Raw genomic sequence first — 114,307 nt, 5'->3', positions numbered from 1 at the left:
ACAGCTCGTTGAGTTGGTTCCAATGATGACCAAGACTGGGTTCTGACTGTGACAGTTAGGTAGATCTTGCAGTCAAGTGTTATGGCGCGCTCCAAACGATCAAGGGCTGTATGCCAAGAGCGACCACCAGACTGACGATCAATCCCACGGAGGCCTTCCCGAGATCACTACCAATCACACTCGACAGATTTCCATACTGCTGATTGGTAAAAACAGTTTTATGCTCACGCTCTCTGATGCGCAGAGCCATTTCCCTTCCAGCGAGTAAACCAAGAAACACCCAAGTCGTACTCAGTGGAAAGCTGCTGAGAAATGCCTTGTAAAGCAGACAGAGACCAAACATGAAGTCAATCAAAGTGGCTGATCTCAAATCCGATGAATTTGTTTTCGAACGCAAGACTCCTTGAATCGGTCCACCACCAATCAGGATGAGCACGCAGAGACCCATACAGAGGATGAGGGTACACACGCCCATTGAAATGAGATTTAGATTGCGAGGTAAATAGACAAAGATATTTGCCATGTCCTGCACTAACCACATGCTCCACAAGAATCCGGTCGAAAACCACTGAAGGGCAAACCAGACTTTGCTGATTTCTTGTGAATCCTGATTTCGGCGAAAAATCCATCGTTCAAAAAGCCATATTCCCAAACCCCAGGCAGCAAGTCCAAGGAAGAATGCCATGACATACCCGGAAAGTGAACTCGCTAATAATCTTCCAATATTTTCAGGAACGAAGGAAGAGAGCACCAGGAATGAAGTGCTCACGGGCGCACCCCAAGCGGTCAAAGCCAGGACTGCAATCGGAGGAATTATATAAGCCCAGGTGAATGATTCTGGCACTGGGAATGATTCAAGACGCCCCCAGGCAGGTTTTCCCTGATGAAGATACCAACCCAAAAAAAGTACGGCAATAGTAATACCACAAACAAAAAGCATCTGAACACGCTTGGGAGTTCGCTGTCGGTTAGAAGAGATATAAGTCCCAAGTGTTTGCAGTGAATCATTGGAAACAACTGAAAAACCTGCCAAGAGAAAGCCAATGATCATCCAGATATTGATATCAATCACCAACCGAAATGCTTACAGAAGTCGTTGGATCATCGTATCGCTCAAAGACAACGCAGGCACGAACATCAAACGAAGAGTGCTCAGAGGATGCGTGAGTGACTGAGGAACAGCGCCGCGAACACACGCGAACACAGCTTGCTGTGCACTTGCTGGCTTGATTCAGTCGTTGTTCAAGCAAGTGTGCATTAGCCCACACGCCCAGTAAGCCTTCTCTCCCACAGCTAGCTATCGGAGAGAAGGTCCGGAGCACAACCAAAAATGGAGAGACGCTCGCAAACTGACAGGACAACGTGGCCTGAGCAGCCCTCAGCGGCATTCACGACTAAGGAGAATCAGCAGACTGCAATCACCAACTCAGCCAGGTGGAAGCAGCTCTGGGCCAAGTCCCAACATGCCTATCGCTGTGGAACAGGGGCTGACCAAAGCTGAGATCCCTGTGGTTGAAATGTTGAGCTGCCACCTTGATGCGGCATCAGGAGAAATTGTTATCGCACCTTGACTGCTCCCAAGACATTTCTAAAACTCTGGAAGAGGCAAGATTCCAATGGAAATCCACACTGCCCACGCCGAACCGATTGGTGAGTTCATCCATGAGGGTCATCACAAACCATTTCGTGCTTTGGCCTGCCCAATCGGCCCCAGCTGCAAATTGACCGGACCAAAAGCAGAGGCGAAAGAGAGCTGATGCCCAACGGTGGAAATCAAGACGTCACTGGTGTGGTGAAATCAACTCAGATACTTCCATAAGCCCTGTAACAAATTTCAAGTGAAACCACAAAAATTGAGAGCATTTCGGCCTTGATTTTCCTTTTGATACGCCTGAGTGCATTCATTTTTATTGTCCAAAACAAACTAATTTCAAAATAAAAAGAATGAGTTGGGAATGATGAAGCAAGCAATACCTGGATCGTTAAATTTTGGCAAAAATCACCGAGGTCTTTCTCCTGAGCGCTGCTCCATGCCATTCCCCTCGTCGAGCGAGCTGGCGTTGGTTAGTTGAAAACAAAAGAAAAGGGCACCTCTCGATCCTTTTGGATTCATTGCGAACCGCTGCTTCGACCGTTCAACGGTAAAACCTTTTGAGCTCTTAGCTCCCAAAGAAAACCCAGCAAATCCAACGAATCTCAATGCCTCAAGGTTCAAATCAGTCTGGACACACTCCAGCAGAGACAGGACATTTAGGGTTGCTAAAAATCAAAGCAATCAATTCAAAATCGAACTAAGAGCGAACGAGAACAAGTCTTAGACAAACACTGAGTTTTAAAATTTTTACGAACACTGAACATGATGCAGAGGAGGCATCAGTTTAAGAATAAAAAATAATCAACACAAAACTAAAAACACTTATTCTCTTTAAGATTCCACGCTAATGCCATTTTAAGCTGATTCCAAGACGATTCTCAGATCATGGCAGACTTTACATTTAGCAACGACTATCTTGAAGAACAAGCCGCTGCAGACCTCGACGGAAGCGGTGTCATCGGCGATGGCACTCCAGGCAACTCCAATGCACCGAACGTCAGCTCCTATGCAAACGGAGATAATTATCTTGCTGCAGGATCTTTGGCGAGCGTTGCTGCCCTCAACGCCGTAAAAACAGTCTTCGCAACATTCAATACAGCACAATCTATTACGTGGGGCGCAGATAGCTCGTACAAATTCAACAATGTTACCGGCTCAGCTGCAAACCTTGACTCTCTGAGTGCCACTGATTTAGGCAACATTACTGGAACTTTGACCGTTAATGATAGTCATAATTCACCAGCACTTCTCTCAGTCCTTCAATCAATCAAATCAAAGGCAGATAATGCCACTTTCGCCTACAGCGGAGTCAAAGGCACAACAAAAGAGCTTGCAGATACTCGCTCTACATCCTTCGATTGGATTACAAATATCACTGCAGTTGGAGGAAAAAAATATGCAACATTTACTGATTTATGCGCAAGCCCATCTCATCTAAGTACAATTACCAACGGACTTGATAGCAATGACTATCTCTTCAAAATTGGCGGTCTTACTTACAGCTCAAACCCTTTCACCGGAACAGTAGAAGGACCATCTCTAGTTTACCGCTCCGATATCACTCCAGACACTTCAACAAGTTATGCAGAGGGTGCCCAGTCTTACACATCTGGTGATTACACAGTCACCGCGATGGGCTTCTTGAACAAAGTTCCTGAGGAAGGCGACATGCCTTTTTCCGACTTCAACATTGCTGGCGACGACGTCGCCAGCAATGTTGCACTTACCATACATTTTTATGGAGGCGAACAACTTAGTCATGTGAATATTTCAGGCGCAACAGTTTCAGCGTCAACTGGCTATCAATACTCACAAACAGCTGGCAGTGGAACAGCATCAGTTTCAGATGATATCTGGACACTCCAACTCAAACTTGATGCTGGTCAACCAGCAAAAACGACAGCTGTCAGCAATAACACTGGCGCCAAAGTACTTGGTGTGATGATTAATTCCGTAAGCGCTGCAAAAGTGGGAGGAAACAGTGATTATGGCGGCTCGGTCTTTCGCACGAATGCCTTCTGGGAAGATATCGATCTAATGAGCAGCGAATACAAGTTTTCTGACTTGTCGCCAGGATTTGAAATTAATGGCACCAACGGCGAAGAAGTTGACTTTGATTTTTACTTCACTAAAGATTATCTTGAGCGAACTTTCAGCACTGATTTTGATGCTATTGACGGTGGATTCACCGGATCGGCACTCAGCAATGTTGATGCAGACAATGACCATACTGGGACCTACATCGATGTCAGCAAAGCTGGATCACTCTCCGAGTTAAGACTGCCCGTCACCATTGCTGATGTTTCATCCACAACAGCAGGTGGTGCAACAGATTTTTATAAAGTTGAATTCACCAATGATTCCTGGTCTGAGGCCAACTTAAGCATGGTTTATGGACCAAGTATTAATTCAGCTCCATCGGGTGGAGGAGGAAATAGTGGTAGCACCGTTGCCAAAACGATTGAGAATACAGTCATCAAAGGACGCCGTTATTGGAGCAACGCTGCTGACTCTTTGATTGGTCAATCCAATATCAATCTTGGACTCCTCGGAGGCAATGACTTTCTGGAAGTGATCGGAGGTGACAATAACTTCGCCAATGGCAACAACGGTGATGATCAAATTGTCCTGCGCGGTGGACATGGTCGATATCTAGGTGGCGCTGATAACGACAAGATCGTGGTTTTGCACTCAAACATTGGTTCCTGGGTGAACGGCAACAACGGAGTTGATGTGATCACAGGGTCTGCTGGTGGAATGACCTATCGAGGTGGACCAGACAATGATCGTTTTGTTGTGAGTGCTGGAGATGTCTGGGGGGATAAGGATGCAGACACATTCCAAGCAACCGCTGGGGCGGGTGTCGCCATCATTCACGACTACACCATCGGCTTGGACAACATTCAAGGTGTGGTTGGTGGCAGCTTTTCGCTGACTGATCAGGGATTGCTTTACAGCCTTGGCTCAGATCAGATGCTCTTGCTCAAAGGCATCACCGATACCTCTCAAGTCACCGTGCTCTGAATCTGACTGCTTGATCGGGTGTTGCCAGTCAAGATTGACCCACTGCGGTGGCTGATTGCGGGAATGTCCCCTAAGACAGTGATCAGTCCTCCGGTGAATGGCATTCCAGCGAAGCTTCAGATACGACGGCAACAGCTTTGGAAGGCGATGATCGAACGGCATTCGGCATCGATTGATGGCTTCTAAGTTCTTCCACGTTCACCATGAGTTTCGCGCCGGGAAAGCCCAGCAGTGGTGGGAGACAGCTCAGAAAGCCATGGCTCCTGGAGGAGGCTGGGATGAGGCAGTCGCAAATAATTTGAAGGATGGTTTCTATAACCACTGCTTCTGCCCGGTTGGTCCAGAAGGACCTGCGTTCTGCATCTGGGAAGTCCGTGAGGGCATCACTGCGCAGCAGTTCCAGGATTTCATCGACGGTCCGAACGGTGTGAACTTTGGACTTGGAGCATGGATGAATATCTGCAAAGAGATCAATGTCGAACTGGCTGGGAATCCCCCTTATCCGCGCAAGTTCTGAGCACCATCAGGACACTGGCCTTGATCGTTTCGATCTCGGCCTTCCCCAAGTTCCCACTCCATAGGACGAACAGCCTCGAGCGTTGAGCATCTGACTCTGAAATGGATTGGTGAATTCAGGGCCTAACGAACCGAATCAAGGGTGATTCCCATCACTCTGGTCAGTACGAGATAGCCGCCCCAAGCGATCACGTTCAATCCGATCGCCCAGAACCAGACTGCTTTGGTTGTGTTGCTCGTGTCCTCATCCATGAGTTATCTGCTCATCAGCCCATGAGCACAACACCAGGCTCAACATTCCGGCTCAGGCTGCAGCCTGCTCGGTTGTGTTGCGAAGGACTTTCTCTTGGAGTTGCTGAACAGCGCAAAGGGCCTCATGGGCAGGCCACCCATGCTTGTTCATCAGCTCCTCCACCAGGTAGTCGGGAGAGTTGGAGATTCGCGCGTTGAGATCAGCCACAGCCCTGTCATCACGAGCCAACGCATCGAGCCGCAGTGATCGAAGTTTTTGAAGACTTGGCTGATTCATACCCACACTCTGCCTGTTGGTGGTTCCTGGCCACCGTCAAATGACAGTGGGACAAAGCTCAAGTGGCCACTCCATGGTCTGATTAGCTCTGCTCAGGAATGGTGGTGGGGGCCTTCCAGCCCCCGCGAGTCAATTGGGTGATAAGGCTGACTTCACCCCATCTCCCTTATGGGTCAGGCAGCAACAGGGGCTGCTTGACGGGAGAAACGAACGATGTTGTTCGCAGTTACGGGTTTGCTCTTACCGAGCAGGCTTCAGTCACCCTCCTCATGCCCCGTCGAAACCATTGCAGCCCCGAGAAGGGGGAATGGAGCTGAGCGGAATCGAACCGCTGTCCGAAACACTGGTGTGGATCACCTAGTCCGATCAAGACCGGACGTTGTCATTCTGACAGCAGTGGTGAAGCGGAGCAGAGCGTCTTGGGAAGTGAGTACCGACAGGCGCCACAGTTGATTCATGGCGTCGCCGTGTTGCCCCAAGGTCTCGAGGAGATCGGCAGCCAGGAATTACAGACACTCGGTGCCAAAGAGGTCACACCGTTACGTCGTGCCGCGGCATTTCAAGCCGACATGGCTTGTTTCTACAGGCTTCACTTGCAATGCCGGCTGCCGTTCAGATTGCTGCGGGAGATGGCACGCTTCCGCTGCGACGGTCGCGATTCGCTTTACGACGGTGTCCAGCAAGCTCTCGACTGGGAACGCTGGCTGCATCCATCCATGAGCTTTCGAGTGGATGTGACCGGAACGGCCCCCGGGCTGAACCACAGCCACTTCACGGCGCTCCAGGTGAAGAACGCCCTGATTGATCGCCAGCGTGATCTATGGGGGAAGCGGTCGTCCATCGATCTGGACGAACCCGATCTCTGCCTGCATGTTCACCTGCATCGTGGTGAAGCGAGCCTGAGCCTGGACGGCAGCGGCGGCAGCCTGCACCGCAGGGGATACAGAGCAGCCATGGGGGTGGCTCCGCTGAAGGAGAACCTGGCCGCAGGTCTGATCAGACTGACTGGCTGGGACGGAAGCGCCCCACTCACCGATCCCTGCTGCGGTTCGGGAACGCTGCTGATTGAAGCCGCCTCAATGGCACTTCAGCGATTTCCTGCTCTGCATCGCAACTTCCTCCTTGAGTCATGGGCGGATTTCGATTCAGATCAGTGGGAAGCGGAACAGCGCAGAGCCCAGAAACGGCAGCAGCCCGTGAACAATCCACCACGAATCGTGGGCTATGAGCAGGACTCAGAGATTGCCCAACAGGCACGCGACAACATCAGCGCAGCGGATCTGGAAGACGTGATCGAAATCGTTGAGACCGATTTCAGGGATGCACCGGCTCCGGAGGCGGACCATGGCGTGGTGGTCTGCAATCCACCCTATGGGGTGCGACTGGGACATACCACTGAGCTTCAAGAGCTCTACAAAGAGCTGGGAGCAGTGTTGAAAAAAGATTACGGCGGCTGGGATCTGTGGCTTCTCAGCGGCAATCGAGAATTAACCGGAGCCTTGCGCCTCAAAGCAAAGCGCAGAATCCCTGTGAATAACGGTGGATTGGATTGCCGCTGGCTGCATTACGAGCTGAACAGGCGCACATCGGATCCAGTCCTCCAGGAGAACTGAACACCGGCGATTCATTTACCGAGAACAGCCCTCGTGGTTCGCATCAGACCTTCCAGTGTCTGAGGCAGATACGGACCTTTGGCGAGCTGACCGCCAATCCGCAGGCTGAATCCGGCCACCACCACATTGAGAATCGCCATCGCCAGCAGCGCTTGGATCAACGACCAACCCCAGGATTCCAGCATCCACACCAGTAGAGCGGCTTCTCCAGCCACGAGGGCCAGCAGCATCAGCGTGCCCCCCATGGCAAGAAACACACCACCACTGATCAGGCGCCGTTTCTCGCGATCTACCTCCTGCAAAGCAATCCGGACATGCAGGTCCATCACTGAGCCCGCGAGTGCCGTGACCCTGGCGGCAGCGCCAAGTCCTCTGGAGCGCGGTTGTTCGGAACGGGGCAGTTCACTCATCAGGATCTCCGCCCGCCGGTCAGCAGGGCACCCACCAGAATCCCTACACCAGCGGCAACAGCCAGTGACATCAGGGGTCTGTCGCGCACAGGTTTCTCAAGCTTCGGCCTGAGAGTGCGGTTGAGCTCATCGAGCAGATGCTCCAGCTGCTCCTCCAGCGGATCAAGGTTGTCAGCCAGGGTGCGGGTGCGATCTCCGGCCTGATGCAGCAAGTCCTCTAGCTGGACAGTGACAAGGCTCGCAGCCCGGTCGCTCTGGGCAGCAATCAGATGAACCACCTCATCGAAACTGCCGCGGGTGGCTTCTAGTGCTTGGTGGGTGACTTCAGGCCAGCGCTTTTGGATCTCTGGCAAAAGACTCTCAAAGCGATCCCGGAAGTGGTAGGCCAGATCCTGGGAGTCCGCAGGCGCATCGGCTGAAGAGGGAGCTGAATCCATGGCGATCCTGACGGCCTACCGCAGAGTAAGGGTGGTAACTCTGAGATGACACCCATTGGCATTGGTGGGCCATCAGTTGCGCTACGCCCTGTTGGAGCATTTAGGAGCCCCGGATGACCCAGGCGGCTGCCACCTTGACCTGTTGCTCGAAGACGGAGACAGCTGCCGCAGCTGGCGGTTGGAGGCGATTCCGCAATTGAACGGTCCTGCGGTGCAAGCCACAGCGTTGCCCCCCCACAGACTGGTATGGCTCGATCGGGAGGCAGCTTCCGTGTCCGGCAACAGAGGTTGGGCACGTCGTGTCGTGGCAGGCGGAATGCGAAGCGCCCTGCCCGCTGATCCCAATCAACCCATCCAGGTGGAGCTGGAAGGGATGGCTCGGATTGGCCTGAGCGATCCGGTTGTTCTGGAAATCTCAGCAGAGCAGTGCCGCATGCGCACGCCACAGGACAAGTGAACTGCAAACAGCACTTGAGCTTTTTCAAGGCTCCGCTACTTTCAGACGGCTGACAGCCGTGTCCCCTGTTGGTACACATCAATCAGGTCGGGCTGACACAGTTCAAGTCCTTCGGGGGAGCGATGAGCATCCCCCTGGAACCCGGTTTCACTGTGGTGACCGGGCCGAACGGATCTGGCAAGAGCAACATCCTCGATGGAGTGCTGTTCTGTCTTGGACTGGCCAACAGCAAAGGCATGCGTGCCGATCGCCTGCCTGATCTGGTGAATAGCAATGTGCTGAAGGCCGGCAAATCAGCAGAAACGACGGTGAGTGTTCGTTTCGACCTCTCTGAATGGCAGCCTGACGCCGCTGAGGAAGGACTGGAACCGCCTGAGGAGGGTCCTTGGATCCGTTCAGATCAGACGGAATGGACCGTCACGCGCAAGTTGCGGGTGATGCCGGGAGGCTCCTACAGCAGCAGCTACAGCGCGGATGGAGTCCCGTGCAACCTCCAGCAATTGCAGACCCAGCTGCGCCGACTGCGCATCGACCCAGAGGGCAGCAATGTGGTGATGCAGGGGGACGTGACCCGCATCGTTTCGATGAGCAATCGCGATCGGCGTGGCCTGATCGATGAGCTGGCCGGTGTGGCACTGTTCGACACCCGCATTGAACAGACGCGGCGCAAACTCGATGAGGTTCAGGAGCGCCAGGAGCGTTGCCGCATCGTTGAGCAGGAACTGCTGACGGCCCGACATCGACTGGAAAAAGACTGCGCCAAAGCCAGGGCTTATCAGGAACTCAAGGCACAGCTCCAGCAGGGCCGCAGGCAGGAGCTGGTGTTGGCCTTCGAAGCAGCTCAGGCCGAGCGCCGACGCCTTCAGCAGCGACAAGAAGAGCTGAGCGCCAAAGAGGAGAGCGATGCCCGCTCGATCGAGCAACGCGATGTCAGCCTTCAGCATGCGGCCGGACGACTGCAGACCCTTCAGGAGAGCGTCAAAGCCCTTGGCGAAGACCAGCTGCTGAGTGTGCAGGCAGAACTGGCCGGGCTGGATCCACAGAGCCGCGAACTCGAACGGCAAGCAAGCCAGCATCAGCAGGAGGGTGAACGCCTGCAGGGACTGCGCCATCAGCTGCAAGCTCGCCGCGGCCAGCTGCAGGCTGAAACGGAAGACCTGCGCCTGAACACCAACAGCGGATTGCTGGAGAAAGCCGAGCAGGACTGCAGAGATGCCGAAGCAGCAGTGGAGCTCTCCAGGCGACGGCTGGGAGAGGTGGCAGGCCGCTCAGGCACCTGGCTCGAAGAGCAGAAGCAGCGCTCCAGCCAACGCCAGGAGCTTCAAGGACGCGTCACACCGCTTCAGGAGGAACGTCAACAGCTGCTGGAACGGCTCCGGCAGGACGAAGAACGACAACTTGAGCTGGAACAGGACCGAGATCAGGACGGGGCGGAAGATCAGCGGGTCCAGACCTTGCTGGAGCAGCTCGAGCAGGAGTGGCAGACGCTGCTGGAGTCGATTCGCAGCGGCAGAGATCAACTTCAGCAACTGCTGGAGTCGGTCGCGATCCAGCAACGCACCCGTTCCAGGCTCGAGCAGGAACAGACGCGGCTCGAGCGCGACATTGCGCGCCACGACAGCCGCCGGGAAGCTCTTCAGGAAAGCAGAGGCACTGGCGCACTGAGGCTGTTGCTCGAATCGGGCCTGGAAGGAATTCATGGCCATGTTGCGCAGCTTGGTGAAGTTGATGAACGCCATCGACTGGCCCTTGAAGTGGCTGCCGGCGCAAGGATGGCTCAGGTGGTGGTGGACGATGACCGCATCGCGGCTCGAGCGATTGATCTGCTGAAAAGTCGCCGCGCCGGTCGACTGACCTTCCTGCCGCTCAACAAGATCCGAGCTCCCGGCGCGGGAGCGATCGCTGCCACGGCTCGTGGACGCCGGCCCCAGGCGGATGAGGGGAGCGGCCTGATGGGACGCGCAGTCGACCTCGTCCGCTACGAAGCCATCTACACAGACGTGTTCGCCTATGTCTTCGGTGACACTCAGGTGTTCAGCGATCTGAACAGTGCCAGACAATTCCTGGGCCGTTCACGGGCCGTCACCCTCGAAGGTGAATTGCTTGAAAAAAGTGGAGCCATGACCGGCGGAAGCTTCTCGCAGCGGGGAGGCGGACTGAGCTTCGGTGCCAGCAGTGATGGCGATGAAGCGGCCCCATTGCGTCAGCGACTGCTGGAGCTGGGAGAGAGCCTGGCCGCTTGTCGGCGGGAAGAACAGAGGCTGGTGGAGGCCGCGGATCAGCAGCGGCCGACATTGCGGCAGCTGGAACAACGCCAGGCCGCTCTTGAAGCAGAACGCCAGGCCGCCAAGCGTTCCCATGGACCACTGCTTGAGCGCGTGCAGCAGCGGCAGCGCAAACTCAGCGAGCTGCAGCAGGCCGAGCAGAAACACCGCTTGAGGCTTGACCAGCTCGAAATGAGCCTGAAGCCGCTGCAAACGCAACTCAATCAGCTCAATTCCCAGGAATCCAGCCTCGAAGCCAATGGTGATGCAGAAGGCTGGCAAGCTCTGCAGCAGGACCTGGAGCGGGTGGATTCTGGCCTTGAGGCCGCACGGCAGCAACGCGATGCACTGCTGCAGAAGGAACGCGACCGACAGCTCTCACAACAGAGACTCGGAGATCAGCAACAGGCGATTGAGCAGGAGGAAACATCGCTGCAGCAGGCGGTTCAGGCGCTGTCGGAAGCGCATGGACGGTGGCGTGAACAGCAACAGGCGTTGAAGACCCGCAGGGATGCACTGGAAACTCAGCAGCAGGAACTGCAAACCCGGTTCGGGGAGGAACGACGCGCCAGAGATGAAGCCGAGGCTGCCGTGGCTGAACAGCGGCAAGCACTGCAGCAGGCCCGCTGGGAACTGGAGCGCCTTCGCGAGGAGCGCAGCTCACTCGAGGAGCAACTGCGCAACGGTGGACTGCGCTTGGAGGAGCTGCGGGCAACACTGCCTGATCCACTGCCGGAGATGACCGACGAGTTGCGTGAAAGTGGCCTGGAGAGCCTGCAGGAACGCCTGCAGCAATTGCAGTTGCGGATGGAAGCACTGGAACCGGTGAACATGCTGGCCCTGGAGGAGCTGGAAGAGCTTGAACAACGCCTCGGCGACCTGGGCGAACGGCTGGATGTGCTCAGCCAAGAGCGGGAAGAACTGCTGCTGAGGATTGAAACCGTGGCCACGCTGCGTCAGGAAGCCTTCATGGAAGCCTTTGAAGCGGTGGACAGCCATTTCCGCGAAATCTTCGCCAGCCTTTCGGATGGCGATGGCAAGCTTCAGCTCGACAATCCAGACGACCCTCTCGAGGGTGGCCTCACACTCGTGGCCCATCCCAAGGGCAAAGCCGTCAGACGCTTGGCGGCAATGTCTGGTGGTGAGAAGTCGCTCACCGCGCTCAGCTTTCTGTTCGCTCTGCAGCGCTTCCGTCCATCACCGTTTTATGCCCTCGATGAGGTGGACAGCTTCCTGGACGGCGTCAATGTGGAACGCCTGGCAGCCCTGATTGCCCGGCAGGCCGAACAGGCTCAGTTCCTGGTGGTGAGCCACCGCCGCCCCATGATCGGAGCCTCCACACGCACCATTGGGGTGACCCAGGCCCGCGGTGCCCACACTCAGGTGGTGGGACTTCCCGATGCAGCCTGAACAGCCAGCGCGGGGTCCTTGCGCCAAAATGTCACGAATCCCTCCGGCTGAGGCCCGCGGTTGAGCTTGTCGTCAACTCCGAATGACCCCCTGGCCAACGTGCCCAGTGACCGCCTCTGGTTGAGGTCGGAACTGATGGGTACGCAGGTCATCACCCGCGACAGCGGTCGGCGTCTGGGCGTTGTGGGAGAAGTGGTCGTGGATATTGACCGCCGTGAAGTGGTGGCCCTGGGATTGCGCGACAACCCGCTCACCAGGTTCCTGCCAGGCCTGCCGCGCTGGATGCCCCTCGACCGCATCCGCCAGGTGGGGGATGTGATCCTTGTCGACTCAGCCGACTCCCTGAGCGAAGGCTTTGCCGCTGATCGTTACAGCCGCATCATCAATTGCCAGGTCATCACGGAATCAGGGCAGCAACTCGGCCGAGTCCTGGGCTTCTCGTTCGACATCGAAACCGGTGAACTGACCACCCTGGTGATGGGGGCTTTGGGTGTGCCACTGCTGGGTGAAGGGGTGCTGAGCACCTGGGAGATTCCTGTCGACGAGATCGTCAGCAGCGGTGCTGACCGGATCATTGTTTACGAGGGTGCCGAAGACAAACTCAAACAGCTCAACAGTGGCTTCCTGGAAAAGCTGGGAGTGGGAGGTGCCAGCTGGGAGGAGCAGGAGAGGGAGCGCTACCGCCTCAATGTTGTGCCCGTCGAGAACCAACTCAGCTCTGGGCAGCCAGCTGAGACGGCACCACGCCAGCTTGAGGCCTCTCAGAGCGAACGGTTTGAGGCCGCACAGCCGGAGCTGGAATATGTGGAGCTGGAACAGCCACGGGAACAGGACATGCGCCGGCGCCGTTACCTCGATGAACTGCCCATCGATGAACCCGAGCCCTACAGGGAACCAGAGCGCTACTCCAGGCGCGAGCCGGAGCTTGACGATCGTCGTTACCGGACTCAGGAGCAGGTCGAACGGGCTTACCGGGAGCCCGAGCCCTCCCGCTATGCAAACCCCATCGGCGAACGTGATTCGTCCAGCTATGAAGAACGTCCCCGCTACGACGAGCGTCCCCGTCCTGCGTCCCGCCGCCCTGTGGAACGCCCCGGGGCCCCACTGGATGTGGAACCGATGGAAGTGCAACCCATTGAGCGCCAACCCCTAGACCTGGAGCCGAAAGCGCGCGAACCATGGAACAACGAGGCGCCGGAGCAGGCTTCCGGCGAACCCGTTGAAGATCCCTGGTGAATCAATCAGGACTGATCAACATCCTTGAACTGCAATGACGCGCTGTTGACGCAGTAGCGCTGTCCGGTGGGTGCTGGTCCATCGCTGAACACGTGTCCCAGATGCGAATCGCAGCGCGCGCACAGGATTTCTCTGCGCACCATTCCATGGCTGAAATCTTCCTTGGTGACGATGGCCCCGGAACTGACTCCCTGCCAGAAACTGGGCCATCCGGTACCGGATTCAAATTTGGTGCTGGAACTGAACAAAGGGATATCGCAGCAGATGCAGTGGTAAGTGCCGTCGCCCTTGTGGTTCCAGTAAGCACCAGTGAAGGCTCGTTCAGTGCCTCCTCGGCGAGCCACCTGGAACTGCTCAGGAGTCAGTTGCTGCTTCCACTCCTCAGGGGAGCGTTCAACGCGATCGCTGTCGGACGTTGATGGAGTGGTCATGCACTGATCAAAGATGCAACTCAAAAGCTAGTCGGAAAGAGCCTTTGGCAGCAGGCTTCTCACCTCTTCAGCCAGAGCCGCCACCGCTCCCGGCTGTCCGCGCAGCGCCCTGAGATCCTCACGCTGACCCTGCAGCCGCTCAGGCTGCTGCAACCAACCCGAGGCTTCGACTGCGATCTGCTCGGGTGTGATGGCGCCGACCCGCTCAGGAACCACCATCCGGCCTGCGGAAATATTCGGCCAGGCCAGCAGACCATGGTTTCTCATCCTCCAGGCGCTGAGCAGAAGACCGATCAGTCGCCGCAGTCCAGGCAACCGGGCCAACAGCCCCATCCAACCGTCCCAGGCCTGCATCACTCCCAGATGCTGGGTGGGCACCAGCACAATCATGGGCACTCCCAGAGCTCCCAGTTCAGCCGTGTTGGCACCCACCGTGGTGAGTGCCAGGGAACATTGACTCAGCACCCCATGAGCAGGAGGGTCCTCCTGAAGATGGATGAGTGTGCCGGCCTCGGTCAGCAATCGCCTCCAGGGCCAGCCATCCCCGGGGGGGAGCACCTCGCTGACACCAGCCGCATAACCCTCCGCAATGCGATTGGCAGGGCCCAGGTAACGGAGAAGGTCCTCAGCACTGGTGGTGGGGGCAACGGGCAAAAGAAATCGACAGCCAGGGCGTTGAGCTCTCAGGCGATCGGCGGTTTCAAACAGAAAAGGAACGCCCACACTGAGTTTGGCTGGTTTGGATCCCGGCAGCAGCGCCACCCATTCCCCTTCAGGCAGAGGCTCGCTTGCTCTGGCATGGCTGGACAGGTCGGCCATCAGATCGCCAACAACCCTGCAACGCGAACGAAAGCGCTTCGGCAACTGCTGTTGCACCTCCGGAGCCATCGCCGCAATGCGGTCATTCCAGCGCGGCCAACGCGCCACCCATTCGGCGTAGGTGATGTGTCGATAACCGAGTCGTGCGGAGAGCAACACACTCCAGAACTGGTCGCCACCGAGAAAGACCACCACTCCCTGAGCGGGCCAGTGGCCGAACCGAGCGGGATGAAGCAACAGAGACCAGAACTGAGCCGCAGGAATAATGCGATCAAACTGCTGCCAGCGGCCGGCAGCCTCAGCCTCCAAGCCTGTGGCGTTGGGGCATGGCACCAGAACCAACCTCAGGCCTAGAGGCGAATGCACCGCTCTCGGCCTGAGCAGCAATTGTTGATGCAGCTGTTCCGCCAGCGGGCGAACCCAGGTGCTCAGCTCTCCGGGTCCGTTGGACACGAACACCACAGAGAGCGTTGGATCCGTGGATCGGAACGTCAAGCGAAACGGATCGACTTTTGGAAGAGAAATGCGGATGGCGAGACTTGAACTCGCAAGGCCGAAGCCACACGCCCCTCAAACGTGCGTGTCTACCAATTCCACCACATCCGCGTGGTCGATTCAGCCCCTCGGGCTTCATCGGGGATCGATCATACCGGCTGGGGTGCCCGTTAATGCTCTCCCGGCTGACCTGTCAGGAGAGGGATTAACGCCCACGCACGGACACTGATACGATCCGCCCTGGCCTGGTAACTGCGGGATGCCCATCGGCAAGGTGCTGATCGCCAACCGCGGCGAAATTGCTCTCAGAATCCTGAGAAGCTGCCGGGAAATGGGGATCGCCACGGTGGCGGTTTACAGCACCGTTGATCGCAACGCTCTCCACGTTCAACTGGCAGATGAGGCGGTTTGCGTTGGGGAAGGGCCCAGCAACCGCAGCTATCTGAACGTTCCCAACATTCTCGCGGCAGCCACCTCCAGGGGCGTTGACGCCATCCATCCCGGCTACGGATTTCTGGCCGAAAACGACAAATTCGCGGAAATGTGCCGCGACCACGGCCTCACCTTTGTGGGACCGTCGCCCCACGCGATCCGCTCGATGGGCGATAAGTCCACCGCCAAAACCACCATGCAATCGGTGGGTGTTCCCACCGTTCCCGGCAGCGAAGGGCTGCTTTCAGGCACCAAGGAAGCGGCTGAACTGGCAGCCAGCATGGGCTACCCCGTGATGATCAAAGCCACGGCCGGTGGCGGAGGCCGGGGCATGCGCCTCGTCCAGAGCCCTGATCAACTCGACACCCTCTTCAAGGCGGCACAGGGAGAGGCCGAAGCGGCGTTTGGTAACCCCGGGTTGTATATGGAGAAATTCATTGACCGCCCGCGTCACGTTGAAGTGCAGGTGTTGGCCGATCGCCACGGCAACGTCGTTCATCTCGGCGAACGCGACTGTTCGATTCAGCGCCGCCACCAGAAACTGCTGGAAGAGGCACCCAGCCCTGCCCTTGACCCTGAGCTGCGTCGACGCATGGGCGAAGCGGCTGTGGCTGCAGCACGCAGTATTGACTACGAGGGCGCTGGAACCGTGGAGTTCCTGCTGGACCGCAGCGGCGGGTTCTATTTCATGGAAATGAACACCCGCATCCAGGTGGAGCACCCTGTTACTGAGATGGTCACAGGTGTTGACCTGATCACCGAGCAACTGCGCATCGCCGGAGGCGAGCCGATCAGCGTTCTTCAACAGGACATCCAGCTGCGTGGGCACGCAATCGAGTGCCGCATCAATGCCGAGGATGCGCGCCATAACTTCCGCCCCGCACCCGGACGGATCACCGGTTGGTTACCGCCTGGAGGTCCTGGCGTGCGCGTTGATAGCCACGTGTACACCGGTTATGACATCCCACCCTTTTACGACTCTTTGATCGGCAAGCTGATCGTTTGGGGAACCGACCGCACCCATGCCTTGTCACGCATGAAACGAGCCCTCAATGAGTGTGCCGTGACCGGGATCCCCACAACGGTCGACTTCCACCTGGAGATGATCGAACGGCCGGAATTCATCAACGGCGACGTCCACACCAAATTCGTTGAGCAGGAAATGCTCCCCTGAGCTGGACCTGAACGCTGGCGGTTCAAGCAATGACTTGGGAACGCATCAGGATCTGTGAAAGCACACCCTGCTGACCCACCAACAGCTCACGCACGAGACTGACCAAGCCAAGCCAAATCACCGGTGTCACATCCACACCCCCAATCGGTGCCACAACACGGCGTGTGAGGGCCAGCACAGGCTCAGTGAGCCAGATCACCACAGCCCAGACCCTTGAGTTGGAGTCGGCCTTGGGGTACCAGGTGAGCACGATCCGCATCAGAAACATCAAGCTCCATGCGGCCAGCAGCAGACCCAGGATCAGATGCACCGTCGGCAGAATCTGAAGCAGGGTCGGCGTCACAAAGCTCAAAGCAACGGGATCAGCATCGTAGAAAGTCGCCAACGATCCCTAAGATCGCTCTTGCCTTAGATCCAGGGTTTGGTTCCGGCCCGATCGCTATGACTCCCTCCCTCACCAATTTCCTTCTCAGCCTGGTCGCGGGTGCCGTGATCGTGGTGGTGCCTGCTTCCATCGCACTGTTCCTCTTCAGTCAGACCGACCAGGTGGACCGAAAGCTCTGAAGGGACTGGCGCGCTTCGTAAACTTGAATCAACAGTTCCCGGTTTCGAAGAATCCGGTGAACGCTTTTCGAGGTCCTAATCGTGGTTAACGCCAGTCTTAATTGGGCCAGCATCGTTGGCATAGTGCTGGCCGTTGGCGGCGCAATGCTGTATTTCATGCGCAGCTTCAAACCTGCTCTCGCCCGCGATTACGACGTTTTTTTTGCAGCCATCGGCCTGCTCTGCGGCGGAATTCTCTTCTTCCAGGGCTGGAGACTCGATCCGATTCTCCAGTTCGGGCAGTTTTTGTTGGCCGGCACAACGGTTTTCTTCGCCTACGAGAGCGTTCGTTTGCGAGGAATCTCAGCGGAGCAAGCACGCCGCTCGGCCTACTTCGATGACGAACCACCCGCCAGGGGGCAAGCCCCGGGAATGCGCGGCGGATACGACGACGCCTACGACAGTTTCGACGAACCTCAGCCGCTGAGACGCCGCTTCGCAGGCCAGGAATTCGACCGCAGTGAAGGCCAGGAGGACGACTTCTACCGGCCACGCCGAAATTCCAGAGCAGCGATTCCTGAACAAGCCGCCAGTCGACGACGTGGCCGCCCTGAAGAACCCTCCAGCTGGAGGCAGGACAGTGAGCAGGATCGCCGCATGGCCCGCTTCGGCAATCAAGACGACGACCGCCCATCGACCGGGCCCAGCTTTGGTGATCGCCGCAATCAGCGGGAGGATCAGCGACGCGGCAGCCGGCCCAGCGCGGCTTCTGCCCGCGCAGGAGCCTCCTCAACCTCCCCTCGCACCGCAGCCTCTCCTCGCTCATCCTCTCCTCGCTCACCCGAGGGGTCACAGGGTGCAGTGTCTCGTTCTCCCTTCATCAATCGCTCAGCAGCGGCAACCCCGCCGGGAGTTCCTCAGGGGACACCGTTCCGTCAGGCTGCTGAAGATGCGGCCTACAGCCCAAGCAGACGTCAGCCTGGCGAGGAGACCACGCCCAACACGCGTCCCCAGGATTCAGGACGAACACCTCCTCGCAGTTCGCGTCCACGGGACAACAGCTCCCGCTTCGACGACTGATCCGCCCTCCTGCGCTGCTGCTGCTGATTGGTCTGTTGATGGCCGGGTGTAGCGGCAGAACCCAGCGGGCTCCGAGTTCGCTTCTGCCTGAACAGCAACAGGAGCCCGCCCTCAGTGGAGACGGCAGCAAGCTGGCTGTGATTGTTGACCAGCGCGGCAGACCCACCGTGCAGTTGAGGAATCTTCGTGGCGGTGGTCGTCTGCCGCTGCGCCATCTCAATAGGCAACAGCCCCATAGCTCTCCTTCACTGAGTTGGAACGGTCGCTATCTGGCCGTGATCATTCAGCGCGGCAACCGACGGCTTGTCTTGATCGAAGACCGAGTCAGTGGCCGAGCCCATCCGCTTCGGCTCCCCTCAGGTCGTTCTCCCGTGCGACTGAGCCTCTCGCCGGATGCACGTCAGCTGGCGGTGCAGACCGCTGATCGAGGACGTTGGCAGGTGGAACTGCTTGATCTCAGCGGACTGCTCGAACCCGATCGACGCGGTGGTCTGCGCCGCTCAAATCCGGCGGAGCCTCAGCCATGAAAGCTCAATGGCCACGATTGACTGCACTGCTGCTTGGGCTTTGCCTGATGGGCTGTGGTCCATCAGGCCTTCGCCCTGAGCGTGGCATCAGCACTGCCCTGCAGCGCAGTTCAGACAGCCGGCGATGGCCCTCGATGGGCAACCGCTGGTTGGCGTCAATCGCCAGTCGCAACGGTCGGGAACGCGTCGAGCTTGTGGATCTGCGCAACGGTCAGCCGGTGCCGCTGCCTGGCATCAATCAGGCGGATGCCCAGCCGATCAGTGTCAGCGTCAGCGCTGATGGCAATCGCATTGCCCTGATCCGCAGCCGAGATGGACGCACGGAACTGATGCTCTACCGGCGGGGTGTGGGAATCCTGCAACGCTTACCCGTGGAACCGGCCGGTGTCCCCAGGGAGGTCAGCCTGGATGGATCAGGACGTCTTCTCGCTGTGCAGGTGAGCCGGCAGGGGCGATGGGATGTGGATCTGATCCGTTTGCCTTGATCGGTGATTGGCGCTCAGGGCACCAGACCAGACCAGTGCAGGAAGGTGTCGTGGCTCAGCGCTTCCACAAGCAGCACTGCGAGAAAGCCGATCATGGCGAAACGGCCGTTGACGCGCTCCGCATAACCGCTCCAGCCGAATGCAGGAACATCACTTGTGGTTGCCGAGGGTGTCTGGTCGGCAGCAGCCTCAGGCGGCTTCGCTGAGTCGGTCTCAGAAGTCATCGGGGATCAAACACGGCCGAATTCATAGCCTGCCGCGGGAAGCAGACGCCATCCTCCCTTGCCATCAAGTTCGAGAACCGTGTCGTGGAACTCTCGAAGAGTTGGCCTGTGGCCAACACTGATGAATGAGATTTCGCGTCGACAAAGCAGTTCATAAAGGTGCCGTTCCGTGGCGACGTCCAGAGCGCTGGTTGCTTCATCAAGCACCACCATGTGCGGAGCATTGAGCAGCAACCGGGCGAAGGCGAGACGCTGTTGCTCGCCCAGGGACAACAGGCGCGGCCAGTCCTGCTTCACATCCAGATCGGGATAGCGGTTGATCAGATCAGGCAGCCGCACTTCCTGGAGAACGGAGCGGAACTGATCAGCATCAAAGCGATCGGGCTGAAGTGGATAGGCCAGCTGTTCACGCAGGGACCCCAGCAGCATGTAGGGCTTCTGGGGGATGAAGAGCATGTCCCCGGCGGGAGGACGCTCCAGATGACCGTCACCGCTGACGGGCCAGAGTCCACTCGCCAGCCGCAGGAATGAGGTCTTGCCGCAACCTGAAGGGCCCACCACCAGCAGCCGCTGGCGGGCCTCCATGCTGAGGCTGAGGTCTTTGATCAGGACCCGGTCGCTCTGAGGAGGCACCAGATCAACATGACTCAGCAGTAGCCGACTTGCCTCGACCTCTTTGGCGTCATGCAGAGTGCCGAGTTGATCGTCTTCGCTGCGGTGGGTGATCTCATCAACCCTTCCCTGAAAGCCCTCCAGTCGGGAAATACTGGCGGAAAAGGCTGCCAGACGATCAATGTTGTTGACGATATAGCTGACGGAAAAAAGCACCTGAGAGAACGCGATGCTGGCCTGTCCGAAAACACCGAAGTCAACCTCCTTGGCGAAGTAGATGGGTGCGATAACCAGCCAGGGAAGAAAGCGAGAGAAGTAATCGTAAGAACGCTGGATCACACTGATCAGCGCCTCCCAGATGATCAGCCGGTTGTAGTTGGTGATAGCGCCGTCCAGTCGACGATTAGCCTCCTTGCCCTCCTGCTTTTCGCCGCCGTAAAAGGCAATCGACTCGGCGTTATCGCGGATATGGACGAGCCCATAACGGAAGTCGGCTTCCAGCTTGAGCTGCTGATAATTCAAGGCCACCAGCTTGCGGCTGGCATAGACAATCAGGGTGGTTCCAACAACCGAGTAGACGATCAGCAGCTGGGCGAGACGACCATTGATGCCCCACAACACAAGGATGAAACTGAAGAAGGTGAGCAGAGCTGTGATCACTTCCACCACCACACTCAAACTGGTGATTGTGAAACTGCGGGTGTCGTCAGCAATCCGCTGATCAGGGTTGTCGATATCGGAGGCGTTCTCATCGTTGGGATTGAGAACGTAGTAAGCCCGATTGGAGAGATAGCGACCCAGTAGACGCGAGCTGAGCCAGCGCCTCCACATCAAACCCACCTTGGGGATCAGATAGCTCTGGACCGCGCGAATCGGCAGCGCAAGAACCAGGCAGAACGCATAGATGGCGACGATGTTCCAGAAACTTGAAACGTCGTAGGCAACCAGTGCGTTCTCGATATTGCGGGCGATGAAACTGATGCCGACGTTGATGCCGTTGATCACCAGAATCAGCAGGGCGATCACACCGAGCAGCAACCAGGGAAGCCACCGGCCTTGCCGGAGTTTGCTGCGGAAGGCAATGAAGAAACCTGCCCCTGCCAGCGAGCAGGCGAGTACGACAGGACCGATCCAGCCTGACCAGATCGATCGAACGATCTCATCGACTCCGGGGAGGAAGCGATCCTGCAGTGTCGGGATCAGTTGATCCGTCAGGGCCACAACGAGCGTGAGCAACCCGAGCGTGACTCCGATCACCACAAGCAGCAGTGAGAGCACCAACAACAGGAACTGCCAGGTGCGAGTTTCCTCCACAGGGAGGAAATAGGGCTGGGCCAGGCGCTGCAGCTTGCCCAGCTGCGCACCCAGTCCCTGGGCAGGACGCCGAGGGGTGGTTGTCATGGAGCCATTCTCACTGAATCTGCATCAACCGGGGGGCCAATCCAGTGCACGACCTCCAATCACATGCACGTGCAGGTGAAACACGGTCTGACCAGCAGCGGAGCCGCTGTTGATCACCGTTCGCCAATCCTTGAGACCCTCCTGCTTGGCTACTCGGGCTGCAACCAGCAGGAGATGTCCCAGCAGAGCGGCATGCTCTTCGCCGACATCCTGAAGACCCACGACCGGTTCACGCGGGATCACCAGGACGTGAACGGGTGCCTGGGGAGCGATATCGCGAAAGGCGAGGCAATGCTCATCGCTGTAAACCTCATCGCAAGGAATCTCACCCCGCAGGATGCGAGAAAAGATCGTGTCCTCGGCCATGGCAAAGGGTCTGGGGGTAGTGCAGGTGATGGGACAGGCAGGGAATCAGATCCCTGCACCGCTTATCAATCCAATGCTGGCACGCTGCCTCAGTGCGTCCCTGCTCGGTTTCGACGCCATTCCTGTGACCGTCGAAGTGGACCTGGCTCCAGGGTTGCCAGGCCTGCAGCTGGTGGGCTTGCCGGATACCGCCATCCAGGAGTCGCGGGAGCGGGTGAGAGCCGCTCTGCGCAACAGCGGATTTCGCGGCCCTCTCGTGCGGGTGGTGGTGAATCTGGCACCTGCAGACTTGCGCAAGGAAGGTCCCGCCTTCGACCTCCCCATCGCATTGGCTTTGCTGGTGGCGAGTGGACAGCTCGATGCACCTGTACTCAATGGGCTTTGGTGTGCAGGAGAACTGGGCCTGGATGGCAGCATCAGGCCCTGCCGCGGGGTCCTGGCCATCGCTTGCCAGGCGGCTGAGCAAGACGCCCGCGCCCTTGCCATATCGGCAGATGATGCAGCTGAGGCCTCGCTGGTAACCGGGCTGCTGATCCGCAGCGCATCCACACTTCGAGAGCTCGTGGAAGGTCTTCGCAGTGGCCAAGCCGGAGTGCATCAACGCTGCAGCCAGTCGGCACAGCCAGCCCTTCAGCCAACCGCTTCAGCCTCTGAATCAAACAAGCAACTGCTGCACCTTCCTGGACAAGATCTCGCTCGTCAGGGACTCGCCATCGCGGCTGCAGGCGGTCACCATCTGCTGTTGGTGGGTCCGCCTGGGTGCGGCAAAACAGTTCTGGCAAAGCAGTTGCCGTCTCTGCTTCCTCCTCTGGACAGGGAGGAAGCCCTGGAAATCACCCGCCTGCATTCGATTGCCGGACTCATCCGTGGGAAAGGGCAGCTGATCCAGCAACGACCCTTTCGAAGCCCACACCACAGCGCAACAGCTGCCGCATTGCTTGGAGGGGGTTCCCATCCCCGACCAGGAGAAGTCAGCCTCGCTCACGGTGGAGTGCTGTTCCTGGATGAACTGACCGAATTCCCTCGATCAGTGCTCGACCAGCTACGCCAGCCCCTCGAGGAAGGCGTGATCTGGCTGAGCAGAGCAAGGCTCAGCTGCCGCTTCCCCAGTCGGGTGACCCTGGTCGCTGCCGCCAATCCCTGTCCTTGTGGATGGTCAGGCGATCGCCGCTGCATCTGCAGTGAGCTGAAACGTCGTCGCTACTGGGGGCGGCTGTCAGGACCACTTCTCGACCGGATGGATCTTCAGTTGAAACTCGAACCAGCAGAGCCCGAGAGTTTGCGGCGCAGCATGGCTGAGAAGTCCCCAGAGCAGGATCCGATGTTCAACGCGGCCTCAATCCATTGCGCCAGGGAACGAATGCGTGAGCGCAATCCTGACGGTCTGACCAACAGGGAACTCAATGCCGAAGGCCTGCAGCGTCATGGACTGTTCAGGACAGAGACCATCTGCCACTGGGAGGAGGTGATCCGGGCACGACGTTTGAGCATGCGCAGCGGCCTCCATCTGCTGCGGGTCGCCAGGACAATGGCCGACCTCCGTGCCAGTGACCAGGTAACCATTGAGACTCTGGCCTCTGCCCTTCGTTTCAGAAGTTTCGATGTTGCTGAGCCATGGAGCTGACCAGAGCCCAGGCAACATCGAACTCAACTGGTCATCGAACTGACCTGGGATCATCCCGATAAGGCTGAGGTCCGATGGCCGGAGGAACGGTCATCTTCTCCTCCCTGGGATTTCCCATGGCATGGGAAAGGGTTTCAGCCATCCAGGAGCGGAATGCATTGATTGAGCGACCCATGGTGTTGATTCCTCAATTCTTCCTTCAGTCTCGACAGGACAGAGGAGGAAGCCAACAGGCCGAAATACGGATTTTTCGGCACTTTTCAAACGACTGAAACTGCACCAACAACGCGATGAGACCTGCAGCGGCTCATCTCCCGAAGCTGGTTCAGCGGCGGCGGCGACGCTGCTGAGCTTTGCGCTTGTACTTCTCGATCGGTGTTTCGTGGTGACGCAGACGCTTGAGGTCAGCGAAGATTCCAGCCTTGGAGACCTGACGCTTGAAGCGACGCAACGCCGATTCGATGCCTTCGTTTTCGCCGACCGTGACCTGAGTCATTCAACAAGCAAGAGATTTCCAGCGCACTAACCTAGCAAGTGACCTCAAGGGGTCTATTCGGTTTCGTCAGGGACAGCCGTCTCAGCTGCACTGCCTGAATCGGACTGCACGCCATCGCGGTACACATAGAGATGTCCGAGGGTGCGCTTCCCGTATTGACGGCGCATCAGCCGCCAGCCGGGCTCGAGCTTCAGCTGAACGAAGCTGTTGCCGAAGCCACCTGCTCGAGCCACCAAAAAAGTGGGCTCCGATGGATTGCGCGTGGGCACAGCCATCAACTGAACGTCATTCGCTGACTTGATGACCGTCAGGCGGTAGCGGGTGCCCAGGTCATCAGCGCCGATGCGCAGCGAGTAGCCGTTGCCGTCGATATAGCGATTACAGATTCCTGTGAAATCAAAGGTTGCCAGCAACGGATCCACGACTCCTGGAGCCACGCCAGTCACCGAGTAGCAGGGACGAGCACTCGTGCGTTGCTCATAGATGTTCAGCTGGGATCGTTCACCGGAACCGATCGGAGCCGAAACCAAAACAAACTTGGTTTGATCGACCTCGGCGGTCGTGAACAGGGAACCCTGAGCACGCACCGAGGAGATCAGTCCTGTGGCGACAGTGGCACCGAAAACCGAAAGAGCGGCAGCGGCGATCCGTAAACGGGCCATCGAAGCAGAAGAATGTGTCTGGATCGTAAAAGTGCCGAGGCTCTTCGGCTGCCTTGATCAGGCCGGTTTGTTGAGTCGAATCGCAACCAGAAGTGACCCAACCGTGGCCGGGAGTGTCAGCCCGAGGATCCATCGGGTGAGGGTGACCCCCAGATCGGGATCGCCATAGGCAAGTTCGAACACGCTTCCTGTGGCAGCAATACCGAGCACACAGGCCAGGGCAAGAAACAGCCCTGCAAGAGGTTTCATCGGCATGGAATCAGGAGATGGCACGCACGTCGGACGACTGGAAGCCGTGGTCCTTGAGCTCCTTGAGAAGTCCGTCTTTATCCGTGACCCGATCGACGAAAAGCACACCATTGAGATGATCAATCTCGTGCTGAATGCAGCGGGCCATCAGGCCATCGGCTTTCATCGTGCGCGGGCGACCCATCTCATCGCGGAAACTCACCTGCACCGCGGTGGGTCTCACCACATCCAGATAAACCCCCGGAATACTCAGACAACCTTCTTCGTAAGTGTCGAGCCCTGCACTGGCGGAAATGATTTCGGGGTTGATCAACACCAGGGGTGGTGTGCTCGGGGTTTCCGGATCGAGATCGATCACCAGCAACTGCTTGTCGACGCCCACCTGGGGAGCGGCCAGGCCGATGCCACGGGCTGTGTACATGCTGCGCAGCATGTCTCTGGCAAGGTCCCTCACCGATTCATCCACTTTGCCGACACGACGGCCTTCGACCCTGAGAGCTTCAGCACCAAGTTGGTGAATGTGAAGCGGAGGAGAATCCAGAGGCTTCTTGGGCACGGCCACTGAAGAGCTGGTCTTCTCGGCGGATCGTGCCAACTGGGCGAAGCTCCTGGCCAAGGTCTCAACCTGAATCAAAACTGTGCTGATCTTAGGCAGTCTTCCCATTTGCATCCGATTGCAGCTATGAGCAGCTCTCAGCCCCTGTCCGCGAGGACCGCCCTCGGACGCCAGCCGGTGCTGAAAGCGCCTCAGGTTCTGGGAAACTGGGTGTTGTGGCTGGAGCAGCGCCCTCAGGAAAAAGGGCGGACAACGGCCATGATCCGGCCCTGGAAGCAGTCAGGCAAATCGGCGAAGGAGCTGACGCAGGCCCCAGCCAACCTTCGCTGCAGGATTCATGAATACGGCGGTGGCGCGATGGCCGCTGCCCAGATGGGGGACCAGCTGCTGCTGAGCTGGATCGATGACAGCGACCGCTGTCTATGGCTGCAGATCTGGAGGGGAATGCGCGGTGAGACCTGCGAAGCGCTCACGGCGGAAACCGAGCCGATGCGGATCAGTGCACCAGGTGACAGAGCTCTGGGGGGAGGCCTGATTGATCAAGACCGGCTGCACTGGCTGGGCGTGATGGAGCGCGATGGGCGTGACTCTCTGGTGAGCTTTGCTCTGAATCAGAGCGATCAACAGCCACAGGTGCTTCACGAGGCGGATGATTTCATTGGCTATCCAGCGCTCAGCGCGGATGGAAATCAGCTGGCCTGGGTGGAGTGGTGTCAGCCCGCCATGCCCTGGGATGCCGCCGAACTGCGCTGGGCCCAGATCACCCGGGGGGGTCTGCTGAAACAGGTGCGAACGCTGGCGGGGAGCAGACCGGATGCAGAGCAAAAGGTCTCCGTGTTTCAACCGCTCTGGCAACCGGATGGAAGCCTGATCGTCGCCGAAGACAGCTCTGGCTGGTGGAACCTGATGCGGCTTGCCGACCCCGCCAGCGGAATGCGCAACTGGGAGCGTCCCTGGCCCATGCAGGCGGAAACCGCCATGCCCCAGTGGGTGTTTGGCATGAGCACCAGTGCCTGGGATGGCGAGCAGTTGCTGGCAGCGATTTGCTCTGAAGGTCGCTGGGAGCTGAAGCAGCTGAAAGGCGATGGCACGACCCTCAGCCTGGACCAGCCCTTCGATGATCTGGCCGATCTCCATGCCGATGCAGGACGGGCCGTGGTGATCGCCAGCAGCTCCCATCTCGGCCAGGGCCTGCTGGAGCTGGAGTTGAGCACCGGTGATTGGCAGCACACTCCGGCCGGCGAGGCCGCTCTGCCGATTGAAGCCATCAGCAGCGCCGAACCGTTGTGGTTTGAAGGCGCCGGCAAGCTGCGCACTCACGCCTGGTACTACCCGCCCCTGGGTGGGGCCAGCAGCGAGACGCCCTTGCTGGTGAAAAGCCACAGCGGACCAACCGCCATGGCTGGCCGCGGCCTCAGCCTTGGCATCCAGTTCTGGACCACCCGAGGCTGGGGGGTGGTGGATGTCAATTACGGAGGATCCACAGGATTCGGGCGGGCTTACCGGGAGAGGCTGAACGGTGGCTGGGGGGTAGTGGACGTCCAGGACTGCGCCGCGGCGGCACGGGCTCTTGTGGAGGCCGGCCATGCCCATCCGCACAAGATCGCCATCGAAGGAGGCAGCGCCGGTGGGTTCACCACCCTGGCCTGCCTCTGCTTCACCGATGTGTTCCGGGCAGGAGCATGCCGCTATGCCGTCAGCGACCTCACATCTCTGGCCTCGGAGACACACCGCTTTGAGGCCCGCTATCTCGACTCGCTTGTGGGAGCCTGGCCTGAGGAGCAAGCACGCTACGAGCAGCGCTCACCGCTCCAGCATGCGCAATCCATTCACTGCCCGGTGATCTTCTTCCAGGGCCTGCAGGACAAGGTGGTGGTGCCGGAGCAAACGGAACGCATGGCCGCTGCTTTAAGCAGCAACGGGATTCCTGTTGAGGTGCAGACCTTCCCAGAGGAAGGTCATGGCTTCCGCGACAGTGCGGTGAAGGTGCAGGTTCTGGAGGCAACGGAACGTTTCTTCCGTCGTCAGCTCGGGCTCTGGTCCGCCTGACCGTAGTGAAGGCCGCGGAACTGGGCATGCACCGCCTGCATCTGCTGCTTGGAGAGCAGTGGGGGCTCCCCCAACTGCAGAGCCTGCAGATACATGCGCGCCAGAGTCTCCACCTCAACCGCCACTCGTAGTGCGGACTCCAGATCTTTCCCCAGCGTCACCATTCCGTGCCTGGCCAGCAGACAAGCATTGCGTTGGGCCAGAGCATTCACCACGTTGTCGGAGAGTTCCTTCGTCCCGAAAGTGGCATAGGCAGCACAACGGATCTCATCACCGCCGGCCACCGCAACCATGTAGTGAAATGCAGGAATGCCGCGGTCATGGCAAGCCAGTGCCGTGGCATGGATGGGGTGGCAATGCAGCACAGCCATGGCGTCGTGGCGGCAGCTGAGCACATCCGCATGCAGGCGCCATTCCGACGACGGTCGCCGCTGCTTCTCTTTCAGAGGTTGTCCAGACAGATCCAGTGCCACCAGATCACCAACCTCCATCTGTTCATAGGGAAGGGAACTGGGAGTGACCAGAATCCCCCCCTCAATCCGGACCGAGAGGTTGCCGGACGTGCCCTGGTTGAGGCCTGTGCCATTCATGCGGCGGGCCACAGTCACCAGCTGCTGCCGCAGCGCCTGATCATCCAAGCGATCAGCCACAGCCATACAGGCTTTTCAGCCCCTCCTCACTGGCATCCGCCACACCCCGATCGGTAATCAGCCCAGTGACCAGCCTGGCAGGGGTCACATCAAAGGCAGGGTTGAAGCCAGCACTGCCATTGGGTGTGAGCTGCACCTGCGCGAGAGTGCCTTCAGCTGGTCCATCGAGCAGTCGGCCCTGAATTGACGTGACCTCCTGAGGGGAGCGGGCTTCGATCGGAATCTCCGCCACCCCGTCATCCAGGTTCCAGTCGATGGTTGATGCGGGGAGCGCCACATAGAACGGCACCGCGTTGTCATGGGCCGCCAGAGCCTTCAGATAAGTCCCGATCTTGTTGCAGACATCTCCACGGCGGGTGGTGCGATCCGTTCCCACAATCACCGCATCTACTTCACCGTTCTGCATCAGATGACCTCCGGCGTTATCCACGATCACGGTGTGGGGAACTCCTTCTCTGCCGAGCTCATAGGCCGTGAGCGATGCACCCTGGTTGCGGGGTCGGGTCTCATCCACCCACACATGAAGATCCAGACCGGCGCGTCGGGCCTTGTAAATCGGGGCTAACGCCGTACCCCAGTCAACCGTGGCGAGCCAGCCAGCATTGCAGTGAGTCAACACCTGAAAAGGCTTGCTCTTGCGGGCTTCCGGCCTAGCCGCCGCGAGCCGCTGGATGATCTCCAGGCCGTGGTCACCGATGGCGGAGCACATGGCCACGTCCTCATCTGCGATCAAACCGGCCTCCTCCCGAGCGGCAGTAGCCCGTTCCGCCGTAGGCAGCGGCAACACACGATCACGCACACGCTCCAGCGCCCAGCGCAGATTCACCGCTGTGGGGCGCGTGGCATTGAGCTGATCAAATGCCGCCGCCAGGGCTGCATCAGTGGCGTCAGTCTGCAAAGCCAGCATCAGGCCGTAGGCACCGGTCACCCCGATCAACGGAGCACCTCGAACCACCATGGTGCTGATGGCCGCAGCCGCCTGCTCACAGCTGCTGAGGGTGCGGGTTCCGAAGCGATGAGGCAACTGGGTCTGATCAATCACCCAGACCGAGCGACCGTCCGGTTCCAGTCCGATGGTGCGCCAGGCCTGACCGTCAATATTCATCCGGATCGCATGGATAGACCAGGGCCAATCTGCCTGTCCGCTTCACAACATCCCTGCCATGCGCTCAATCTGTCCTGGCAGCAACCCATGGCCAGGGCCATGACGATGGCTCAGGAATTATCACGGAAGAATGTGACCACGCTCTGCAGCTCATCGGCGAAGCGATCGATCTCCGCCGTCGTCGTGATGAAGCTGAGACTGGCACGGGCTGAACCGGTGACTTGATAGTGGCGGTGCAGTGGCTGACAGCAGTGATGTCCGCTGCGAATGCAGATCCCGGCAAGATCGAGCATGGCAGCGATGTCGTTTGCGTGGACACCATCCACTAAAAATGTGGCGAGAGCTCCACGACCAGGCTGTTGCTGAGGGGTTGGACCAAGAATGCGCAGACCGTCAATCGCCTGCAGACGCTTGAACAGATGCAGCGTGAGTTGCGCTTCCCAGGCGGCGATGTTGTCGAGACCGATCTGCTCGAGATAGTTGAGTGCAGCGCCCATCCCCACGGCCTCACCGATGGCGGGCGTGCCGGCCTCGAACTTGTACGGAAGATCAGCCCAGGTGCTGTGATCCAGATACACGTCCTGAATCATTTCTCCACCCCCTAGGAAAGGGGGCATCGAGTCCAGCAGGGCTTCTTTCGCCCAGAGGAAACCCATCCCGGTGGGTCCACAGAGCTTGTGCGATGAACCCACAAGGAAATCAGCTCCCAAATCCGACACCGAGGTGCGGTGATGAGCAAGGCTCTGACATGCATCCACCAACACCAATGCACCGGCTGCATGCGCTGCCGGGATCACCAGTTCCAGAGGATTACAACAACCCAGGGTGTTGCTGATGTGCACAAGGCTGACCAGTCGTGTGCGATCGCTGAGCTTGGAACGGAAATCGTCAAGATCCAGCTCTCCTGTTTCGGTGACCCCGACATGACGCAGAACACAGCCCGTTCGCTGAGCCAGTAGTTGCCAGGGCACCAGGTTGCTGTGGTGCTCCATCAACGTGAGCAGAATCTCATCCCCTTCACGCAGATTGGCGTTACCCCAGCTGCGAGCGACGAGATTGATCGCCTCTGTGGCGTTGCGGGTGAACACAATCTCCTGTGGACCGGCCGCTCCGATAAAGGCGGCGGTGGTGGCACGTGCCGCCTCAAAATCCTCGGTGGCCCTGGCACTGAGCTGGTGTGCACCTCGATGCACATTGGCGTTGTCACAGGAGTAGTAAGCCTGCAGCGCTTCGAGAACCACCCGGGGTTTCTGGCTGGTGGCGGCGTGATCGAGATAAATCAGAGGGTCGCCCTGGGACGATCGCTGATCGAGAATCGGGAAATCAGAACGAGTCCGTTCCGCTAGAGAGACGCCGGTATCACTTGAAAGAGTGGTCATAGGGGTCGAGAGGGGTCAGCGATCGCTCCGGAGGCCATCCAGGCCTTGGCAGCAAGTGGCAGACGATCCAGCACTTCGCAACAGAAACCTCTCAGTAGCAGTGCAGCTGCTTCGTCGCCGTCAACTCCGCGACTGCGAAGGTAGAAGAGTTCCTCCTGCTGAAGCTGGCTGATCGTGGCGCCGTGTGCACACTTCACATCGTCGGCAATGATTTCCAGCTCAGGCTTGGCATCAACACGAGCACGCCGCGAAAGCAGCAGGCTGCGACTGAGTTGGGCTGCGTCCGTCCGCTGCGCAGCTCTGGGCACCTGAATGGCGCCATTGAAAATGCTGTGGGAACGATCAGCCGCAACAGCTTTCTGCAGCTGATCGAGCTCACCCTCGGGACCACCGAAACGCATGCTGCTGTGCGTCGCGAATTGTTCATCAGCTGTTGTCAACGACAGGCCATGGATCCCTGTAGTGGCCTGCCCCTCGAGCTGCAGCACACGCGGTTCAAACCTTCCGAAACGCCAGCCTCTGCAAACACTCGTCAGCCCGTATTGACTGCCTGGTTCCTGCTCGATGGCCAGATGCACCATCAACGATGCATCGCCTGAACCACTGGCGAGAACACCGTGACGCAAGCGGGCGTTTTGTCCAAGATGCGCCTCCATCACATGGCTATGAGCGCATGGTCCATCAGATGATGAGGACCCTGATGGGATGACCTGCAGCAGCTCAAGCTCCGCATTGTCCTCCAGCAGCAACAACACCCTGGTGGCAGTCAGTCCAACACCGCTGGCAAGCACAAGTTCCAGAACAGGCACCTTGCCGCAAACCCGCAGAGCGAGGACGTGCTGGCTGTGGGCATGGTTGAGCTCAACAGGCCAGGCCTCCGCACAGCCGCAGTGATCCAGGGTCTGACCGAGGGAGCGATTCAGCTCAGCATCAGTGAGTGGGCTCACACCCTCCGGAAGAGAAACGCCGTCCAGAGGATCCCTCTGTCCTCCGAGCACCAGCCGTGTCACGCCATCTGACACCTCAGGCATCGAGGGGTCGGAGATCTCGCTGACCTCGGGAAGTGTGGCTAAAGCCCCAAGACGTTTGAGATCGGTGAGGCGCCAGGCTTCCTGTTTACGGGTGGGCAATCCCAGCCGCTGGAGGGCTTCCCGTCCTCGCTGCTGCACCGGTGCCAGCACACTGCTCACCATGATCAGGCCACTCCCTCAGCGGCAAGCTGCTTGTCAACCCAGTCGTAGCCGGTTTTTTCCAGCTCGATAGCCAGATCACGGCCGCCGGTGCGCAGGATGCGGCCGGCGGCCATCACATGCACGTAATCGGGGGTGATTTCATCGAGCAATCGCTGGTAATGGGTGATCAGGATCGTGGCGTTCTGCTCATTGGAAAGCTGATTCACACCACCTGCCACGATGCGCAGGGCGTCGATATCCAGACCGGAATCGGTTTCATCCAGGATCGCCACCACCGGCTCCAGCAGCGCCATCTGCAGAATTTCATTGCGCTTCTTCTCACCACCGGAGAAGCCCTGATTCACGCTGCGCTCGAGGAATGCAGGATCCATCTGCACCACCTTGAGCTTCTCGCGCACGTGGTCTTCAAAGTCAAAGGTGTCGAGTTCTTCCTCGCCCCGCTTTTCGCGCCGGGCGTTGGTGGAGACGCGCAGAAATTCCAGATTGCTGACGCCGGGGATCTCAACTGGATATTGAAAGCTCAGGAACACACCAAGTCGGGCACGCTCTTCTGCCTCCAGTTCGAACAGGTCTTCTCCGCGGTAACGAACACTGCCGCCGGTGACCTGATAAGCGGGATGGCCGGCCAGAACCTTGGAGAGGGTGCTTTTACCGCTGCCGTTGCGGCCCATGATCGCGTGAATTTCACCGGCTCTGATCTGCAGATTCACACCTTTGAGGATGGGCTGATCCTCCACAGATGCATGCAGATCATTGATGTCGAGAAGAAGCTCAGCGTCGGTGCGAATCACAGAAAAAAGGAACAGGGATGATGTTCGTCAGGAATTGCGCTTGAGAGGCGGGTTCAACCCACGGACCCTTCAAGTTTCAGAGCCAGAAGTTTGTCGGCTTCTGCGGCAAACTCCATCGGCAGCTGGTTGAAGACATCACGGCAGAAACCACTGACCATCATCGAGACGGCCTCCTCAAATCCGATGCCGCGGCTCTGCAGATAGAAGAGCTGATCTTCTGAGATCCGGCAGGTGCTGGCCTCATGCTCCACTGCAGATTCAGGCTGCTGAGAGCGGATATAGGGGTAGGTGTTGGCTGCAGCTTGGTCTCCGATCAACATGGAATCGCACTGGCTGTAGTTGCGTGCACCTTTGGCCGCAGGTCCGATCTGCACCAACCCGCGGTAGCTGTTGCTCGAATTGCCGGCACTAATCCCTTTGCTGACAATGGTGGAACGGGTGCGTGCACCGATGTGCACCATTTTTGTGCCGGTGTCAGCCTGCTGTTTGTTATTCGTGAGGGCTACTGAATAAAACTCACCAACAGAATCTGCTCCCTGGAGCAGACAACTGGGGTACTTCCAAGTGATCGCTGAACCGGTCTCCACCTGAGTCCAGCTGATGCGGCTGCGGGCTCCACGACACTGACCGCGTTTGGTCACAAAGTTGTAGATGCCGCCAACTCCGTTCTCGTCACCGGCGTACCAGTTTTGAACGGTGGAATACTTGATTGAGGCATCATCAAGAGTCACTAATTCCACCACCGCCGCATGTAGCTGATTGGTGTCGAACATCGGCGCAGTGCAGCCCTCGAGGTAGCTCACGGAAGCACCTTCCTCAGCCACGATCAGAGTGCGCTCGAACTGTCCGGTATCTCCTGAATTGATACGGAAATAGGTGGAAAGCTCCATTGGGCATTCAACACCTTTGGGAATGAATACAAAGGAGCCATCACTGAAAACAGCAGAATTAAGCGCTGCAAAATAATTATCATTACTCGGCACCACTGAGCCGAGATATCGCTCAATCAACTCAGGATATTCCTTGACAGCTTCACTAAAGGAGCAGAACACGACACCGTGCTCTGCGAGTTTTTCCTTGTAAGTGGTTGCAATCGAAACGCTGTCGAAAACCGCATCAACAGCAACATTGCTCAGGCGCTTCTGCTCACTTAAAGGAATCCCGAGCTTATCGAATGTCTCAAGGAGCTTGGGATCAACTTCTTCGAGTGAGCTCTTTTTAACCTGCTGCTTGGGTGCTGCGTAATAAACAATGTCCTGATAATCAATCGGGTCGTAACCCAGCTCAGCCCAGTCAGGCTCTTCAAGCGTGAGCCAATGCCGAAAAGCCTTGAGACGAAAGCGTAGAAGAAACTCAGGCTCTTCTTTCTTGCTGGAGATGAGTCGCACGATCTCTTCGCTGAGACCCTTGGAGATCTTTTCGGTCTCGATATCAGTGACAAACCCGTACTTGTACGGCTGACTAACGAGATCTCGCGTGGAGGTAGAGGTCATGAATGAAGAGCTCCCACCAGGTCGCCTTTATGGCGGGCATACCTCCTCAGGACACAGGCACTAACACCACGATCACCAGAGAAAGAAGCACTAGTGCGGATTGCGTCGATGTCAGCGAAATTGCGAAAAACGACCAAGCTCTCCAAGGTGGGCTTTCGATTGCCGGAGAGGGCATCAGTCATGGCGGCGAACGTTGGCAAGAGTGTCGAAGCCAGGGAGATACGAAACAAAATGGTTTCGTATTTGGAGCCTAGGGCACGGATCCATTACCCGACCATGTGACCATTGTGACGGACGTCGGTTCTAACCGGAAAACTCTGCCGTCGCGGCTCCCCCACAAAACAACGCCCAGACAGGAACCTCATCCACCTGAGCGAGAACGTGATCGCCTCTGCATCCAGAGCTGCCTTCAGAAACAGTTGATCCATGCGATAGCCCAGTGAAAGCCTGAACTGGCATCCATGCATCCACGCCTTTGTCACCAACAGCGTCGGGTACGACCCTGAATCAAGTGCGAAGAAGCAAGAGGAAGCCGCTCGTCGGACATTGAACCGACCACACCATGTTCTGAGATCGTTCTCCACGCCTGCTCCGGCAGGACCCAAGGCAATCGGCGCGTTCCCGTGGCATGGTGAAACCATCATCCCGATCTCATGGGCGCGTCAGCTCAGGCTCCCACTCGTGAAGCAACGCTCACCTTGCTCCTGCGGCAAGGTGAGATCAGTGCTGGTGCTCTGGCCAACGAACTGGGGATCTCCGTTCAGGCGATGCGCCGTCATCTGCGCACGCTGGAAGAGGAAGGGCTGGTGGAGGCAAGTTCGACCACAGCTGGACCGGGGAGGCCCTCCAACCAATGGAGACTCACTCAGCAAGGCCATCAACACTTTCCAGATGGCAGTGACACCTTTGCGCTGAATCTGCTCGAGTCGATGGCGACAAGCCTGCCGCCGGAGACCCTGGCAACGCTGCTCGAACGACAGGCCCACGAGAAAGCGCATCAGTACAGGCACCAACTCGGCGACGGGCCGCTTGAACAGCGCATCAGCAGGTTGGTCAGCCTGCGCAGCAGCGAGGGGTACGTCAGCGAGATGGTTCCAGCGGAGAACGGGCACGGCTGGTGCATCAATGAATTTCATTGCTCCGTGCAGAGAATCGCGGAAGAATTTCCGGCTGTCTGCGACCAGGAACTTCAACTGATTCGCATGACATTCCCGGACTGTCAGGTGGAAAGAGTGCACTGGAGACTGGAATCAGGACACTCCTGCGGTTTTCAGATCAGCCCATCGAGTGCGATATCCAACGAATCCAAATCCGGACTCCAGCCGTGAGCATGGATCCGGCGCCGGTTTCAGGCCCATTGGACCGGCAACAGATCGAACGCATCGACGCCACGCTTCTGCCCGCCGTCGACCGCCACCTTCTGCGACTGCAGGCCCACTGCCTGGTGACGTTTCAGCAGATCGCCATGCCGCTGAAGCAAGGACCTTTGCCAACGCGGGATCACTGGCAGGACTGGTGTGATCGCCAGCCTCAGCTGGCCAACGATGCGGACTTCCGGGAGCAGCTGATGATGCAGTTCACGGTGATTGCAAGCCAGCTTGAAGAGCTCGCCAGTCAGCTGCAGCTCACTCCACTCGAGCTCCAGCTCAACGATTTGATCCAAAACGCCGAAGCCAACAGCCGTCAACGCTTGTCGAGCCTGGAGTAAGGGATGGCTGCAGACACTCCAAAATCGCGAACCGATCCCTCATCCTGCGATCATCCAGAAGAGACCGTCCGCAGCCGATGATCCTGGACATCCCCGACGCGCCGACCTTCTTTCGACTGAGCTGCGGAAGCTGGCGTTCACAACGGAGCGTGCATCACCTTCTGCACCGTCGCAGCGAAGCAGGCGGCTCGCTGATCGTGGTCGAGGACCTGAAACTGAATGATGAGCGCTTGCTGGCCATGGCGCGCCAGCACGACCAAGATCCGGGCCTGATTATTGGCGGCAGCTACGTGCGCTGGAGCGCATCGATGGCCTGGGACCGCGACGGCGATGCCCACGACGGTGAAACCTGCTTCGCGTTGATCGGTGACAGTGAGGCCGCTCGCTCCGGCACCATGCTCAGGGATCAGGGCTACGCAGAAAAAGCGCCTGCAACGTCGACCTTCGAGATGGACGACCGGGATGGGCTGATTCTCTGCACGAGCTACGAAATGATGACCGTCTGGGAACGCTTTAGTTTCTCTGGCCCGGACGTGCGTATTCGTTCCAGCACCGTTGAGGGACTGTCCAACAACGCATCCTTCTGCGTGGAGACCAGGCTCAAAAACGACAGCTCATCCACCGGCTCGCAAGGGATGACAGCGCTTGTATCACCCTTCGGCTGGTGAGTGTCCTCTGTTACGGACTGTGAGTAGGCCGGAGGCAGCTGAGGAGTGTGATGACTCCCACTTATACGATCCAGCCAGTGTGTTCCGACTCGAGTGGCCATTCCTCTTCTTCAGTACGCACCAACCACGCAAAACAATCGCGTCGCAGCTCTCAGCGTTGCTTCTGAAGAAACCCAGCGTTCCCTTCAGATGGACATCTCGATGGACGCTGACAACATCGACACGGTGATCGAGTCGGCATACCGCCAGGTCTTCTTTCACGCGTTCAAGAGCGACCGCGACAGCTTCCTGGAATCACAGCTGCGTGATGGGCAGATCACCGTTCGCGACTTCATCCGCGGATTGTGCCTCTCGGACACTTTTAAAAGAACGTTTTACGGCTTCAACTCGAACTACAAAGTGGTTCGTCACCTCGTCCAGAAAATTCTGGGCCGCAAGACCCACGGTCGCTCTGAGGAGATCTCCTGGTCGATTGTGATTGCAACCAAGGGTGTCGAAGGCATCGTGGATGCCCTTCTCGACAGCGAGGAATATCTCGAAGCCTTCGGCTACGACAACGTTCCCTTCCAACGCAATCGCGTGCTTCCCGGCAGGGAGCTCGGTGAGACACCCTTCAATATCACCACCCCTCGCTACGACGAGTACTACCGGGGAATTCTCGGTTTCCCCAAGATCATCTACACCGGCAAGGCCAAGAGCCTTCCGGCACGCGCCAACCGCTCCCGAGGTGGTTTCAGCGAAGATTATTTGCCTTGGGTTCGAGGCATGGCCGTTGCAGGCTCAGCCTCTCCCGAAGGCAATCTCGAGATGGACTATCTCTCGAAAGTTCCTTACCGCAGCATCGGCCGCTGAATCGCGTCCCCAGTCGAAGATGTTTGAGCGGAGTCCCCTGTGGAGCTCCGCTTTTTTGTGCGCAGAGTGAAAGCGGCAATGGATGCGGCCCAGGCAGCTCATGCAGTCAGAAGATGCTGACCACGAGCGATTGAGCTCCCTGAAAACCGGGACTTTCCAGCAAACTGATCCCAAAGAAACCCGGTAGCCCGACCGTGACGCAAGCCATCACATCCCTCGCCCGCATGACCCTGCGTCAGCTGCGTCAGATGGCCAGTGATCTCGGCGTTACTCTCTACAGCCGCAAGAGCAAGGAAGACCTGGTCTCGGCGATTGCCGAAAAGCAGGAGCGTCGTGGCGGCGATCTCAAAGCCATCGAAGCGGAACTCAATCCACCGTCGCGCCCCCAGTCCGAGACCCGCGTGGTCTTCCTTCCAAGAGACCCTCAGTGGGCTTATGTGTTTTGGGAAATCTCAGACGACGACCGTCGCCGTGCTCAAAGCGAAGGGGCCGCGCACCTGAATCTTCGTCTGGCTGATGTCACAGGACTCCAGGACGGCTCAGCGCACCCCCACACCCTCCAGGAAGTGCCTGTGGATAGTCACAGCACCGAGTGGTACCTGCCCGTGCCACTGTGCGACCGCGACTACCGCGTTGAACTCGGCTTCCGATCCGGCAGCCAATGGATCTCCCTGGCGTTCTCGTCTGTGGCCAGGGTGCCGGCACTGCACCCCAGCGACCAGATCCTTGATCAGTTCGTTCCCTTCAGCCTAGAAACCGCTGCTCCTTCACCCGCACCGGTGAGCACACCCAGTTTCGAGCCCAGCGATAGCGGATTGCATGAGCGCCTCTATCAGAGTGCGACCACCCACTTCCGCAGCCGCCGAGTCGGTTCAGAGGTGCTGCATGAACAGGACTCTCTTGAGGGGGATCAGCGTGGACTCAGCGATTCCGGGGCTGGACTTTGGGCCAGCGGCCGCAATGAGTCCGGTCTCGGAGGAGTCGCCCCTCGCCAACGCACTTTCTGGCTGGTGGCTGATGCAGAACTGATTGTTTACGGCGCAACCGATCCTTCCGCCCGCCTCACCATCGGTGGAGAGGAAGTGCCTCTCTCCAGCGATGGAACCTTCCGCATCCAGGTTCCATTCCGTGATGGCGAGCAGACCTACGCCGTTGAAGCGACCGCTGCGGATGGGGAACAGAAACGCAACATCACACTCAACTTCGAGCGCGTGACTCCAGAAGACAACAGCAACCCTGCCAGCGAAGCCAAAGCCGAGTGGTTCTGATCCTGTGGGAGTGAACCGAAAAGCCCTGCGCTGGGTTGTCGCCATTACCCCCGTTGCAGGCGCCGTGGCATTCCCGGTTCTGGTGCCTCTCACGATGGCCAAAGTCGGGATCGGGGCTGGTGTTGGCCTGGCACTCGTGCTCAGCAGCCTCTGGTTTGTCGGGATGCTGAAAACCTCTGAAATGCCTCACTGACGAATTCGTCAGCAAGTCAGTGGGAGCTCGGCAGTGGAACACTGCCAGAAGCCGAAACGCAGCAGGTGCTGAACTGGCTGCTGAAACATGTTCAACGACTTGCCCTACTGCCACTGCTGACACCAGTGTTGCTGGGCTGCAGCCAGGCAGGCCAGGTGGTCGGAGCAGGCATGCCTGAGCTGCCGTTGCCGCAAAACTTCCAACTCCACTTCAATCATCGAGATGGCGCTCGCTACCGCAACCCACTGAACGGCGACTGGCGTAACGGCGACAACCTCGAGGAGCACTTGATCCGACAGATCAATGCAGCCAACAAGGAAGTGCTGATGGCCATCCAGGAGCTCACACTTCCGCAGATTGCCAAGGCACTGATTCGAGCCGAGCAGCGAGGTGTCCGCGTTCAGGTTGTGCTGGAAAACAACTACAGCAGCCCTTGGTCGGAACAGCATCCCAGCGATTTATCAGCTCACAGCAGGCGCCGGCACCAGCAATTACGTCTGCTGGCAGACCGCAATCGCGACGGCAGGCTCACTGCTGAGGAACGGTTGTCTGGAGATGCCATCGCACTCCTCAAGCGTGCTGGCATCGCAATGATCGATGACAGCGAAGACGGCAGCCGAGGCAGTGGCCTGATGCACCACAAGTTCGTGGTGGTGGATCGGTCAGTAGTGATCACTGGCAGTGCCAACTTCACCAGCTCAGGGATGCATGGTGATGCGGGAGCGTCACGTAGCCGCGGCAATGTGAATCACCTGCTGAGCATCCGAAGCTCCGAACTGGCTCGGTTATTCCAAGAAGAGTTTGAACAGATGTGGGGCGATGGTCCTGGAGGCGAGCAGAACAGTCAATTCGGACGTGGCAAAAACAGCTCAGGAGTACAAGCCGTTCAAGTGAATGGAATACCGGTGAACGTGCTGTTCGCTCCTCACTCCAAGAAAAGCCCAGAACATGGACTGCTCTTGATCCGTGAGCAGCTGGCAGCAGCGAGACGGAGTATCGACATGGCGCTGTTTGTGTTTTCAGACCAAAGCCTGGCCAATGTTCTGGCAGAGCAAATGGCTGCTCAAGTCGATATTCGACTCCTTGCGGATCCAGGTTTCGCAAGCCGCTCATTTTCAGAAGTTCTTGATCTGCTGGGCGTGGAACTCCTCGACCGTTTATGCAAACTTGAGGCTGGAAATCGGCCTCTCAAAACGCCATTACAAACCGTGGGCACGCCTCGCGTGGCCCGCGGAGACAAGCTCCACCACAAGTTCGCCGTGATCGACAACAAAACAGTGATCACAGGATCCTTCAACTGGTCACCCGCAGCAGCCCACACGAACGACGAAACTCTGCTGGTGATTCACTCACCCAAACTTGCTGCTCACTTCACGCGTGAGATAAATCGAATGTGGCGAAGTGCTGAGCTCGGGATCACGCCACGAATCCAACGCAAGCTGGATCGGCAGCGAGCCAAATGTGGGAGCGGGGTGGAGTGGGATTGAAAATGTCTAGGAGAAGGCGTGATCGGCTTGAAAATGGTTCAGAACTTAGCAATACTTTATTTGACGACCAGTCAAATGGATCAGAACAACACTCCAAGCCATAAACGGTAGGAAATAGATACCGATAGTTCCTACAAAGAGAGTGCAAAAGCTGACTGAAATAGCCAGATTCAGCAGCGTGGCGATTGAACACCAATGAGACGCCCTCAACCAGACCAGTAAACAATGGCAAGGGAGCTTGTCACTCCTACTAAATTACTGATGGTATGAATCGTGCCGTAGCTGATGGTCTTCTGATCATCAGTTCGTCCCTCCGAACGACAGACCTCATGCCGAACCACTTCAACCGTTGAACACTGAAAACTCAATCATTTCAGGAGATGCTGGATCATTGGGAGTGCACACGGCGGAAATAACGAAAAGGCGATGTCAAGTAAAACAGAAAACCTGGCAGTGATCGCAGTTCTCGCGATAAAATCAGATAATAGTGGATCATACACTTGGTGGAAGTACGCGAAGACAGAACATTTTCCGAAGGATTCGAATGAAATAAAATGAGCCCACGAGAAAACAAGACAATTGATACTTATTAGAGAATTTTTGCGGGGAAATGGCTACGACTCAAGGATTTAGTTGATTAACACGTGTTATTAAATCATCTTACAAAAGCAAAGCAACAAACAAGACTTACATATAGCTGTCTCCATAATCCCGACTTTTAACAAATCTCGCCGGAACACCAAGAACAGTGCTGTTATCCACGACGTCATTTAAAACAAGCGAAGATCCTCCTATCACAGCATCATCTCCAATACGAACATTATGGGAAATCGAAGAACCAATAGAAACAGCACTTCTTTGCCCTAAGCAAACATTTCCACCCAATGAAACTCCTGGCGCTAAAGACGAAAAGTCTTTCAGACAATTATCATGATCCACACTGCACCTTGTATTAATAATTACTCCTTTACCAATGATGGTTGAACTATTAACTACACACAGTGGCATTACGACGGTTCCAACATCAATTGAACATCTTTGCGTTATAACACTACTAGGGTGAACAAGAGAAATAGGAATGGCACTTGGATGACTCGCCTTAAATCCAGCGAAAACTTGCTCTCGAGTGGCGTTGTCTCCAATTGCGACAAAAAAATAATCCTGAAAATGCTCTGACTGTTCTTCCAGAACATTTCTCCCTAAAAATTGCTTGATTCCCCCGAAAGAATCTAAGTAGGATATTCGCTTAAAGCCAATAGCCTCCGCAACTTCAGTTACAACTTTACTATGCCCCCCGCAACCAATAATCAATAATCTTTTTGAAAGGACATAAGTGTCATTCATATGACTTGACAAAAACTTGTTCAATACTAGCCCTAAAACACCAGTTGAACTAAAGTAAAGGTATATCTTAGAAAGCAATGGAAATCACACACCCACCAGACACTTGGCTACCCGAAAGGAGCAAGCCAGCTAATCTTTTTGAAGAATTAACAGGTGGGAAGCCAGATCCCAATAGCAAGCTTGCGATAATTATCAAGGAGGATGGAACAACCTTATATATTACAAAAGCAACCGCGATAAAGAATTCAAAACTCATCGCGAGTGGGATAATAAATGAAGCACATTCTTTAGAGGATGAGCAGTTAAGAATATTCGCTTGCATCAGCTCTTCTGAGGCTTCCTTTTATTTAATGCTAGCAAGCAGCTTTCTTGGGGCAAATCACTGTATTTGCTTCGAAGACTTGTCCGAAAATGCAATAACAAACAGAATAAACATTTTTCAACCCCATATTATCTTTGCATCAGAAAAAACCGCAGGCAAGCTATTGCGAGCAAGAGGCAAGTCAGACTTCAAGGAAGTCCCTATTTGTGATACAGCAAAGTTTAAATCATCAAGCTCATCAATCATCAACAATCAGCTTAAACCAGCAATATATAACCCGAACGACATATTATTCACTCTCTTTACCTCAGGATCCACAGGTCTACCTAAAGCAATCCGACATAGTGCGTACAGATTTTCACGCTATGCTGCTTCTACGTCGAAACATTTTTTTGGACTAGATAATGAATCAATAATCTTCACAGCCACGGATGCAGGATGGATCAATGGTCACACATACGCCTTTTACGGACCGCTTCTATGTGGCAGCACGACAATAATATCAGAGAGGTTAAGTGAGATATCTAGCCCAGAGTGTTTAGAGCTTATACTCACCACATTCGGGGTTACATGCTTTTACGCATCTGTAACACTACTTCGCGCAATCCGACAAGATGTTCTAACAAAGAGAATAGATCCAAGTCTCAAAAACTTGTCAAAACTTGAAAGAATTGGCTCATGCGGAGAGCCCCTTGCCAATGACATAGGCGAATGGGTTATTAATTATTTTAGCCCTAATCGTAAGTCTGTCGTCAACACGTACTTTCAGACAGAAACTGGGGGGGTTATTACCGCTCCAAGGGACGAAGATGGATTTAATTGTGATTATTCTAATGTAGGCAAGCCAAACTACTTCGTTGAGATTAAAACAGCAAGAGAGCTGCTAAAACCTCATGAATTAATTGATGAATCAATTAATCCTGACGAGCTACTTATACCTTATCCCTGGCAAGGAATCTTCCACTCAGTCATTTCAGACAGATCAACGAACTATTTCACGAAAAAAGGATACTTCAGACTACATGACACTGGATACTTTGGAGATGATGGCTCATTATTTATTGGCGGACGAAATGATGATGTAATGAATGTAGCTGGGCACAGAGTAGGGAGCTCAGAAATCGAGAACACCGTGATCAAGGTTAAGGGAGTATTCGAATCATGTGCCGTAGCTGTTCCAGACGAAACGATGGGAAGCAGCATCGCTCTATTTTATTCGGCAAATACTCAGATAGATGAAATTGAAATCAGAAGCAAGATAAGCGAGGTTCTAAGTGAATATCATCAACCACAATATATATTCAGATTTAACAACCTACCTAAAACAAAAAGCGGGAAAATAATGAGAAGAGCTATGCGAAGTCTAGCTGCATTTGGTTTTTTAGATCCAGAGTCGGACTACAGTACATTTAGCAATAGAGATGATTTTATTAAAGACTGCTCAAGTTTTCTGGAATTCTGGATAAACCGCACAATAGGTTCAAGCATGCAGATGCTATTTGACCTTGATTTATTTTGCTCTGAGATGCAAATTACAAGTGCGAAGCACTTAGCCTTACCAACATTGGCAATAGCAATTTTACAAACGCTAGAGAACTGGTGCCAGGAGTTAGGCAGCGTAAGTTCACTACATTTTTCACTTAAAAATAATAGCGATACTCTTTACACATGCGATATTGGTATTGATGCGTCAAAACACATAGTATCTATAACAAAAGACATTTCTGATTCAGCGCTTGGCACAGAAAGCTGTTTGTACGATACAAACGTTTTACTTATGAGTTCTAATCACGATTGTAATAAAGTTACCAATATATCCCTGATGCGCGAACAAAATACGACTTATTTTAATATTGGCATTAAAATACAATCCTCTAGCAGAAAGTCAATCAAGCATCAGATCATTTCTGATTTGCTGCACACAATGAATGCAGCATCAAAAGACCAGTCAATTGGAACCTCATTAAAATCTAATACTAAGCAAAAACTAAAACCTCGATCGGAACCCAATAAACAAATTAAATACAAAGAAAACTTTGGTGAAAGTCATCTAGAAGATATCAGATGCCATAAGTGCCAGGCTTCGCTTTCGAAGCTTAATGAAGAAAGGGGACTTGAAGCGTATTTATTGCCCATAATCAGATCCGACAATAAAAATGCTTATATTTGTGATCTTTGTGCTGCCGGCTTTTGACGAGCCAATTGCAAATCTTCGGTACTATTTTAATTAATTAAATCTATGTATTCTCTTGACGAACTAATCGCAGTATTAAGTGCGTTTCCTCTGAAAAACAGAAATCTCAACGAGAATTCTGCACTCAACGAAAGCATCAACCTTTTTGGCTCACTGATGCTACAGCGAGTAAGAAGCTTGCTTGCTGAGTATTTTCCAGAATCAGATCTGGAAGGAATAACCAAAAACAGCAGCCTCGGCGAAATACTTATGATACTTAACAGGAATCATGGGTCAAATAGCAGCAATAATAATTACAAAAAACCCCTCAATAACCACTACTTTGGCAAAAATTCGAGCTACATTCAGCCAGTCCAACACACCAATGCAACCACAAATCAAGTGGTCTCAGTCGGCATAGATATAGAAACAATAGTTGCATTTCCTTCAGACATAATGCTGCCTTCGGGTAGAGCTTTTAGATCAAGAACATTCTGCCCTAGAGAAATTGCGTATGCATCAACAAAACACTCACCAATTCAAACACTTCTTGGAATTTTCTGTGCCAAAGAAGCAGTTATCAAGTGTTGCATAGATGACAAGAGGCTTACGTTCAGGGATGTTGAAATTGAACACGACTCAAAGGGACGCCCAGTATGCAACGTTCGCGACTATGTAGGTTTTAAGTTCAAAGTCTCGATATCTCACACATCTGAATACTCTTGTGCATTTGCGTTAATGGAACATTCTTACTCTTGATAATCGCCATCAATATCAGGGCAACTTTTCAACATTTGGTATCTTTATTACCGCATATGAAAATTGAAAACGCTTTCGTAAATTCTATCAATAGCATGATTTCAGATAAGAAATGACAAATCAGCAGGTCCAGTGCTTTTCCATCCAACAGCGGGCGATAGCGGATCAACGTCTGGTCCAGGTCAAGCTGCAGGAAATCACACCAGATCTCAGCGCAGATGGCTTGCCCTCTGGCTTGGGCGATTGGATCGTCAAAACGACCAAGGCGATTGATGAAATAGTCCCTCCCATCGAGCCTCTACCTGACTTGGAGAGCACCGTTGTTGTCCCTCACCCTCGGTGGCTTCTTCAACATCCCTCTCCCTTGAATGGGATTCGGGCTTAGGGCTGACGCTCGTCAAAAGCCAAGCCAGATCCATTGATTCATTAGCCCTTCGTAGCCGCAGGGCGACTCATCACGAGATCCAGTGCCCTTCCGGCTTGGGTTCTGGCTTATGAACCTATGAGAGACCTGAGCATCCCTGAGCGATTCCTTCAAAACCACCGCAACAACAAACCGTCGGCACCCCTCGCCTGGCACGCGGAGACAAGCTCCACCACAAGTTCTCGGTAATCGACAACAAAACTGTGATCACAGGCAGCTTCAACTGGTCGCCCGCTGCTGCCCACACCAATGATGAAACCCTGCTGGTGATTCACTCACCCAAACTTGCCGCTCATTTCACCCGTGAGATGAATCGAATGTGGTGAAGTGCTGAGCTGGGAATCACGCCTCGAATCAAACTCAAGCTGGAGCGGCAGCGAGCCAAATGCGGGAGTCGGGTGGCATGATAATCACTTCAATCAAAGGTGAATCAGTCCAGAGAACCAACAAAAAATGAACTGAATGAGGAGAGTATCAATGAATACATTATGGCGAATCGACAGAAGTCAAGGAGAAAAGATTAGATCTGACTCAAGACATTAAAAAGCGCAAAAGAGCATCGTTCAAGGAGTACCACTCTTGACACCTCGCGAAAAAATTCGGATTTCAATGTTTTTAATCAAAACATACATGGGTGGAACAACGAGCAGTGACAACGTCATGCCCATCAGAAGGCCACCAAAAACAACTGTGCCGATGGCTTGCTGAGCACTGGCTCCAGCATTCTGGGCAACCACAAGGGGGAAAAAGCCAGCAAGAGAGGCGACTGAAGTCATCAAGATGGGCTGAAGCCTAGCTTTGCCTGCCTCTGCGGCAGCGAAAACAATCTCTTCACCAGCCGACACGCGTTGCTCCGCGGCTTCGACAACAAGAATAGAATTTTTAGCCGCAAGACCAATCAGCATCAAGAAGCCGATCTGAACAAAAACATTCACGTTCATCGAACGCAATTCGAGGAACACAAGACTGCCTAGTATGGCAATCGGAACAGTGATCATGATCACAGTTGAAATGATATAACTTTCATATTGAGCGGACAGCACTAGGAAAACAGTCAATGCAGCCATCACAAACAGGAAAAGGATCTGGCCACCAGATGTTTCCTGAACCCTTGAAACTCCGGTAAATTCATAACCAATATCCTTATAGCCAAGAGAGCCCATGACATCTTTGACAGCCTTAATCGCCTGCCCCGTTGAATATCCCGTGCTGGGAAGAGCCTGGCATGTAATAGAGCGATTGAAATTAAAGTGATCAATCGTCTGAGGATTGGTGACTAGTTCATAGCTGGCAATCTCTTTTACACTAACGTAATCTCCGTTGGTGTTTTTAATGCCATAATTCATCAAGTCATCAATCGTGCTTCTTTCCTGGGGTTGACTGATAATAACAACATCCTTCGGACCTCCATCCAATGAAGTCTGGACAATGCGTTTACTGCCAGCATAGGCACCGATTGTATTAACAACATCTCTATAGCTAAGATTAAGAGATCCAAGCAGCGACCGATCAATGTTAATTTGATAAGATGGATTGTCTGGAGAAAACCGGGTTTGAATGCTTTGAATTGAAGGCTCCTGTGATGCCTTAGCCAAAAACTGTTGTGTCAACGCATAAAACTCATCAATCGAATAACGGCCTTTGCTTTCGTCGGTCAAAGCAACCGTCAAAGAAGCATTCTCACCAAAACCAGTAATCATCGGTTGCTGAACCAATTGAATGGGAAATCTTGTCGGTAATGCTGCAAGCACTATTGAGAGGTCTGAAGTTATTTTTTCGATTTTTTGGCTTAACTGACGACGCTGATTCAAAGGAAACAATTGTAGAAATATAATTGAAAAGCCATCACTGGAATCGATAGCCACAAAATCCTCGATACCCGATAACTTTTTAGCTTTTTCTTTATTGAGGAAGTCTCTAGCCTGTCTGCTTACAGGTCCATAGGCGGTGATCGATGCCCCTGGATTAAGTTGATAATAACCCGTCAGGAAACTCATATCTTCTTGTGGGATAAAACCAACAGGGATGATATTGAATAAATAGAGTGTGGCGAAAGCTAGAGGTAGAAGAGAAACGCCCACAAGTTTTCTTTTTTTCAAAAACCAACCCAACAATTTCTCATAGACAGATTCAAGTTTTGAATAATATTGATTAAAACCATTAAAGACAGACTCCAACCTGAGACCAATGAAAGCAAAAAGGGCTGCACTGATCGGCAGAGCAAGGTTTCCAAAACTCGCCTTCGTGAAGTAACCCATCAAGAGTCCAACCCCAGCACCAAAGGTTGCTGTAATCCACGATGGCATCGACTCCATTCGCCCTGGACGAAGCAGTAGTGCAGACATCATCGGCGAGAAAGTCAGAGCATTAAATGTTGATATTGAAATCGAGCAGATGATCGCAACTGCGAACTCGATATAGATATTGCCAATGGGACCGCTGACCAAGGTTACAGGGAGGAATAAAGCAATCAGCACTAATGAAGTGGATATAATCGCTCCAAACAATTCATTCATTGATGCAAAAGCTGCTTCTATGGAAGACATTCCCCTTTGAATATTTGCTGTCACTGACTGAACAACAAGTATGGCATCATCAACAACAAGCCCAGTAGCCAAAACCAAGGCCGTCATGGTCAGAAAATTAAGGGTGAAACCAAAGAGCTGTAAAAAGGCAAATGTTCCCACGATCGATATCGGTATTGCTAGCCCGGGGATGAGGATGGTGCGCCAATTTTGCAAAAACAACAGCAAGATTAAAACAACTAAGACAATTGCCAATCCCAACGCATCAAAGACATTTGAAATCGAATCTAAAATAAAGGATTTTCGATCATTGAATTGTACGACTTTAATTCCAGGGGGAGCGGTAGATTTGAATTTTTGGATGAGCTGATCGATCTTCTCACCGACCTGAACAGCATTACTTCCAGACTGGAGATTAATTTGGATAAACACCCCAGGATAACCACTACTTGACAAAATAGAACTTTCAGGGCTAGCGATATATTGAACATTGCCAATATCTTTAACCCGGAGAACTGCTCCAGTGGTTAATCGTTTCAGCACAATATCTTCAAATTCTCCTATTGATTGGATGTAGCCACTATCCTCAATCATCACTGAATAGCTATATGTAGAGGGATCTCCAACACGACTGGCTCCAACATTTCCACCAGAGGCAGGGAAATTCTGAGAGATGATCTGATTATCCACTTCATCAATACTTAATCCATAAGCGCGAACTAAGTTTGGATCGATTGAAATCTGAAATACAGGTTTTGGTGGATATAAAGTTAATTTGCCAACTCCATCAATCAATTGAAGTTGCTTCTGCAATTGATCCTTAGCTAAAGAATTGAGGTAGGCAGCATCATATTGACCTTTTGTTGAAGTGATCAAGTAAGCACTAATAGCTGTATCTGTTGTCTGCGAAATCGTAATCCCCAGATCTTGAGTCTGCATCGGTAAATTTGACTGGGCCTGTTGAACACGATTCTGAACATCTAATGATGCTGTATCGGCAGAAGTGTCAGGGTCTAAATGCAGCGTGATAGAAGTTGAACCAGCACTTGATGTTGAAGTGATGTAATCAACGCCTGGTGTATCTGACAAAATATCTTCAAGTTGCTGCGTAATGGAAAGTTCAACAAATGACGCATTGCCGCCGGGATAGGGTGCAGTCACAACAATCTGAGGTTGTGCAATATTGGGCAGAAAATCAATTGGCAACCGGCCAAGAGAAATCAACCCAAGGATAAAGATCACCAGACTGCAGACACTGGTAAGAACTGGTCTTGAAATGAAGCGATCAGATAGAGACATTTATAAATCGAGATTATTTAGTAGACCTGATTGATACTGGTGTGCCATTAGCAAGCACCGCTGATCCGCTGATTGGAATCAAATCACCGACTTTTAAGCCTGACACAACAGGAAAATAATCATCCTGTAGGCTTCCTAGCTTAAGTGGTGTATTGACGGCAATAAGGGTAGTTGAAGGCAACGTAGACATTGATTTTTTTTGTTGAGGATTGACATCTGCATTCTTCAAAAAAGATTTGATTGGAATAAGTTTGTAGGTGTAGGGTTGTTGGGCTTTAAACAACACTGCTACAGCGGGTACGCCAGGATGACGCTGAGTTCCAATAACAATTTTGGAGCGGATTAATTGCGCAGGGCGAAGACCTGCTTTTTCGTTAACAAACACTGCTCTAACCTTTAGAGTATTCAATGACTGATTGTTACTACCATCGAACTCAAAATAGGGGGGAATAAAAGCAATTTTACCCTCACCAATAACATCATTTTTTGACTCATCAAGCATTTTTACTTGTTGACCTAGCTTGATCTTGCTGGCTTGCAATGCAGGAACAGAAAGATCAATGGAGAGATTTTTGTTATTAACTACAACAAAACTGTCGTCACCTTGCTTTAGGTAAAAGCCTGGGTTAATTCCTGATAAATCTCCGATGATACCCTCAATAGGTGATCGAATTGACCTCTTATTGAGAGCTTCTTGCTTGGAAACAAGCTTACTCTTGGCTCGAACAACCGCAATTTGCTTCTCTTCAGCTGCCTCTTTTTTTACACCCCCCTCTAATGCTAATTGCCTGTACCTTTTCGCTTGAATCAAGGCCTCTTTCAACTCTGCTTGAGCCGTTTTAAGTTCTGCCATTTGTTCTGCATTATCTAAAACAACTAAAATTTGACCTATACCAACAGAATCGCCTTCATTCACCAAAACCTGTGTGATCAAACCATCCACTTGTGGCCTTAGCTCAATATATCCAGGATTAACAAGTGTGCCTTCAGCTTGAATAATCTCAGCAAATTGTCGCGGTTGAATCCTCGTGGCGTCAACGGGGAATGCTTGAGGAGCTGGTGTTTTACTTTGGCAACCTGCAATCATGCAAGTAAGCCCACACAAAAAGCCAAGCTTGACTGCATGTCGCATTTTGGAGCGGACGTGCGAAGGCAAAATTAGACAACTAAATTTGCCAAATCGTAGCTCTTAAGTATGCTTTTGCAGAATTCATCAACAAGTATTTCGCGAAGTCAGCACTTGACGACAAAAAATACCCATCACCCTTCCCTCGATGAAACCAATGACTTATCTATCTTTGCGCAGTATCTCCTGATTGTGCAGAGATTCATACCTTGCATTAATCACATCAGAACATTTCCCGATCAACACGACAAAATCACCCGCGCTGAATGATCCTCAAGCGCGTATCAGTTGTACGCTGACCATTCGCATCACTCTGATTAGTTTGATAGAGATTCACACATTGTCGGCAGTCACTAATGATCGCCTGGTAATGAATTTCTTTAATTAAAGAACCAATCCTTCTCATTCAAAGATTCCTGGGCAAGGCATTCGTTTATGAAAAATGCATCCGATGAATCCTCGGCTGAAGATCTCGTTGATCAACCTTACAAATATGGCTTCGTCACGGAGATTGAAGAAGAGAAAATTCCAAAAGGAATCGATGAAGATGTAATCCGCTTGATCTCAGCCAAAAAGGAAGAGCCCGAGTTCATGCTTGAGTTCCGCCTGAAGGCCTATCAGCAGTGGCTGACCCAGGAGGAGCCGAACTGGGCCAAACTTGGCTATCCGGCGATCGACTATCAAGATATCATTTACTACGCGGCACCCAAAACGAAGGAAAAGAAACGAAGCCTAGAAGAGGTTGACCCAGAGCTACTCGACACATTCAGCAGGCTGGGCATTCCCCTAAGCGAGCAGAAAAGATTAGGCAATGTTGCCGTGGATGCTGTATTCGATAGCGTTTCGATTGCAACAACATTCAAAGAAAAGCTTGCGGAACATGGAGTGATCTTCTGCGGATTTGCAGAAGCCGTGAAAGAACATCCTGAACTTGTCAAAAAATATCTTGGCACTGTCATTCCGAGCAACGATAATTTCTTTGCGGCCTTGAATGCATCAGTGTTCAGCGACGGCACTTTCGTTTACATCCCTAAGGGAGTGGAATGCCCGATGGAGCTGTCCTCCTATTTTCGAATTAACTCCGGAGATGCCGGACAGTTCGAGCGCACCCTGATCGTGGCTGAGGAAGGTGCTTCCGTGAGTTACCTCGAGGGCTGCACTGCCCCGATGTTCGACACCAATCAGCTTCATGCAGCGGTGGTTGAACTGATTGCACTTGACGATGCCTCAATCAAGTATTCCACCGTTCAGAACTGGTATCCAGGTGATGAGAACGGCGTTGGCGGCATCTACAACTTTGTGACCAAACGCGGTCAGTGTCGTGGAGCCCGCAGCTGCATCAGCTGGACTCAGGTGGAGACCGGTTCAGCAATCACCTGGAAATATCCCAGTTGTGTTTTGATCGGTGAAAATTCCGTTGGTGAATTTTATTCTGTCGCTCTAACCCATCATCTTCAACAGGCAGATACCGGCACAAAAATGATTCATATCGGTCCTCATACACGCTCAACCATTGTCAGCAAAGGGATCAGTGCCGGAAAATCAAGCAACAGTTATCGAGGCCTTGTTCATGTGAACCCTTCCGCCAAAGGAGCTCGAAACTACAGCCAGTGCGATTCCATGCTCATAGGAGACAATGCCAGCGCCAATACCTATCCCTATATCCATTGCCAACAGATGAATTCTGCGGTGGAACATGAGGCCAGCACCTGCCGGATCTCAGAAGATCAGCTCTTCTATCTGCAGAGCCGCGGCATCGGATTTGAGGAGGCCGTCTCGATGATGGTCAGCGGTTTTTGTCAGGACGTCTACAACCAGTTACCGATGGAGTTTGCCGCAGAAGCCGACAAACTTCTCTCGCTTCGGCTGGAGGGAGCTGTGGGTTAAAGCCCTCGATCAAGACACCAACCAACGCAGTATTTCTCCATTCTTCTCCATGATCAATCCGGATTCAGAACTTCTTCTCGACATCAATGATCTGCATGCATCTGTGGAGGATCAGCCCATCCTCAAAGGCGTCAATCTGCAGATCAGAGCCGGTGAAATTCACGCGATCATGGGCCGCAACGGCAGCGGTAAAAGCACCCTCTCCAAGGTTCTGGCCGGCCATCCCGCCTATCAGGTCACCGGCGGCAGTGTTCGTTACCGCGGAGAAGACCTGTTCGAACTGGAGGCAGAAGAGCGTGCGCGTCTCGGTGTGTTCCTGAGCTTTCAATATCCAGTTGAGATCCCAGGCGTCAGCAATCTGGAATTTCTGCGCGTGTCCACCAACGCCCGGCGCGAAAAGCGGGGCGAGGAAGAACTCGACACCTTTGACTTTGAAGACCACGTGCGCGAGAAGCTCAAGGTGGTGCAGATGGATCCTGCATTCCTCGAGCGCAGCGTGAATCAGGGCTTCTCCGGTGGTGAGAAGAAGCGCAATGAAATTCTGCAGATGGCGCTGCTGGAGCCGGTGGTGGCGATCCTGGATGAAACCGATTCCGGTCTGGATATCGACGCCCTGCGCATCGTGGCAGGTGGTGTGAATCAGCTTTCCAATGAGCAGAACGCCACGATCCTGATCACCCATTACCAGCGATTGCTCGATGAAATCACCCCCGATTACGTGCATGTGATGGCCGCCGGCCGCATCCTGCGCACCGGCGGCCGTGATCTGGCTATCGAGCTGGAAAAAACCGGCTACGACTGGGTTGACAAGCAGCTTGCCGCTGAGGGAGTGGCCTGATCATGGTGAGCAGTGTGCTGGCACCGGTGCAGCAGCGAGGACGGGAAGCCCTCCAGCGGCTGGGATTGCCCACCCGTAAACAGGAAGCCTGGCGCCTCACCGATCTCAAACGTCTTGAGGCCGTCCATGCACTGCCACTCATTGGCGCCGATAGCGCCAATGAGTGGCCAGAACCACCGCAAAGCGGACTCCGCTTGCTGCTTGGAACTGATCAGCATCCATTGGAAGGATTGGAGCTCCCCACCAGCATCAAGGCCTTGAACAGGGATGAGCTCGAGCTCCTTCTCGGCCGCGCAACGGATCACTGCGGCTGTTCTGAGGACTGGCCGGTCGAACTGAATAAGTCCTGCAGCCATCAGGTCCTCGCTTTAAGGGTCAGCGGCAAGGCTCCACCACTGGAGCTCGTAATTGCTGCCAGTGGTTCGGGATTGCTGGCCACACGTGTTCTGCTGATTCTTGAACCGAACGCCGAACTCGAACTGCTCGAGGTCTTCCAGGCAAAGAACGGCGTTGCGCACAGCCATCTCTGCGAAATCCTGCTCGGGGAAGAGTCACAGCTTCAGCATGGCTTGGTCTCGATGGGCGATGGCAGCAGTTCACTGTTGACAACGCTGGCCATACAACAAGAGTCTTGCAGCCACTATGCGTTGTCCTCCTTTGTTCAGGGGTCGTTGTTAGCTCGAATCGAGCCGAGAATCGTGCAACTGAGAGGGCAAGCCTTCACGTCTCTAAAGGGATTGGCTGTGGCTGCAGATGAACAGCAAATCGGCGTGCACTCCGCCATGCGTTTCGACGGACCCGAGGGTGAACTGGATCAACTGCAGAAAAGCCTTGTCTCAGGAAAATCGCACACCATTTTCAATGGCTCGATCCAGGTGCCCAAAGAAGCACAACGAACCAATGCCGCTCAGCTCAGTCGCAATTTGATGTTATCGAGTCGTGCACGCGTCGATACAAAGCCAGAGCTTGAGATCATCGCCGACGATGTGAAGTGCGCGCACGGCGCAACAGTCAGCCAACTTCAGGAGGACGAACTCTTTTATCTACGCAGCCGTGGAATCACCGAAGCGGAAGCAACAGCTTTACTTCTGAATGGATACTGCCAAGAAGTGATCGATCAGTTACCAGCCAATGCCGAACGATGGCAGCTGTCGAGAAGAATGCATGATGTTCTGATGACACCGACTTAGGCCATTCAGATTTCAATCAAGACAGTTGAATGACCCAAGGCTTACAGACGAAACCAAATAAAAAATTTCCGTAAATAGTGATACAAACCCAAAGCCTTGATCCAGCTTTTCCCGTCAGATCTTTTCAGGCAACTTTTGTGTTTTGATCTTCCGGGAAAGGCTCGGCCACGATCTAGTTCATCTGCCTCAACACAGACATTGATCAGCCCAGACGATGGCTCAAGGAGATCTCCCGCCAAGTCAATAATCAATCACTGGACTGCGTTTCTGAAATCGTCGGCATGACCGATCTCAGGTCAGAATGCCGCGACGTGATGGGCCGACCTCGTGAAACTGCCGGTGTTCCTTTTGGGGTTGGCCTTGCTGCTGCCCTCAACAGCTCAAGCCAAGCCCAAAAAGGTTCCTTTCCCGACCAGGGAAGAATTGCGTGCACTCCAGTTGCTGGCCTACAGCTGTTCGCGTGCCAATGACCAGGACAGCTGTAGTAAGACTCGCAGCCTTGCCGATCCACTCATGGACCACCCCAGACTGTCGGCTGCCTGCAAAGACACCGTCTGGGAACTGGTTCAGGCTTCAGAGGTGGTCAGCACCAACAGCTTCCAGCGCCGCGACAGTATCGATCGACCGGCACGCCGGCTGACGCTGGTCTGTTCAGAGCCAGAAAAACCGAAGCAACCTGCTGCTGCACCAGCTCAGACCTAAGTGCTCACAGCGCCTCAATCCCACTCAAAATCGAAGCGTTGATCAGGAAGCAGTCTCGTGAGCTCCGTACCGGCCTCCTGCCACAGCTGACTTGAGATCAGCGGATGTGAGCGCAGCTCACGGATCAGCTCTTTCACATCTCCCTCAGTGAGCCCATGGCTGGACACCATGGATTCCAGACGTTTCTGAAAGTGATCAAACACCTTCTGTTCCTGCTCAGAGAGAGGGCCAGCGTTGGGGTGATTGATCTCCATCACGCTTCAGAAGCCGGTATCTCTGAAAAGTAGCTGCGACAAGTGGTCGCGCCGACAACCCTGAACAGCATGTGGCGTGTAAAGGTTCCTGGTATCCGCTCCCGTCAGGGATGACCGCCTCCGCCTCGGCAGAACCCGCTCAAACCTTCGTGCGGCTCGAAGCCCCTTTCACCGACCAGAAGCCGGGCACCTCCGGATTGCGCAAAAGCAGTGCTCAGTTTGAGCAACCGCACTATCTCGAAAGTTTCATTGAAGCTGTGTTTCGCACCCTTCCAGGCGTGCAAGGAGGCACGTTGGTGCTCGGAGGCGACGGTCGTTACGGCAATTTGCACGCCATCAATGTGATCCTGCGCATGGCCGCAGCCCATGGCCTGAACAAGGTGATCATCACCACCGATGGCATTCTCTCCACACCGGCCGCGTCCAACCTGATCCGCAAGCGCGGGGCCATTGGCGGGATCATCCTTTCAGCCAGCCACAATCCAGGTGGACCCAATGGTGACTTCGGCGTGAAGGTGAATGGAGCCAACGGTGGCCCCACACCAGGATCCTTCACCGATGCGGTGTTCGAGTGCACCAAGTCACTGGAGCGGTACACCATTGTTGAAGCTCCCGAGTTGAATCTCGGGACTCCAGGAACACACCGCATCGGTGGCCTTGAGGTCGAGATCATCGATGGCGTCGATGACTTTGCGGCATTGATGCAGCAATTGTTCGATTTCGATCAGATCAGGGGTCTGCTGCGCAACGATTTCCCGCTGGCCTTTGACGCCATGCATGCCGTCACGGGTCCCTACGCCAAACGTGTGTTCGAGGATCTGCTGGGAGCACCAGCAGGCAGCGTGCGCAATGGAATTCCACTTGAAGATTTCGGCGGCGGGCATCCGGATCCAAACCTCACTTACGCCCATGATCTGGCGGATCTTCTCCTCAAGGGAGACGACTACCGCTTCGGTGCAGCCTGCGACGGTGATGGCGACCGCAACATGATCCTCGGTCACCGCTGTTTCGTGAATCCCAGTGACAGCCTGGCCGTACTCACCGCCAACGCCACGCTGGCTCCGGCCTATGCCTCAGGTCTTGCAGGCGTTGCCCGCTCCATGCCGACCAGCTCCGCTGTTGATGTGGTGGCGAAGGAACTGGGCATTGAATGCTTCGAGACACCAACCGGCTGGAAGTTCTTCGGAAATCTGCTGGATGCCGGCCGCATCACGCTCTGCGGCGAAGAAAGTTTCGGGACCGGCAGCAACCACGTGCGGGAAAAAGACGGTCTTTGGGCCGTGCTGTTCTGGTTGCAGATCCTCGCGGTACGCCGTTGCAGCGTGGCGGAGATCATGAACAGCCACTGGGAGCGCTTTGGGCGGCACTACTACTCACGTCATGACTATGAGGCAGTGCCCACCGACGCCGCCCATGGCTTGTATGACCGTCTCGAAGGCCTCTTGCCTGGTCTGGTCGGCCAATCCTTCGCCGGTCGCACCATCACTGGGGCCGACAATTTCAGTTACACCGACCCTGTGGACCAGTCGATAACCCAGGGCCAGGGCCTGCGCATCCTTTTGGAGGACGGCAGCCGCGTTGTGGTGCGCCTCTCTGGGACCGGTACCAAGGGGGCCACCATCCGGGTCTATCTCGAGAGCTACGTGCCCAGCAGTGGTGATCTCCATCAGGATCCCCAGATCGCCTTGGCAGACATGATCAGCAGCATCAACTCACTGGCGGAGATTCACCAGCGCACAGGAATGGACTGCCCCACCGTGATCACCTGAGCATCAGCGACGCCGCTGCTCCCTCCCCGTTGTCTTTGGGGAGCGGTACTCCTCCTCAGGCGCACTCTCCTGGAGCTGACGCATGCTCTCGATCGATGAGCCAAACAGCATGGCGGAGGCGATCACGACGCCTCGGAGATACAGCAACCTGGTGCGAGGGATCTCGGCCGGCGTGTTGCGAATGAATGTGCCGAGAAAAATCGTGAGGATGACGCCGATGCCGGCGCCGATGAAGGCAGCCCAGAGCACCTTGAAACCATTGAATCCAGAAGGTGCAGCGTTGCAGGATTGAGGCTTCGGATCAGGTCTCATGAGCTGCTCAATCCCGCACCCTCCGTGGGCCCAAGCAGAGACTTGAGAACGACATAAAACACCGGCACAACGAAGAGCGACAGAACAGTGGCCATCAAAAGACCACCAAATACAACAGCTCCGAGCGACGTCTGACTGCGAGCACCGGCACCACTGGCGAAGACGAGCGGCATGAAACCGAACAGCGAGGAAATCGCCGTCATCAGGATCGGCCTGAGGCGGGAACCAGCCGCAAAACGCGCGGCCTCCAGTGCACTGGCACCCAGCTGCATCCGCTGGTTGGCCATATCCACGATCAGGATTCCATTGCCAGCAGCCAGGCCGATCAACATCACCAGACCCACCTGGGCATAGACATTGAGCACCTCACCTCGCAAGGCCAGGAAAGCGAGTGCGCCCAGCATGGCTGTCGGTACTGTCATCAGAATGATCAGCGGATCGGAATAGCTTTCGTATTGCGCCGACAGCACCAGGTACACCGCCAGGATGCCGAGGGCAAAGATCACCACCGCCAGGGCACCCGCCTTCACTTCCTCTCGGGAGATTCCAGTCCAGTCGAAACTGAGGCCCTGCGGGTTGATGCTCTCAAAGATCCCCTTCATCGCTGTGATCGCCTGACCAGAGCTCTTTCCAGCCGCAGGCGTACCCTCGATCTTGATGGCTCGATAGAGATTGAAGTGAGGCACCACAGTGGGGCCGAGCGTTTCACGCACACTGAAGAACTCCGCGAGCGAAATCAGATCACCATTGGAGCTTTTGACGTACAGGGCTGAAAGGCGCTCCGGGGTCGCACGGCTTTCAGCATCAGCCTGAACGTAGACCCGACGCACCTTGCCTTCCTGAAAGGTGTCATTCACATAGAGACCGCCGAAGTTGATGCTGAAGGTCTTCATGGCAGCGCCGAAGTCAACGTCAACCGCGGCCATACGATCACGATCCACCTGAATCTCGATCTGTGGCGATTCAGGAGCGAACAGCGTGTAAACGCGGTTGAGATCAGGGTCTGCGTTACCCGCCTGGATCAGTCGCCCTGCCGTGCCATAAAAATCAGCCAGGCTGTACGCCCCACCACTCTGATCGAGAAGCTGAAACTCGAATCCACCGCCAGTGCCATAGCCAGGGATGGACGGAGGTTCAACGACAAACACCCTGGCACCATCCACAGAACGGGCCAGCTTCTGATTGAGCCTCTCCACTATCGCGCCCACGGTCTGATCCCGTTGCTTTCGCTCAGACCAGTTGCTGGTGCCGAAGAAGAACAAGCCCTTGTTGGGACTGTTGCCATCCAGACTTGCACCGCTGAACACGGACGCCGCAGTGATGTTCTTTTCCGTGCGCAATACGGCAGCCACCTGCTGATTAATCGCTTCAGTGACCTGGGTGGAGACGCCCTCCGGCGCCTGCACCACGCCAATCGCATAACCCTGATCTTCGATCGGCACAAATCCACCGGGAATGGACCGGAAGGCAACGGCCGTGAGCAGGATGCCGATGCCGAGAATGCTCATCACCAGGCGACGACGATCGAGAGCCCACTCCAAAGCAGAGGCGTAGCGACTTTGCATCACGGCATAAGCGCTGTTGAACTTGGCGAAAATGACCGGGGTGAACCACCCCAGAGTCAGGCCTAGAGCTGGAAAGAGGATCACCGGGATGACCCGGCTGACTCCCACAAGAATCAAGCCTGTAATGGCTCCACCGATGGTGAAGGGCAGTGCGACCGGTCGATCGACCAAGCGCCCCAGCAGCAGGCCAATCAAGGCACCAACAGCCATTGGAATCAGCACCAGAGGTGCTCCAGCACCAACCACCAGCAATCCATACACAAAACCGATCACCGTGCCGGCGACGGCATAGCTCCGCCGTCCGGGATCCTTCGATTCGCGCGCCAGCAACAGAGCTGACAACATCGGTGAGAAGGTGAGCGCATTAAAGGTGGAGATCGCGATCGAGAAGATCACCGTGGCCGCGAACTGTTTGTAGATCGTTCCGGTCGCACCAGGAAAAAACAGAACTGGCAGGAACACTGCAAACTTCACCAGCGAGGTGGCGATAACCGCTGAGAACAGCTCGTCCATGGTGGCTTTCGCTGCCTCCAGGGCCGTCATCCCTTCCGCTTTTTTGGTCGAGGTGTCCTCGATCACGGTGATCGCATCGTCGACCACGAGACCCGTGGCCAGCACCAAACCGAACAGCGTCAGCTGATTCAGGGAAAAGCCGAAGCCCAGCACCAGACCGAAAGTACCGATCAATGCCACAGGGATCGCAATCCCTGGAACAAGAGTGGCCTTCCAGTTCTGAAGAAACAGGAAAAGAATCAGAACCACAAGCACCACCGCGTCCCGCAGGGAATTCACCACGCCCTGGATGGAGGCGCTGATGAAGTCGGTGTTGTCGTAGATCTTCTCCATCTTCATGCCCACTGGCATGGTCGACTCAAAGTCCGCCAACACCTGCTTCACTCCGTCCGAGACCTCAAGAGCGTTACTGCCAGAAAGCTGATAAACAGCCAAACCAACAGACGGAACACCCTGAAGGTCGGTAGCGCTGACGGCGTAGGACTCACCACCCAGTTGAACGCTGCCCACATCTCGGAGGCGAACCAGACCACCCTCCTCAGCAGTTCGCACCACCATCTGCTCGAATTCCTCAACGCTGCGCAGGCGGCCCTGCAGCTGCACGGTGAAGGTGAATTGCTGCCCCTTCAGCGAGGGCTCACCACCGACCTGACCGGCAGCGACAAGACGATTCTGGCTGGACAGCTGGTTGACCACATCGGTGGAGGTGAGGCCAAAACTGGTGAGCTTGTCGGGGTCAAGCCACAGCCGAAACGCCAGTTTGCGATTGCCGAAGTAGGTGAGATCGCCGACACCGCTCACCCGCTTGATGGCATCGGTCAGGTTCAGATCGAGCAGTCCACTGATCGTCTCAGCGCTGTAGGTGATCTGGTCAGGATCCGCGCTGCCAAAGTTGTAAACGAGCAGAATCGAATTGGACGCTTTGTTGACGCTCACGCCGGCCTGACGCACCTCATCAGGGAGTTGCGGTTCAGCCAGGGCCACACGGTTCTGAACATTGACCTGATTGATGTCACCGTTGGTGCCGCTGGCGAAAGCCACATCAATGGAGCTGACCCCGTCTGCGGAACTGTTGGACTTGATGAAGTCCATGTTCTCGACACCGTTGATCTGCTGCTCAAGAACACTGGTGACACCCTCTTCAACAGAGACGGCATCGGCACCGGTGTAGTTGGCCCTCACTTTGACGGTGGGAGGAGCGATGTCCGGGAGATTTTCGATCGGAAGAATTGGAATCGCAATCAATCCAACGATCACGATCAGAATGCTGCAGACCGTTGTGAGAACGGGTCTGGTAATGAAATTATTGGAGGCGGACATGACTCAGTCGCTCAGTTCTTCACCTGCACCGGCACACCGTGACGCAGGCTCAGAAGATTGCTGGTGATCACGTTCTGCCCCAGCTTCAAACCTTTGGTGACGGGATAGCGGTTGTTCTGGAGAGCACCGAGATTGACCGGGGTTTGCAGCGCGAACACAGTCGCGGAAGGAATCACACCGCGGTCAATCCCCCGTTTGATCCTGGCCAGATCAGCCTTGCCAGGCTGAGCTTCAAGCTCCTTGAGAGTGCCAAGACGGAACACAAAACTCTGGCCGGAGGTCTGCGTCACGGCCGCAAAGGGAACGGATGGCTGCTGGCGGGAGTCGAGCTGAACCCGGGTCCGCAACCTCTGGCCGTTGCGCAGCTTTCCATCTGGATTGGGAAATTGAGCCCTCACCAGAAGTGCCTGGGTTCCGGAGTTGATGCCCGGATCAATCGACATCACCGAGCTCCTTGCCATCACCTCGTTGCGGCCCGGAAGACTGAGCAACACCGGCAGACCAACCCTGATGCGATCTGCATAGGTGGACGGCACCTCCACCCTGGCCTCCAGGATGTTGTTGCGAATCAGTTGGGTGAAGGGATCGCCATTTCTGACCACATCCCCGACCTGCACAGAGACGTCTGCCACGGTTCCAGCGATCGGTGACTGCAGATTGCTGTAGGCCAGCGTGGCCTCTTGAGCTCTGACCTCTTCTCTCGAAGCGATGTAAATCGCGCGGCGCTGATCCCGCTCCGAGGCTTCCGCAGCACCAAGAGGCACCAGAAATTCATAGCGTTTCAGCTCCAGCAGATCCTTCTGCTCTCTGGCTTTCAGCCCTGCAAGTTTGGCCTGCTCCTGAGCTTGATCAAGAGTCATGAGCAACTGACCTGGGGTCACCCGATCTCCCTGGGTGATCTTCAATTCAATGATCCGGCCAGATGCCTGAGCCGCAAGCTGAACCAGATCCCCGGCTTCCAGGGTGCTGACTGTGTCGACATCTTCTGTGAATTCAGCCTCGGTGACAGCGACCTTCTTCACTTCTGGAAGAGGTCTCTGCCCATGGCCGCCCTTACCGCAGGCAGCGAGCATGAATGCCGTCAGGACCAAGGGGATCAGGGGTCGGTTCAGACGCACGGTCAAGACTCAGTCGGCCGCATTATGACGGCGCTGTCGATGTCAAAGGCTCAACTTGAGCAAGAATCGTCTCAACGGGAATCGACGCCGTGGGCGGACCTCTGAAACAGGATCTGTTCAGCCATCACGGCGAAGCCGCTCGGCGGCGGCAGGCACCCCTCGCTGATCGCTTGCGGCCGCGCAATCTCGATGAATTCGTTGGGCAGGGAGCAATCCTGGCGGAAGGGCGCCTTCTGCGCCGAGCCATCTCAGCTGACCGCGTCGGCAATCTGATCCTGCATGGCCCGCCCGGGGTCGGAAAAACCACCCTGGCGCGAATCATCGCCAACCACACAAGAGCGCATTTCAGTTCTCTCAATGCCGTGCTGGCTGGAGTGAAAGACCTGCGTTCCGAAGTGAGCGATGCCGGTCAACGCCTTGAACGTCATGGGCTGCGAACCATTCTGTTCATCGATGAGGTGCATCGCTTCAACAGCGCCCAGCAGGATGCACTCCTTCCATGGGTGGAGAACGGCACACTCACCCTGATCGGTGCCACCACAGAAAACCCCTTTTTCGAAGTCAACAAGGCACTGGTCAGTCGCTCCAGGTTGTTCCGACTGCAGAGCTTGGGCCCGGACGACCTCAGTCGTTTGCTGCAATCAGCGCTGCACGACAAAGAGCGCGGCTATGGCGAACGTCAAGTAGAGATCAGCGCTGAGGCCTCGGCCCATCTCGTCAACGTGGCGGGAGGTGACGCGCGCAGCCTGCTCAATGCGCTTGAGCTCGCGGTGGAAAGCACGCCTGAAAATCATGATGGCGTGATCGCCATCGACCTGGGCATTGCTGAAGAATCCATTCAGCAGCGCGCCGTGCTTTACGACAAGCAGGGGGATGCGCACTTCGACACGATCAGCGCATTCATCAAATCCCTGAGGGGCTCGGACGCCGACGCAGCACTGTTCTGGCTGGCGCGGATGATCGAAGCCGGTGAAGACCCGCGTTTCATTTTCCGGCGCATGCTGATCTCAGCTGGGGAAGACGTGGGCCTCGCGGACCCCCAGGCGGTGGTGGTTGTCGAAGCCTGCGCCGCGGCCTTTGAGCGCATCGGACTGCCGGAGGGACTGTATCCATTGGCTCAGGCAGCTCTCTACCTGGCATGCACTGAAAAAAGCAACAGCACCAGCGGCATGTTCGAAGCACTGCGCCAGGTGCGTGAAGCGCAGCGTCAGGAAGTGCCTCCCCATTTGCGCGACGCCAACCGCGATGGCGATGCCTTTGGAGACGGCAAGGGCTATCGCTACCCCCATGCTTTCCGTGAACACTGGGTTGCTCAGCAGTATTTGCCCAGTGCCCTTCAGGGTGAAGCCTTTTGGTCACCAAGTCGCCAGGGCTGGGAAGGACAACGACGCGAACGGATGCTGGAACGGCGCGCTGCTCAGCTGGCGGCCTCCGCCGAGGCCGTTGACGAACACCCGCTGTTGGTCAGCAGCGGACCGGAGCAACCTCAGTTGGAACGTTGGCTGCAACGTCAACTGTCCGTGGATGGCGAACGTCTTCAGGAGTTGCGGCAGAAGCTGTGGTCCGAACTCTGCTGGCAACGCACGGATCGCGTGCTGATCCTCGGTGGGCGCTCGCTGCTCTGGTCGCTTGATCCTCTCGGAGCCGTAGCCGAGGGAGGCCTCACGATTCTCTGTGCATCCTCAACAGAACAGCGACGACTGGAAGCGCAGTTGCAGTTACTTGATCCTCTCAATCAGCCGGTCATCCTCGCCGATGCATCTGATCTGGAGCGACTGAGCCCCGACCATCAGTTCGAAGTGGTGGGCGGGCGGCTGAACCAGGAGGATCTCAATGGTCCTGACGTTGAAACGTTCTGGGCCCGGGTGAGCTCCCGCTCGACCAGCGGCGCTCAACTGAGGTTGTTGCTGAGTGAACCCCAACTTGGGCCGGCAGGCGGCCTGCTGGAGCTGCTCATGAGTGAAAGGAGAGCGAACCAATCGATGTCTGCGCTGAAGAACCTGGCTGCACTGGAATCCATCTGGCTGAACCAGACAGAACAGCGCCAGATGCTGCTGAACCAGCTTGAGCGGTGCGGCTGGGTCACGCACCTGAGCAGCTGGCAAGAATCGCTGAAGCTCTTCGTTGAGTCGAGCCTGGTCGAACGATGGCTCGGAAAAGACCGCCCTTACCGAAAAGCGCTCGAAGAAACCGGAGACGCCAGTAAAACCGAACTATCGGAGCTGCGTCGCGAACTATTGCAGCACCGTGGCACTCATCTCCCCCAGAGTCTTCGTCACTGGCGAATCGAAGGTCGACTGGCCTGAGAACCATTGATCAAAGCCTTTCATCAAAAAAGCCCCGGCGATGCCGGGGCTTGAAAAGCAGAGTTGATGAACCCGAGAGGGTTCCCAACAATCACCAGAGACCGCGAACGGGAGCAGCAGCAGGTGCTGGCTCGGCGGGGAGAATCTGGTTGGCCTGCACACATGCGGGCAGGAACACATACCAGGACAGCAGGGATGTGGACTGGGGCTCATCGAGGCCGTCCTTACAGACGTTCTGAGCACCGTCGGAAACGCCGTTGTCATTCAGACGGAAGTCGACAGGCAGCTGTCTCATGATGCCGGCAGAGGAGATTTCCCCATCAGCTGCATCGAGAATGATGGCGGAGCGAAGAGCGACCACGGCGGTCTTCTTCTTCTGCCAGTAAGGGAAGTAGCTGCGGGTCTGATCGTCCAGGAACTTCACGCCATCGGCGGAGTACAGGAAGCGAGATACACCAACCAGATCTACGTCGTAGCTCTTGGTCATGCCCTCTTGGATTTCATCAGCAGTCCAACCGGAGTTGTTGATGCCAGCTTGAAGAGCACGGTCAGTGATTTCGCCATCGTTGAAGAACTTGGCGAATGATGAGGCTTTGGTGGTCCAGACAGCGCCACCTGAGACCCAGCGCACAGGGCGCTTGGTGCCAGCTTCAGCGGCGACAGCCAGAGTGGAAATGGAAGCGGCGGCGAGAGCGCCGGCTGCAAAACGGGTGAACACGGACGGCGAGATAAACACGTCTTTTTAATCCTATCCAAAGGAAAAAGACTTGCCAACAAAATCACTGCTTAAAAGCGCAGATGAGGACAAATTCGCCTCACAAGGACCACCCGGCAAGACTCATGAATCTCAGTAGATGCATGGATCTCGCGATGAAGCATCGCCGTCGATTCATTTCTTCAATGAAGTCCATCCCAGAAAGGATTCATGTCGATCGGGCTGAAGATTGTTCACGCTGCGCAGAGCAGACAGTCCTGCAGAAATTCCTTCTTGGAGACGACAACCCCAAGTCGCCATTCCCCTTGTGACCACAACTGGGCAGCAACTTTGAAATGCAAATCGTGATGCGTAGCGGTGCGAAGGTTGGAGCTCACCTCCCAGAAACAAAGATCGTGCGCCAGAGAACCTTGCTGCCACTTGATCGCAGCCTCCTTCACCAGCCATCGATCGAGAACCTGCTGTCGCAGCTGGTCGCCTTCCAGCTCCATCAGCTCGCCCTGCTCGAACTCGGTGAAAAAACGGCGCACTAAAGCCGCGGCCGCATGGAGCTTTCGATCGGCACGCTCCAGGTCAACTCCGATGGGCTGCTGAGACCAACCCAGCAGACAGGCATCAGCACAGTGGCTAAGGCTGACATGGCCCCACTCATTCGGCAGCTGAGGTGGAGCACCCGGTGGTGCGCTCAGCGGCACTTCCAAAGGGTCAACACCATGCAGGGTGGACAGACAACTGCGCATCCAGCCCCGCGATGCCAGGAACTGCTGCGCCCGAGACGCCGTCAGTCCTGTGGCAAAGGCATGCTCCTGGCTGCTCACAACAAGGTCACCAGCCGGAGCATCAGGGCCGATCTGCTGCATCCACAACGCAGTTACGCTGCCGCCGACAGTCCGGTTATCCATGACTCTGCAGATCGGCGATCCCGCCCCTGACTTCACACTTCCAGATGAGAACGGCGAGCCCCTCACGCTTTCATCATTGAAAGGACAGCGAGTGGTGATCTATTTCTATCCCAAAGATGCGACTCCAGGCTGCACCAAAGAAGCGTGCAACTTCCGCGACCGCTGGAGCGATCTCAAGTCCAATGGCATCAAGGTGCTGGGCATCAGCAAGGACAACGCCGCATCGCACACACGCTTCATTGCCAAGCAGGAACTCCCCTTCACCCTGCTCACCGACGAAGAACCCTGCGCAGTGGCCAGCAGCTACGAGAGCTACGGCCTCAAAAAATTCATGGGCCGTGAATTCATGGGAATGATGCGTCACACCTTCGTGGTGGATGCTGAAGGCAAGCTTGAGTTGATCTACAGAAAGGTCAAAGCTGATTCAATGGCTGATCAAGTGCTGAGCGACCTGGGGCTGAGCTGACCAGCGTCACCAGCGACTGCATGACCAGATCAGGGGCATGATTCAGCTCAAGCCCCTGGGTCAGCAAAGCTTGCATCAACAGCGGAGCATCACCACCGCAGAGCCAGAGCGGAGAGGGATCGAGGTCCTGGGCTCGGACAATCAGACCGACAAGACTTTCGATCACTCCCCGGCGCATCGCCTCACACGAATCCCTGGGGAACGACACGCCATCGCAGAAATCCTGATTCTGGTTGTCCGGATCTGGAAGCGCCTCAGTGCCTGCAGCCATCGCCTGCAACTGCAGCCTCAATCCGGCTGCGAGCCAGCCGCCATTGAATGCACCGTCTGCAGTCACTCGCGTCAGGCTGAGCACGGTACCGGCATCAACAACCATCAATGGGCCAACCTCTGCTGACTGGGTCCAGGCGCCCCACCCAGCCAGCGCCCTGTCGATGCCAAGCCAGGGAGGCACATTTTGCAGCGGAATCGCATCGAGGCAGAGGCGCCTGTCCGGACTGAGCATGGAATGGGCAGGAACAGGTCCCACTGCCGCCCACGAGCGAAGCGGGGCAGAGCCAGCCAACACCGACAGTTGCGGGCCGGAATGGCTGTAGCTCCAGGCACCGCTTCTGGATTGCTCAGCCCAGTGCCAGCGACTGTTGCCGATCAGCAGACAGCGCTGCTCAGAGGGCATGGTCAGATGCCATCGCCCATGACTCCGGGCACGTGGATTCCGCACTCCTGACGCTGCCCACCGAAGCGGGTGCCGCGGCCCTCGGACTCAAGGCCGTCTGGAGCACTGGAATGCCAGTCGCCCACGGTGGAATATCCCTGATCGAAGAGCGGATGCTGAGGCAGGTCATGCTCCTGCATGTAATAGAAGACATCCCGATTGGTCCAGCGCAACAAAGGGCGCAGAGACAGACGCTCACGAATCGGATCGAGCACGGTCATGGTCTTGCGCAGCTCTGTCTGGCCGCGTCGCACGCCACTGGCCCAGCAGCTCACCTTGCGTTGATTCAGTGCTTCCTCCAGCGGCTCGACTTTGCGCAGACGCAGATACAGATCCAGGTCCTGCTCTCGTCCGGTCTCCCAGAGCCTGCCGTGGACTGCTTCCATGCGGGCAGGAGACATCTCAGACTGCGCCACAACGAGCTGAGTGCCCAGTCGCTCACAGAGAGTGCTGGCATAGCGATAGGTCTCTGCAGGCAGATATCCCGTGTCCACCCAGATCACGGGCACGGTCTCTCCTCCGGGGAGACGACTGAGCATGTGCAGCAACACTGACGACTGGATCCCAAAGCTTGTGGTCATCGCGAAGCCGGACCCGAATCGATGGAATGCCCACTGCAGACACTGCAGAGGCTCCAGAGGCTCGAGCTCCGCGCGCAGGGTTTCGAGACCGGCGGCCGCCGTGCCCGAATCCACACCACCAGCGGTGCTGATCATGTCTGTGGTGCCCTGGCTCATGCACTCCATCCTCCAATGCCGAGGTGACCACAGGTCTGCCTATGGTTTCATCACGCACCAGAGAATGCCTTGACTCCCCCTGCCAGCGGGCAAATTCAACCGATCGTTGTGATTGGTGGTGGATTTGCCGGATTGTCAACGGCGCTTGCCTTCAGTCGCCTGCATCCACGACCAGCGGTCGTGCTGATCGAACCTCGTGACCGCTTTGTCTTCGTTCCTCTGCTCTACGAATTAATGAGCGGAGAGCTCAAGGGATGGGAGGTTGCGCCTGACTACGCATCGTTGCTGCAGGGGCACGGAATCAGCCATCTGCAGGACCGTGCCAGCTCCATCGACCTCGATGCCCGGTGCGTCACCACAGCATCGGGACGCACCCTGCCTTACAGCCAGCTTGTGATCGCCACAGGTGCACAACCCGAAGACTTCGGAATCCAAGGAGTCCGCGACAACGCCTTGAATTTCCACACCCTCTCTGATCTACAGCCTCTGCAGGAGCGAGTGCAGGAGCTGCGTCGGCGCCCAGCAGGCACGAGCTCCCTAGTGATTGCTGGTGCTGGTGCCACTGGGGTCGAACTGGCTTGCAAGCTCGTGGACATGCTCAACGGTGCCGCCACGGTGCAACTCGTTGAGCTCGGTGATCAGATCCTGCCAAGGTCGAAAGCCTTCAACAGGGAGCAGGCCGAGAAAGCGTTGAAGCAGCGTGGTGTCACCGTTCACCTCAACACCAGAGTGGAGTCTGTGACAGCGACTTCCGTGATGCTGAGCGGAGCACAGGGCTCGTCTCAACAACACCATGACGGACTGGTCTGGACCGCAGGCAGCCGTCCCAGCATTCCGGACATCTCTCCCAAGCTTGAGCTCCATCAAGGGCGGTTGCCTGTGACTGAGTCGCTCCGTCTGCAGGGCTATCCGGATGTTCTGGCTCTCGGAGATATCGCTGTGAATCCTGAAGCAGACGAACTTTCCCGCTGGCCTCATTCGGCTCAGGCGGCCATTCAGCAAGGGCAGTTCGCAGCCAAAGAGCTCAAGGCAAAGCTTCAGAACAAAGACCTCAACACCTTTGTGTTCAACGATCTCGGCGAAATGCTCAGCCTCGGCATTGGCGATGCCTCGATCACCGGCTTAGGCCTCACCCTTGCTGGCCCTCTGGCCTTCAAGCTGCGCCGACTGACCTATCTGACCCGATTGCCAGGGCTCTCGCTGGGGCTTCGCGCAGCCGGAGCCTGGCTGGTCAGTCCTTGAAACAGGCTCACCTGGCAGGACGAACCAGGGGGCTGCGTCCATCACAGCTCAAACAGCTGGATCGTCTCAGCCATCGTCGCCACCCCGATGATTCCGGCGCCGACGTTTTCACGCTGGAGCGGCTTGCCGAACTGGCTGTGAAGCTTGAGGAAACGCTGCATCTGCTGATCGACGACCGTGGCGTCTGCCGACTGCTTTGGGTTGGCCCACTCGGAGAATCCGATCGACTGGACCGACATCTCCAGGGCGGCTCCAGGCGTCGCTCAAGGCAGTGGCGCCTGATCAGCACGCTGCATGAACGGCGTTCTCCGGAACTGGTCCCAGATGGTCGCGATGCGGTGATCGCCCTGGATGTTCAGCCGGAATCGTGGCTGCGTTATCAGGCGGTGATCTCTCGCAGTGGCATCCGTTCCGGTGCCCTCTGGGTTCCAGATCCCAAGGCAGAGAGTGGCTGGAGTTGTGGAGAAACCGGCGATTTGACGATGCTCTGCCGCTGCGAGACCCCTGCGGGGCAGGGAGATCCGCTGGGCGAACCCTTTCAGGCAGCGCAGGAGCACACGGCAACGGTGGAACAGGTGCTGCTGCTCACTCTCACCGGCACGGACCCAGCGCGGAACGAGCGTGAACTGGCCGAACTGGAGGGGTTGACCCGCAGTGCCGGTGCAAGAACAGTTGCCGTCTGCCGCCAGCGTCAGGGACAGATCAATCCTCAGACCCTCTGGGGCACAGGCAAACTGCAGGAGGCTGCTCTGGACATCCGCAAGCACGGCGCCACGCTTGTGATCACCGACAGAGAGCTCACGCCTGTTCAAGCCAGGAACCTGGAGCGGCTATTGGACAGTCCCGTGATGGATCGCAGCGAGCTGATCCTCGACATCTTTGCCCAGAGGGCCTCCAGTGCTGCAGGTCGCCTGCAAGTGGAACTGGCTCAGCTCCGCTACAGACTGCCAAGGCTTGCAGGCCGCGGATTGAGCCTGTCTCGGCAGGGGGGTGGCATTGGCACCCGCGGACCCGGAGAAACCCAGCTTGAAAAAGACAAGCGTGCCATCAGTCGACGCATCGAACACCTGGGCCGGGAATTGCGCCAGCTGGGAGCTCACCGAGCCCGGCTGAGAGAGCGACGTCAGGACCTTCCCGGTGTTGCTCTTGTTGGGTACACGAATGCCGGCAAGTCATCGCTGCTCAATGCGCTCTGTGATCGCGCGCAAGGAGGCCCGGTCCAAGCCGAGAACATACTGTTCGCGACCCTCGATCCCACAACACGTCGGCTCTGCTTGCCGAGGGCTGGAGCCGCACCCCGCGAGCTGTTGATCACCGACACGGTGGGATTCATCCGAGAACTGCCGGCCCCTCTGATGCAAGCCTTCATGGCCACGCTGGAGGAAACCCGCAATGCAGACCAGCTCCTGCTGGTGGTGGATCTGGGAGATCCCGACTGGCAGGGACAACTCAAAGCTGTGCACTCCATTCTCGACGGTCTTGGCTGTGAGCAGCCCAGACAGGTGCTGGCCAACCAGATCGACCGATGTCATGCAGGAGCTCTGGAGCGGATCCGTGAACTGGAACCCGAAGCCCTCTACCTCTCCGCCACGCAGGGGACCGGCCTGAAGGGTCTGCGAACATGGCTTGAACAGACGTTCTGGGAGTCCACACCAGAAACAGTCAGCCCACCTGTCTCGGAGCCAACAGGCGCACCCCCCAATGGTTGAGCTCAGTGCCGCTCTGCAGAACGGAGACGCTCTGGTCACGCTCGCTGTGTTGTTGATCGCGGTGGCCCTGTTCATCAGCGGTGCGATGGCGCCCGAACTGGTGGGGCTGCTCAGTGTGTCGCTGCTGATGATCGGTGGGGTGCTGACCCCACTTCAGGCCCTGAGCGGCTTCGGCAGTCCAGCCCTGATCACGCTGATGGGTCTGTTTGCCGTTTCCGCAGCCCTGTTCCGCAGCGGCGCCCTTGATCGACTGCGCGAACTGATCGCCTCCGAACGCATCCGCAGTCCCAGGCGCATGGTGGGCCTGCTGACCCTGGTGGTGGCACCGATCTCTGGCGTGGTGCCCAACACCCCGATTGTGGCCAGCCTGCTTCCGGTGCTCGAGACCTGGTGCCAAAAGCGAGGGATCGCGCCATCCAGGGTGCTCCTGCCTCTGTCATTCGCCACACTGCTGGGCGGCACGCTGACCTTGCTCGGCAGCTCCGTGAATCTGCTGGCCAGTGACGTCAGCCAGCAGCTGGGCTATGGATCTCTGGATCTGTTCAGCTTCAGCGCCATCGGTGTACCCGTCTGGCTCGCCGGAGCGGCCTACATGCTGCTCGCCCCTCGCGCATTGCTGCCCGACAGAAGTGCCCCCGATGACCAGCTGAGCACCAATCAGTCACTGACCGGCTACTTCACCGAAGTCACCATCCCAGGCTCGTCCTCCCTTGTCGGACAGACCCTGCGGCACAGCCGGCTGCAACGTCGGTTTGATGTCGACGTTCTCGAGCTGCAGAGAGCTGGCGAGCGAATCCTTCCACCCCTGGCCGACCGCTGCATCGAGGCCGAGGACCGCCTCCTGCTGAGGGTCACGCGCGCAGATCTGTTGCGCCTGCAACAGGACCACACGATTCAGCTGGCCTCCGCCAATCGTCCTTCCGCTGATCAGCTCGCCGTGGCCAGCTCCGAGCCGGCCCTGTCCAGCGAAGGCACAGACGGTCAGAAAACCGTTGAGGTTCTGCTGCCCGCTGGGTCCACATTGGCCGGTGCAAGCCTGCGGGAGCTGCGCTTTCGACAACGCCATAACGCGACGGTGCTGGCACTCCGCCGTGGTCAGCAGACAGTTCAGGAGCGACTTGGCCAGGCCGTTCTGCGTGAGGGCGATGTGCTGCTGCTGCAAGCTCCACTGGATGCGATCCGAGGGCTTCAGGCCAGCAACGATCTGCTGGTGCTCGACCAGCTTGAAAACGATTTACCCACCATCCGGCGCAAGCCTCAGGCCGTGACAATCACAGCTCTGATGCTGCTGGTGCCCACAGTCACCGCCGTGCCCCTGGTCGCCGCAGTGCTGATGGCCGTTGTGCTGCTGGTGCTGATGGGATGCCTGAGAACAGGAGAGGTGCAGCGCTCGATCAGACTGGACGTGATTCTTCTGCTCGGATCACTCTCCAGCTTCAGTGTGGCTCTGCAGACCAGTGGCCTGGCCAATGCCATGGCATCCGACATGGAGAGGCTGCTGCTGAACTGGCCGTCTTACTGGGCGTTGCTGGTAATTTTTCTGGCCACCAATCTGATTACCAGCGTGATGAGCAATGCCGCCTCGGTGGCACTGTTGGTTCCTGTGGCCACGCAGCTCGCACCCTCTCTGAGCCTTCCCCCCCAGGCTTTGTTGCTCACAGTGCTGTTTGGAGCCAGTCAGTCGTTTCTCACTCCGATGGGATACCAGACCAACCTGATGGTTTTCGGACCAGGCCGTTACCGCTTCCTCGATGTTGCTCGCTACGGAGCCGGTCTCACGTTGCTGATGACCTTCTTGGTTCCGGGACTGATCCTTGGCCAGGCAGGAGGAGGCTGAGCGCATGGCACTGCCTCGGGCCATTCATCGCACTCAGGCTTGGTACCGGCGCCTCACCGTGCCCCAGTTCACGGTCGTGACGGGATTGCTGGTGATCACGCTCGGGACACTGCTGCTGTCCAGCCCGCTCTGCTCCAACACGAGTGTCGGACTCTGGGAAGCCCTGTTCACAGCGACCTCCGCGGTCACCGTGACAGGCCTGAGCGTGATCGACGTCGGCAAGGATCTGACCGTCGTCGGCCAAGGCGTTCTGGCGGTCATGATCCTGGTGGGAGGGCTTGGTCTGATGGCGATCACCACCTTCCTGCAGGGGTTTGTGGTGCGGGGAGCTTCCCTGCGACGTCGCCTGGACCGTGGCCAGACCCTTGATCAATTCGGAGTGGGAGGCGTCGGCGGAACGTTCAGAAGCATTGCCCTCACCGCAGCAGTGCTGATCATGGTGGGCGCCGTTGTGCTCTACACCTACGGTTTTTCAGACCTTCCTGCGGGTGGAGAAAGACTGTGGGCATCCGTGTTTCACAGCATCTCTGCCTACAACAACGCGGGGTTCGGCCTCTGGAACGACAGCCTCGAGAGCTACCGAACGAATCGGGTGGTGAATGCTGTGATCATGCTGCTGATTGTTCTGGGAGGACTCGGCTGGCGTGTGACCAGCGATCTCTGGAGCAACCGGCAACGACTCAAGCGCCGCAATCTCAGTCTTCACACACGACTGGTGCTGAGAACATCGATTCTGCTGATCCTGATCGGAACGTTCGGGCTGCTGCTGACTGAATCCCTCTCCAAGGGGCACATCCTCACCACGATGGGCTGGCCTGAGCGACTGATGACGGCCCTGTTCGAATCCGTGAGTGCTCGAACAGCGGGCTTCACCACAGTTCCGCTCTCTGAACACAGTGTTTCCGACTCCGGACTGTTGCTGCTGATGGCCTTGATGTTCATCGGAGCCAGCCCTGGAGGTACTGGCGGAGGCATCAAGACCACCACGGTGGCAGCGCTGATGGCCGCCACGCGATCCACACTTCGCGGTCAGGATGATGTCGTCATCCGCCATCGTCAGATTCCTGACAAGGTGGTGCTGAGGGCCGTGAGCATCGTGATGGCGTCCCTGATGTTTGTGCTTGTGATGGCACTGCTTCTCGCCCTCACCACCAATCAGAACGGTGAAGAGCCCCTCACTTTTCTGGAACTGCTGTTCACCTGCATCTCAGCCTTTGCCACTGTGGGGATGGACCTGGGCGTGACTGAACAGCTTGGGCGTTTTGGTCAGCTGATCCTGGTGGTGGGAATGTTTGTGGGCCGACTGGGGATCCTGCTGCTGCTGAGTGCCATTTGGGAGAGCTTCGATCGAAACCAGCTGCAGCGCCAGAATCGGATCGGTTATCCCCGTGAGGATCTCTATGTCTGAACGTGACTCGTTGGGGCTGATGCCATGAGGGATTGGTGGCACTGGTCGCCTGCTGAAGACAGCGACCCCCGCAGCTTCGGGATCGTGGGCGTTGGACGCTTTGGCAGCGCTGTTTGCCGCCAGTTGATGCAGAGCGGGGCAGACGTGCTTGCTGTGGATCGTTCTTCGAAAGCGATCGAGGAACTCAGGCAACTTGAGCCGTCGATCGAAGCACGGGTGCTCGACTGCACCGACGAGGAATCGCTCAGGGAAGCAGGCATCCTCGACATGGACACCGTGGTCGTGGCGATCAGCGAACCGATCGAAGCCAGCATCACGGCCACCCTGATCGCCAAAGACAGCGAGGGCACTCGCGTGCGCCGTGTGATTGCCAGGGCCACCAGCGATCTGCACGAAAAAATGCTGAAACGCGTTGGCGCAGACCGCGTTGTATTTCCTTCGCGGATGCAGGGGGAGCGTCTGGGGCTTGAGCTGGTTCGGCCCAATCTGATGGAGCGGTTGGAGCTCGACGAGCTCAACTCGATCGAGGAGATCAAAGTGCCTGAGCGCTTTGTTGGACTCTCACTGCGCGATCTCAACCTGCGTAAGAACTATCGAGTCAATGTGCTGGCAGCCGGACCGGCTGCCGACCTGATGGTGAATCCACCCGCAACACACGTTTTGATGGAAGGGCACGTTCTGGTGGTGATGGGTTTGACGGATGACCTTCAGAACCTCCCCCGCACCTGAGCGGAATCATGCGCGTTCTCGGGCTGATGAGCGGCACCAGCGCCGATGGAGTGGATGCGGTTCTTGCTGAGTTCAGTGGGCGGTCGAGCAGCCCACGCTGGACCCTCATCCACAGTGCTTCCTGCCCTTATCCCTCAGAACTGCGCCAGCGCATGCTGGCCGTGGCCCTGGGTGACGCAGCGCCTGCAGCGGCCTTTCTGGAACTGGCTGAAGCGATCACTGAACATCAGGCAAAGGCTGCTGAAGCGTGCGATCCCGATCGTTCAGCCAGCCTCGTTGGCTGCCATGGTCAAACGATCTGGCACCGCCCACCTGCATGCGACGCGAAAGGCCAGAGCCGACGTGGAAGCAGCTGGCAGATGCTTCAGGGTCCGCTGCTCGCTCAGTTACTGCAGCGACCAGTGATTCACGATTTCCGAGCCGCCGACTTGGCTCTGGGAGGGCAGGGTGCCCCCCTGGTGCCCATGGCCGATGCGGCTCTGATCGGCAGGATCGAAGGCTGGCGGGCACTTCTGAACCTCGGTGGCATCGCCAATATCACCCTGATTCCACCATCACGCGGTCCAGACCGGAAACGACCTGTGCTCGGCTGGGACTGCGGTCCCGCCAACAGTCTGATTGACCTGGCGATGACCGGCTTCAGCGGCGGGAAAGAGCGCTGTGACAAGGACGGAGCCATGGCTGCACAGGGCCAGGTGATGGATGAGCCGCTAAAGAGCTGGCTCAGTGAGCCCTATTTCCTGAAGAGAGCTCCGAAGTCGACCGGACGGGAGCTGTTCGATCGCAAGGACCTGGAACGGAGGCTCAGCGAGCTTCAACCGGCCTGCCCCGAAGACCAGATGGCCACACTCACAGCCTTGACAGCTGCAGTGGTGGCTCAGGATCTACAGCATCTGAGGGATCTCGACCTTCCCCTGCCGGTGGAAATGGTGGTGGCCGGAGGAGGCCGCCGCAACAGCACTCTGATGCGGGAATTGCAGGTGCGTTGCCTGGGTCTCAGAGTGCGCCCAAGCGACGACCTTGGACTGCCTTGCGAGATGCGCGAGGCCCTGGTGTTCGCGCTGCTGGCCTGGTGGCATCACCGCAATCATCCCGGCAATGCGCCCTCGATCACTGGGGCTGAACGCGGCTGTGTTCTGGGGGTCCGCGCCGAACCGGTCTGAACTCTTTCAGTCGGGTCGATGCAGGCGCAACCGCCTGGGAGCGCCCCGGAGTCGACGAGGCTGCTGCGCCTCCAGAGCTGAACGCAAACGCTCCGTGGATGTCGGAGCTGGCACCGTCGGAGCTGGCACCACTGAGGAACTGACCTGCTCCAGCCTCTGAACCCCCTGCTGAATCAACACCATGGCCATGTTGCTGACGGTTCGGCACTCCTGTTCAGCAAGAGCTGTGAGCCGATGACAGAGATCTTCGGGAAGAACCACCTGAATCCGGGGCGATTTCGGCTTCCCGCTGGATGAGGTTTGGCGGGTCGCCACGAACCGTGAGGCAGAGATACCTAAAAGTGTACTGAGATGCGCAAGGGTAGTATCCAGCACTATGATGCGGTCATCGATTCATTCACCGTCACGCGGCTCATCACCCCAGGACTGCTCTTCAACGATTCCGCCAGGACTGCCATGCCACGCACAACCAGCCAGGCCCCCAGCACCCGCCAGTCAGCCCCGCAAAAACGAAGGGCTGGCGGTTCTCGTCGATCCCGCCGTGCCGCTGAAAACAGCGATGTACTGGTATCGGCTGTGATTAGTTCCTATCTGCTCACACACCTGCACCATGTGCTGCAGCGAGCTGAATACGGCGCTGTCCAGGAAGGAAGGATGTCGCAGGCGGCCAACTATGCCCAACTCCGCAAAGTTCTCTGCATGGATGCGCGCAGCATGGAGGATGCTTCCGCAGCGGGCCTCAAGGAAGCCGATCTCGATCAGGCCGCATAAAAGAGAACGTCCTTGGGCACTCAGGGCTGGCATGGATAGGGTTTATGGAGATGGTGGTGCTCCATGAGCAACGCAGCAGAGCTCTACGCAAAAATCGAACAGGACCGGGATCTGACTCGCGCCCTGTTCAGGCAGGCACTTCAGAATCCTGATGGAGCCGTTCAGACCATCTGTCAGGTGGGAGAACAGATGAACCTTTCGGTGACCCACGACGAGGTCAAGACGTTCATCAACAGCCTGGATGACGAACTCAGCAAACAGTGGCTGGTCAAAGCGAGGGGCGGTCTTTAATCACTTGGCTGGACTGGCTGGGTGAAGCCGGAACAGGCAGACGATCCCTGCTGCCACCTCCCCCGGCCCAGCTGAAGAACAACCAGTAACTCACCAGAGCCAGCCCTGCGGCCACCACCAGGGCGGCGACCTGCTCCAGCCTTCGCATCAACGCAGCTTCTCTGTGTGAGCACAGTCTGCCCACACCTCGACGCGAGATGATGGAATTTCTCCGCGTCTTCGCCGGTGCTGCGACTCGAGCACGTCAGCAAGATCTATCCCACAGGGGAAGTGCTTCGCGACGTCACCTGGGAGATCAAACCCGGCGATCGCATTGGCCTTGTGGGTGTCAATGGCGCAGGCAAATCGACTCAGATGCGGTTGATCGCCGGCCATGAAGAGCCGACCAGCGGCTCAGTCGTTCGCCAGGGAGAACCACGCATCGCATTCCTGCAGCAGGAATTCGATGTCGACCCCAACCGCTCAGTGCGGCAAGAGCTCTTCCAGGCGTTTGGAGAAGCCGCCACGGTGCTGAACCGCCAACGCGAAGTGGAGGAGGCAATGGGCTCTGAGCAAGCCGCTGAAGATCCCGACCACCTCGATGAGTTGATCCACGAGCTGGGACAACTGCAAAACCGATTCGAAGCCCTGCATGGCTACGAACTGGATGCCCGCATCGACAAGCTGCTGCCCACCATCGGCTTCACGCCAGACAGTGCAGAGTGCCAGGTCGGGGACTATTCGGGTGGCTGGCAGATGCGCATCGCCCTGGGCAAGATTCTTCTGCAGGACCCGGATCTGCTGCTGCTCGATGAGCCGACCAACCACCTTGATGTGGACACCATCCAGTGGCTTGAGGGCTACCTGCAGGAGCAGACAGCAGCCCTGGTGGTGATCAGTCACGATCGAACCTTTCTCGATCGCGTCTGCAACCAGATCGTTGCCACCGAACGGGGAATCTCCAGAAGCTATCTGGGCAATTACACCGCACATCTGGAACAGAAGCAGCTGGAACAGGAGGCGACTCAGGCTGCCTTCGACCGTCAGCAGAAGGAGATTGCGACCCAGCAGGCCTACATCGATCGCTTCAGGGCCAGTGCCACACGAAGCACCCAGGCGAAGAGCCGGGAAAAACAGCTCGACAAGGTGGAACTGGTCAACGCGCCGATCGAAAGCGTTGCCGGACCGAGTTTCCGGTTCCCTGACGCACCCCGTTCCGGGGCCCAGGTCGCTCTGATGGAGAACCTCACCCACAGCTATGGCGACCAGATCCTCTTCCTCGGAGCGGAACTAGAGGTGGAGCGGGGGGATCGGATTGCTTTTGTCGGGCCCAATGGAGCGGGCAAATCCACGCTTCTGCGACTGATCATGGGAATGGAGTCACCCGACGAAGGGTCGGCCCGCCTAGGCGAACACAATGTGATCGCGCGCTATTTCGAACAAAACCAGGCAGAGGCTCTGGACCTGAGCAAAACCGTTATCGACACCATGTTTGAAGCGGTTCCGGACTGGACGCAGACCCAGGTGCGCTCGCTGCTGGGCAGCTTCTGCTTCAGCAACGACACAGTCTTCAAGGAGGTCGGCAAGCTCAGCGGCGGCGAGAAGGCAAGGCTTGCACTGGCTCTGATGCTGCTGACACCATGCAATCTCCTGGTGTTGGACGAGCCCACAAACCATCTCGACATCCCCGCCAAGCAAATGCTGGAAGACGCCCTGTGCGCCTACGAGGGAGCGGCCCTGCTCGTGTCTCACGATCGGTATTTCATCTCCCGTGTCGCCAATCGGATCGTTGAGCTGCGCGATGGCGAACTGGTTCTTTATCGAGGTGACTATTCCTATTACGTTGACAAGAAAGCCGAAGAGAAAGAGGCCGCCGAAGCCGCCCTCCGACTGGCGCAACAGGACGCGAAGAGAAAGGCCAAACGCGAGAAGCAGAAAGAGCGAGACGCGAAGCGCAAAAGTGCGGCCTGATTCAAATCCCGCGGGATGCAAGACGAAACTTCACGAACTGTTAGGCAGGAAGACTTATTTCCCTTTACCGGCTCTGAACGTGTGCATAGGCTGACATCACCGATCCCGGCACTCGATGAGAAACACTGAAACTCAGTCCGCCGGTATCCAAGACTTCAACCTGAGCAGTCCCAATCCAGCTGGCGAGCATGAGCAGACATGGGATGCCGTCGAGACCTACTTCGAGTGCATCACCACATGCTCCCTCGACGATGGTGAATGCATCACACGCTGCGTTGAGCAACTGAAGGATGCAGATGACGCCTGACCCAGATCAGGGCATCTTCAGAGCACGCATCTCAACGGGCCTGACCGTCACTGGCAGTTGCTTTCCCTGACGCTGCACGCTGAGGATCAGTGGCTGACCAACACCGCTGCGATCAATGGCTGTCACCACTTCAGCTGGATTACGCACGGCCTGGCCGGCCACTGACACGATGACATCGTTGACCTGAAGGCCGGCCAGAGCTCCAGGGCCACCAGGCATCACCGAGCGGACAACCGCTCCGGGTGGCACGATCCCGCCGGGCATTGATGCAGGAATCGTCGACAGACCGATCCCCACCATGGGGTGACTGGCTCGTCCCTGGTTCACCAGCTGCAAGGCGATCGTTTTTGCCCTGTTGATCGGAATCGCGAATCCAAGTCCGGCGCCAGGACCCGAGCGCACCAATGTGTTGATCCCCACCACCTCACCAGCGGAATTGAGCAAAGGGCCGCCGGAGTTCCCGGGGTTGATCGCCGCATCGGTCTGAATCAGATCCAGACGTTTGCCCTGGATGCCGAGCTGGGAGACATTCCTGTTGAGGTTGCTCACAATTCCCAGGGTCACGGTGTTTTCAAGCCCAAAAGGATTGCCAACAGCAATGGCCCAGTCACCAACGCGCAGTCGATCCGAATCGCCAAGCGGAGCGGTCGGCCAGAGGCCTCCTCCCTGGAGCTTCACAACCGCGAGATCGGTCACCGAGTCCTGACCGACCACCTGGCCTGAAACGCGTCTGCCATCAGGCAATCCCACCATCACCCGATCCATGTTTTCAACGACATGGGCGTTGGTCAGCACCAGTCCCTGACCATCAAAAATCACACCACTGCCCTGACCGCGTTCGACGCGAGCTCTGGGAGCCGCCGAGCCCTGCAGGCCGAAGAATCGCTGAAAGAAGGGATCAAGCAGCAGTCCATCAGGCAACCCCGACCCACCGGCTGTTCGCACCGTTCGCTGCGTTTCCAGCGTGACCACTGCAGGGCCGCTTTTCGCCACGGCCGCCGCCACAAAGGATTGAGCGACCAGTCCCGCCGAAGCTGAAACCTGGGGTGCTGCAAGAGCGCTCCGCTGCGGCATGACCAGCCCAGCGGGAGCCACCAGCGACAACCCCATCATCAAAGGCAGGACCCGGCGGCGAACACGCGACACCGGAGCATGCTTTTTGACAGAAATGGTGGGTGCCACAGCCATGGAGAGGGCAATGAGAACTATCGAGAAACTGACCTTAATGAGGGCAATCCAGCGCGGACAGGGGGGATCGCCCTTGATTCCATGACCAGATGCAACCAACAGTGCGTCATGAACGAGCACAACTGGCCGAGCAATAGCGATGATGGGGGTCAAGAGAGGGTGTGTCCCAGCTCGACAACCGCCGTCATCCCATGATCAGCAGTCTTTTCCCACTGATTTACGGACTGGTCTTCCTGGCCTTGCTGTGGCAAGCCTTTCGGGTGATGGGACGCGGGTTCAGCGCAGCGGTGCGTTCTCCAGGATTGACTGAAACCCCTTCAGACCGAACGGGCAAAGTCACCATTCACCCGGAACTGCTCGATGGTGATGGCCGATTGACCGAGGAAGATCTGCTCACCGTTCGTTTCAGTGGTGAGGATGAAACCGGCGAGCCTGATGGGCGACCCAATGAATAGGTTAGGTAGGAAAGCTGCGCGGCAGCTCGACTCGGACTCGTAGGGGGAACCTCCTGGTGGATCAAAGAACACGGATCGTTGCCGCGGTGATCAAATCCGTGAAACTTCCTCCCCGCTTTCGACTGCGTCTGCTCAAGGAAGATCCTGTGCGTCTGGAACTCAGCCTGACGCCCGCCTACGGCAAGGATCCAATCCAGGTGGGGCTGGTGGAATCACTCGATCTGGTCGCTCGACGCGACCGCGAAGGCCGCATCCCCAGGGATCTTCAGGGCACCTGGGACTGGACCGTCAGGCATGGCCAGGTCAGCACCGGTGGCTGGAACCCCTACTTGAAAGAAGCCCTGCAGACGATGTTCGAAACAGGACTGCCTGCGATCGTCTACGAGGAACTCACCGGAGAGGATTATCACCCGGTTGATGGTGCTCGCCACGTGCGCTGAAGCCCATCAGTCAGCTCGTTGCGTGTAACGCCGTGACGACAGATACAGCCAAGCTGGTCAACAACGGGCTAAAAAACTCCCGTCAGGCCTTTAAGGATTTCTTCATGGCCACGCTGAAACATCGCAATGCACCGCTCATCCGCTTGCTCACTGCAATGGGTGCATTGACCAGCATTTTGCTGCTGGGAATCATCAACTTCATCCACTGACGCCGATCGTCGCCCTTGGGTTCCTTTCCCATTGATGGCCTTTTGCCTGAACTCTGCGCTCGACTGCACAGATCAGGAACGCTGATCCTTCAGGCTCCACCGGGTGCAGGCAAGACCACCAGAGTTCCTCTGGCCTTGATGGGGGAACTGGTCCAGGCTCCACGAACTGAGGGCCGCATCCTGCTCATTGAGCCGCGACGACTGGCTGCCAAAGCCGCTGCGACACGACTGGCTGAGTCCATCGGGGAACCTGTGGGCCAGCGTGTGGGGTACTCAGTCCGCAACGAACAGAAACGCTCAGACACCACGACCATTGAAGCCATCACTGACGGGCTGTTCCTGCGGCGTCTTCAGTCACAGCCGGACCTGCCCGGAGTGGGAGTTGTGATCTTCGATGAATTCCACGAACGCCGCCGCGACAGTGACGTTGCCCTGGCACTGCTGCGAGAAGCGAGACGCTTGCTGAGGCCTGATCTGAAGCTGCTGCTGATGTCAGCCACCCTCCAGCTCGAGGAGCTGGGTGCTCAGCTCGATGCTGCCGACACGCTCACCAGTCAGGGACAAGCATTCCCGGTGGTGACCCGCCACTGCCCGCCTCGCGACAAAGAGCAGCTGGAAACGCATGTGCTGCGGGCGCTCGAGGAGGAAATGATCGAACTCGAACGTGATCATCAGACGGGAGAAACTCCCCCTGGGGTGCTCGTCTTTCTCCCCGGTGTGCGTGAAATCGAACGGTGCCGACAGAAGCTCATGGGAGCGGAGTATCTGCGGAACTGGCAGGTGCTGTCACTGCATGGCCAGCTCTCCCTCAAACATCAGACCGAGATCCTCAGCTCCTGCGACCAGCGCTGGCACGGACGCATTGTGCTGTCGACATCCATCGCGGAAAGCTCTCTCACCCTGGATGGCATACGCCTCGTGGTGGATGCGGGCTTGAATCGCCACACGCGTTTTGATCCAGGCACCGGCATGGAGGGGTTGGTGACCGTGCCAGCCAGCGTTGCCAGCGCCGATCAGAGGCGTGGACGAGCCGGTCGCCAGGGGCCAGGGCGCTGCGTGCGCCTTTGGTCAGCGGCTGACGAGCAACGCCGACCAGCCCAAGATCCTCCGGAGCTGCAACGGGCCGATCCACAACCCACAGTGCTTGACCTGGCGCAGTGGGGTGCTGGCCTCGGCGAGGATCTTGACTGGCTGGAGCCCCCGCCAAAACCACTGTTTCAGGAGGGGCAGCAACAGCTGAAGCAGCTGAAACTGCTGACGGATCAGGGGCAGATCACAGCCATTGGCCAACAAGTGGCAGCGTTCGGCATGCACCCAAGGCTGGGGCTGATGTTGATCCAAGCGAAGCGTTGGAGACTCGAAGCACTGGCCTGCGATCTGGCTGCGCTGCTGAGTGAACGGGATCTCCCCGGAAGCCGGGATCTTGGGTGTGACATCGGCCATCGTCTCGAGCGGCTCAGAGACACAGCGCACTCCAATCGTCACGACGGCCTCGGCAGCATGCGCCAGCAGAGTCGGCAGTGGCAAAGACAACTGCATGGGATCAATCCACCGGAGGCGCAGTTGCCCTTGAACGACCCGGAAGACCTCGCTATCGCGCGGCTGATCGCCACGGCATTTCCCGAGTGGCTCGCCCTGGCTCGATCAGGACGACCGGGAGCCTTCCTGCTGCGCCAGGGTCGTGGCGCCCTAATGCCGACGTCAGATCCCTTGTGCAGCGCCGAGGCCCTGGCCATCGCCCGGCTTGACCTCAAGGAGCGCGATGCACGCATTCGCCTGGCGGTGCCCATCAGCCGGCACTATCTCGACGACATCGCCTCTGAACAAGGGGAGTGGCATGAACACGTCGTGTGGAACGACAAACAGCAGGGAATCCGCGCTGAGCGAGTGCTGAGCCTTGGTGCGATCGAATTGCAGCGCCAGCAGCTGCCCCGCCCCTCGGCCGATCTGGTGAGCAGTGCATTGCTGCAGCGGCTTCGCGACCATGGCCTCAAACCTCTTCCTTGGAATGAACGCTGCGAACAGCTGCGCCGGCGCCTCCAGATTGCCCACAGTCACTTAGGGGGACCATGGCCCAATCGCACACTCCAAGAACTGCAGAGAGCACCTGAGCTCTGGATCAAAGAGGCCAGCCTGAGCTGCAGCAGCTGGCAAGACCTGAACAGCGACGACCTGATCGAAGCCTTGTGGAGTGATCTCACCTGGGCACAGCGACGGGAACTGGACACATTGCTTCCCGAGCGGCTGAGGATTCCTAGCGGCAGAGAAGCCAGAGTCACGTACGGAGACGACGACGCCGTGCTGTCGGTGAAGCTGCAAGAGATGTTCGGCAGCACTCAGGGACCGATCCTTCTGAACGGGGCATTGCCGGTGACCCTTGAACTGTTGTCCCCAGCTGGCCGTCCCTTGCAGCGCACCAAGGACCTCGCGGGCTTCTGGGCCGGCAGTTACGACGACGTGCGTCGTGAGATGCGCGGTCGCTACCCGAAACACCCGTGGCCGGAATCACCGATGACAGCCGCTCCCACTAGCAAGTCGAAGAAGTGGTCGTAATGCTGCATTCACGACAGGCAACAAAACTCCATTGTTTGTTACATTGGTTGAAGTCACGGAAAACGACCCATGTCTGACAACGCATCCCGCTTCGGCTTCGTCAACTTTGCTGAAACTTGGAATGGCCGCCTGGCCATGATGGGCTTCGTGATCGGCCTGGGTACCGAGCTGCTCACCGGCCAGGGCATCCTGTCCCAGATCGGCCTCGGCTGATCGCGACATCACGCACTTAAGCGATACACATTCAAAACCTCACCGGCATGCCGGTGGGGTTTTTTAATGTCTGCCTGCGCTGCGAGAGAGTATCCAGAGTTGTCCTCTGCCCTTGCCCCGTTTCTTCGCCGGCAACCGCCGCGATGGTGCCAGGTTGCTGAGCAGTGCGCTGGTGTTTCTGTCGATCGGGCTGACCCAGCTGGATCACCAATGGGGCCGCATTCTCAGCGTGATCGCTGGTGCTGTCTGCATCTACTGGGGTTTCGCCTACCGCCGCCTTGATCGCTAACGCCATCCCCAGCTACTCCGTCAAGGAGCTCAACAGCGCAGTCGGCTCACTGCTCGAGCGAGGTTTCGCCCCCCGTTTTCTGGTCCAGGGCAGTGCATCACGCCCCCAGGTCAAAAAGGGACACCTCTGGATGAACCTCACCGATGGGGAGGCCACCATCACGGTGGTCTGCTGGGCCTCAAGGTTGAATCAACTGGATTACGTGCCGGCGGACGGCGACGGCATCACAGTGGTGGGGAAGTTGAATTTCTGGGCGGCACGAGCCAGTCTCGCCGTACAGGCCATCGACATCCGCCCGAGTCTCTCCACCGTTGAGCGACGCTTTGAAGCTGTCAAAGCGCTGCTGGCATCAGAAGGGTTGATTGATCCAGCAGCACGACGACGGCTTCCGTTAGTCCCAACCCGAATTGCACTGTTAACGAGCGTGCCCAGTTCAGCCTTGGCAGACATGCTGAGAACGGCCAGAGAACGATGGCCACTGGCCGAGCTGCTTGTTGTTCCAATCCCTGTTCAGGGCTCCGTCGCTCCCCAAATCTGCACGGCACTGGAGCAGCTCAACCAAGCTCAACCCCAGTTGAAGCTGGATGCTCTGGTTTTGGCCAGAGGAGGAGGTAGCCGGGAGGATCTCATGGTGTTCGACGACGAACAGGTCTGTCGTGCCATTGCTGCCTTCTGCTGTCCGGTCGTGACAGGCCTGGGGCACGAAGACGACCTCACCGTGGCCGATCTGGTATCGGATCACCGAGCTGCCACTCCCACCGCGGCGATCGTCAGCCTGTTCCCGAGTCGAGACTCAGCCTTGCAGACAGTCCGGCAGCAACGTTTGCAGTTGGTTCAACAACAACAGTGGCGTTTCAAGCGAGAACGAGAGCGGCTGCTGCGAAGGCATCAACTCCTAGAAAGTGTTCAGCCACAAACTGTGCTGCAGCGCAGCCGTCTGCAGTTGCATCAACGCCAGCAACTGCTCAAGGCCCTCTCACCAGATCGCTGGTTGAGCAGAGGTTTCGCCAAGGTGATGCAGACCAACGGCACAGTGCTGGAATCAGTGAGTGATGCCAAGCCCAGTGACGATCTGGTGATTCAACTTCGAGACGGGAAGATCGGCGTGACTGTCCAATCCATTGAGACCAACGTTGGATCCACCTGACCCAGACGAAACCTCTGATTTGAAGCCAACGCCCCCGTCATTCCATGCCGAAAAAATCCCAAACGATCAAGAACGATCCACAGGCGACTTGGCGCAAGGAGGCTGAAGCACTGAACTATGAGGAGGCGCTACAGGCCCTCGACCTCCTCTTGGCCAGACTTCAGGACGAATCTCTACCGTTGTCCGAACTTCAAAGCAGTTATCAACGAGCAGAAATTTATCTGAACCGATGTGAACAACTACTCAGCGAAACAGAACAGAATGTTCTTCAACTCAATCCAGAAACATTGACAACTGAGACCTTTGAGCAGCGGAATGATGCGTAACATTCTGATCTGGAGCTATCTGTTACTGGCCGTGCTGGGTGCCGTACTGCCCTGGCAAGCCAATCTGGAATTCATGCAGATGGGAACGGGCTCAGGCTTCGACCTCAGTGGCTTCATCAGGGATGCCAATCTGACTGCAGCGTCACGATCCCTCAGCCGCGATCTGATCATCGGCGCCACGGCATTCACCATCTGGATCGCTGTTGAAGGGCGCCGATTACAGGTCAAACGCTGGTGGGTCTGCTTAGTGCTCTGCGTCACCGTGTCGTTTGCCTGCGGAGGACCCTTCTTTCTGCATTTGCGTGAACGTCGTCTTCTGGAGCTTGAGAAAGAGAATCAGGCGATCGATCCAATGACTGAGTGACCAGCCCAATCAGATCCGCCTCAGCTTTCTACATCTTCCGCAGTCACATCAATCGTGACGGAACTGGCAGGGGTTGAATCAACTTCAACCGGCGAGTTATCAACTCCGGAAGGATCGCCTTTTGAGAAAGCAGACCCACAAACAGCACAGACTGGGGTTGCCTGCAACGATGCTGAACCGCAGTTGGCACAGACCTGCATTCGGCTTTGCAATACCTTCCAGCCAATCCAACCCACGCCTCCGAGGATCACAGGGAGTGCCAACAGAACCAGGGCCACTCCGCCAATCACATCGATGAATGCTCTGCCGACAGGTGTCGGCAGCAACAGCAAAAAGGCCACAAGCCAAACCAGAGGAGACAGGCGACCCATATCAACCGATTCCTGTTGAATGAATGATCTCTATGATCCCTGATTCAAGTCAATCTGGAACGACGGGAAAGAACGGATCACCGCCCTTCTTCATACGCATCTTGGCCAGCTCCACACTCCAGCACTGTCCGAAATAAATCACGACGCCAACCATCCAGATCCACAATGTCAATACAAGGACTCCGCCGATAACTCCATAAGCCTGAAATCGCGAACCCAGCGAGAGAACACTTCGACTGACAGCCAGATTAAGGATTGTCAGCAAAAATCCGATTAGCAAGGATCCGGGAACCAATGGCAGGAAAGGAACTTTTCGACTCGGAAGCAAGAATTGCAACAACAAAGCCATGCCCGAGAAACCCATAAAAGGAATCAACAAGCGACCAAACTGAAGCACAGGCAAATCAGGAAAAATGTCAGTTAGCCAGGGCAAGGAGCGAGCCAGTTCATCAACAAAAGCCGCCGGTACCATTCGCAAATTGACGCTGATTTGATCAACAACGATGAGAAGGCCTATCAAAATCACAACGAAAAAGGCTTCGACTCTCACCCGCACAAATCGATAAGCCTGAGCTCCAAGCGGCAATGCATCGGGCAATGGCTGCAACACATCACGCCATAAACGATCAGCTCCACGCTGCAATGTCAAATAAACATTACCCGCAGTGACCAACAGAACGGCTGCACCCAGGAGACCGGCACCAAATCCCTGAGAAACAAGCTGCTGAAGAGTCTGGCGAATGATCTCAATCGCAGCAGGCGGCAGAACACCACTGACATAGATCAGAATTTGATCATCAAGGTTCGGCTGCCTTCCGAGAAGCCAGGACGCCAAAGACAATGAAATCAGCAGAATTGGGAAGATTGACTGAAGTGTGTAGTAAGCGAAAGCGGCGCTGAGATCAACACAATCAAAAGACGCCCAACGCAGACAAGCCCTCCACAGAGAGCGGCAAATTTGACGAATCGACAGCATCTTCGCCATGAATTCTGTCAAAGTTATAAATCCAAACTAGCGCGTCAAGGTACAAAAAAAGCCACCCCATCAAGGGTGGCTTTCTTCGCATCACATGCGTGATAGAAATGTTTTACCTGGCATCGAGCTATTTTCTCAGGGGGCTACCCCCCAAATATCGTCGCCGCTGCTGCGTTTCACAACCGAGTTCGAGATGGATCGGAGTGGTTCCACAACGCTATGGACACCAGGATAGAAAACATTCCCAAGGTTGAACCCTGAGAACTGCATAGGACATGATCAACAACTTTCATTGTTGATCATGCGTCTGAATCGAATAAATCATCGCCTCAGGCAAGAACCAAATCATGGTCAAGCCCTCGGTCTATTAGTACTCCTCCGCTGCATCCATTACTGGACTTCGACGTAGAGCCTATCAACGGGTGTTCTTCCCGTGACCTTACTGGGTTACCCCATGGGAATACTCATCTTGAGGTGGGCTTCCCACTTAGATGCTTTCAGCGGTTATCCACTCCGCACATGGCTACCCAGCGTTTACCGTTGGCACGATAACTGGTACACCAGAGGTGCGTTCCTCCCGGTCCTCTCGTACTAGGGAGAAATCCTCTCAATATTCCTACGCATACACCGGATATGGACCGAACTGTCTCACGACGTTCTGAACCCAGCTCGCGTACCGCTTTAATGGGCGAACAGCCCAACCCTTGGGACCGACTTCAGCCCCAGGTTGCGATGAGCCGACATCGAGGTGCCAAACCTCCCCGTCGATGTGAACTCTTGGGGGAGATCAGCCTGTTATCCCTAGAGTAACTTTTATCCGTTGAGCGACGGCCCTTCCACTCAGAACCGTCGGATCACTAAAACCGACTTTCGTCCCTGTTCGACTTGTAGGTCTCACAGTCAAGCTTCCTTCTGCTTTTGCACTCGTCAGCTGATTTCCAACCAGCCTGAGGAAACCTTTGTGCGCCTCCGTTACCTTTTAGGAGGCGACCGCCCCAGTCAAACTGCCCACCTGATACTGTCCGCTCCCCGGATAACGGGTGAACGTTAGAACCCTAGCTCTGAAAGAGTGGTATCTCACCATTGACTCCCTAGTACCCACGAGCACTAGATCAACGTCTCCCACCTATCCTGCGCATTCAGAGCCCGGGCACAATACCAAGCTACAGTAAAGCTTCATAGGGTCTTTCTGTCCGGGTGTATGTAGTCCGCATCTTCACAGACAATTCTATTTCGCCGAGCCTCTCTCCGAGACAGCGCCCTGATCGTTACGCCTTTCGTGCGGGTCGGAACTTACCCGACAAGGAATTTCGCTACCTTAGGACCGTTATAGTTACGGCCGCCGTTCACCGGGGCTTCAGTCGCCAGCTTCGCTTACGCTGACCGGCTTCCTTAACCTTCCGGCACTGGGCAGGCGTCAGCCCCCATACATCGTCTTGCGACTTAGCGGAGACCTGTGTTTTTGGTAAACAGTCGCCAGGGCCTTTTCACTGCGACCACCTTGCGGTGGCACCCCTTCTCCCGAAGTTACGGGGCTAATTTGCCGAGTTCCTTAGAGAGAGTTACCTCGCGCACCTCGGTATTCTCTACCACCCCACCTGTGTCGGTTTCGGGTACTGGCAGTTATGTCTTAACGGGTATAGAGCTTTTCTTGGAAGCATGACATCACCAACTTCGCTGCCGTAGCAGCTCGTACTCACGCCTCAGCTCGGAACGTTTTCGCCGCTCCTCATAGCCTCGAACGCTTGAACCAGTAACCAACATCTGGCTTGGCTAGCCTTCTCCGTCCCTCTTCCCAAAACATAACCGGTACAGGAATGTTGACCTGTTATCCATCGACTACGCCTTTCGGCCTGACCTTAGGACCAGACTAACCCTCCGCGGACGAGCCTGCCGGAGGAACCCTTAGGGTTTCGGTGCATGGGATTCTCACCCATGTTTTCGCTACTCAAGCCGACATTCTCACTTCTATGCAGTCCACGCCCGCTCACGCTAACGCTTCGCCCCACATAGAACGCTCCCCTACCATAAATCCGCAGCTTCGGTACAACGCTTAGCCCCGTTCATTTTCGGCGCAGGATCGCTCGACCAGTGAGCTATTACGCACTCCTTTGAGGATGGCTGCTTCTAGGCAAACCTCCTGGTTGTCTGGGCAATCCCACCTCCTTTATCACTTAGCGTTGATTTGGGGACCTTAGCTGGCGGTCTGGGCTGTTTCCCTCTCGACCATGGAGCTTATCCCCCACAGTCTGACTGCCTCGCTACACACAGGGTATTCAGAGTTCATCTCGATTTGGTACCGCTCTCGCAGCCCGCACCGAAATGGTGGCTTTACCCCCCTGCTGGAGCACGAGACGCTACGCCTCAACGTATTTCGGGGAGAACCAGCTAGCTCCGGGTTCGATTGGCATTTCACCGCTAACCACAGCTCATCCAGTGACTTTTCAACGTCAGTTGGTTGGGACCTCCACTTGGTATCACCCAAGCTTCATCCTGGCCATGGTTAGATCACCCGGGTTCGGGTCTATAAATACTGACAAACGCCCTATTCAGACTCGCTTTCGCTATGGCTCCACCATTTCCGGTTTAACCCGCCAGTACCTATAAGTCGCCGGCTCATTCTTCAACAGGCACACGGTCACCCGATAAGTCGGGCTCCCATTGCTTGTAAGCTCACGGTTTCATGTTCTATTTCACTCCCCTCCCGGGGTTCTTTTCACCTTTCCCTCGCGGTACTGTTTCGCTATCGGTCACACAGTAGTACTTAGCCTTACGAGGTGGTCCTCGCGGATTCACACGGAATTTCACGTGCTCCGTGCTACTCGGGATACAGCTAGGTCAGTTCAGTTTTCGTGTACGGGGCTTTCACCTTCTTTGGCGTGTCTTTCAAACACTTCCACTAACATCCCTTTTCCACATTGCTGTCCCACAACCCCGATGGTCGAAACCATCGGTTTAGGCTCTTCCCCGTTCGCTCGCCGCTACTCAGGGAGTCGTTTTTACTTTCCTTTCCTCCAGCTACTAAGATGTTTCAGTTCGCTGGGTTGGCTCGTGCCAGCCTATGGATTCAGCTGGCCGTTCTAAGGGTTGCCCCATTCGGAAATTCCCGGATCAAAGCGTGTTTCCAGCTCCCCGAGACTTATCGCAGGTAACCACGTCCTTCATCGCCTCTGTGTGCCAAGGTATCCGCCGTGAGCTCTTTGTAGCTTGACCATTAATCTCCAAAACGCTTGCTGTCGTTGAAACAGATTCTGAACGATTCATTGCTGAATCAATCATCAAACTCCCAATTGCTCGACACAATTAGAAGAACGTTATGGAGTCTCGGCTCTTGCTCAAGAATTGACATCATCCTAAAAAAGAATGATGCATCCATGAGAGATGCTTATTCTTACAGACTTTTTCCTATGCAGTTGTCAAGGTTCTGCTAGACATCAAACTGTTTAAACAGTTCGAGCCCAGCATCTTATCAACTAAAAGATCGTGATAATTCACGTCATTTCAGAATGACAGGAAGCTGGGGTCATGCCAGCGGACACATCTAAATCACATCACATTCGAGTTCACCTTCCATCATTCAGAAGATGGAGATTGAGTTCGATCAGTGGAGGTTAGGAGACTCGAACTCCTGACATCCTGCTTGCAAAGCAGGCGCTCTACCAACTGAGCTAAACCCCCAACACCGAATGGGCCATCCTGGACTTGAACCAGGGACCTCACCCTTATCAGGGGTGCGCTCTAACCACCTGAGCTAATGGCCCAGGAAGACTCAACCCTTGTGGGATGTGACCTAGACAAAGTTTAGGAACTGAAAATTTCCATCAAGCAATTCATATCGCTATGCATTCTTGACTTCAAAATTGAGGTACCGATCGACCTAAGGTGACAGGATTTCGGCCTAAGAATTAAATACTCAGACATCAAAATCGTTGTTTGTCTTCCCTGTTAGGAGGTGATCCAGCCGCACCTTCCGGTACGGCTACCTTGTTACGACTTCACCCCAGTCATCAGCCCCACCTTCGACGTCCTCCTCCACAAGGGTTGGAGTAACGGCTTCGGGCGTGGCCAACTTCCATGGTGTGACGGGCGGTGTGTACAAGGCCCGGGAACGTATTCACCGCAGTATGCTGACCTGCGATTACTAGCGATTCCTCCTTCACGTAGGCGAGTTGCAGCCTACGATCTGAACTGAGCCACGGTTTATGAGATTTGCTTGTCCTCGCGAACTTGCTGCTCTTTGTCCGTAGCATTGTAGTACGTGTGTAGCCCAGGATGTAAGGGGCATGATGACTTGACGTCATCCACACCTTCCTCCGGTTTATCACCGGCGGTCTCTCTAGAGTGCCCAACTAAATGCTGGCAACTAAAGACGTGGGTTGCGCTCGTTGCGGGACTTAACCCAACATCTCACGACACGAGCTGACGACAGCCATGCACCACCTGTCACTGCGTTCCCGAGGGCACTCTCTCGTTTCCAAGAGATTCGCAGGATGTCAAACCCTGGTAAGGTTCTTCGCGTTGCATCGAATTAAACCACATACTCCACCGCTTGTGCGGGCCCCCGTCAATTCCTTTGAGTTTCACACTTGCGTGCGTACTCCCCAGGCGGAACACTTAACGCGTTGGCTACGACACCGAGGGGGTCGATTCCCCCGACACCTAGTGTTCATCGTTTACGGCCAGGACTACAGGGGTATCTAATCCCTTTCGCTCCCCTGGCTTTCGTCCATGAGCGTCAGTTATGGCCCAGCAGAGCGCCTTCGCCACTGGTGTTCTTCCCGATATCTACGCATTTCACCGCTACACCGGGAATTCCCTCTGCCCCTACCACACTCAAGCCCAACAGTTTCCACTGCCATGATGGAGTTAAGCTCCACGTTTTAACAGCAGACTTGAAAGGCCGCCTGCGGACGCTTTACGCCCAATAATTCCGGATAACGCTTGCCACTCCCGTATTACCGCGGCTGCTGGCACGGAATTAGCCGTGGCTTATTCCTCAAGTACCGTCAGATCTTCTTCCTTGAGAAAAGAGGTTTACAGCCCAGAGGCCTTCATCCCTCACGCGGCGTTGCTCCGTCAGGCTTTCGCCCATTGCGGAAAATTCCCCACTGCTGCCTCCCGTAGGAGTCTGGGCCGTGTCTCAGTCCCAGTGTGGCTGATCATCCTCTCAGACCAGCTACTGATCGATGCCTTGGTGAGCTCTTACCTCACCAACTAGCTAATCAGACGCGGGCTCATCCTCAGGCGAAATTCATTTCACCTCTCGGCATATGGGGTATTAGCGGCCGTTTCCAGCCGTTATCCCCCTCCTGAGGGCAGATTCCCACGCGTTACTCACCCGTCCGCCACTAACCCGAAGGTTCGTTCGACTTGCATGTGTTAAGCACGCCGCCAGCGTTCATCCTGAGCCAGGATCAAACTCTCCGTTGTAGATCAAGTCCTCTTAAAGGCTTTCACCTCTTCAACTTGATTTGCTTTACCCACTCATCAGCACTGGCGCACTGATTGCAGTTAAAACCACCTTCCTCTGACAGAAGGGTTCATAAGAGTGCACTTAGAATCTCTCCTTCGTGACTTTCCAGGATCTCAGATCCGGTCGTTGCTCCACAACGCGCACACCGACAACATCAAAAGCTCGTGAAAACTTTCAATCTTGTAAGCACGTTGCTTCTTTGCAACTAAAAATTGTTGACGGGACCTCACACTTACATCGCATTTCCATCAAGCTCAATCACCAAACCTTTCAGCTCAGCAATCGAAACTCGACGCGATGAAAGCGTCAGTTCCTAAACTTTTCGATTGTCCAGGTTCTGCCGTCGCGTTCCTTCTCAGAAACGGTTGGCGGTGCGGTCTCGCGACCGCTTGTGAAATTTACAACACCGTGGGATCGCTCCCTCTTGGCCTTGTAAGCACCCCCAAACACTACAAGCTCGCGCTCTTCATGCTCAAAGGCTGCACTCCAGGCTTCCGCCTGCCGCGCAGTCCAAAAACATAACTCACTCATGCCCCTCTACGCAACTCATTGCCCAGTCAGGGAAGCAGCAACGACTCTCCCCAGGGCCTGAGACGCTCAAGTTCAGCCTGCGAACTCGCTGCAAGCACAGGAAAACTGACATCGGAAAGATCTTGTCCAGGCGTCAGCGCCGCTGGATCGTGATCAAGCCATTGCAGGGGACAGCCCAGTTCGCTGAGAACCAGCCAGGCTGCTGCCAGGTCCCAGATCTTGGGAGTGGCCTCCAGAGCTGCAACTGTCTGCCCCATAGCCACGCTGACCAGATTCAGGCTGGCCACACCAAGCAAGCGAATTTTTCCGGGGAAAGGCTCCTGATGTCGGCGCTGCAGCACCCGAATCGCTCGACTGCAGAGCGAAACACAGGCACTGCCTGCCTGAAGCCGAGTCTCTGCAGAAAGAGATTTGCCGTTGCGCCAGGCTCCTCGCCCGCGAATCGCCACAATCCGTTGACGCAGAGATGGAATCTCCAGAAAAGCCTCAGTGGGTCGGCCGTCGACAAAACGAGCCACAGAAATCGCCCAATAAGGAATTCCAGCAGCGAAATTGGTGGTGCCGTCGAGAGGATCAACCACCCAGAAAGCAGAGGACGATGGACAAGTCTTCTCTCCCTCCTCGCTGAGAGTGAATTCACCGGGAGCCAGCGCAGAGAGACCATTGACCAAGGCCTCATCACTCCAACGGTCACAGGCGGTGATCAAGGATCCATCGGCTTTGGTGTCGGAGACGATGTTTCCGAAATCCTGCCTTTGCCGATCTGCGACCGTGTCCAGCAGCTGATGAACTGCGAGTAACTGCTGAGGGTTAAGGAGTCTTGAGGTCAACGTCGCGTCATGATCAAGATCCCAGTAGGGAAGCTTGGCAGGCTGGGATGTTGGGTGTGGGCTTGATCTGAACCTCTTCAGATTCAGGTGTTTGTGCTTTATCTGCTGGCAGATTCAAGGGAGGACAGGAGACCACTTGGTCGAGCCCGGTGTATCGCCGCAACTCAGCAATGGTGATGTTGTAGTCAGAAAGAGAATCGACATGGCGAACCTGTGCTCTTGTGAGATCTCTTTGGTTGTCAACCACTTCTCGCTGAGTGGTCACGCCTGCAGCAAAACGAAGTCTTGCCAGGCGTAACGCTTCGCGTTGAGACAATACCTCTCTGGCAGTGGTACGAATGGTCTGCTGATTCGCCCTCAAGTCGTAAAAACTCTTCTCGACTTCATATCGAATAAGACCACGTTGTTGGGCGAATTTATAAGTGCTCGCTTCAGCGGCCTGCTTTTTGCGCCGATACTCAGCTCGAGCACGACCACCATCGAAAATATTCCAGGTTGCCGAAATGCCAACAGCATTGTCCATATCCCAACCGTAATAATTAGTGCTGCCTAAAGAGGCTTCCGCTTGCTGGCCGTCAAACCGCTGTGTCGAAAAATTGTTGTAGAGAGAAAGAATTGGCTGCACCGCTGCCAGTGCAGCATTGGCATCGCTGTTGTTAATTGAGATATCGAGGATGAACTGATCGAGCTCTTCACGGAAGGCATAAGCCGCAACAATGCTCTCCTGTAAAGAAGGTTCCCAAGTTCCCACAACCTTTGATGGCGAAGCGGCTGTCGGAGTGACGTCCTGGGGCAGATCGAGAATCTTGGCCAAATCTCTTCGGGCTCGACGCTGAAGATTCAGAAAGCCCGTCAAAGTATCTTGATCTCGAGCAAGTTGCGTTTCAGCTTCAAGGACTTCAAGCTTGGTTGCAACCCCTGCCTGAAAACGTGATCTTGCATAACGCAAACTCAACAAAGACGCAGCAACAGATTGCTTACCAACGTTGACTTGCGAGTCATATCGCTGAAGGTTGTAATAAGCCTTGGATGTTGACAGACGCAAATCTCTCAAAGCAATCAGATAGGCATCACGGAATCTCTCGAACTTGTCACGCGCAGCAGAAATCTGCGGAACTCGTGCTGGATCGATCAATTTCCAGTTCAGCTCAGCTCTGAAATTGGCTGTCGAAACTTCCGAAAACGTAGTTTCCCCTTGCTGCTGCTCCAGACCAGTTGTTGAGCTCTCGGTATCGGCAACGTTGTCATCAAAGAACTCCTCTTGGCTGGAGAGATATTGAGGAAGACCGTTGGCCTTGAGATTGAGCGTTGGGTACCAGCTTGCAATGGCCGCTCTCAAACTCGACTTCGCTTGCTGAACCTCGAGAGCCACAGCTTTGAGATTTGGATTGTTGACTTCAGCCAGCTGCTCCACTTCCGCGAGCGTGAGCGGTCTGAACTCTCGAATGCGCACCTGATCAGGCTGATTCGGCAGAGCAAGACTCGGCGGCGAATTCAATGAATCGAGCGTCTCAGGCAGTGTTGTCGCCGCCGGAGGCAGTACCGAGGGATCGGCCTGCGGCCGGGATCCCTTCAATTCAATGGCCGTCGGCAGAGTGTTCTGATCGATCAGGGCCGCGCCATCACCTGATCCAAGGTCAGAAGACTCTTGAGCGGAAGCAACTCCAGCGATTTGGACGGGCACGAAGCCTGCAATCAGAAGAAGGCTTGCAGCTGTCCGACGCACATCAAATCCTGAGCTTGGCGGAGCTTAGGTGGTTTTCCCAGGATCTCCGAGTACGGCAGCCACGATGTCAGCTGCTCCATGCACAATCCGAATCGGAACAGGAAGTTGCGCCTGAACCTGTTCCAGAGTCATGTCATCGAGGAATACAGGCTGCCCCTGCCGCAACATCACTGATGGCAACAGCAACTGGTCCCCCAGGTCCTGATCTTTGAGACCATCCAGCAAATCCTGACCAGTCAACAGACCGGTGACCACCTGATCCTGTCCCCAGTAGGGACTTGGAAGACCATGCATCTGCAGGCTGACGCCTTCGATCCCGTTGAGGCGCTCAGTCACTGTCTCCAGAGCCTTGTCCACGAGACGACCCACCACCCAGCTGCTGCGCAGGGGCACGACAACACGCTCTGGCAATGATTCCGTGGCCTCATCCAGCGACTCGAGGAACGCCCGGATCGTTCCCACACCATTTTCCTGCTGGGGGAGATCCTCATAGCTGACGCGAGGGGGAAGGGGACGACCCGCAATCAAATACCACTCATCCGACAGCCAAACAAAACGACTGCCGAAACGCCCTTGAAACTCCGACTGGAGCGGTTCGACTGCATCAATCACCCTGCAGGCATCATCGGGGGTGACGGCCCGTAACCCATCACCAGGCGGTCGGAAGCGAGTCAGACCCACCGGCACCACTGCCGCTGAAAGCACGGCAGGCCACTCAACACCTGCAAAACGGGCAAGATCGCGCAGGGTGTTGAGGAGTGCATCACCGTCATTGAGACCTGGACACACCACCACCTGCGCATGAATCTGCAACTTGCGCTGCGCAAACCACTCCAGCTGCTGCAGCAGTTTTCCTGCTCGTGGATTTTCCAGAAGAGTGGAGCGCAGATCGGGGTCTGTTGCATGCACTGACACGAAAAGCGGTGTCAGCCTTTGCTGTTCAATCCGCTCCCAGTCGGCATCACTCAGGTTGGTGAGAGTGAGATAGGAGCCGTAAAGAAAGCTGAGTCGATAATCGTCATCCTTGAGGTAAAGACTGTCTCGATGGCCAGGCGGCTGCTGGTCGATAAAGCAGAAGGAGCAACGGTTGGTGCATTGACGAAGGCCGTCAAACAGCGCTTCGGTGAAACCAAGTCCCAAACCATCGTCGGCATCTTTCTCCAGCTCGACGCAATGCAGCTCACCGGCGCTGTCACGAACCTCAAGCGTCAGCTCCTCCTCAACAATGAGATAGCGGTAATCAATGAGATCTCGTGGGCGTACTCCATTGATGCTGAGCAGCTGATCTCCTGGTTCAAATCCCAGCTCCTCTCCAATGGAACCTGACTCCACTGAGGCAACAACCGCAGGTTCAGGTTGTCTTGAGGGGCTTGCAGGATCCAGAGCCGTGACAGCAACTCCTGCGGAAGGCTCATTCCACACAGCAAGGAGGCGACTGTTCTCAGTTTGGGCCGGCGGCGGACCACCACACCAGCAAGAACACTCCGAACAGGAGTCGGTAGATCACGAAAATCCAGGTGCTGTGACGTTGCAGATATTTCAAAAGCCAGTCGATGGCAAGCCAGGAAACCACTGCTGCAGACACAATTCCGATCAACAGGGGGAGCGGACCGCCAGCGCTGGACTGACTGAATGCATCTTTCAATTGCACCAAACCAGCCAAGGTGATGGCTGGAATCCCCAGCAGAAATGAAAACCGGGCCGCATCCGGACGCTGCCAGCTGTCAAACAGCGAGGCGGTGAGCGTGCTTCCCGATCGGGACACTCCAGGGATCAGAGCGAGCACCTGCGCCAAACCCACCACCAGGCCATCACGCCCTTGCACCTGATCGAGTCGCTTGAGACGTGGGCCGAGCTTCTCTGCCAGGGCTAGCAGCAACGCCATCACGATCGACACGACGGCGATCACCGGTTCGCTGCGCAGCGGAGACGCTTCATAGCCAGGCCAGAACAATTTGATCCCAAGCCCCACCACAAGGATCGGCACAGTGCCAATGGCCATCGCAATCCCCAGGCGGGCTTCCGGCTCACGCCACTGGCCTCTGCGCAAGGCAGCGCTGATTCCCTTCCAAACTCCAACAAGATCGTCGCGGAAGTAGCCGATCACCGCAACGATGCTGCCCAGCTGGATCACAGCTGTGGCCGAAACGCCGGGATCCTGCCAGCCGGCCAGAGCGGGCACCACCTTCAGATGTGCCGTGCTGCTGATTGGCAGAAACTCAGTCAGGCCCTGGACAACACCCAGGACGATATTTCTCCAGATGGCCTCAAGCAGTCCGGGTTCTGACACCTCTGACGTCCTGAACAGATTTGAGGACGCTATCGCCAGGCCCACCATCCGATGACATCAGACGCCTCACAAAAACGCTCAATCAGGCGCAAATCTTCTATGGTCACAGTCCTTTTTCAATTCAGGCGGGAGTTGATCGTTGTTCAGTGGGCTGATCCGCAACCAAGCCCTTACTGAGCCGGTCAAGCCGATCGCTCTAGGGAAGGCCGGGTTGCCCTTCTGGGCATCCATGCTCGTAGTGCTGCCTGTATTTGTGCAGGCTCCCTGGGTACGAGAACAGCCCTTCACCTCCTGCCTGTTCGGTTTTGTGCTCCTTTCCGTGGGTGTGATCACCCATTCGATTGCACCCAATCGATGGAAGGATTTCGGCGCTCTGCTAGTCGGCTTCAGTGGCAGCTGGCTCGCCGGCAGCCTTTTCTGGGGTTGGCTAGCGAGCCATCCCCTGCTGCATCTTCCTGTTGAAGCCTTTGCCTTGCCTCTGGCGATCACCGGCCTGCAAACGCGATGGCGTCTTGGATGTGCCTTCTACCTGGCATCGCTGCTAGGCACAGCTTTCACCGATCTGGCCATGGCACTCACCGGTGTGATGGCCCTCTGGCCTGCAGTCATCGCAGCATCCCCTGCAGAAGCCACTGTTCTCCTTCAGGACGCTGCATCCTTCGTGCTGAGGCCAAGTTCTCTGCTGACGGTCAGCGCTGCAGGAATCATCATTTTCCAACTCGTTCAATACTGCAGATACCGCAGCAGCCTGTCGACAACGGTTGACAGAGCCTGGGCTGTTGCAGCAGCAGTGCTGTTCACGACCCTCCTGATCGACGGCTTGTTTCTGTCGCTGTCTCTGCTCGCACCGGAACTCAGCGGCCTGGTCTGAAACGAACTGCAAAAACTGCGACGTCTTGCGACTGTTCCCGGCGATGGCACTTGTAAGGTTTGCAAGCCGGTAATACCGGTAATCATCCCGTTCCGATCTTCTAGACGGAGACTTCCATGAAGCGTCTGCTGTCCTGGCTGACAGGCATTCTTGTGATGGCAGGCCTGCTGATGGGCCTGTTGCTACCCGCGAGCGTTCAGGCTGCTGACATCCGCAACGTGGCTGACGACAAGCTCGCCGAGCGTGGCGAGAAAGTGGATCTCAACAATTCCTCCGTTCGCCGCTTCCAGCAGTTTCCTGGCATGTATCCCACACTTGCCGGCAAGATCGTGCTGGGCGGTCCCTACGAGAGCGTGAATGACGTTCTTTCGCTTGATCTCACCGATCGGCAGAAAGAGCTGTTCGAAAAGTATCGCGACAATTTCACGGTGACAGAACCATCGATTGCTCTCAACGAGGGATTCGATCGGATCAATGATGGCCAGTACCGCTGAGGCAGCTCACTGAAAACGCCGATCGCCACTGATTGGATTGCTCAGATTGCGGTAGAACCGCCGGACGACCCGGCGGTTTTTTGGTGCTGAAATGAATCCCTTGGGCACTGGCAGCGAACCCATCCCCTCAGGTCCCTGGGACGTGGTGGTGGTTGGTGCTGGGGCCGCAGGCCTCATGACCTGCCTTGAACTGCCAGACGGGCTGCGAGTGCTGCTGGTCAATCGCAACACCAGCCGGCGCTCATCAAGCCGATGGGCCCAGGGCGGGATCGCATCCGTCACGCGTCGCGATGACCACAGCGGCAGCCATGCGACAGACACCATCCACGCCGGCGCAGGTCTTTGCGACGGTGATGCTGTGCGTCTTCTTGTTGAACAGGCACCGCACTGTGTCGACAGGCTGCTCGAGCTGGGGATGGATTTCGATCGGAACAGCGACGGGAGCCTGGCCACAACCCTTGAGGCTGCTCACAGTCATCACCGCGTGCTGCACGTCCAGGACCGAACCGGCCATGCTCTGGTGGATGTGCTTCGGCAGCATGCCGAGCAGAGGCCTGGGTTGGTGCATCGGCGGGGTGTTCGCGTCAGCCAGCTCTGGGTGGAGAACGGGCGCTGCTGCGGCGTTCAGGTTCTGGACGGGTTCAGGCTGCAATGGATTCGATCGAGAGCCGTGGTCCTCGCCACTGGAGGCGGAGGCCACCTCTACACCAACACCACGAATCCAGCTCAAGCCGCAGGTGAGGGCATCGCCCTGGCCTGGGCTGCAGGGGCCGCGGTTGAAGATCTTGAGTTCGTTCAATTTCATCCCACGGCTCTGAAGCTTCCTGGAGCCCCCTGCTTTCTGATCTCCGAGGCAGTGCGTGGAGAGGGAGGACGACTCGTGGACGCCGCAGGGAACAGTCCGGTCACTGACCTGCCAGGGGCTGATCTGGCGCCAAGAGATCAGGTGAGCCGTGCACTCCTGAAAAGCATGCGCCTCCAGGGCATCGACCACATCGGCCTGGACCTTTCAGGAATCCCTCGCGAACAGGCTGAGCGCCGCTTCCCCACAATCCTCGAGCGCTGCCGCAACCACAATCTCAATCCTCTTGAGCAACCAATCCCCGTGGCACCTGCGGCCCATTACTGGATGGGAGGCGTGGCAACGGACCTCAGTGCCGCGACATCGCTGCCAGGCCTCTACGCAGTCGGGGAGGCGGCCTGCACCGGGCTGCACGGTGCCAATCGTCTGGCGAGCAACTCACTGATGGAGTGCCTGGTCTTTGCTCGTCAACTGGGAGCGATCGACCTGCCAGCTGTTTCAGGGGATGAAAGAGAACACTGGAGGAGCAGGGAAGACACCGTCAGCACCAGTCAGATCCACGCCCGCAGCAACACCAGCATCGGCGAGCTCATGCGCAGCATCGATGATCTGAGTGAACAGTGCTGGGAGGTGGCAGGAGTCAATCGCTCCCGAGCGGGGATGCAGGCACTGCTGCAGTCAACCAGGAGTGCCATGAGTCCGCTGGAGCGGGAAGAGTTGCTGTGCATCGTTAACCGCCAGTCCCATCAGCAATTGCTGGAGCTGGAGGAGCCCAGTCGCCAGGAACTGAACCTGCTGCTCGATCTCATCCATCGCCAGCGCACCACTGGCCTGCTCCTGGAAGCCTGTCTGTTCAGGACCGAAAGTCGGGGAGGACATTTCCGTAGCGATGCCCCCTGCTCCCTTCCCCAGTGGCGCCGACACAGTCGGCAGATCAGAGGAGAAGGAATCAAGACCCGCAGCGTCACTGGGTAAGCAACACGCTGTGCAGACGGTGGCTGACACAGCGGCTGTCTGCACAGCGGCGGCCGGGCGCTCAGAAGTTGGTGTCTCCCTTGAAGCCGGACAGACCTGCCAGGGTTGTCAGATCTTTGACACCTGAATCAAGTTTTCCCTTGATCTCCCAGGTGGGGAAACCTTCGATCTTCTTGCTCTGGCAGAGAGCGCGTTGACTGTTCTGACCATCCTCAGCACATTCAATGACGGTGAGCTTTTTGGAAGCTTCTAACCCGAAGTCCTCCTTCTGCTCATGACAGTGAGGACACCAGTAGGCGCTGTACATGACAGCTCCCGTGGCGGTGAGATGTTCAGCCAGCGCCACCTTGGCAGGAGTGCTTTCAGTCGTCACAAGCGGAGGTGCACCTGGGCCGGTCACGGCAGCTTCCGGCCGCTCAGGGTCCAGGACCGAGGCCCAGATCAAACTGCCGAGCAACACAGCCAATGCCAGGAGAATGCCGCGGAAGAACAGCTGAGAGGGGTCATCCCATCCACCGCCGACCACGGAAAGGATCAGCAACAGGATCGACAACGTCGCTGAGAGCACACAGAAGAAACAGAAGGCCTGAATCTTGAAGACCATCAAGCCCAGCAGCACCAAGCTGAAGACAGCCATCCCAAGGGAAACAGTGAACAGTCCCCACCAGGTGCGCCGGGACAGATCGCCGCGGTTCTCCACCAACCCCGGCAACAACGGCACGAGGGCCATCACCAGAACAGCGAGGTAGGCCAGCAGACCGGCAAAAGACAAGGGGATGCTGAAGGCATCCGTCTGGGCAAGGGTCCCCCAGGGGCTGTTCAGGACTGTGTCGCACCCATCGCCGCCCATCGGGCAGGTGAGGTCACCGAGCATCCCCCAACGCTTGAGGGTGATCGAAGCGGTATCGATCACCCCGACGGTTGCCAGAACCGCCATGCTGATGCGTGCCCATTTGAAGCCCTGATCCTGACGACGTCGGCTGGTGAGTCGGGTGGTGCCCATGCGCACGGAACTGATTGCTGAAATTTTGGCAGCAATCGGCACGAGATTTAAGGTGAAAGTTGATGCGTCGTGCCCATGTCACCGGACCAAGCTCCCGGACGCGACATGGTCAGCACACGCGCGACTGTGGCTTTCGCCCATTTGGGATGCGAAAAGAACCGGGTCGACACAGAACACATGCTCGGCCTGCTGACGCGAGCGGGCTATGGCGTCAGCAGTGACGAAAGTGACGCCAACGTGGTGGTGGTCAACACCTGCAGCTTCATCCAGGAAGCCCGGGAAGAATCGGTCCGCACACTGGTGGGACTGGCTGAGCAAGGCAAGGAACTGATCATCGCCGGTTGCTTGGCACAACATTTTCAAGAGGAGCTGCTCGAGTCACTGCCGGAAGCCAAAGCCATCGTGGGCACTGGCGATTACCAGCACATCGTGGAAGTGCTTGAGCGGGTCGAAGCCGGAGAACGCGTCAATCGGGTCAGCAAGAACCCGACGTTCGTCGGCGATGAAACACTGCCCAGGTATCGCACCACTGGAGAAGCGGTTGCCTACCTCAAAGTGGCCGAAGGCTGCGACTATCGCTGCGCGTTTTGCATCATTCCGCATCTGCGCGGCAATCAGCGTTCAAGAACGATCGAATCAATCGTTGCAGAAGCCCATCAACTGGCGGAACAGGGCGTTCAGGAACTGATCCTGATCAGCCAGATCACCACCAATTACGGGCTGGACATCTACGGACGTCCTCGGCTTGCGGACCTGCTCAGAGCCCTCGGCGAAGTGGAGATCCCCTGGATTCGGGTTCATTACGCCTACCCCACGGGCCTGACTTCTGAAGTGATCTCCGCTTACAGAGATGTCCCCAACGTTCTTCCCTATCTCGATCTGCCTCTTCAGCACAGCCACCCCAAGGTGCTGAGAGCCATGAACCGTCCCTGGCAGGCGGACGTCAACGAACGGTTGATGAGTCAGTTGCGAGACCAACTGCCGGATGCCGTGATGCGCACCACGCTGATTGTGGGCTTCCCCGGTGAGACAGAGGATCAATTCGAACACCTGGCGGGGTTCCTCGAAAGCCAGCGATTCGATCACGTTGGAGTGTTCACCTACTCAGCTGAGGAAGGAACCGCCGCGGCCAAGCTCCCGAATCCCGTACCAACCGAGATTGCCACCGCCAGGAAAGATCGGTTGATGACTCTGCAACAACCGATCTCGGCCGAAGCCAACACCCGCTGGGTGGGACGCACCGTGGATGTCCTGATCGAGCAGCACAACCCGACCACAGGAGCCATGATTGGGCGCTGCGCTCGCTTCGCACCTGAGGTGGATGGCGAAGTGCAGGTTCAGCCCCGCGTGGACGGAATGCAAGCAAGACCAGGAACCATGGTTCCAGTACGAATCAACGGAGCCGATATCTACGACCTGCGCGGCGAGATCGTGGGGGCAAGCGAAATGGTGGCCTCTGCTCGCAGCAGCCATTGAGCCACCCTTCATCACATGCACGCCAACGCATCATCTTCCTGATCGCATCCGGCTTGAGCACTGCCGGTTCCTTCGCAGGGCTCACCGCCAAGGGCTGGATCCTGATGGACGAAACCAACGAACCAATGGTGCTGGCTCTGCATTTCGCCGCACTTTCACTCCCAACCATCTTGGTGAGCGGTCCAGCTGGTGTACGCACCGATCGAATTGGCTGTGAGCGGGTATTGATCCAGGCTCAGTGGGCCCTGTTAGGGGCGGGTCTGCTGGGGGCTCTCTCGATCCCCTTGTTCCAGGGGCAGGCCCAGGTGGTGATGCTGCTCGCCAGCACCCTGCTGGTGGGCATCGCCGGCGCCTATGAACTCACGGCACGCAATAAGTACTGCGCTCTGCTGGTGGACGACAACTCCGAGCTGGCGCCTTTCCTGACAAGTTTCTCAGTGGTCTTCAACGTCGGAAAGCTGATTGGACCTCTACTGGGGGGGTGGCTCATCACACTGACCGAGCCGTCCATGGCACTCACGCTGGATGCCGCCACCTATCTGGTGCCGATCGCCAGTGTGATCTGGCTTCTGAATCCGAGAACGGATCTGGAACAGCGCAGTGCTCCTGGCGAAAAGGCTTCGTTACAGGTGGCCTGGCGGGAATGCGGCAGCACTCTGAGGCACGTGCTGATGTTCACCGGCTTGATGTGCGTAGTGGGGTTTTTCCACCCTGGGCTTGGGCCCTTGATCGCTGCTCGCCAGCTGGGGAGTGCACCGATGGATCTTGCTGCTTTCACCAGCGTTCTGGCCCTTGGAAGCATTGCTGGCGGACTGCTACTGCAGCGCAACAGTCATCGGTTTTGCCAAAGACCTTCTCTGACCCTGGCCGGCTTTGCGCTGGTCACGGCCGTAGCTCAGCTTGGGATGGCCTTCGGCGGCGGCGTGCCCTTTGTGCTGATGATGACGCTGCTGATCGGAGCCGGAACTGCGGGACTGCTGAGCAGCAGCAATCTCATTACGCAGGTTGGCTCAACTCAAGTATTGCGAGGGCGTATGGCCGGACTGGGGCAGATCGCCTTTCTCGGCGGCGGCGGCGTCAGTGGCCTGATCGCAGCAATTCTCACCGACACGATGGGCCTCCAGACCACTTTCGCGATCAGCGGAACTCTCGGCGTTGCGCTGGCACTGCTCGAGATCTGGCGCCGCGGTGGCTCAGTACTGAAGGAGGTCAGATCAGTTTGATCCGGCGCAGAACAAAACTGATCGTCACAGCGGTGGTGAGTCCGGCTCCGACCAGACCCACATAAATGAGGACTCCCATGCCTGTCACAGATTGCAGCACCTATTAGATCAGAAATCAGGCCTGGAATCAGCGGATCCCCCTTAAGCTTCTGCACAACGAAATCAAATGGAAACGGAAGGTTCTGTCCGCAGGGTCGACCGCAAGTAACAGACAGACCACCTCCTCGCTCCGGATCATGCGCACCCTCTTTATTTACCCCCTCTTCCCGAAGACCTTCTGGAGCTACGAGAAGATTCTGGAATTGGTAAATCGAAAGGTACTGCTCCCTCCTCTGGGACTCGTCACTGTGGCAGCACTCCTGCCCCAAGAGTGGGAGATGAAGCTGGTCGACCGCAACGTGCGGGAGATCACCGAAGACGAATGGAACTGGGCTGAGCTGGTCGTGATCTCGGGAATGATCGTCCAGAAAGACGACATGCAGATCCAGATCGCCGAAGCCAAGCGCCGTGGACTGCCCGTCGCCGTGGGAGGTCCCTACGCGAGTTCAACTCCGGATGCCCCGGAAATCTCCCAAGCCGACTTCAAGGTGCTCGATGAGGGTGAAATCACCCTGCCGATGTTCATCGAAGCGATCCAGCGAGGTGACAGTGGTGGACGGTTCAGCGCGGAAGGTGACAAGCCTGATGTGACCTCCACTCCCATCCCCCGCTTTGATCTGCTGCAGCTCGAGGCCTACGACTCGATGAGCGTTCAGTTCTCGAGGGGATGCCCGTTCAATTGCGAATTCTGCGACATCATCGTTCTCTACGGACGCAAGCCACGTACGAAAAAACCGGAACAGCTGATCGCGGAGCTCCAGTATCTGCATGACCTCGGCTGGAGGCGATCGATCTTCCTGGTCGATGACAACTTCATCGGCAACAAGCGCAACGCCAAGCAGCTACTCCCCCAGATCAGGCAATTTCAGGAAGAACGCGGCTATCCCTTCAGCTTCGCGACTGAAGCCTCAGTCGATCTCGCCGACGATGAGGAGATGATGCGCATGATGCACGATGCACGCTTCGAGAGTGTCTTTCTCGGCATCGAAACTCCGGATGAAGCCAGCCTCGAAACCTCCCGAAAACTCCAGAACACCCGTAACCCTCTCGATGCGGCCGTCGACCGCATCACCGCGAACGGTATCCGTGTGATGGCAGGTTTCATCATCGGCTTCGATGGTGAAAAAGATGGTGCCGGCCGTCGCATCGTTGAGTTCGTGACGAGAACGGGAATTCCGGCGGCGATGATGGGCATGCTGCAGGCACTTCCGAACACAGCGCTTTGGCATCGCCTTGAAAAAGAGGGCCGACTGATCCAGGACAAGTCCGCAGCCAAGGGTGTGAACCAGACCAACCTGCTCAATTTCAAACCCACACGCCCAATCCGGGACATCGCCAACGAATACGTGGATGCCTTCTGTGCGCTCTACGAACCAAACGCGTACATGGATCGGGTTTACTCCTATTACCTGAAGATGGGAGCTCCCCGCTGGAAGGGCACATCAAAACTGCCCACCTGGACTGATATCAGAGCTTTGTCCATTGTGGTCTGGAGACAGGGAATCAAACGGGACACTCGCAGCCGCTTCTGGCGCTACATGCTCAGCATGGCTCGACGCAATCCAGCCATGCTGGAGCAATTCCTGGTGGTGCTCGCCCACAACGAACACTTCCTGGAATACCGCGCGATCGTTCAACGCGAAATTCGCGAACAGCTGGAATCTCTCCCTCCCGAAGAACCCAGCACGTCCCGGGAACTGATGACAGCCTGAACTGATTCAGTCCTGCGTGTAGGCCACTCCAGCTTTCAGACAGGCTTCAGCTTTTTGCAATTCCCGGCCCAAGTACAGAGCATGATCCAAACGGCTGACGGGAAGTGCACCATCAGCTTCGGTCAGCGCAATACCCAGTTCCTTAGCAGTTCTGCCACGGAAGCTTGTGCTCGGCGAACGCGGGCCACCGCCACGGCAGGCCAGAACTTCCCCGGTTTCCGGATCCGTGGCACGGCCTCGCTCGTCAACATCATTGCTGTAATGCTCAGCAACGAGCTCGCCGGCCTCGGCATCCAACTTGATCAGGAAGTAACCGGTGGGGTCAAGCTCGATGAATCGCTGTGAGAGCTGGTTATCGAGTGATGAAGTGCCTTCTGCCATCGTCACACCTTACAAATGATCGCCTCAGGCCATCAATTCAGGCGGCGTGCTGCGGAAGGGCAGCTCGTCGTTGATGGCCTCGATCTCCTCTTCCATCAGACCATTCGCCCTCGGCAGCCAGGACCGGATCAGACCATCCATACGCGGGTCATACCAGCGATGCAGGCTGGTCCGGGCTTGAGCCACAAAACCACGTCGGCGCTTGTGACTGCCACCCGCTCCTGGATCAAAGCTGTGCAGGCCCCGACGCAGTGCCCACTCAATCGGCGCGTAATAACAGACCTCAAAATGCAGGCAATCGATCTCTTCTTCACTGCCCCAGTAGCGCCCCCAGAGATGGGACTCATCCTGAATGCAAAGAGACATCGCTACAGGCTCAACGGGGTCTCCTCGGTGGGCACTAAACAGCACCACATGCCGCGCCAGAGCGGGGTCAACCAGTCGATCAAAGAATGAGCCCTGAAGATATTTGCTCCCCCAAGGGCCCCAACGGGCGCAATGCTGCTCATAAAAGGAATGCATCCGCACCAACAGCTCAGGAGTGAGCTCTGATCCGGTCAATGGCGTCACAACCAGTCCTGACTGGTTCACCGCCTTGCGTTCCCGTTTGATATTGCGCCTCTGATTGGCATTGAAGCTTGCGAGATAGTCGGAAAAATCCTTTTGTCCTTCTGCTGACCAAAGGCTCTGATGATTCACCCATGCAGCACAGCCCGCAGCTTCTGCCAAGGGCTGCCAGAGAGGGTCCACGTAGAGAAAATTGCAGCTGAGAATGTTATTGCGAGCCGCAAACTCATCAATCAGCCGCAGCATCATGGCCGTGATGTCCTGAGCATCCTCATCTGGATGGATATGGAAGCGATAGCCCTGAACAGGGCTGACAGGGCTCATCCCGATCAGCTTGGGGTAGTAGCGCAGTCCCAAATCACCTGCCAGGCGTGCGAAAGACTGATCAAAGATGAATTCGCCATAGCTGTGACCCTTGAGATAAAGAGGAGCTAGGGCAATCAGGCTCTCTTCGCCCCTCCAAAGCGACAGGTGCAGGGGTTGCCAGCCCTGATCCGGAGCCACACTGCCTGAGTTTTCCAGAGCCTCCAGCCAGGACCAGCGATAGAAAGGGCTCGCTTGTTCTGCGAGCAACTCCTCCCATTGCGACTGGGGAATCTCATGGATGCTGCGATGCCAACGAGCCGTGAGCGATGCCATCCAGGGCCAATTGAAACGCCTCGGCAATGACACTAACCAGCGAAACCCCAAGGGGTGACAATGAAGACCCGACTGGTCCGGGGTCATGCCCAAATGGACTCGGCACAACCTGAGATGGGCCGCAGCTCTGTTGCTCTCGCCGCTGCTTCTGGGGGTGAGCTCGGGGCATGAAAACGCCAAAGCGGGGCTGTTCCAGCCGTTGATTCAGCTGTTGCAACCAAGGATTGAACGTCAGCTTGTGAGCGAATGCCGTCAGCTGGCTGAACAGGCTCTGGATGGCGTTGCTGCCGAAATCGCTCCGCAAAGCTGGCTCAACAGCGCCGTCGAGCAGCCCTGCCGGACACTCGCCCGCCCTGTGAGTGAGTGTCTGATCAGAGAAACCAGCCGCAGTGGCAGAGAGCTGGGAGTCCTGACGGAGCTACTGAGAGGCAAAGTCGGCGACGACGCGCGTGTGGTGATACGGCGTTGCCTGGCCTCCCTGACTGGTTTGCCCCAATCCAGCCTGAATCAGATTCCCGTTCAGGAACTGATGGAGCGATTCCGTCGGTAATGCACCAAGAGTTCATTGTCTGCGAGAGACCGAGCCTCCACCAGACTCCACGCCTGTGAAGACGCGAGCGACGCTGGTAACGGAGTGTCCGACTGCAGCAACCAGTTGAAGGATCCGCCAAGGATCCTGGGACTCAGGGTCAGTTGCAACTCATCAACCACATCCTGGACCAGTAAGGAGTGAGTCAAGACAGCGCCACCAAGCAGGACCAGACGGAACCAGCCCTTGGAGGCCAGATCGTTCAGCGTTTCACTCCATCGGGACGACAACCGACAACATGACTGGAAGCCAGGAGCAGACCCATCGCCTGCAGACAGCAGATGGCGTTCGAAAGGTTGCTGGAAAAAAGGCCACTCCAGAGGAAATTCAGCCTCACGACTGACAACCAAGGCTGCCGGCTGAGGCGAGCGTCCCTGAACTTGACGTTGATGCAGCAGATCCTCATCACGGATCAGACAACTGCAGTGATGAGCTCTGAGAGTGCCCGCTCCGATCAGAGCTGCATCACTCCAGGCGAGCGCCTCCTCAAGCACACGACGATCAGCCGCACCACCCAGCTGAGCCGCCCCTCCGCTCGGTGGAGCCAGACGACCATCGAGACTGACAACCAGCACCAGACGAACCGTGGGGCGCTGGAGCGATGAGGGGAGTTCAGACAGGAAGCGCCGCCTCAAGCGCTGAAGGAGTCATCTCCAGCTGAGGGACTTCGGCAAACACCTCAGCGGCATTGTTAGGGCTTTCCTGCAAGCGGACCTTATGGAGACTGGCACCAATCGCCTTGATGGGAGACGAAAGGCGATCAGCAATATGAAGGGCGATGTTCTCCGCTGTGGGAACACATTCGGCGAAGAAGGGCACATCCTTGTTCAGGAAGGTGTGATCAAACGGCTCGACCACAAGGTCGTCAACGAGGCGTTGCAGCGCTGACAGATCGCAGACCATGCCGGAGCGGGGATCGATGGAGCCTCGCACGGTGACATCCACCAGATAGTTGTGACCATGACCGTTGGGACGTGCGCACTTGCCATAGATACGCTCGTTCTCTTCCTGGCTGAGTTCAGGTCTTGCCAGACGATGGGCAGCAGCGAAATGGGTGCGGATCGTGAGGAAGGCGTCCATGGGATGTCCGAGATAGTCGGCCCAGAGGCCTGGTTGTTCGTAAAGGCGCAATGCCGTGATGGGCAGATGGGGACTCAGCCGAGCCCAGATCTGCCGAACGATGGCCTCCGTGGTGGGCAGACAGCCCTCCGGCTTGGACACATCGAATTCGGGCCAGGCGTCGTTGAGAAAGCGAAAGTCGAGCTGACCGGTCACCTCGCTGCGTATGGCGTGCTTCACCTCAGAGAGATTGAGCACCATGCCATGCGAATCAAGGCCACCGGCCATCGAAACGATCAGCTCATAGTTGTGACCATGCCCGGGAGCTAGTGCACAGGGGCCGAAGCGCGCGGCATTGTCATCAGCAGACAGTTCAGGCAACCAGTACCGGTGGCTCGCACTGAAACAGGCACGTCGTGTGATGACGCAGCCACGTCCGCGGCCATGACGTGCAATTGACTTCATTTCAGTCATGTGACGGTCCGGCCAGAGGGCATCCTAATGAGCTAACGGCAATTCCGAGTCATGGCGGAGACCTCTCCAACCCTGAGGCAGCGTCTGGGAGGGCGCAGTCTCTATCTGGTGGGCATGATGGGCAGCGGCAAAACCAGCACGGGCAGGCCCTTGGCGGAGAGGTTGGGGTATGGATTCGTCGACGCGGATGCGGTGATCGAGCAAGTGGCTGGCTGCACCATCTCCGAAATCTTTGAACGTGATGGTGAAGAGGAATTCCGCAGCCTCGAAACCCAGGTAATGAGGTCCATCAGCCAACGTCATTCGCTTGTCGTGGCGACCGGTGGCGGGGTTGTCACCCGAACCGAAAACTGGGGAATGATGCACCAGGGCATTGTGATCTGGCTCGATGTCGAACGCCGTCAGCTGCTGCAACGCCTGCAGAACGACTCCACTCAGCGGCCGCTGTTGATGACGGGGGATCCTGCCGAAACACTTGACGAAATCCTCAAGCAGCGCCGCCCTCTGTATGACGAGGCCGATCTCACAGTGGTGATTGAATCTGAATCAGCCGACGTCGTCGCAGACGGAATCATTCAGCTGCTGCCGCAATTGATCAAGGATCCGCCCAAAGAACGGCCGGAATGAGGATCAGGAGCCGGGAGGATCGAGACGCACCGCGTACCACTGCAGAGCGATGCCAGGAGAAATTTCCAGTTCACAGGCTGTATCCAACAGGCGCAGTGCCGCCTGTTCCGGGCTTTCGCAACTGCTGAGATCCGAAGGCCAGGGGTCCAGATCCTGCAGTCGGCCGACAAGCCATGTCAGGGTGTCTGCCGCTGTCAGCAACTGTTCAGGTTCGCCTGGCACCAGCACCACATAGTGATCAAGGGATCGAATCAGAGGGTCTGACATGGCAAAACCGTTGTTGACACTGCTGATCACCATGCTGCTGCAGCTTGTGTCAGTCCAGTCCGCCGCCGCGGCCAGTGATCGTGGAATCAGCTTCCTTGAGCAGCGCTTCGAAAGCTGGCCGCAATGGTCCCTGCCGGCACCTCTGCCTCGACCCCGCGCCAAACAAGACCTGATCTATCCCGACTGGTTTTCAGGGGCATGGGAAGTGACAAGTGAGGCACTGGATGAGTCAGGCCAACCCATTCCCAACGATCGCCTCCTCGTGCACGAGGTCCGTTTCCTGCGCAACCGTCGCAGCGAACTCATCGGTGACCGCCCCTTCAACGCTGCTGCAGTGGGGAAAGCACTGCTGGGCGATCAATTGCTGTCAGTCGAACAGGACCCCAACCAGGTGAACCGTCAGCTGGCGAGATTTCAGGACGATGTGTTGCTCGAAACCACCGTGATTGGCCGGAGGGAGACGAGCCCGAAAGAAGCCGCTGATTTCTTCAGCGATGAACTCGTCCTGCAGATCCTGCACGGACCGGGTGCGCCGCGACTGAGCAGGATTGAAACCCTCACGCACTATGTGCGATGTGGAGAAGACATCTGCGCCGATCAGCGTCAGGTGAGCCATGCAGGACCTGGGCTCAAAACCGATCAGACACTGGAGGGACGCAGCAGCCGGTTCAAACTGACACTCAGACCAGTGGCGCTGGATCCAGGTTGATCAGCCGGGTCTCCAGCTGATCGCGCCAGCGGAACAGATCCTGAAGACGGGGATGATCACTGATCCCTGGGACCCCTCGCCCGGCGAGTGATTCTCCCGAGGAAGGAGGAAAACGCAGCAGTGACAACTGGGCGGCAACCGCAAGATCCGCAAGGCTGATTCCATCTCCAACCAGAAAGCCATTGAGATCCAGGCCCTCGGCGACGGCGCACAGACTGCTGAGCATCGACGCCCTCTGCTCCTGACCGAGCAATTCACCAAGACTGCTGAGCCAACCGCCTGGCAGACCCGACATCACCTGGCGCACCGGTGAGGGGACATCATCCGGAAGCAGCACGTCCCGCAGCTGAGCGTCATCGGCAGCCGCCTGAACAAGCGCAGCCCTGACGGCAGCGGCAAGGGTGGTGTCGGCCCAATCCTCAATCAGCTGCGTCTGAGCACGCTGGCGGGGATCTGCGGGAATCAAGGCCGGCTCAGGCCGGAGTTCCTCCAGATAGCGGCAGATGGCACTGGAATCAGACACCACGTCATCCCCATCCACAAGAACGGGGACTTGCCGCTGACCGGACAGCCGGAACAGTGAAATCTGACCGATGCCAGGAGTGACCTCGACCTCGCGAAAACTGAGTCCCTTGGCTTGCAACGCCATCCGCACCTTGAGGCAGAAAGCCGAATGACGAAACTGATGAAGCTCCAGCATGTCCAAGCCGGGTCTGGCGCTGGAACAGTAGCCATTCAGATCTGCTCCTCGCCATCAGCTCTTGGGCAGCCTTCACGACTGACCCGGACCTTGCTCAGAATCCCCTCGGCATTGTTCGCCCACTTGAAAGCGAGACATGCCGTGGCCTTGATCGCGACCTTCAAGGCGCTTGAAGGGGGGCAGCCATGCCGGGACGAAACGACTGCAGAAGCCAATCCTCAGAACCGTGAAAGCAACGCAGATATGAACTGGAAAGACGGGGCTTCACGTGTTTTTGCTCCAGATAGACTGAAATCGTGTCAATAAGATCCTCTTACTGAGAACTTGCTGCCTGTTGTTAAGCGCGCTGTTCCCTTGAGCAGGTCCCAGTCGTTCCCAAACCACCGGAATCCCCAAGACACCCTGCAATAACTGGCCATGAAAGAATTTTTCATCAACGTGACGCGCTATCCGCGCTACTTGATCGCTTTCAGCCTGGGTGTGATCAATTCGGTCGCAGAACCACTCGCACGTCGCCGCAGCAATCCGGTGACTGCCGTGGCCCTGATCGGCGCTTTGATCAGTGGCTTCCTCAGTCTGAGCTTTGTCCTGCGTGCCATGGTGTCTTCAGCACCGCAGAGCTGACATGGCCCCGGGACGTCGGGTTGAACGCGTGGCAGCCCTCATCCGGCGAGAGATCAGTGAGCTGCTGATCAACGGCATCCGCGATGAGCGCGTGCATCAGGGCATGGTGAGCATCACGAACGTTGAAGTCAGCGGCGACCTTCAGCACTGCAAGATTTTTGTCAGCGTGCTGGCGGACGACGAAGCTCGCAAAGAAGTCATGGATGGTCTCCAGGCAGCCAGTGGCTACCTGAGGGGGGAACTGGGTCGCCGTCTGCAGATGAGACGAGCGCCTGAAGTGGTGTTTCAGCTCGACCGCGGTCTCGAGAAGGGGACCTCCGTTCTGCACCTGCTCGGAGAACTTGAGCGAGAACGTGAGGTCAAGGGCACCCCCTCCTCCGGCAGCGACAACACCGAGACTCCAGACTTCAATGACTGAGGCTGAGCGTCGCCGGGCCGTTGCCAG

The 114,307-nt window shown here is 56.5% G+C and carries 112 protein-coding genes, 3 tRNA genes, 3 rRNA genes and 1 pseudogene (1 of these 119 running past the window's edge); 61 read left to right on the top strand and 58 right to left on the bottom strand.

What is annotated here, in order from left to right:
- Positions 1-79: 79 nt before the first annotated feature.
- Both AC6EI9_RS12415 and AC6EI9_RS12410 read right to left on the bottom strand, forming a co-directional pair.
- On the bottom strand, positions 80-1,051 hold the full coding sequence (locus AC6EI9_RS12415) for a hypothetical protein (protein WP_498470067.1): 972 nt from the start codon (positions 1,049-1,051) through the stop codon (positions 80-82).
- A gap of 752 nt (positions 1,052-1,803) precedes the next feature.
- Entirely contained in the window at positions 1,804-2,037 is a 234-nt protein-coding gene (locus AC6EI9_RS12410; protein WP_498468033.1) for a hypothetical protein, read from the bottom strand.
- Between the two features lie 442 nt (positions 2,038-2,479).
- Between AC6EI9_RS12410 and AC6EI9_RS12405 the strand changes: the two genes are divergently transcribed.
- Together AC6EI9_RS12405 and AC6EI9_RS12400 are read left to right on the top strand one after the other, a co-directional pair.
- Entirely contained in the window at positions 2,480-4,618 is a 2,139-nt protein-coding gene (locus AC6EI9_RS12405; protein WP_498468032.1) for a hypothetical protein, read from the top strand.
- Positions 4,619-4,793: 175 nt separating this feature from the next.
- A complete protein-coding gene (locus AC6EI9_RS12400) occupies positions 4,794-5,135 on the top strand; it encodes a hypothetical protein (RefSeq protein ID WP_498468031.1) in 342 nt (113 codons plus the stop codon).
- A 122-nt stretch (positions 5,136-5,257) separates the two neighbouring features.
- Here the strand turns inward: AC6EI9_RS12400 and AC6EI9_RS12395 are convergent, their stop codons facing one another.
- Positions 5,258-5,386 (bottom strand): hypothetical protein, encoded by a 129-nt coding sequence (locus tag AC6EI9_RS12395; protein ID WP_498468030.1) that lies wholly within the window; start codon positions 5,384-5,386, stop codon positions 5,258-5,260.
- Between the two features lie 52 nt (positions 5,387-5,438).
- Positions 5,439-5,663: a hypothetical protein gene (locus AC6EI9_RS12390; RefSeq protein WP_067096734.1), complete on the bottom strand. Its 225-nt coding sequence runs from the start codon at positions 5,661-5,663 to the stop codon at positions 5,439-5,441.
- Positions 5,664-6,082: 419 nt separating this feature from the next.
- Between AC6EI9_RS12390 and AC6EI9_RS12385 the strand changes: the two genes are divergently transcribed.
- Positions 6,083-7,276, top strand: coding sequence for a THUMP domain-containing class I SAM-dependent RNA methyltransferase (locus AC6EI9_RS12385; protein ID WP_498468029.1), 1,194 nt, complete (start codon positions 6,083-6,085; stop codon positions 7,274-7,276).
- Positions 7,277-7,287: 11 nt separating this feature from the next.
- On the opposite strand, the gene AC6EI9_RS12380 is transcribed toward AC6EI9_RS12385, so the two are convergent.
- Both AC6EI9_RS12380 and AC6EI9_RS12375 read right to left on the bottom strand, forming a co-directional pair.
- Positions 7,288-7,686 (bottom strand): phage holin family protein, encoded by a 399-nt coding sequence (locus AC6EI9_RS12380; protein WP_498468028.1) that lies wholly within the window; start codon positions 7,684-7,686, stop codon positions 7,288-7,290.
- Positions 7,686-8,123 carry a glycine zipper domain-containing protein gene (locus AC6EI9_RS12375; protein ID WP_498468027.1) on the bottom strand — a complete coding sequence of 146 codons (438 nt, stop codon included), beginning with the start codon at positions 8,121-8,123 and terminating at the stop codon, positions 7,686-7,688. The genes AC6EI9_RS12380 and AC6EI9_RS12375 overlap by 1 nt, the downstream gene beginning before the upstream one ends.
- 61 nt (positions 8,124-8,184) lie before the next feature.
- Here AC6EI9_RS12375 and AC6EI9_RS12370 point away from each other — a divergent pair, with 61 nt between their 5' ends.
- From AC6EI9_RS12370 to AC6EI9_RS12360, 3 genes are all read left to right on the top strand, one after another.
- Positions 8,185-8,580, top strand: coding sequence for a hypothetical protein (locus AC6EI9_RS12370; protein WP_498468026.1), 396 nt, complete (start codon positions 8,185-8,187; stop codon positions 8,578-8,580).
- Positions 8,581-8,648: 68 nt separating this feature from the next.
- Complete coding sequence (gene smc / locus AC6EI9_RS12365) at positions 8,649-12,254, top strand: chromosome segregation protein SMC (protein ID WP_498468025.1); 3,606 nt, start codon at positions 8,649-8,651, stop codon at positions 12,252-12,254.
- A 60-nt stretch (positions 12,255-12,314) separates the two neighbouring features.
- A complete protein-coding gene (locus tag AC6EI9_RS12360) occupies positions 12,315-13,490 on the top strand; it encodes a PRC-barrel domain-containing protein (RefSeq protein ID WP_498468024.1) in 1,176 nt (391 codons plus the stop codon).
- A gap of 5 nt (positions 13,491-13,495) precedes the next feature.
- Here AC6EI9_RS12360 and msrB read toward each other — a convergent pair whose 3' ends face one another.
- The 3 genes from msrB to AC6EI9_RS12345 form a co-directional block, all read right to left on the bottom strand.
- A complete protein-coding gene (gene msrB, locus AC6EI9_RS12355) occupies positions 13,496-13,921 on the bottom strand; it encodes a peptide-methionine (R)-S-oxide reductase MsrB (protein WP_498468023.1) in 426 nt (141 codons plus the stop codon).
- A gap of 27 nt (positions 13,922-13,948) precedes the next feature.
- Entirely contained in the window at positions 13,949-15,235 is a 1,287-nt protein-coding gene (locus AC6EI9_RS12350) for a glycosyltransferase family protein (protein ID WP_498468022.1), read from the bottom strand.
- A gap of 29 nt (positions 15,236-15,264) precedes the next feature.
- Positions 15,265-15,346 (bottom strand) — tRNA-Leu (locus tag AC6EI9_RS12345).
- A 148-nt stretch (positions 15,347-15,494) separates the two neighbouring features.
- Here AC6EI9_RS12345 and accC point away from each other — a divergent pair.
- Entirely contained in the window at positions 15,495-16,841 is a 1,347-nt protein-coding gene (gene accC, locus AC6EI9_RS12340) for an acetyl-CoA carboxylase biotin carboxylase subunit (protein ID WP_498468021.1), read from the top strand.
- Between the two features lie 22 nt (positions 16,842-16,863).
- Here the strand turns inward: accC and AC6EI9_RS12335 are convergent, their stop codons facing one another.
- Positions 16,864-17,193, bottom strand: coding sequence for a YggT family protein (locus tag AC6EI9_RS12335; protein WP_498470066.1), 330 nt, complete (start codon positions 17,191-17,193; stop codon positions 16,864-16,866).
- Between the two features lie 89 nt (positions 17,194-17,282).
- On the opposite strand from AC6EI9_RS12335, the gene psbX reads away from it, so the two are divergent.
- From psbX to AC6EI9_RS12315, 4 genes are all read left to right on the top strand, one after another.
- Positions 17,283-17,405: a photosystem II reaction center X protein gene (psbX, locus tag AC6EI9_RS12330; protein WP_066910860.1), complete on the top strand. Its 123-nt coding sequence runs from the start codon at positions 17,283-17,285 to the stop codon at positions 17,403-17,405.
- An 81-nt stretch (positions 17,406-17,486) separates the two neighbouring features.
- The gene (locus AC6EI9_RS12325) at positions 17,487-18,464 is read left to right on the top strand and encodes a Ycf66 family protein (RefSeq protein WP_498468020.1); all 978 of its coding nucleotides are present in this window, start codon (positions 17,487-17,489) and stop codon (positions 18,462-18,464) included.
- Positions 18,465-18,502: 38 nt separating this feature from the next.
- Positions 18,503-18,991: a TolB family protein gene (locus AC6EI9_RS12320; RefSeq protein WP_498468019.1), complete on the top strand. Its 489-nt coding sequence runs from the start codon at positions 18,503-18,505 to the stop codon at positions 18,989-18,991.
- Complete coding sequence (locus tag AC6EI9_RS12315) at positions 18,988-19,476, top strand: TolB family protein (protein ID WP_498468018.1); 489 nt, start codon at positions 18,988-18,990, stop codon at positions 19,474-19,476. The genes AC6EI9_RS12320 and AC6EI9_RS12315 overlap by 4 nt, the downstream gene beginning before the upstream one ends.
- 14 nt (positions 19,477-19,490) lie before the next feature.
- On the opposite strand, the gene AC6EI9_RS12310 is transcribed toward AC6EI9_RS12315, so the two are convergent.
- From AC6EI9_RS12310 to AC6EI9_RS12300, 3 genes are read right to left on the bottom strand one after another with little or no spacing between them, the layout of a single operon-like run.
- On the bottom strand, positions 19,491-19,700 hold the full coding sequence (locus AC6EI9_RS12310) for a CAB/ELIP/HLIP family chlorophyll-binding protein (RefSeq protein WP_498468017.1): 210 nt from the start codon (positions 19,698-19,700) through the stop codon (positions 19,491-19,493).
- Positions 19,701-19,706: 6 nt separating this feature from the next.
- Positions 19,707-21,713, bottom strand: coding sequence for an ABC transporter ATP-binding protein/permease (locus tag AC6EI9_RS12305; protein ID WP_498468016.1), 2,007 nt, complete (start codon positions 21,711-21,713; stop codon positions 19,707-19,709).
- Between the two features lie 24 nt (positions 21,714-21,737).
- On the bottom strand, positions 21,738-22,079 hold the full coding sequence (locus AC6EI9_RS12300) for a histidine triad nucleotide-binding protein (protein WP_498468015.1): 342 nt from the start codon (positions 22,077-22,079) through the stop codon (positions 21,738-21,740).
- Between the two features lie 73 nt (positions 22,080-22,152).
- On the opposite strand from AC6EI9_RS12300, the gene AC6EI9_RS12295 reads away from it, so the two are divergent.
- Positions 22,153-23,703: a YifB family Mg chelatase-like AAA ATPase gene (locus tag AC6EI9_RS12295; protein WP_498470065.1), complete on the top strand. Its 1,551-nt coding sequence runs from the start codon at positions 22,153-22,155 to the stop codon at positions 23,701-23,703.
- Positions 23,704-23,734: 31 nt separating this feature from the next.
- Here AC6EI9_RS12295 and AC6EI9_RS12290 read toward each other — a convergent pair whose 3' ends face one another.
- The 5 genes from AC6EI9_RS12290 to def form a co-directional block, all read right to left on the bottom strand.
- Positions 23,735-23,878 carry a hypothetical protein gene (locus AC6EI9_RS12290; protein WP_498468014.1) on the bottom strand — a complete coding sequence of 48 codons (144 nt, stop codon included), beginning with the start codon at positions 23,876-23,878 and terminating at the stop codon, positions 23,735-23,737.
- 150 nt (positions 23,879-24,028) lie between these two features.
- Positions 24,029-24,199: a 30S ribosomal protein S21 gene (gene rpsU, locus AC6EI9_RS12285; RefSeq protein ID WP_006043142.1), complete on the bottom strand. Its 171-nt coding sequence runs from the start codon at positions 24,197-24,199 to the stop codon at positions 24,029-24,031.
- Positions 24,200-24,252: 53 nt separating this feature from the next.
- Complete coding sequence (locus AC6EI9_RS12280) at positions 24,253-24,861, bottom strand: DUF3747 domain-containing protein (RefSeq protein ID WP_498468011.1); 609 nt, start codon at positions 24,859-24,861, stop codon at positions 24,253-24,255.
- Positions 24,862-24,918: 57 nt separating this feature from the next.
- Positions 24,919-25,116 (bottom strand): hypothetical protein, encoded by a 198-nt coding sequence (locus tag AC6EI9_RS12275; RefSeq protein ID WP_066910887.1) that lies wholly within the window; start codon positions 25,114-25,116, stop codon positions 24,919-24,921.
- 4 nt (positions 25,117-25,120) lie between these two features.
- Positions 25,121-25,726 carry a peptide deformylase gene (gene def, locus AC6EI9_RS12270; protein ID WP_498470064.1) on the bottom strand — a complete coding sequence of 202 codons (606 nt, stop codon included), beginning with the start codon at positions 25,724-25,726 and terminating at the stop codon, positions 25,121-25,123.
- A 66-nt stretch (positions 25,727-25,792) separates the two neighbouring features.
- Here def and AC6EI9_RS12265 point away from each other — a divergent pair, with 66 nt between their 5' ends.
- On the top strand, positions 25,793-27,715 hold the full coding sequence (locus AC6EI9_RS12265) for a S9 family peptidase (protein WP_498468009.1): 1,923 nt from the start codon (positions 25,793-25,795) through the stop codon (positions 27,713-27,715).
- On the opposite strand, the gene AC6EI9_RS12260 is transcribed toward AC6EI9_RS12265, so the two are convergent.
- From AC6EI9_RS12260 to sufB (AC6EI9_RS12235), 6 genes are all read right to left on the bottom strand, one after another.
- Entirely contained in the window at positions 27,691-28,371 is a 681-nt protein-coding gene (locus AC6EI9_RS12260) for a class II aldolase/adducin family protein (RefSeq protein ID WP_498468008.1), read from the bottom strand. The genes AC6EI9_RS12265 and AC6EI9_RS12260 overlap by 25 nt on opposite strands.
- The gene (gene mtnA, locus AC6EI9_RS12255; protein WP_498468007.1) at positions 28,358-29,470 is read right to left on the bottom strand and encodes an S-methyl-5-thioribose-1-phosphate isomerase; all 1,113 of its coding nucleotides are present in this window, start codon (positions 29,468-29,470) and stop codon (positions 28,358-28,360) included. Before mtnA ends, AC6EI9_RS12260 begins: the two co-directional genes overlap by 14 nt.
- A 110-nt stretch (positions 29,471-29,580) precedes the next feature.
- Positions 29,581-30,849, bottom strand: a complete 1,269-nt coding sequence (locus AC6EI9_RS12250; protein WP_498468006.1) for a SufS family cysteine desulfurase — start codon at positions 30,847-30,849, stop codon at positions 29,581-29,583.
- Positions 30,846-32,042, bottom strand: coding sequence for a SufB/SufD family protein (locus tag AC6EI9_RS12245; protein ID WP_498468005.1), 1,197 nt, complete (start codon positions 32,040-32,042; stop codon positions 30,846-30,848). The genes AC6EI9_RS12250 and AC6EI9_RS12245 overlap by 4 nt, the downstream gene beginning before the upstream one ends.
- 2 nt (positions 32,043-32,044) lie before the next feature.
- Positions 32,045-32,833 carry a Fe-S cluster assembly ATPase SufC gene (gene sufC, locus AC6EI9_RS12240; protein ID WP_498468004.1) on the bottom strand — a complete coding sequence of 263 codons (789 nt, stop codon included), beginning with the start codon at positions 32,831-32,833 and terminating at the stop codon, positions 32,045-32,047.
- Positions 32,834-32,886: 53 nt separating this feature from the next.
- Complete coding sequence (gene sufB, locus AC6EI9_RS12235; RefSeq protein ID WP_498468003.1) at positions 32,887-34,326, bottom strand: Fe-S cluster assembly protein SufB; 1,440 nt, start codon at positions 34,324-34,326, stop codon at positions 32,887-32,889.
- 653 nt (positions 34,327-34,979) lie between these two features.
- On the opposite strand from sufB (AC6EI9_RS12235), the gene sufR reads away from it, so the two are divergent.
- The 7 genes from sufR to AC6EI9_RS12200 all read left to right on the top strand — a co-directional run bounded on the left by sufR (position 34,980) and on the right by AC6EI9_RS12200 (position 40,502).
- Positions 34,980-35,654: an iron-sulfur cluster biosynthesis transcriptional regulator SufR gene (gene sufR, locus AC6EI9_RS12230; RefSeq protein ID WP_498468002.1), complete on the top strand. Its 675-nt coding sequence runs from the start codon at positions 34,980-34,982 to the stop codon at positions 35,652-35,654.
- A 2-nt stretch (positions 35,655-35,656) separates the two neighbouring features.
- Positions 35,657-36,034: an NDH complex assembly factor CRR9 gene (locus AC6EI9_RS12225; RefSeq protein ID WP_498470063.1), complete on the top strand. Its 378-nt coding sequence runs from the start codon at positions 35,657-35,659 to the stop codon at positions 36,032-36,034.
- 77 nt (positions 36,035-36,111) lie between these two features.
- The gene (locus tag AC6EI9_RS12220) at positions 36,112-36,702 is read left to right on the top strand and encodes a phycobiliprotein lyase (RefSeq protein ID WP_498468001.1); all 591 of its coding nucleotides are present in this window, start codon (positions 36,112-36,114) and stop codon (positions 36,700-36,702) included.
- A 93-nt stretch (positions 36,703-36,795) separates the two neighbouring features.
- Positions 36,796-37,554, top strand: a complete 759-nt coding sequence (locus AC6EI9_RS12215; RefSeq protein WP_498468000.1) for a phycobilisome rod-core linker polypeptide — start codon at positions 36,796-36,798, stop codon at positions 37,552-37,554.
- Between the two features lie 194 nt (positions 37,555-37,748).
- Positions 37,749-38,822: a DUF4912 domain-containing protein gene (locus tag AC6EI9_RS12210; RefSeq protein WP_498467998.1), complete on the top strand. Its 1,074-nt coding sequence runs from the start codon at positions 37,749-37,751 to the stop codon at positions 38,820-38,822.
- Positions 38,823-38,832: 10 nt separating this feature from the next.
- Complete coding sequence (locus tag AC6EI9_RS12205) at positions 38,833-39,015, top strand: DUF8677 family protein (RefSeq protein ID WP_498467997.1); 183 nt, start codon at positions 38,833-38,835, stop codon at positions 39,013-39,015.
- A gap of 65 nt (positions 39,016-39,080) precedes the next feature.
- Positions 39,081-40,502 (top strand): phospholipase D-like domain-containing protein, encoded by a 1,422-nt coding sequence (locus AC6EI9_RS12200; protein ID WP_498467996.1) that lies wholly within the window; start codon positions 39,081-39,083, stop codon positions 40,500-40,502.
- Between the two features lie 687 nt (positions 40,503-41,189).
- Here the strand turns inward: AC6EI9_RS12200 and AC6EI9_RS12195 are convergent.
- Positions 41,190-41,846 (bottom strand): acetyltransferase, encoded by a 657-nt coding sequence (locus AC6EI9_RS12195; RefSeq protein ID WP_498467995.1) that lies wholly within the window; start codon positions 41,844-41,846, stop codon positions 41,190-41,192.
- Between the two features lie 77 nt (positions 41,847-41,923).
- On the opposite strand from AC6EI9_RS12195, the gene AC6EI9_RS12190 reads away from it, so the two are divergent.
- The 3 genes and pseudogenes from AC6EI9_RS12190 to AC6EI9_RS12180 all read left to right on the top strand — a co-directional run.
- Entirely contained in the window at positions 41,924-44,362 is a 2,439-nt protein-coding gene (locus AC6EI9_RS12190; protein WP_498467994.1) for an AMP-binding protein, read from the top strand.
- A gap of 45 nt (positions 44,363-44,407) precedes the next feature.
- On the top strand, positions 44,408-45,100 hold the full coding sequence (locus AC6EI9_RS12185) for a holo-ACP synthase (protein WP_498467993.1): 693 nt from the start codon (positions 44,408-44,410) through the stop codon (positions 45,098-45,100).
- 558 nt (positions 45,101-45,658) lie between these two features.
- Positions 45,659-45,931, top strand: a pseudogene (locus AC6EI9_RS12180) (phospholipase D-like domain-containing protein); the annotation flags it as partial.
- 156 nt (positions 45,932-46,087) lie between these two features.
- Here the strand turns inward: AC6EI9_RS12180 and AC6EI9_RS12175 are convergent.
- Positions 46,088-49,348: an efflux RND transporter permease subunit gene (locus tag AC6EI9_RS12175; protein ID WP_498467992.1), complete on the bottom strand. Its 3,261-nt coding sequence runs from the start codon at positions 49,346-49,348 to the stop codon at positions 46,088-46,090.
- 13 nt (positions 49,349-49,361) lie between these two features.
- Entirely contained in the window at positions 49,362-50,480 is a 1,119-nt protein-coding gene (locus tag AC6EI9_RS12170) for an efflux RND transporter periplasmic adaptor subunit (protein WP_498467991.1), read from the bottom strand.
- A 429-nt stretch (positions 50,481-50,909) separates the two neighbouring features.
- Between AC6EI9_RS12170 and sufB (AC6EI9_RS12165) the strand changes: the two genes are divergently transcribed.
- From sufB (AC6EI9_RS12165) to AC6EI9_RS12150, 4 genes are all read left to right on the top strand, one after another.
- A complete protein-coding gene (gene sufB, locus AC6EI9_RS12165; RefSeq protein ID WP_498467990.1) occupies positions 50,910-52,361 on the top strand; it encodes a Fe-S cluster assembly protein SufB in 1,452 nt (483 codons plus the stop codon).
- 49 nt (positions 52,362-52,410) lie between these two features.
- The gene (gene sufC / locus AC6EI9_RS12160) at positions 52,411-53,199 is read left to right on the top strand and encodes a Fe-S cluster assembly ATPase SufC (RefSeq protein ID WP_498467989.1); all 789 of its coding nucleotides are present in this window, start codon (positions 52,411-52,413) and stop codon (positions 53,197-53,199) included.
- A gap of 2 nt (positions 53,200-53,201) precedes the next feature.
- Positions 53,202-54,389 (top strand): Fe-S cluster assembly protein SufD, encoded by a 1,188-nt coding sequence (gene sufD / locus AC6EI9_RS12155; protein ID WP_498467988.1) that lies wholly within the window; start codon positions 53,202-53,204, stop codon positions 54,387-54,389.
- A 327-nt stretch (positions 54,390-54,716) separates the two neighbouring features.
- Positions 54,717-55,091 (top strand): hypothetical protein, encoded by a 375-nt coding sequence (locus tag AC6EI9_RS12150; RefSeq protein WP_498467987.1) that lies wholly within the window; start codon positions 54,717-54,719, stop codon positions 55,089-55,091.
- Positions 55,092-55,105: 14 nt separating this feature from the next.
- Here the strand turns inward: AC6EI9_RS12150 and AC6EI9_RS12145 are convergent, their stop codons facing one another.
- Entirely contained in the window at positions 55,106-55,345 is a 240-nt protein-coding gene (locus AC6EI9_RS12145; protein ID WP_498467986.1) for a hypothetical protein, read from the bottom strand.
- A gap of 110 nt (positions 55,346-55,455) precedes the next feature.
- Between AC6EI9_RS12145 and AC6EI9_RS12140 the strand changes: the two genes are divergently transcribed.
- A complete protein-coding gene (locus AC6EI9_RS12140) occupies positions 55,456-57,114 on the top strand; it encodes an alpha-D-glucose phosphate-specific phosphoglucomutase (protein WP_498467985.1) in 1,659 nt (552 codons plus the stop codon).
- 3 nt (positions 57,115-57,117) lie between these two features.
- On the opposite strand, the gene AC6EI9_RS12135 is transcribed toward AC6EI9_RS12140, so the two are convergent.
- Genes AC6EI9_RS12135 through AC6EI9_RS12125 form a run of 3 tightly spaced genes read right to left on the bottom strand, consistent with a single transcriptional unit; the run spans position 57,118 to position 61,897 of the window.
- Positions 57,118-57,426: a hypothetical protein gene (locus tag AC6EI9_RS12135; RefSeq protein WP_498467984.1), complete on the bottom strand. Its 309-nt coding sequence runs from the start codon at positions 57,424-57,426 to the stop codon at positions 57,118-57,120.
- Entirely contained in the window at positions 57,423-60,824 is a 3,402-nt protein-coding gene (locus AC6EI9_RS12130; RefSeq protein ID WP_498467983.1) for an efflux RND transporter permease subunit, read from the bottom strand. The genes AC6EI9_RS12135 and AC6EI9_RS12130 overlap by 4 nt, the downstream gene beginning before the upstream one ends.
- An 11-nt stretch (positions 60,825-60,835) precedes the next feature.
- On the bottom strand, positions 60,836-61,897 hold the full coding sequence (locus tag AC6EI9_RS12125) for an efflux RND transporter periplasmic adaptor subunit (RefSeq protein ID WP_498470062.1): 1,062 nt from the start codon (positions 61,895-61,897) through the stop codon (positions 60,836-60,838).
- A 146-nt stretch (positions 61,898-62,043) separates the two neighbouring features.
- Here AC6EI9_RS12125 and AC6EI9_RS12120 point away from each other — a divergent pair, with 146 nt between their 5' ends.
- A complete protein-coding gene (locus tag AC6EI9_RS12120) occupies positions 62,044-64,248 on the top strand; it encodes an AAA family ATPase (RefSeq protein WP_498470061.1) in 2,205 nt (734 codons plus the stop codon).
- 91 nt (positions 64,249-64,339) lie between these two features.
- Here AC6EI9_RS12120 and AC6EI9_RS12115 read toward each other — a convergent pair whose 3' ends face one another.
- Together AC6EI9_RS12115 and AC6EI9_RS12110 are read right to left on the bottom strand one after the other, a co-directional pair.
- Positions 64,340-64,966, bottom strand: a complete 627-nt coding sequence (locus tag AC6EI9_RS12115) for an alpha/beta hydrolase (protein ID WP_498470060.1) — start codon at positions 64,964-64,966, stop codon at positions 64,340-64,342.
- Positions 64,967-65,196: 230 nt separating this feature from the next.
- A complete protein-coding gene (locus AC6EI9_RS12110; protein WP_498467982.1) occupies positions 65,197-65,865 on the bottom strand; it encodes a 4'-phosphopantetheinyl transferase family protein in 669 nt (222 codons plus the stop codon).
- Here AC6EI9_RS12110 and bcp point away from each other — a divergent pair.
- Entirely contained in the window at positions 65,864-66,331 is a 468-nt protein-coding gene (gene bcp, locus AC6EI9_RS12105) for a thioredoxin-dependent thiol peroxidase (protein WP_498467981.1), read from the top strand. The genes AC6EI9_RS12110 and bcp overlap by 2 nt on opposite strands.
- On the opposite strand, the gene AC6EI9_RS12100 is transcribed toward bcp, so the two are convergent.
- Both AC6EI9_RS12100 and AC6EI9_RS12095 read right to left on the bottom strand, forming a co-directional pair.
- Positions 66,279-67,007, bottom strand: a complete 729-nt coding sequence (locus tag AC6EI9_RS12100) for a type III pantothenate kinase (protein ID WP_498467979.1) — start codon at positions 67,005-67,007, stop codon at positions 66,279-66,281. The two genes, bcp and AC6EI9_RS12100, sit on opposite strands and share 53 nt — an antisense overlap.
- A 2-nt stretch (positions 67,008-67,009) precedes the next feature.
- On the bottom strand, positions 67,010-67,783 hold the full coding sequence (locus AC6EI9_RS12095; RefSeq protein ID WP_498467978.1) for a phosphoadenylyl-sulfate reductase: 774 nt from the start codon (positions 67,781-67,783) through the stop codon (positions 67,010-67,012).
- 69 nt (positions 67,784-67,852) lie between these two features.
- Here AC6EI9_RS12095 and AC6EI9_RS12090 point away from each other — a divergent pair, with 69 nt between their 5' ends.
- From AC6EI9_RS12090 to AC6EI9_RS12065, 6 genes are read left to right on the top strand one after another with little or no spacing between them, the layout of a single operon-like run.
- On the top strand, positions 67,853-69,025 hold the full coding sequence (locus AC6EI9_RS12090) for an NAD(P)/FAD-dependent oxidoreductase (protein ID WP_498467976.1): 1,173 nt from the start codon (positions 67,853-67,855) through the stop codon (positions 69,023-69,025).
- Complete coding sequence (hflX, locus tag AC6EI9_RS12085; RefSeq protein WP_498467975.1) at positions 69,022-70,734, top strand: GTPase HflX; 1,713 nt, start codon at positions 69,022-69,024, stop codon at positions 70,732-70,734. The genes AC6EI9_RS12090 and hflX overlap by 4 nt, the downstream gene beginning before the upstream one ends.
- Positions 70,727-72,571 (top strand): SLC13 family permease, encoded by a 1,845-nt coding sequence (locus AC6EI9_RS12080; protein ID WP_498467974.1) that lies wholly within the window; start codon positions 70,727-70,729, stop codon positions 72,569-72,571. Before hflX ends, AC6EI9_RS12080 begins: the two co-directional genes overlap by 8 nt.
- A gap of 4 nt (positions 72,572-72,575) precedes the next feature.
- Entirely contained in the window at positions 72,576-73,979 is a 1,404-nt protein-coding gene (locus tag AC6EI9_RS12075) for a TrkH family potassium uptake protein (protein WP_498467973.1), read from the top strand.
- 24 nt (positions 73,980-74,003) lie between these two features.
- Positions 74,004-74,708, top strand: coding sequence for a potassium channel family protein (locus AC6EI9_RS12070; protein WP_498467972.1), 705 nt, complete (start codon positions 74,004-74,006; stop codon positions 74,706-74,708).
- A gap of 8 nt (positions 74,709-74,716) precedes the next feature.
- Positions 74,717-75,871, top strand: a complete 1,155-nt coding sequence (locus AC6EI9_RS12065) for an anhydro-N-acetylmuramic acid kinase (protein ID WP_498467971.1) — start codon at positions 74,717-74,719, stop codon at positions 75,869-75,871.
- A gap of 6 nt (positions 75,872-75,877) precedes the next feature.
- Here AC6EI9_RS12065 and AC6EI9_RS12060 read toward each other — a convergent pair whose 3' ends face one another.
- Positions 75,878-76,186 (bottom strand): ribbon-helix-helix domain-containing protein, encoded by a 309-nt coding sequence (locus tag AC6EI9_RS12060; RefSeq protein ID WP_498467970.1) that lies wholly within the window; start codon positions 76,184-76,186, stop codon positions 75,878-75,880.
- 141 nt (positions 76,187-76,327) lie between these two features.
- On the opposite strand from AC6EI9_RS12060, the gene AC6EI9_RS12055 reads away from it, so the two are divergent.
- Entirely contained in the window at positions 76,328-76,642 is a 315-nt protein-coding gene (locus AC6EI9_RS12055) for a DUF8682 family protein (RefSeq protein WP_498470059.1), read from the top strand.
- Positions 76,643-76,705: 63 nt separating this feature from the next.
- The gene (locus AC6EI9_RS12050; RefSeq protein ID WP_498467969.1) at positions 76,706-76,933 is read left to right on the top strand and encodes a DUF8665 family protein; all 228 of its coding nucleotides are present in this window, start codon (positions 76,706-76,708) and stop codon (positions 76,931-76,933) included.
- Here the strand turns inward: AC6EI9_RS12050 and AC6EI9_RS12045 are convergent.
- A complete protein-coding gene (locus AC6EI9_RS12045) occupies positions 76,911-77,081 on the bottom strand; it encodes a hypothetical protein (protein ID WP_498467968.1) in 171 nt (56 codons plus the stop codon). The genes AC6EI9_RS12050 and AC6EI9_RS12045 overlap by 23 nt on opposite strands.
- A gap of 77 nt (positions 77,082-77,158) precedes the next feature.
- Between AC6EI9_RS12045 and AC6EI9_RS12040 the strand changes: the two genes are divergently transcribed.
- Together AC6EI9_RS12040 and AC6EI9_RS12035 are read left to right on the top strand one after the other, a co-directional pair.
- Positions 77,159-78,883, top strand: coding sequence for an ABC-F family ATP-binding cassette domain-containing protein (locus AC6EI9_RS12040; RefSeq protein WP_498467967.1), 1,725 nt, complete (start codon positions 77,159-77,161; stop codon positions 78,881-78,883).
- Between the two features lie 115 nt (positions 78,884-78,998).
- Complete coding sequence (locus AC6EI9_RS12035; protein ID WP_498467966.1) at positions 78,999-79,190, top strand: DUF8642 family protein; 192 nt, start codon at positions 78,999-79,001, stop codon at positions 79,188-79,190.
- A 6-nt stretch (positions 79,191-79,196) separates the two neighbouring features.
- Here the strand turns inward: AC6EI9_RS12035 and AC6EI9_RS12030 are convergent, their stop codons facing one another.
- The gene (locus AC6EI9_RS12030; protein ID WP_498467965.1) at positions 79,197-80,378 is read right to left on the bottom strand and encodes a trypsin-like peptidase domain-containing protein; all 1,182 of its coding nucleotides are present in this window, start codon (positions 80,376-80,378) and stop codon (positions 79,197-79,199) included.
- A 191-nt stretch (positions 80,379-80,569) separates the two neighbouring features.
- On the opposite strand from AC6EI9_RS12030, the gene AC6EI9_RS12025 reads away from it, so the two are divergent.
- The 9 genes from AC6EI9_RS12025 (at position 80,570) to AC6EI9_RS11985 (ending at position 86,374) form a co-directional block, all read left to right on the top strand.
- Complete coding sequence (locus AC6EI9_RS12025) at positions 80,570-80,833, top strand: DUF2973 domain-containing protein (protein WP_498467964.1); 264 nt, start codon at positions 80,570-80,572, stop codon at positions 80,831-80,833.
- 56 nt (positions 80,834-80,889) lie between these two features.
- Complete coding sequence (locus AC6EI9_RS12020; RefSeq protein ID WP_066911878.1) at positions 80,890-81,273, top strand: DUF8663 family protein; 384 nt, start codon at positions 80,890-80,892, stop codon at positions 81,271-81,273.
- 32 nt (positions 81,274-81,305) lie between these two features.
- Positions 81,306-81,482, top strand: coding sequence for a hypothetical protein (locus AC6EI9_RS12015; RefSeq protein ID WP_498467963.1), 177 nt, complete (start codon positions 81,306-81,308; stop codon positions 81,480-81,482).
- Positions 81,483-81,497: 15 nt separating this feature from the next.
- The gene (gene hrpB / locus AC6EI9_RS12010; protein ID WP_498467962.1) at positions 81,498-84,035 is read left to right on the top strand and encodes an ATP-dependent helicase HrpB; all 2,538 of its coding nucleotides are present in this window, start codon (positions 81,498-81,500) and stop codon (positions 84,033-84,035) included.
- Between the two features lie 69 nt (positions 84,036-84,104).
- A complete protein-coding gene (locus tag AC6EI9_RS12005) occupies positions 84,105-84,248 on the top strand; it encodes a CAB/ELIP/HLIP family chlorophyll-binding protein (RefSeq protein ID WP_066911871.1) in 144 nt (47 codons plus the stop codon).
- A 112-nt stretch (positions 84,249-84,360) separates the two neighbouring features.
- Positions 84,361-84,537, top strand: coding sequence for a hypothetical protein (locus AC6EI9_RS12000; RefSeq protein WP_170953712.1), 177 nt, complete (start codon positions 84,361-84,363; stop codon positions 84,535-84,537).
- Entirely contained in the window at positions 84,527-85,684 is a 1,158-nt protein-coding gene (xseA, locus tag AC6EI9_RS11995) for an exodeoxyribonuclease VII large subunit (RefSeq protein ID WP_498467960.1), read from the top strand. The genes AC6EI9_RS12000 and xseA overlap by 11 nt, the downstream gene beginning before the upstream one ends.
- Before the next feature lie 44 nt (positions 85,685-85,728).
- A complete protein-coding gene (xseB, locus tag AC6EI9_RS11990) occupies positions 85,729-86,010 on the top strand; it encodes an exodeoxyribonuclease VII small subunit (RefSeq protein ID WP_498467959.1) in 282 nt (93 codons plus the stop codon).
- On the top strand, positions 86,003-86,374 hold the full coding sequence (locus AC6EI9_RS11985; protein ID WP_498470058.1) for a DUF2834 domain-containing protein: 372 nt from the start codon (positions 86,003-86,005) through the stop codon (positions 86,372-86,374). Before xseB ends, AC6EI9_RS11985 begins: the two co-directional genes overlap by 8 nt.
- A 20-nt stretch (positions 86,375-86,394) precedes the next feature.
- Here AC6EI9_RS11985 and AC6EI9_RS11980 read toward each other — a convergent pair whose 3' ends face one another.
- The 11 genes from AC6EI9_RS11980 to AC6EI9_RS11930 all read right to left on the bottom strand — a co-directional run bounded on the left by AC6EI9_RS11980 (position 86,395) and on the right by AC6EI9_RS11930 (position 98,619).
- Positions 86,395-86,745 (bottom strand): hypothetical protein, encoded by a 351-nt coding sequence (locus AC6EI9_RS11980; RefSeq protein WP_498467958.1) that lies wholly within the window; start codon positions 86,743-86,745, stop codon positions 86,395-86,397.
- Positions 86,746-86,794: 49 nt separating this feature from the next.
- On the bottom strand, positions 86,795-87,730 hold the full coding sequence (locus tag AC6EI9_RS11975) for a YihY/virulence factor BrkB family protein (RefSeq protein WP_498467957.1): 936 nt from the start codon (positions 87,728-87,730) through the stop codon (positions 86,795-86,797).
- A 105-nt stretch (positions 87,731-87,835) separates the two neighbouring features.
- Positions 87,836-87,952: ribosomal RNA gene (gene rrf, locus AC6EI9_RS11970) — 5S ribosomal RNA — on the bottom strand.
- Between the two features lie 116 nt (positions 87,953-88,068).
- A 23S ribosomal RNA gene (locus AC6EI9_RS11965) occupies positions 88,069-90,934 on the bottom strand.
- Between the two features lie 392 nt (positions 90,935-91,326).
- Positions 91,327-91,399: transfer RNA gene (locus AC6EI9_RS11960), tRNA-Ala, on the bottom strand.
- Positions 91,400-91,408: 9 nt separating this feature from the next.
- Positions 91,409-91,482 (bottom strand) — tRNA-Ile (locus tag AC6EI9_RS11955).
- A 184-nt stretch (positions 91,483-91,666) separates the two neighbouring features.
- Positions 91,667-93,151: ribosomal RNA gene (locus tag AC6EI9_RS11950) — 16S ribosomal RNA — on the bottom strand.
- The 16S, 23S and 5S rRNA genes sit together here with 2 tRNA genes alongside, the layout of an rRNA operon.
- 600 nt (positions 93,152-93,751) lie before the next feature.
- Complete coding sequence (locus tag AC6EI9_RS11945; protein ID WP_498467956.1) at positions 93,752-94,555, bottom strand: inositol monophosphatase family protein; 804 nt, start codon at positions 94,553-94,555, stop codon at positions 93,752-93,754.
- 13 nt (positions 94,556-94,568) lie between these two features.
- A complete protein-coding gene (locus tag AC6EI9_RS11940; protein WP_498467955.1) occupies positions 94,569-95,969 on the bottom strand; it encodes a TolC family protein in 1,401 nt (466 codons plus the stop codon).
- Between the two features lie 336 nt (positions 95,970-96,305).
- Complete coding sequence (locus tag AC6EI9_RS11935) at positions 96,306-97,703, bottom strand: TIGR03279 family radical SAM protein (protein WP_498467954.1); 1,398 nt, start codon at positions 97,701-97,703, stop codon at positions 96,306-96,308.
- A 19-nt stretch (positions 97,704-97,722) separates the two neighbouring features.
- The gene (locus AC6EI9_RS11930) at positions 97,723-98,619 is read right to left on the bottom strand and encodes an undecaprenyl-diphosphate phosphatase (protein WP_498467953.1); all 897 of its coding nucleotides are present in this window, start codon (positions 98,617-98,619) and stop codon (positions 97,723-97,725) included.
- A 91-nt stretch (positions 98,620-98,710) separates the two neighbouring features.
- Here AC6EI9_RS11930 and AC6EI9_RS11925 point away from each other — a divergent pair, with 91 nt between their 5' ends.
- The 3 genes from AC6EI9_RS11925 (at position 98,711) to nadB (ending at position 101,713) form a co-directional block, all read left to right on the top strand.
- Entirely contained in the window at positions 98,711-99,442 is a 732-nt protein-coding gene (locus tag AC6EI9_RS11925; RefSeq protein WP_498467952.1) for a DUF3120 domain-containing protein, read from the top strand.
- 116 nt (positions 99,443-99,558) lie between these two features.
- Positions 99,559-99,936, top strand: coding sequence for a photosystem II complex extrinsic protein PsbU (gene psbU, locus AC6EI9_RS11920; protein WP_498467951.1), 378 nt, complete (start codon positions 99,559-99,561; stop codon positions 99,934-99,936).
- Positions 99,937-100,027: 91 nt separating this feature from the next.
- The gene (gene nadB, locus AC6EI9_RS11915; protein WP_498467950.1) at positions 100,028-101,713 is read left to right on the top strand and encodes an L-aspartate oxidase; all 1,686 of its coding nucleotides are present in this window, start codon (positions 100,028-100,030) and stop codon (positions 101,711-101,713) included.
- Positions 101,714-101,774: 61 nt separating this feature from the next.
- Here nadB and AC6EI9_RS11910 read toward each other — a convergent pair whose 3' ends face one another.
- Positions 101,775-102,716, bottom strand: a complete 942-nt coding sequence (locus AC6EI9_RS11910; protein WP_498467949.1) for a vitamin K epoxide reductase family protein — start codon at positions 102,714-102,716, stop codon at positions 101,775-101,777.
- A 75-nt stretch (positions 102,717-102,791) separates the two neighbouring features.
- On the opposite strand from AC6EI9_RS11910, the gene rimO reads away from it, so the two are divergent.
- Both rimO and AC6EI9_RS11900 read left to right on the top strand, forming a co-directional pair.
- Entirely contained in the window at positions 102,792-104,192 is a 1,401-nt protein-coding gene (gene rimO, locus AC6EI9_RS11905) for a 30S ribosomal protein S12 methylthiotransferase RimO (RefSeq protein WP_498467948.1), read from the top strand.
- 53 nt (positions 104,193-104,245) lie between these two features.
- Positions 104,246-105,415 (top strand): MFS transporter, encoded by a 1,170-nt coding sequence (locus tag AC6EI9_RS11900; protein ID WP_498467947.1) that lies wholly within the window; start codon positions 104,246-104,248, stop codon positions 105,413-105,415.
- On the opposite strand, the gene petL is transcribed toward AC6EI9_RS11900, so the two are convergent.
- Entirely contained in the window at positions 105,402-105,494 is a 93-nt protein-coding gene (gene petL, locus AC6EI9_RS11895) for a cytochrome b6-f complex subunit PetL (protein WP_156486801.1), read from the bottom strand. The two genes, AC6EI9_RS11900 and petL, sit on opposite strands and share 14 nt — an antisense overlap.
- A gap of 157 nt (positions 105,495-105,651) precedes the next feature.
- Here petL and AC6EI9_RS11890 point away from each other — a divergent pair, with 157 nt between their 5' ends.
- Positions 105,652-107,226 carry a B12-binding domain-containing radical SAM protein gene (locus AC6EI9_RS11890; protein WP_498467946.1) on the top strand — a complete coding sequence of 525 codons (1,575 nt, stop codon included), beginning with the start codon at positions 105,652-105,654 and terminating at the stop codon, positions 107,224-107,226.
- 6 nt (positions 107,227-107,232) lie between these two features.
- On the opposite strand, the gene AC6EI9_RS11885 is transcribed toward AC6EI9_RS11890, so the two are convergent.
- Positions 107,233-107,607 carry a DUF4346 domain-containing protein gene (locus AC6EI9_RS11885; protein ID WP_498467945.1) on the bottom strand — a complete coding sequence of 125 codons (375 nt, stop codon included), beginning with the start codon at positions 107,605-107,607 and terminating at the stop codon, positions 107,233-107,235.
- Between the two features lie 24 nt (positions 107,608-107,631).
- Positions 107,632-108,813, bottom strand: coding sequence for a GNAT family N-acetyltransferase (locus AC6EI9_RS11880; protein ID WP_498467944.1), 1,182 nt, complete (start codon positions 108,811-108,813; stop codon positions 107,632-107,634).
- Positions 108,814-108,898: 85 nt separating this feature from the next.
- On the opposite strand from AC6EI9_RS11880, the gene AC6EI9_RS11875 reads away from it, so the two are divergent.
- Entirely contained in the window at positions 108,899-109,363 is a 465-nt protein-coding gene (locus tag AC6EI9_RS11875; protein ID WP_498467943.1) for a hypothetical protein, read from the top strand.
- Here AC6EI9_RS11875 and AC6EI9_RS11870 read toward each other — a convergent pair.
- Positions 109,333-110,037, bottom strand: a complete 705-nt coding sequence (locus AC6EI9_RS11870; RefSeq protein ID WP_498467942.1) for a RibD family protein — start codon at positions 110,035-110,037, stop codon at positions 109,333-109,335. The genes AC6EI9_RS11875 and AC6EI9_RS11870 overlap by 31 nt on opposite strands.
- Entirely contained in the window at positions 110,015-110,935 is a 921-nt protein-coding gene (locus AC6EI9_RS11865) for a 6-pyruvoyl trahydropterin synthase family protein (protein ID WP_498467941.1), read from the bottom strand. Before AC6EI9_RS11865 ends, AC6EI9_RS11870 begins: the two co-directional genes overlap by 23 nt.
- A 51-nt stretch (positions 110,936-110,986) precedes the next feature.
- Between AC6EI9_RS11865 and AC6EI9_RS11860 the strand changes: the two genes are divergently transcribed.
- Entirely contained in the window at positions 110,987-111,562 is a 576-nt protein-coding gene (locus AC6EI9_RS11860) for a shikimate kinase (RefSeq protein ID WP_498467940.1), read from the top strand.
- A gap of 3 nt (positions 111,563-111,565) precedes the next feature.
- Here the strand turns inward: AC6EI9_RS11860 and AC6EI9_RS11855 are convergent, their stop codons facing one another.
- The gene (locus AC6EI9_RS11855; protein ID WP_498467939.1) at positions 111,566-111,829 is read right to left on the bottom strand and encodes a CRR7 family NDH-1 assembly protein; all 264 of its coding nucleotides are present in this window, start codon (positions 111,827-111,829) and stop codon (positions 111,566-111,568) included.
- Here AC6EI9_RS11855 and AC6EI9_RS11850 point away from each other — a divergent pair.
- A complete protein-coding gene (locus AC6EI9_RS11850) occupies positions 111,828-112,538 on the top strand; it encodes a DUF6816 family protein (protein ID WP_498467937.1) in 711 nt (236 codons plus the stop codon). The two genes, AC6EI9_RS11855 and AC6EI9_RS11850, sit on opposite strands and share 2 nt — an antisense overlap.
- Here the strand turns inward: AC6EI9_RS11850 and AC6EI9_RS11845 are convergent.
- Complete coding sequence (locus AC6EI9_RS11845) at positions 112,510-113,238, bottom strand: glutathione S-transferase family protein (RefSeq protein WP_498467936.1); 729 nt, start codon at positions 113,236-113,238, stop codon at positions 112,510-112,512. The two genes, AC6EI9_RS11850 and AC6EI9_RS11845, sit on opposite strands and share 29 nt — an antisense overlap.
- A gap of 35 nt (positions 113,239-113,273) precedes the next feature.
- Complete coding sequence (locus AC6EI9_RS11840; protein WP_498467935.1) at positions 113,274-113,402, bottom strand: hypothetical protein; 129 nt, start codon at positions 113,400-113,402, stop codon at positions 113,274-113,276.
- A 253-nt stretch (positions 113,403-113,655) separates the two neighbouring features.
- On the opposite strand from AC6EI9_RS11840, the gene AC6EI9_RS11835 reads away from it, so the two are divergent.
- The 3 genes in view from AC6EI9_RS11835 to AC6EI9_RS11825 are tightly spaced (at most 1 nt apart) and all read left to right on the top strand, a layout consistent with a single transcriptional unit that may run on beyond the window.
- Positions 113,656-113,862 carry a DUF751 family protein gene (locus AC6EI9_RS11835; RefSeq protein WP_066911775.1) on the top strand — a complete coding sequence of 69 codons (207 nt, stop codon included), beginning with the start codon at positions 113,656-113,658 and terminating at the stop codon, positions 113,860-113,862.
- A gap of 1 nt (position 113,863) precedes the next feature.
- Complete coding sequence (gene rbfA / locus AC6EI9_RS11830; RefSeq protein WP_498467934.1) at positions 113,864-114,280, top strand: 30S ribosome-binding factor RbfA; 417 nt, start codon at positions 113,864-113,866, stop codon at positions 114,278-114,280.
- On the top strand, positions 114,273-114,307 hold the beginning of the coding sequence (locus AC6EI9_RS11825; protein WP_498467933.1) for a glycoside hydrolase family 3 N-terminal domain-containing protein. It continues 1,582 nt past the right edge of the window; 35 of the gene's 1,617 nt are visible here — the first part of the coding sequence; its start codon is at positions 114,273-114,275; its stop codon lies beyond the right edge, outside the window. Before rbfA ends, AC6EI9_RS11825 begins: the two co-directional genes overlap by 8 nt.

The sequence above is a fragment of the Synechococcus sp. MIT2312 genome, assembly GCF_059772315.1.
The sequence above is the reverse complement of the archived record's forward strand: the minus strand, read 5'-3'. Positions and strand labels throughout refer to the sequence as shown.

Coding starts and splice junctions, on each gene's coding strand:
- AC6EI9_RS12415 (WP_498470067.1), bottom strand. CDS start 1,051: ATGATCATTGGCTTTCTCTTGGCAGGTTTTTCAGTTGTTTCCAATGAT.
- AC6EI9_RS12410 (WP_498468033.1), bottom strand. CDS start 2,037: ATGGCATGGAGCAGCGCTCAGGAGAAAGACCTCGGTGATTTTTGCCAA.
- AC6EI9_RS12405 (WP_498468032.1), top strand. CDS start 2,480: ATGGCAGACTTTACATTTAGCAACGACTATCTTGAAGAACAAGCCGCT.
- AC6EI9_RS12400 (WP_498468031.1), top strand. CDS start 4,794: ATGGCTTCTAAGTTCTTCCACGTTCACCATGAGTTTCGCGCCGGGAAA.
- AC6EI9_RS12395 (WP_498468030.1), bottom strand. CDS start 5,386: ATGGATGAGGACACGAGCAACACAACCAAAGCAGTCTGGTTCTGGGCG.
- AC6EI9_RS12390 (WP_067096734.1), bottom strand. CDS start 5,663: ATGAATCAGCCAAGTCTTCAAAAACTTCGATCACTGCGGCTCGATGCG.
- AC6EI9_RS12380 (WP_498468028.1), bottom strand. CDS start 7,686: ATGAGTGAACTGCCCCGTTCCGAACAACCGCGCTCCAGAGGACTTGGC.
- AC6EI9_RS12375 (WP_498468027.1), bottom strand. CDS start 8,123: ATGGATTCAGCTCCCTCTTCAGCCGATGCGCCTGCGGACTCCCAGGAT.
- msrB (WP_498468023.1), bottom strand. CDS start 13,921: ATGACCACTCCATCAACGTCCGACAGCGATCGCGTTGAACGCTCCCCT.
- accC (WP_498468021.1), top strand. CDS start 15,495: ATGCCCATCGGCAAGGTGCTGATCGCCAACCGCGGCGAAATTGCTCTC.
- psbX (WP_066910860.1), top strand. CDS start 17,283: ATGACTCCCTCCCTCACCAATTTCCTTCTCAGCCTGGTCGCGGGTGCC.
- AC6EI9_RS12320 (WP_498468019.1), top strand. CDS start 18,503: ATGGCCGGGTGTAGCGGCAGAACCCAGCGGGCTCCGAGTTCGCTTCTG.
- AC6EI9_RS12315 (WP_498468018.1), top strand. CDS start 18,988: ATGAAAGCTCAATGGCCACGATTGACTGCACTGCTGCTTGGGCTTTGC.
- AC6EI9_RS12310 (WP_498468017.1), bottom strand. CDS start 19,700: ATGACTTCTGAGACCGACTCAGCGAAGCCGCCTGAGGCTGCTGCCGAC.
- AC6EI9_RS12305 (WP_498468016.1), bottom strand. CDS start 21,713: ATGACAACCACCCCTCGGCGTCCTGCCCAGGGACTGGGTGCGCAGCTG.
- AC6EI9_RS12300 (WP_498468015.1), bottom strand. CDS start 22,079: ATGGCCGAGGACACGATCTTTTCTCGCATCCTGCGGGGTGAGATTCCT.
- AC6EI9_RS12295 (WP_498470065.1), top strand. CDS start 22,153: ATGCTGGCACGCTGCCTCAGTGCGTCCCTGCTCGGTTTCGACGCCATT.
- AC6EI9_RS12290 (WP_498468014.1), bottom strand. CDS start 23,878: ATGGGTCGCTCAATCAATGCATTCCGCTCCTGGATGGCTGAAACCCTT.
- rpsU (WP_006043142.1), bottom strand. CDS start 24,199: ATGACTCAGGTCACGGTCGGCGAAAACGAAGGCATCGAATCGGCGTTG.
- AC6EI9_RS12280 (WP_498468011.1), bottom strand. CDS start 24,861: ATGGCCCGTTTACGGATCGCCGCTGCCGCTCTTTCGGTTTTCGGTGCC.
- AC6EI9_RS12275 (WP_066910887.1), bottom strand. CDS start 25,116: ATGCCGATGAAACCTCTTGCAGGGCTGTTTCTTGCCCTGGCCTGTGTG.
- AC6EI9_RS12265 (WP_498468009.1), top strand. CDS start 25,793: ATGAGCAGCTCTCAGCCCCTGTCCGCGAGGACCGCCCTCGGACGCCAG.
- AC6EI9_RS12260 (WP_498468008.1), bottom strand. CDS start 28,371: ATGGCTGTGGCTGATCGCTTGGATGATCAGGCGCTGCGGCAGCAGCTG.
- mtnA (WP_498468007.1), bottom strand. CDS start 29,470: ATGAATATTGACGGTCAGGCCTGGCGCACCATCGGACTGGAACCGGAC.
- AC6EI9_RS12250 (WP_498468006.1), bottom strand. CDS start 30,849: ATGACCACTCTTTCAAGTGATACCGGCGTCTCTCTAGCGGAACGGACT.
- AC6EI9_RS12245 (WP_498468005.1), bottom strand. CDS start 32,042: ATGGTGAGCAGTGTGCTGGCACCGGTGCAGCAGCGAGGACGGGAAGCC.
- sufB (WP_498468003.1), bottom strand. CDS start 34,326: ATGACCTCTACCTCCACGCGAGATCTCGTTAGTCAGCCGTACAAGTAC.
- sufR (WP_498468002.1), top strand. CDS start 34,980: ATGGGCGCGTCAGCTCAGGCTCCCACTCGTGAAGCAACGCTCACCTTG.
- AC6EI9_RS12225 (WP_498470063.1), top strand. CDS start 35,657: ATGGATCCGGCGCCGGTTTCAGGCCCATTGGACCGGCAACAGATCGAA.
- AC6EI9_RS12220 (WP_498468001.1), top strand. CDS start 36,112: ATGATCCTGGACATCCCCGACGCGCCGACCTTCTTTCGACTGAGCTGC.
- AC6EI9_RS12195 (WP_498467995.1), bottom strand. CDS start 41,846: ATGAATGACACTTATGTCCTTTCAAAAAGATTATTGATTATTGGTTGC.
- AC6EI9_RS12190 (WP_498467994.1), top strand. CDS start 41,924: ATGGAAATCACACACCCACCAGACACTTGGCTACCCGAAAGGAGCAAG.
- AC6EI9_RS12185 (WP_498467993.1), top strand. CDS start 44,408: ATGTATTCTCTTGACGAACTAATCGCAGTATTAAGTGCGTTTCCTCTG.
- AC6EI9_RS12175 (WP_498467992.1), bottom strand. CDS start 49,348: ATGTCTCTATCTGATCGCTTCATTTCAAGACCAGTTCTTACCAGTGTC.
- AC6EI9_RS12170 (WP_498467991.1), bottom strand. CDS start 50,480: ATGCGACATGCAGTCAAGCTTGGCTTTTTGTGTGGGCTTACTTGCATG.
- sufB (WP_498467990.1), top strand. CDS start 50,910: ATGAAAAATGCATCCGATGAATCCTCGGCTGAAGATCTCGTTGATCAA.
- sufC (WP_498467989.1), top strand. CDS start 52,411: ATGATCAATCCGGATTCAGAACTTCTTCTCGACATCAATGATCTGCAT.
- sufD (WP_498467988.1), top strand. CDS start 53,202: ATGGTGAGCAGTGTGCTGGCACCGGTGCAGCAGCGAGGACGGGAAGCC.
- AC6EI9_RS12145 (WP_498467986.1), bottom strand. CDS start 55,345: ATGGAGATCAATCACCCCAACGCTGGCCCTCTCTCTGAGCAGGAACAG.
- AC6EI9_RS12140 (WP_498467985.1), top strand. CDS start 55,456: ATGACCGCCTCCGCCTCGGCAGAACCCGCTCAAACCTTCGTGCGGCTC.
- AC6EI9_RS12135 (WP_498467984.1), bottom strand. CDS start 57,426: ATGAGACCTGATCCGAAGCCTCAATCCTGCAACGCTGCACCTTCTGGA.
- AC6EI9_RS12130 (WP_498467983.1), bottom strand. CDS start 60,824: ATGTCCGCCTCCAATAATTTCATTACCAGACCCGTTCTCACAACGGTC.
- AC6EI9_RS12125 (WP_498470062.1), bottom strand. CDS start 61,897: ATGCTCGCTGCCTGCGGTAAGGGCGGCCATGGGCAGAGACCTCTTCCA.
- bcp (WP_498467981.1), top strand. CDS start 65,864: ATGACTCTGCAGATCGGCGATCCCGCCCCTGACTTCACACTTCCAGAT.
- AC6EI9_RS12110 (WP_498467982.1), bottom strand. CDS start 65,865: ATGGATAACCGGACTGTCGGCGGCAGCGTAACTGCGTTGTGGATGCAG.
- AC6EI9_RS12100 (WP_498467979.1), bottom strand. CDS start 67,007: ATGCCCTCTGAGCAGCGCTGTCTGCTGATCGGCAACAGTCGCTGGCAC.
- AC6EI9_RS12095 (WP_498467978.1), bottom strand. CDS start 67,783: ATGAGCCAGGGCACCACAGACATGATCAGCACCGCTGGTGGTGTGGAT.
- AC6EI9_RS12080 (WP_498467974.1), top strand. CDS start 70,727: ATGGTTGAGCTCAGTGCCGCTCTGCAGAACGGAGACGCTCTGGTCACG.
- AC6EI9_RS12075 (WP_498467973.1), top strand. CDS start 72,576: ATGGCACTGCCTCGGGCCATTCATCGCACTCAGGCTTGGTACCGGCGC.
- AC6EI9_RS12070 (WP_498467972.1), top strand. CDS start 74,004: ATGAGGGATTGGTGGCACTGGTCGCCTGCTGAAGACAGCGACCCCCGC.
- AC6EI9_RS12065 (WP_498467971.1), top strand. CDS start 74,717: ATGCGCGTTCTCGGGCTGATGAGCGGCACCAGCGCCGATGGAGTGGAT.
- AC6EI9_RS12055 (WP_498470059.1), top strand. CDS start 76,328: ATGCCACGCACAACCAGCCAGGCCCCCAGCACCCGCCAGTCAGCCCCG.
- AC6EI9_RS12050 (WP_498467969.1), top strand. CDS start 76,706: ATGAGCAACGCAGCAGAGCTCTACGCAAAAATCGAACAGGACCGGGAT.
- AC6EI9_RS12045 (WP_498467968.1), bottom strand. CDS start 77,081: ATGCGAAGGCTGGAGCAGGTCGCCGCCCTGGTGGTGGCCGCAGGGCTG.
- AC6EI9_RS12035 (WP_498467966.1), top strand. CDS start 78,999: ATGAGAAACACTGAAACTCAGTCCGCCGGTATCCAAGACTTCAACCTG.
- AC6EI9_RS12030 (WP_498467965.1), bottom strand. CDS start 80,378: ATGGCTGTGGCACCCACCATTTCTGTCAAAAAGCATGCTCCGGTGTCG.
- AC6EI9_RS12025 (WP_498467964.1), top strand. CDS start 80,570: ATGATCAGCAGTCTTTTCCCACTGATTTACGGACTGGTCTTCCTGGCC.
- AC6EI9_RS12005 (WP_066911871.1), top strand. CDS start 84,105: ATGTCTGACAACGCATCCCGCTTCGGCTTCGTCAACTTTGCTGAAACT.
- xseB (WP_498467959.1), top strand. CDS start 85,729: ATGCCGAAAAAATCCCAAACGATCAAGAACGATCCACAGGCGACTTGG.
- AC6EI9_RS11985 (WP_498470058.1), top strand. CDS start 86,003: ATGCGTAACATTCTGATCTGGAGCTATCTGTTACTGGCCGTGCTGGGT.
- AC6EI9_RS11980 (WP_498467958.1), bottom strand. CDS start 86,745: ATGGGTCGCCTGTCTCCTCTGGTTTGGCTTGTGGCCTTTTTGCTGTTG.
- AC6EI9_RS11975 (WP_498467957.1), bottom strand. CDS start 87,730: ATGGCGAAGATGCTGTCGATTCGTCAAATTTGCCGCTCTCTGTGGAGG.
- AC6EI9_RS11930 (WP_498467953.1), bottom strand. CDS start 98,619: ATGGTGGGCCTGGCGATAGCGTCCTCAAATCTGTTCAGGACGTCAGAG.
- psbU (WP_498467951.1), top strand. CDS start 99,559: ATGAAGCGTCTGCTGTCCTGGCTGACAGGCATTCTTGTGATGGCAGGC.
- nadB (WP_498467950.1), top strand. CDS start 100,028: ATGAATCCCTTGGGCACTGGCAGCGAACCCATCCCCTCAGGTCCCTGG.
- AC6EI9_RS11910 (WP_498467949.1), bottom strand. CDS start 102,716: ATGGGCACCACCCGACTCACCAGCCGACGTCGTCAGGATCAGGGCTTC.
- rimO (WP_498467948.1), top strand. CDS start 102,792: ATGTCACCGGACCAAGCTCCCGGACGCGACATGGTCAGCACACGCGCG.
- petL (WP_156486801.1), bottom strand. CDS start 105,494: ATGGGAGTCCTCATTTATGTGGGTCTGGTCGGAGCCGGACTCACCACC.
- AC6EI9_RS11890 (WP_498467946.1), top strand. CDS start 105,652: ATGCGCACCCTCTTTATTTACCCCCTCTTCCCGAAGACCTTCTGGAGC.
- AC6EI9_RS11885 (WP_498467945.1), bottom strand. CDS start 107,607: ATGGCAGAAGGCACTTCATCACTCGATAACCAGCTCTCACAGCGATTC.
- AC6EI9_RS11880 (WP_498467944.1), bottom strand. CDS start 108,813: ATGGCATCGCTCACGGCTCGTTGGCATCGCAGCATCCATGAGATTCCC.
- AC6EI9_RS11875 (WP_498467943.1), top strand. CDS start 108,899: ATGCCCAAATGGACTCGGCACAACCTGAGATGGGCCGCAGCTCTGTTG.
- AC6EI9_RS11865 (WP_498467941.1), bottom strand. CDS start 110,935: ATGACTGAAATGAAGTCAATTGCACGTCATGGCCGCGGACGTGGCTGC.
- AC6EI9_RS11860 (WP_498467940.1), top strand. CDS start 110,987: ATGGCGGAGACCTCTCCAACCCTGAGGCAGCGTCTGGGAGGGCGCAGT.
- AC6EI9_RS11850 (WP_498467937.1), top strand. CDS start 111,828: ATGGCAAAACCGTTGTTGACACTGCTGATCACCATGCTGCTGCAGCTT.
- AC6EI9_RS11855 (WP_498467939.1), bottom strand. CDS start 111,829: ATGTCAGACCCTCTGATTCGATCCCTTGATCACTATGTGGTGCTGGTG.
- AC6EI9_RS11845 (WP_498467936.1), bottom strand. CDS start 113,238: ATGCTGGAGCTTCATCAGTTTCGTCATTCGGCTTTCTGCCTCAAGGTG.
- AC6EI9_RS11835 (WP_066911775.1), top strand. CDS start 113,656: ATGAAAGAATTTTTCATCAACGTGACGCGCTATCCGCGCTACTTGATC.
- rbfA (WP_498467934.1), top strand. CDS start 113,864: ATGGCCCCGGGACGTCGGGTTGAACGCGTGGCAGCCCTCATCCGGCGA.